This is a genomic window from Pseudomonas sp. B111 (genome assembly GCF_026428275.1).
Taxonomy (GTDB): domain Bacteria; phylum Pseudomonadota; class Gammaproteobacteria; order Pseudomonadales; family Pseudomonadaceae; genus Pseudomonas; species Pseudomonas aeruginosa.
Genome location: NZ_CP097857.1, coordinates 4845225 through 4958014 on the forward strand (window position 1 = coordinate 4845225; position 112790 = coordinate 4958014).

Sequence of the window (112790 nt, forward strand, 5' to 3'; positions counted from 1 at the left end):
TGCCGTTCTGCACCAGCGGGATGCGAGTCTGCGAAGTGACCAGGTTGTACTTCACCTTGAGTTCCGGCTTGCCGAGGGTGCTTTTGAGCCGTTCCACCACCTTGCCGGCCAGTTCCACCGAATAGCCCATGGGCTGGCCGCTGTTATCGCCAAGGTAGGAGAAAGGCACCGAGGCATCGCGATAACCCAGGGTTATCGTGCCGTTGTCGGCAACCTTCTTCAGGGTGCCGCTGAGTTCCTCGGCCTGCGCGGCGCCGATGGCGAGCGACAGGGAGAGGGCGAGGGTGCTGGATACAAGGGTTTTCATCGGAGGTTCTGCCTCTTTTTTCTTATGGCTATGGAAAGTAAGTCAGCCCCTGGCCGCCACCACGGTGATCTCCACCAGCACCGACGGACGCGCCAGCTCCGCCTGGACGGTGGTCCGGCTGGGCGCCTGGCCGGTCGGCAACCACTGGGTCCAGACCTCGTTCAGGGCGGCGAAATCGCGGGCGATGTCCTTCAGGTAGATGGTCGCGCTGAGGATACGCTCCTTGCGCGACCCGGCCTCGGCCAGCAGCGCGTCGATCTTCGCCAGCACCTCGCGGGTCTGGCCATGGATATCCTCGGCCTGGCCCGGCACCTGGCCGGAAAGAAATACCAGGGCGTCGAAGCAGACCGCGGCGGACAGGCGGTCGTTGGTGGCGATACGGGTCGGTTCCATGGGAGTGCTCCAGTCGAGGGGGGATCAGCCAGCCAGCGCGCCGCGCGGCAGCAGGCCAGTGGTATCGATGCTCGGCGGGCGGCGGCCGATCTGCTCGGCCAGCAGGCGCGCGCTGCCGCAGGCCAGGGTGAAGCCGAGCGCGCCGTGGCCGAGGTTGAGCCAGAGGTTGCGGTAGCCGCCGTTGCCCACCAGCGGTACCCCGGTGGGCGTGGCCGGGCGCATGCCGGCCCATTCGACGGCGGCGTCGAAATCGCCGCCCTGCGGGAACGTGTCCCGCGCCTGCTGGCGCAGCAGTGCCAGGCGCGCGGGCTCGAGGCCGGGGTCGAAGCCGACGATGTCGACCATCGCGGCGATCCGCAGCCGCTCGCCGATCCGCGCGTAGACGATCTTGCGGTCGTAATCGGTGATGCTGGTATCCGGCGCGCGGTGCTGCGCGCCGACCGGTAGGGTCAGGCTATAGCCCTTGAGCGGGTATAGCGGCAGGCGCAGGCCCGGCAGCATCAATTCGGCGCTGCGGTAGCCGGCGGCCAGCACCACATGATCGGCCTCGATGAGATCGCCGCCGACCTCGACGCCACGCACCGCCGCGCCGCCCTCGACGATCTTCGTCACCCTGCGGCCATGCAGTTGCCGGCAATGTCCGGAAGCCTGCAGGCGCTCGGCAAGTTGCACGCAGAAGGCATGGCAGTCGGCGACCTCCTCGTCCGGCGTGTGGATGCCGCCGACGAAGGGCGCGGCGGACAGGGCCGGCTCCAGCGCGAGGCACTCGGCGGCGGTCAGGACGAATTGCGCCGAAGGATCGGCCAGACCCTGGCGGGCCCGCGCAAAGCTGGCCGGTTGGCGAAACGCCACCAGCTTGCCGTTGCGCCGCCAGTCGAAGCCATCGAGGCCATCCTCCTCGCGCCAGGCCTGCAGGGTGCGCTGGCTGAGCAATGCCAGGCGCAGCAGGTGCGCGGCATTGCGGCGGTTCAGCGAGCCGCGGCAGGCCGCGAGGAAGCCCAGCAGCCAGCGCCACTGCGCCGGATCAAGGCGCGGCCGCAGGCGCAACGGCGCATCGTTGCGCAGCAGCCAGCCGAGCGCCTGGGCCGGCACGCCGCTGTCGGCCAATGGCGCCACGTAGCGATAGGACAACTGCCCGCCATTGGCGTAGCTGGTTTCCAGCCCGCCCCGCTCGCGCGCTTCCACCAGGGTCACGTCGAACCCTTCGCGAACCAGGGCGTAGGCCGTGGCCAGGCCGACCACGCCGGCGCCGATGATGCAAACCCGCTGAGCCATGACAATCGTTATCCAGGTGTTTTCCAGGGCTTCGACGATAGGCGCGGATGACAGCGGTAGGACAATGAATAAAGATGGCCAGGGTATAAATCCAGGTTATGGGTTCGCGCCGATGAAGCTCCGCCATATCGAAGTGTTCCAGGCGATCCGCCAGGCTGGCTCGGTCAGCGGCGCCGCGCAGTTGCTGCATGTGTCCCAACCGGCGGTGAGCAAGGTCCTGCAGCACGCCGAGCAGCAACTGGGCTTCCCGCTGTTCTTGCGAGTGCGCGGCAAGCTGCTGGCGACTCCGGAAGCGCTGGAACTGGAGCGCGAAGTGGCCAAGCTCAGCGATAGCCTGCAGGCGGTGCGGCGCCTGGCGCAGAACCTGCGGCGCCAGCCGGGCCACAGCCTGCGCATCGGCGCCACCCCGGCCCTGGCGCTGTCGCTGCTACCGCGGGCGATCGGCGAATGGAGCGCGCGCTATCCGCAGAGCGGCTGCGAACTGGCCACCTTGCATTCGCGCGAGCTGGTGCAGGGCCTGCTGATGCGCGAACTGGACCTGGCCCTGAGCCTGAAGCAGCCGGAACACCCCGGCCTGCGCGGCGAAGCCATCGCCAGCGGCGTATTGGTGGCCCTGGCGCCGCGCGAACACTGGCCCGAAGCGGAACGCCGGCAGCCGCTGAGCCTGGCCGGGCTGGCCGGCGAAGCGCTGATCGGGCTGTCCACCGCCGACCCGCTGTTCGCCCGCCTGGAGGATTACCTCAGCGCCGTGGAGCCACCGCCGCAGGTGAAGATCGCCGTGCAGACCTACGCCCTCGCCCGCGCCCTGGTGGAGGCTGGGGCCGGCCTGGCGCTGGTCGATCCCTTCACCGCCCTCGGCGCCGACCCGCACAGCACCGCGATCCGCCCATTGAGCCCGGCCTTCCCGGTCACCCTCTACGCCATCACCCGCGCCGACGAAACCCCGCCGCACACCCTCGCTCCGCTGCTGCGGATGCTCGCCCGCCAGGCCGAGGAGCGTTTGCGGGCCGTGCAGATGTAGCATTTGCCGCCTGGCCTGCCGCTGGAAACCTTGGACGTCGTTCTGGCCCACGCCTCGCGTACTTACCGCTCCGGCTTCCAGTCTGGGTGGTCCGCGTCGTAGCCCTGGGTGGGATGAGGAGGCAGAGGATAGTCCTCTATCAGATTGGGGAAACGTAAGTCGGGGTCAGCTTCAAGCTTTTTGTAGATTGAATAATACGCTTCTCGCAACTTTTCGTCGGGGGCGTACCACATTGCACTTGCAGGGGGAGTCTCACTTCCGAAGACTCGTGATAGGAAAAAAGCCGCACTCTTGCCCCCCTGAGAGACTGACACCTGATAATAAACCAGTGCCTTTGGGAAATTGTGTTCTACTATCTTGTAATACGCCCCCAGCTCATAACTAGCCGGCGCATAACCCTGACTAGCAGCACAGTGAGTATACGCCAACCCCAAATCCTTTTTTTTGGCCACATATATATAAAGCTTACCTAGTTCAGTTAGTGCCGGCGGATTTCCTAGGCTAGCAGCCTTATCAAGGAAAGTAAGTCCGTCAGTTGCAGGGTTTTTAACCCCGGCGCGATTTCCAATCATTGCTCCCATATCATAGAACCCCTGAGGCACATCCAGATCTATCATCTTTTGATAGAGATCCAATGCCTTCTGCGTATCTTTTTCTACTCCTCCGGGCCACCCTGTACGATAAAGATTCGCCAAATTATGCATGGCCTTCCAATGGCCGCGCTCCACTGCCTTACTGTAAAGCTCGACGATACGGCCCCAGGGCCGCAGAGTATCGGGCTTGGCCAAGGCGGCTGCTTCGCGGTACCAAGCATCGGTTTGCGAATCCAACGGCGGCAGATGGTCTTTTTCATTAACGCAGACAAACGATTTGCTGTTGGCCATCACGGGGACGCCTGCAAGACAGAGCACGACCCAAAGTCCAATAGCCATCAGCCGCATCACTGCCCCGATTTCCAGTCGGGCCGATCTGCGTCGTAGCCCTGGGTCGGGTGAGGAGGCAGAGGATGGTCCTTTATCAAGTTGGGAAAACGCAAATCAGGATCAGCGGAAAGTTGGTCGTAAATACCATCATATAGTTTGTGTAGCCTCTCATCGGGGGCGTACCACATTCTGTCAACATCGGGACTAGTCTTATCAAAAACTCCGGACATGAAGAAGGCAGCATCATTATTTCCTTGGCTTGCAGCAAGAAGGTAATAGCCTGCCGCCTTTGGGTAGTTATGTGCCACCAAACGATAGTACATCGCCAGTTCGTAATTGGCAGGAGCATAGCCCTGGCCTGCAGCACAGTTCGTATATTTCAGCCCCAACTCATCCTGACCAGCAACATATATATATAGCCTTCCTAACTCAGTTAATGCTGGTGGATTACCCAAGCTTGCAGCCTTATCGAGAAAAGTAAGTCCATCAGTCGCAGGATTCTTGACGCCAGCGCGACTCCCGATCATTGCCGCCATATCGTAGAAACCTTGAGGAACCTTCAAATCGATCATCTTCTGGTAGAGATCTAGAGCTTTCTGAGTATCCTTCTCCACACCGCCTGGCCAACCGGTACGATAGAGGCTCGCCAAGTTATGCATAGCCTTCCAGTGACCACGCTCAACTGCCTTACTGTATAGATCGACGATACGAGGCCACGGACGCAAGGTATCGGGCTTGGCCAGGGTCGCCGCTTCGCGATACCAAGCATCGGCCTGCGGGTCCAGAGGGGGTAGATGGTCCTTTTCGTTAACGCAGACAAAAGGCTTGCTGTCAGCCATAGCGGGAACTGCTGCGAGACAAAGTACAGCCCATATTCCAATAGCCATTAGCCGAATCACTGACCCGGCTTCCAGTCGGGTCGAGCTGCGTCGTAGCCCTGGACGGGGTGGGGTGGCAAGGGGTTATCTTTTACCAAATTGGGAAAACGAAGATCGGGGTCGGCATCAATTTGCAGATAGAGGGAGTAGTAGAATTTCTCAAGCTTTTCATCCGGCGTATACCACATTGCACTTGAAGGAGGCGTCCTCTTTCCGAAGACGCGCGAGAGAAAAAAGGCGGCACTCCTGCCGCCTTGAGAGACGGAGACTTGATAGTATCTAAGTGCCTTTGGATAATTATGCTCAACCAACTCATAGTAGCTTCCAAGCTCATAGCTCGCCGGAGCATAACCTTGACTGGAAGCACAACTGGTATACGCCAGCCCCAATTCCTTTTCCTTGGCCACATAAATATAGAGTTTACCCAACTCGGTCAGTGCTGGCGGGTTCCCCAAACTAGCGGCTTTATCCAAGAAGGTCAGACCATCGGTAGCAGGGTTCTTAACACCGGCACGATTACCAATCATTGCCCCCATATCATAGAACCCCTGAGGCACATCCAGATCTATCATCTTTTGATAGAGATCCAATGCCTTCTGCGGATCTTTTTCTACTCCTCCGGGCCACCCTGTACGATAAAGATTCGCCAAATTATGCATGGCCTTCCAATGACCGCGCTCCACTGCCTTGCTGTAAAGCTCGACGATACGGCCCCAGGGCCGCAGAGTATCGGGCTTGGCCAAGGCTGCTGCTTCGCGGTACCAAGCATCGGCTTGCGGATCCAACGGCGGCAGATGGTCTTTTTCATTAGCGCAGACAAATGGTTTGCTGTTGGCCATCACGGGGACGCCTGCAAGACAGAGCACGGCCCAAAGTCCAATAGCCATCAGCCGCATCACTGCCCCGGTTTCCAGTCGGGCCGATCTGCATCGTAGCCCTGGGTCGGGTGAGAAGGTAGAGGATGGTCCTTTATCAAGTTGGGAAAACGAAAATCAGGATCAGCGGCAAGTTTATCGTAAATACCATCATATAATTTGCGCAATTTCTCATCGGGTGCGTACCACATTCTATCGACATCAGGACTGGCTTTATCAAAAACACCGGAGATAAATAAAGCCGCACTCTTTCCGCCCTGAGAGACTGACGCCTGATAATAACCCAATGCTTTTGGAAAATTATGCTCTACTATCTTGTAATACGCCCCCAACTCATAACTAGCCGGCGCATAGCCCTGGCTAGCAGCACAGTGAGTATACGCCAACCCCAAATCCTTTTTTTTGGCCACATATATATAGAGCTTACCTAGCTCGGTTAATGCCGGCGGATTTCCTAGGCTAGCAGCCTTATTAAGAAAACTAAGCCCGTCAGTTGCAGGATTCATGACCCCTGCACGATTGCCGATCATTGCTCCCATATCATAGAACCCTTGGGGCACCTCCAGATCGATCATCTTTTGATAGAGATCCAATGCCTTCTGCGTATCTTTTTCTACCCCTCCGGGCCACCCTGTGCGATAAAGATTCGCCAAATTATGCATCGCCTTCCAATGCCCACGCTCAACTGCCTTACTGTATAAGTCCACAATACGTCCCCAAGGACGCAAGGCGTCAGGCTTAGCTAGCGCAACTGCTTCCCGATACCAGGCATCGGCCTGGGGATCGAGAGGTGGCAAATGGTCTTTCTCATTAACGCAGATGAACGGCTTACTGTCGGCCATAGCGGGAACTCCGAAACTCAACAGGAAAATGAATAGACCAATAGAGATTCGCATCGCTCAGTCCACCGTAAGATTTTGACTATAGGGTGTAGTGACATCCCAGAAGCGCAGCAAGTGCGAAGTAAAAGGCTCATCTGCCACCTGGGCCTTCCAGTTATCATCCATCTTCTGATTCCACAATTCGAAGTTTTTTTCGGTCGTTTCGGCCAACCTCCCAACATGCGCCCCCCACAACTCCTCCCGCATCGCCCTCGCCAAATCCGGATTGGGCTGGGCAATCCCCAACTCGCTGTCGCCATGCATGCTGCGGACATTGATATTGGCCGAGCTGAGCAGGGTATAGAGGTCATCCACCAGCAGCAGCTTGGAGTGCACGTAGATGTGCTTGTAGCGCGCCTTCAGCGGCGGTGCCCCGAGGGCGGCCTCGGCTTCGGCGGACAGGCGCCCTGGCGGCGGGCTGCCGGGGGCAGGGTCACTGGTGGCCAGGGTGGCGACGACCACCTTGAGGCCGGGTACTTCGGCGAGTTGATAGGGCTTGTCGTCCTCGCCGGTGTTCTTCGCCAGTCCGGGAATCTCCTGCGCGCCGAGATCGCCGAGGCGTTGCTCGACTTCCGGCGTCACGCCTTTCTGTTCGAGCGCCTCGATCTTGCGCTCCAGCCGTTCGATGTTGTTTTCCTGGCCGCGCCGGACATAGGGATCGGGATGTAGGTTTTCCCTGACCTGCTTCAACTGCTCCCGCTTTTCCCGCAAGTCATGCGCCAGGTCGCGCTGTACCTGCGGCATCAGTTGCTCCTGGCCCAGGCCTTTCATCATGTCGTAGGTGGTCTTCGAGGCGTCGCTGGAGTCGGGGGTGTTGGTCACGACGAACAGGTACAGGTCGCCAGGCACGCCCCGGGCCTTGCGCACCTGCGCAGTCTTCCGCAGGCGCTCGGCGAAGCCGTCATAACGGAAGTACTGGTTTTCCATGTAGACGTAGTCGGTGGCATTGCCCAGGGCCTTGAGATAGTGCTCCAGGATCGAGCGCTCGTCGTCCTGCGGCTGGGTCCGGCAAATCTGCGCGACGCTGTTGCTGGCGGGCGTGGCGATCTTCGGCAGCGGCAAGGCGTCGCGCTCGGCGGTCAGCGATGGCGTCGAGAACCAGCGCTTGTACCACGGCGTCTCGAGGTCCCAGGCCTCGCTGAAGTTGCGGCTGAGGTCGGCCAGCACCGGTCCCTGGACCTGCATGGAGATATCCTGCCAGGGCCCGAACCCGGGATCGCGACCGGCGGCGCGGTCGTCGAACAGGTGGGCGCTGGTGTCCCAGTAGTTGCGGTGCATGTTGTGACCCATGACGAAGCCGATGGCCTGCGGGCTGCCATAGTCGACCAGGACCATCTTCTGGTGATGGCTGGCGAACTGGGTGAGTACCAGCAACTGGCCGATGCCCAGGTCGTCGATGCCATCGGCGCGCAGCAGGTGGATCAGGCTTTGCAGTCGCCCATTGACGAGGCGCACCTGCTCGCCGTTCATCACCGGCCTGGCCGTCTGCTCGAAGTCGCGGGTACGGAACTCGACGTTCTGCAACCCACCGCCGCGTACCGCCTTGAACCAGTCGCGGGTGAATATCTGCCCCCAGGGATCCTGGCGGGTGCCGCCGGAACCGCGCTTGCCGCCGTAGCCCTGGGCCTCGCTGCTGTCGAGAGTGCGCTGGATCTCGGCGTTCTCCGCCTCCAGCTCGGCGATGCGCGCCCGCGCGTGGGCGGCGCCCCGCGGGTCGAAGCTCGGCAGCCTGCCTTCGCGGTGCAGCCGTTCCGAGCGTTCCAGGGCTTCCTGCTGCCGCGCGATGAGGTTGAGGTTATGCTGGCGCCGCTGCTCCAGCCGCAGCACCTCGTTGTCCACTGCGCTGCCGCTGGCGACGCCCGAGCCCGCCCAGGTGCCGCCGGAACCGCCGACGCCGGCCCCGGGGATGGTGTTTTCCTTGAGCCTGGCGAGCTGGTTGCTCCAGACCAGCACCCGCGCCTGCACCCCTTCGCGGCCCTTCGTCTGCAGCAATTCGCCGATTCGCGGTCCGTCGGGGCGTTTGAAACGCATGGCCGGGTCGAAGCCCCAGGTGATGATGTCGATGCTGTGCCGGGCCGCTTCCATCGCCGCATGCACCGCGTCGAAGGCCGCCTGGCCATTGATCAGCGGCTTGATGTGCACACCCGCGCGCGGCGGGTAGAAAGCCTTGTTGGCGAACCAGTCGAGGGTCAGCCGGACGCTGCCGGCCTGTTGCGCGTACAGCTTGAGGGTCTGCGGTTTGTACAGGTCGCTCATGGCGTGGGGTCATCCTTGTCGGCGGCGCCGGGCCGCGAGGCGTCGCGCCGGTAGGCGTCCGGGGCGGAACGCGGCTTGTGCTGGGGCATTTCCGCCCGGTAGTCGCGGAACCCCTGTTGGGCGAGCCGATCGTCAGCCTGCAGTGCGTCCGGCCGGTCGACCATCTCCACTTCGTAGGCGTGGCCATTGGCCATCTCGATACGATAGGTGCGTTCGCCCGGAAGCGGTTCGAAGCTGATTGCGCCGCCTTCGTCGGCGATGCCCTCCTCCTTGAGGGCACCGTTGGCGTAGAGCCGATACGGTTGCCTGGCCGCCGATGCCACGCCGGGCAACGGACTGAGTTCGAAACGTAGGAGTTTCTGCGGCGCTTCGCCGATCTTCTGGGCGATGGCTCCCAACAAGGCGCCTCCCGCCGCCGCGGCGTCGGCCGCGAGCGGTTGCAGCGGCGACAGCGCGCGAACGCCGCTACCGATGCCGGGGCTGCCGCCGCTGTTGATCATCACCTGGGCGCCGTCGAGGGTGACACCGCCCGGGTCGAGCCTGGCGAAGCTGCCACCGCCCTTTAGGGTCAGCTCCATGCCTGCCTCGATCACTACCTTGTCGCCGGCCTTGAAATGGATCTCGTCGCCCGCCTCGACGAACTGGCCGGTGCCGATCCTCAGGTGCAACGCGTCGGCGACGCTGAGGTGGTCGGCCGCCTTCAGTTCGACCTTGCGGTCGGCGTGGACCGTGCGCTGTTCCTCGGCCCTGAACTCGCTGTAGCTATCGCCCTCGACCGTGTCGTGGCGCTCATGGCCGACGCGGATCTTCTGGTCGTGCTCGATGTTCTCGTCCCAGTCGCGCTGGGCGTGGACGAAGATCTGTTCCTGGCCCTTGCGGTCCTCGATGCGCAGTTCGTTGAAACCGCCGCCGCCGGGGTAGCTGTCGGTCTTGAAAACGCTGCGGGTCTTGTTCTGCGGCAGCTCGTAGGGCACCCGGTTTTCGCTGTGGTAGAGGCAGCCGGTGACCAGCGGCTGATCCGGATCGCCCTCCAGGAAACCCACCAGGACTTCCATGCCCACCCGCGGGATGGCGACGCCGCCATAGCGTTTGCCCGCCCAGTTGGAGGCGACGCGCAACCAGCAACTGGTGTTGTCGTCGGCCTGGCCGAGGCGATCCCAGAAGAACTGCACCTTGACCCGGCCGTATTGGTCGCAGTGAATGGTCTCGCCAGCGGGGCCGGTCACGACCGCTGTCTGGCAGCCCAGCACGTGTGGCTTGGGATGCTCCAGCGGGGGGCGGAAATGCGCGCTCCAGGGAGTGGCGACGAAACGGTTGCGATAGCCCTGGCGGAAATCGCCCCGGCCCTGCGCGACGTCGCTGTCGATCGACTCTTCCAGTACCTGCGGCTGCCGCCCTTCGTGGAGAACCTCAGTAAGCAGCCAGAGATCGTTCCATTCGCCGCGGGGATGCGCGGACAGCGTCAGGAAGTGTCCGCTGAGCAGCGCCGGTTCGTCGCTTTCGCCCCTGGCCTTTAGGTAGTCGGCGCGATGCCGTTCCAGCGCGCGCCGGCTCAGGTGCTTGCCGCGCTCGCGGTGGGTGAAGCGGCCGGGATAGTCGTAGTCCTCCAGGTCCGGTTGCTGCGCCCCGGGCTGCGGGCCATGGGCGGCCTGCATCTGCAACGCGGGTTGCTCGAAGTCGTAGTCGCGCCGGGTAACCCGGCTGGCACGGGTGTCGAAGCGCACGCCGAAGCGCTTGACCACCGGCTGGTCGGCGACCAGCCCGGCGTCCTGCACGTAGGCGACGGGGCGTTGCAGCCGCGGAAAGGAGGTCTGGTCGTCGCCGAAGACCAGCATATGGCCCTGGGCAGAAAACTCATGGTGGTAATGGATGCCTTCCTCCTCGCAGAGCCTGCTGAGGAACGCCAGGTCGGTTTCGTCGTACTGCGTGCAGTATTCGCGGGCCGGGTACGGCGTCGGGCCCAGCTGGAAGCGGTAGGCGTCGGCGAGAATGCCGTGGCCCTCCAGCACCCGACCGATGATTTCCGGCACGCTGAGGCGCTGGAAGATGCGTTGGTCGCTGCACAGCCCCAGGTAGGCCAGGCGCGGCTCCAGGGTCGCGCGATAGCCGGTCAGGCGCTTGCCGGAGTCCCCCTGGGCGATGCTGGTGAGCTGTCCGTGGACCCCCTCCCCGCTCGGCGAAAGGATCAGGAAGGCCGGCTGGTGCAGCAGCGCGTCGAGGTCCAGGTCGGATCGCTCGCTGACTAGCTCAAGGTCGAAGCGAAAGGGCTGGCTGATGGCTTCGCGACCGCGGAAGGCGAGTACCTGGAAGTCGTGCCGGAGGTTTTCGATGCGAAGGCTGAAGTGCGTCTGGTTGGCGGGGGCGAACATTCACTGTCCTCTTGGAAACGCAGCCGTGCGTTCCTGGCGTATTCGGTTCCGGGCGCGACGCGCCTGCGCCCGCGCGATGGAAATGCTGGCCGAGAGGATAGAGGAGAACAGTTGTGCAACTCTTTGCGCACTCGGCCTCCCGGCCGCATCAACGCTGACCTCAATAAATTTGTAACAGAAAATTTCCAGAATGCCGACACGGACACCCCACCCCATCCGCGGCATTCACGTCCGCCAGGACGGGCCAGGCGTCCGCCGCCTCCGAGCACCTCAGGCGTAGCGCTCGCGACCCCAGGCGAGGAGGCTTTCCAGCAGTTCGCGGATGACTGCGCGGGTCGCTTCGGCGAGGTCCGCGCGGTAAGCGAACGGGGCCTGCTCGTCCATGTAGGTGCACTGCGCCAGCTCCAGCTGGACGGCATGGACGTGCTGCTCCGGCTGGCCGTAGTGGCGGGTGATGTGGCCGCCCTTGAAGCGCCCGTTGAGCACATGGCTGTAGCCTTCGGCGGCAGCGCAGACCGCCTCCAGGCGGGCCGCCAGCGCTGGATCGCAACTGGCGCCGGCGTTGGTGCCGAGATTGAAGTCGGGCAGTCGGCCGTCGAACAGGTGCGGCACGTGGGAACGGATCGAGTGGGCGTCCCAGAGCAACGCGTAGCCGAACTCGGCCTTCAGCCGCGCCAGTTCCTCGGCGATGGTCCGGTGGTAGGGCGTCCACACTTCGGCCAGGTAGCGCATGCGTTCCTCGGCGGACGGCGCCATGCCTTCGCGGTAGAGCGGCCGGCCGTCGAACAGGGTGTCCGGATACAGGCCGGTAGTGGCGGTGCTGTACAGCGGCTTGTCGTCGGAAGGGCGGTTGAGATCGACTACATAGCGCGAATAGTGGGCAGCCAGGGTGCTGGCGCCCAGTTCCTCGGCGAAATCGTAGAGCCGGGGAATGTGCCAGTCGGTATCGGTCAGCGCCCGCGCCTCCTCCACCAGGCCGGCGTCCACCGCCGGGGTCAGGCGCGTGCCGGGGTGCGGCATGCTGATCAGTAGCGGCACGCGGCCGCGCTTGAAACTCAGGACTTCATCCACGGTATACCTCCTCGGCGTGGCGAATGACGCGTTTCGGCAGATCGCCGCCCAGCCAGTAGGCCAGCTCCGCCGGACGCTCGATGTCCCAGGCGACGAAGTCGGCCAGCTTGCCAACCTCCAGGCTGCCGTGGCGGGCTTCCAGCCCCAGCGCCCGGGCGGCGTGCAGGGTGACGCCGGCCAGCGCCTCCTCCGGGGTCAGGCGGAACAGGGTACAGGCCATGTTCAGCATCAGGCGCAACGACAGCGCTGGCGAGGTGCCGGGATTGAGATCGCTGGCAATGGCCATGGCCACGCCGTGCCGGCGCAGGGCATCGATCGGCGGCAGCTGGGTCTCGCGCAACAGGTAGAAGGCGCCCGGCAGCAGCACCGCGACGGTGCCCGCCTCGCCCATGGACCGGGCGTCGTCCTCGGTCATGTACTCCAGATGGTCGGCCGACAAAGCCCGGTAGCGCGCCGCCAGGCTGGAACCGTGCAGCGAGGATAGCTGCTCGGCGTGCAGCTTCACCGGCAGGCCCAGCTCGCGGGCGGCGATGAATACCCGCTCGACCTGCGCCGGGGAAAACGCCAGGTGCTCGCAGAAGGCGTCCACCGCGTCCACCAGTCCCTCCCCGGCCAGCGCGGGGAGCATCGTCGAGCAGATATGCTCGATGTAGTCGTCGGCGCGCCCGGCGTATTCCGGCGGTAGCGCATGGGCGGCCAGGCAGGTGCTGCGCACGGTCGCCGGCAGGCGTTCGCCGAGGCGGCGGATGACTCGTAGCATCTTGCGTTCGCTGGCCAGGTCGAGGCCGTAGCCGGACTTGATCTCCAGCGCCGTCACGCCGTCGCGCAGCAAGGGGTCCAGGCGCTTGCGCGCGCTGGCCAGCAATTCTTCCTCGCTGGCCTCGCGGGTGGCGCGTACGGTGCTGGCGATACCGCCGCCGGCGGCGGCGATCTCGGCGTAGCTGACACCCTCCAGGCGCTGCTCGAATTCGCCGCTGCGGTTGCCGCCGAACACCGCGTGGGTGTGGCAGTCGATCAACCCCGGGGTCAGCCAGGCGCCATCGAGGTCGATGCGTTCGGCGTAGTCGTCGGGCGGCAGTTCGGCGCGCGGGCCGATCCAGTGGATCAGCGGACCGTCGGTGACCAGGGCGGCGTCCTCGACGATCGAGTACTTGCCGCCCTTGAGGGTGGCGGCATGGCAATGCTGCCAGAGTCGTTTCATTGCAGGTCTCCTATGCTCGCGGCCAGCCGGGCGAGACTCTTCCGCTCGCCGAGGATGGCCGCCGCGCTGGCGATGTCAGGAGCCAGCCAGCGGTCGGTGTCGTACGCGGGCACGCGCTCGCGCAGGATGCCCCAGGCCGCCGCGGTGCCCTGGCCGAAGCGTTGCGGGGCGAGGAATTCGAAGGCCTGGGCGGCCAGCAGGTACTCGATGGCGAGGATCCGCCGGAGGTTCTCCAGGGCCCTGCCAAGCTTGAGCGCGGCACTGGTGCCGAGGCTCAGGTGGTCCTCCTGGAGCGCCGAGGTGACGAAGTTGTCGACCACCGCCGGCTGCGCCAGCTGGCGATTCTCGCCGGCCAGGGAGGCGGCGACGTACTGGGTGATCATCATCCCCGAGTTGACTCCCGGCTTGCCCACCAGGAACGCCGGCAGGCCGCTGACCAGCGGGTTGACCAGGCGATCCAGGCGCCGCTCGGCGACCCCGCCCAGCTCGGCCACGGCGATCGCCAGCAGGTCGGCGGCCATCGCCACCGATTCGCCGTGGGGATTGGCCTGGGATACCACCCGGTAGGCCTCCGGCGTACCCAGCAGCAGCGGGTTGTCGGTGGCCGAGTTGAGTTCGGTCTCTATCTGCCGCGCCGCGTGGGCCAACTGGTCACGGCAGGCGCCATGGATCTGCGGTATCGAGCGGATGCTCAGGGCATCCTGGGTGCGGATGCCGCGGGCGTTCTCCAGCACCTGGCTGCCAGCCAGCAAGGCCCGCAGATTGGCGGCGACCCGCTGCATCCCGGGATGCGGCTTGAGCGCAACGATCTCGGCGTCGAACGCCGCCAGTTGGCCGCGCAGGGCCTCGAAGCTCATCGCCCCGATCACGTCGGCCCACTGCGCCAGGCGCTGCGCGTCGTCCAGGGCCAGGCAGGCGAGGCCGGTCATGCACGGCGTGCCGTTGACCAGGCAGAGCCCGTCCTTGGCTCCCAGGCGCACCGTCGCCAGGCCTTCCGCCGCCAACGCGGCGGCGGCCGGCACGACGCTGCCGCGGTAGCTGACCTCGCCGATGCCGAGCAGGGCGATGCCGACGTGCGCCATGTGGGTCAGGTAGCCCACCGAGCCCTGGGCCGGCACCTGCGGGGTAATCCCGTGGTTGAGCAGCGCCAGCAGCCCTTCCACCAGCGAACGGTCGAGCCCGGACTTACCCTGGCTGTAGTTGGCGACGGCGGCACAGATGATCGCCCGGGTCTGTTCGTCGCGCAGCGGCTCGCCGACCCCGCAGGCATGGCTGAGCAAGGTGTTGCGCGACAGCTCGGCGAGCTGCTCGCCTTCCAGCAGGACGTCGCACAGCGCGCCGAGGCCGGTACTGATGCCGTAGGCACGCTCGCCATTGGCGACGATACGGCAGACGATGGCGCGGGCGTTGTCGATCCGTGCCCAGGCCGCCGCCGACAGTTCCAGGCGCGCACCGTGCCGGGCCACCGCGACCAGTTCCTGCCAACGCAGCGGACCGTCGCCGAACACGACGCTCGGTAGGTCGCTCATAGGTTCGCCACCCGCCGCTGGACGAAGCGGTCGACGTAGTCGTCGGCCGGCTGGTGGAGGATTTCCCGTGGTGTGCCGACCTGGATCAGTTGGCCGTCCTTGAGGATCGCGATGCGGTTGCCGATGCGTACCGCCTCGTCGAGGTCGTGGGTGATGAAGACGATGGTCTTGTGCAGGGTTTTCTGCAGTTCCAGCAACTGGTCCTGCATGTCCGCGCGGATCAACGGGTCGAGGGCGCTGAAGGCCTCGTCCATGAGAATGATCTCGGTGTCGGCGGCCAGCGCGCGGGCCAGGCCGACGCGCTGGCGCATGCCGCCGGAAAGCTGGTGCGGATAGGACTTCTCGTAGCCCTTCAGGCCCACCGTGGCGATCCAGTGCAGGGCCCGCTCGTGACACTGCGCCCGGCTTTCGCCGCGAACCTTCAGGCCGTAGGCGACATTGTCGAGCACGCTCTTGTGCGGCAGCAGGCCGAAACTCTGGAACACCATGCTGATCTTGCGCCGGCGGAATTGCCGGAGGGCTTCCATGTCGTAGCGCAGGATGTCCTCGCCATCCACCAGTATCTCGCCGCTGGTGGGGTCGATCAGGCGGTTGAAATGGCGCACCAGGGTCGACTTGCCGGAACCCGACAGGCCCATGATCACGAAGATCTCGCCAGCACCGATGGTCAGCGACAGGTCGTTGACGCCGACCACGCAGCCGGTCTGCGCCAGCACTTCGGCCTTGCTGCGTCCCTGGCGGATCAGCGCCAGCGCGGCATCGGCGCGCGGGCCGAAGATCTTGAACACGTTCTTCACTTCGATCTTGTTCATCTGCGCACCGCTCATTTGCTCGTCTCGTGCCGGGAACGGCCGTAGGCCTGGGTGATGCGGTCGATCACCACCGCGAGGATGACGATCGCCAGGCCGGCTTCCAGGCCCTTGCCCACGTTCAGCGTCTGGATGCCCACCAGTACGTCTTCGCCGAGGCCGCGGGCGCCGATCATCGAAGCGATCACCACCATCGACAGGGCCATCATGGTGGTCTGGTTGATCCCCGCCATGATGCTCGGCAGGGCCAGCGGCAACTGCACTCCGAACAGCTGCTGCCAGCGGTTGGCGCCGAAGGCGTTGACCGCCTCCATCACCTCGCTGTCGACCTGGCGGATGCCCAGGTCGGTGAGGCGGATCAGCGGCGGCGCGGCATAGATCACGGTGGCGAAGATCGCCGGCACCTTGCCCAGGCCGAACAGCATCAGCACCGGGATCAGGTACACGAAGCTGGGCATGGTCTGCATGATGTCCAGCAGCGGCATCAGCACCGCGCGCAGGCGGTTGCTGCGCGCGGCGAGGATGCCCAGGGGGATGCCGATCAGCACCGAGATGAAGGTCGCCACCAGCATCAGCGCGAGGGTCTGCATCAGCTTGTCCCAGAGGCCGACGGCGCCGACCAGGAACAGCAGGCCGGTGATCACCAGGGTCGGCAGCAGGCGCCGGGTGGCGTGCCAGGCGATCGCCGCGACGATCGCCAGCAACAGCCACCAGGGCGTGGCGCGGAGTAGCCCTTCGAGGTTGACGATGGCCCACAGCAGGGTGTCGGAGATCTTGCGGAACAGGTCGCCGTAGTTGGTCACCAGGGCGTCGACCCAAGCGTTGACCCAGTCGGCGATGGAAAATGTCAGGCGTTCGGGAAACATGGTCTGCTCTCGTCGGTCGTGGGTTCAGAGTGCCGCTTCGATCTTCTTCGCCGCGTCCTCGTCGACCCAGGCGTGCCAGACCTCGGGGTGCTCCTTGAGGAACTCGCGCGCCAGGCGCGCTGCATCGATCCTGTCCTTGGCCATCCGCGCCAGGTCGCTGTTCAGCAGCTCCGCCGGCAGGTTGACCTTCTCCAGCACCGCCACCAGCTCCGGCGCCTGGTCGTGGAAGGTCCGCGACAGGCCGACCTGGATCCTGATGCGCTTGTCGACGCCGGGCCTTTCCTCCAGGCGCACCAGGTCGGCGCGGCCCATCAGCGGCGTCGGCGACCAGTAGTAGAACAGGATAGGCTCGCCGCGCCGATAGCTCGACAGCACCGCCGCGTCCAGTGCCGGGCCGGTGCCCGGACGGAAATTGGTGAACGTCTCCTCCAGGCCGTAGCTTTTCAGCATCTCGCTGTTCTCCAGCTCGCAGGTCCAGCCGGCCGGGCAATTGTAGAAGCGCCCCTTGCCCGGTTCTTCCGGGTCGCGGAAGACCTCGGCGTACTGCGCCAGGTCGGCGATAGAGCGCAGCTTCGGCGCCTTCGCCTCGAGCTTGCGCTGCGGGTCGCCCTCGATCACGTAGCGCGGCACGTACCAGCCCTCCACCGCGCCGACGATGGGTTCGCCGACGCCGACCACCTTGCCGGCCGCGGCGGCCTTGTTCCAGGCGTCGCTGCGGCCGATCCACTCCTCGGCGAAGACCTGGATGTCATTGGTGCTCAGCGCCTGCTCCATGGTGATCGAGTTGCCCGGCAGGCTGTCGGTGGTACAGCCGTAGCCCTTGGCCAGGACGAACTGCATCAGTTCGGTGAGCAGCGTCCCGCTCTCCCAGTTCAGCCCGGCGAATTTCACCGCCTTGCCGGACTCGCACCAACCTTCCGCCTGGGCGCCCGCCGCGGCGGCGAGCAGGCCGAGGGCACAGAGAACACTCAACATCGACTTCTTGTATCGCATGGTTCGACGCTCCAGATGCACGATTGGGAAAGGCAGTTGGAAAACCTGCGGGCCGCGCCCGGGGGAACGGCCTCGATCATTGTTATTGGCCGGCGGCTCAGGCCGCCGTCGGTTCCGTCACAGCCCTCCCTGGGCCTGAAGCACGCCATGCGCGGCATCGCCCTTCGGCCTGACCCAGCGCCGGTAGGCGATCACCAGCACGGCGATCCAGATAGCCCCGACCCACAGGGCCGGGCGGGTGTCCGGGAAATAGCCGAGCACCACGAAGATGAACAGCATGAAGACGATCGCCGCCGCCGGCGCGAATGGCCACAGCGGCACCGGGAACTTCAGCGCGGCGACCTGGCGCGGCCCCATGCGCCGGCGCATGCCGACCTGGGCCAGGAGGATCATCAGCCAGACCCACACGGTGGCGAAGGTGGCGATGGAAGCGATCAGCAGGAATACGCTCTGCGGGATCAGGTAGTTCAGCGCCACGCCGAGCAGCAGGGCCACCGCCATCAGCAACACGGTCATCCACGGCACGCCGTGCCGCGACACCCGCGAGAAGCCGACCGGCGCCTGGCCCTGGCGGGCCATGCCGTAGAGCATGCGACCGGCGCCGAAGATGTCGCTGTTGATCGCAGAGATCGCCGCGGTGATCACCACGACATTGAGGATCGCCGCGGCCGACTCGATCCCCAGGCCGTCGATGATCTGCACGAAGGGACTGCCGTTGCTGCCGATCTGCTGCCAGGGGAAGATCGCCATCAGCACGAACAGGGTCAGCACGTAGAACAGCAGGATGCGCAGCGGCACCGCATTGATCGCCCGCGGGATCACCCGCTGCGGGTCCTGCGCCTCGCCGGCGGTGATGCCGATGATCTCGATGCCGCCGAAGGCGAACACCACCACCGACAGCGACGCGACCAGCCCGGCCCAACCGTTGGGCAGGAAGCCGCCGTGCTGCCACAGGTTGTGCACGCCGGTGGCGGACGTCGCCGCGCCATCCAGGCTGAAGCCGAAGAACATGATGCCGAGCCCGGCGAGGATCATCGCGACGATGGCGCCGACCTTGACCAGCGACAGCCAGAACTCCAGCTCGCCGAAGACCTTGACATGGCAGAGGTTCAGCCCGCCGATGAACAGCACGATGGACAGTACCCAGATCCAGCGCGGCACGTCGGGAAACCAGAACCCCATGTAGATGCCGAACGCGGTGACATCGGCGAGGCAGACGATGATCATCTCGAAAGCGTAGGTCCAGCCGGTGACGAACCCGGCCAGGGGGCCGAGATAGCTGCTGGCGTAATGGCCGAACGAGCCGGACACCGGCTCGTGCACCGCCATCTCGCCGAGCGCGCGCATCACCATGTACACCGCCGCGCCGGCGACCAGGTAGGCCAGCAGCACCGCCGGCCCGGCCATCTGGATGGCCGATGCGGAACCGTAGAACAGGCCGGTGCCGATCGCCGACCCCAGTGCCATGAAACGAATATGACGGGCGTTCAGCCCGCGCCGAAGCCCCGTGTCGTGCGTCATCCCTCGGCTCTCCTGTTGTTGTTCTTGCTGGAGCGCCCCGGCCGAGCGGCCGGGGGCGGGTATCAAAGGCTCGGCAACAGCCGGGCCGGCAGCAGCGCGTTCAGGCAACCGCTGGCGAGCAACTGGCTGGCGGCCTCGATGTCAGGGGCGAAGAAGCGATCCTCCTGGTAGTACGGCACCTTGTCGCGCAGCAGGCGGCGAGCCTGCTCCAGCTTCGGCGAACTCTTCAGGCCCTCGCGGAAGTCCAGGCCCTGGCAGGCGCCCAGCCATTCCACGGCGAGAATCCCGCGGACGTTCTCGGCCATCGCCCAGAGCCGTTTGCCGGCGTTCGGCGCCATCGACACGTGGTCTTCCTGGTTGGCCGAGGTCGGCAGGCTGTCGACGCTGGCCGGATGGGCCAGGGCCTTGTTGTCGCTGGCCAGCGCGGCGGCGGTGACCTGGGCGATCATGAAGCCGGAGTTGACCCCGCCGTTGGCCACCAGGAACGGCGGCAACTGCGACATGTGCATGTCCATCATCAGCGAGATGCGCCGTTCCGACAGCGAACCGATCTCGGCCAGCGCCAGGGCCAGGTTGTCGGCGGCCATCGCCACCGGTTCGGCGTGGAAGTTGCCGCCGGAGATCACGTCGCCCTCGGCGGCGAATACCAGCGGGTTGTCGGAAACCGCGTTGGCTTCGATCTCCAGCACCTCGGCGGCCTGGCGCATCTGGGTCAGGCAGGCGCCCATCACCTGCGGCTGGCAACGCAGCGAATAGGGGTCCTGGACCTTGTCGCACTTCTCATGGGAACGCGCCACCTCGCTGCTGGCGGTGAGCAGGTCGCGATAGGCCGCGGCCACGTCGATCTGCCCACGCTGGCCGCGCGCGGCGTGGATGCGCGCATCGAACGGCGCCCGCGAACCGAGCATGGCCTCGACGCTGAGCCCGCCGCAGACGGTGGCGGCGGCGAACAGGTCCTCGGCCTCGAACAACCCGCGCAGCGCGTAGGCGGTCGATACCTGGGTGCCATTGAGCAGGGCCAGGCCTTCCTTCGCCGCCAGGGTCAGCGGCTCCAGCCCGGCCACCGCCAGCGCTTCGGCGGCCGGCAGCCACTCACCGCGATGGCGCGCCCGGCTTTCGCCGATCAGCACCAGCGACATGTGCGCCAGCGGCGCCAGGTCGCCGGAGGCGCCCACCGAGCCTTTCAGCGGGATGTGCGGATAGACCTCGGCGTTGATCAGCGCGATCAGCGCGTCGATCACCTTGCGGCGGATGCCGGAGAACCCGCGAGCCAGGCTGTTCACCTTGAGCAGCATGACCAGCCGCACCATAGCGTCGTCCAGCGCCTCGCCGACGCCGGCGGCATGGGACAGGACGATGGAACGCTGGAGCTTCTCCAGGTCGGCCGGGGAGATCCGCGTCGAGGCCAGCAGGCCGAAGCCGGTGTTGATGCCGTAGGCGGTGCGGCCCTCGGCGATGATGTTCTCGACACAGGCGACGCTGGCGGCGATCGGCGCGTCGGCGCTGGGATCCAGGCTCAGGCGCACGGGGGCCAGGTAGGCTTGGCGCAGGTCGGCCAGGGTCAGCTGGCCGGGTTTCAGATACAGGCTCATCGAAGGCTCCTTGTTCGGTTCGGCGGGCTCGGCAGCGCCGTCCGCCGGCGGCGTTTCATGGGATTGAAGGCGGCCGCGCCGCCCTGGAAATTCGTCTCAGGCCCCGTGCGCGGGACGTTCGAAGGCGCCGGGATCGGCCGGCAGGATCATTCGCGCCGGGGCCTGGCGCGTGGCCTTGCGCCGCGCCACCAGGTAGTAGAGGACCGCCGGCACCAGCAAGCCGATGATCCAGGAGATATCCACGCCGCCAAGGTGCTCGACCATCGGTCCGGTGTACAGCGTGGTCGCCAGGAACGGCATCTGCACCAGCACGCCGAGGGTATAGACGGCGATTCCCGGCAGGTTCCAGCGACCGTAGCGGCCGTCGGGGTCGGCCAGCGCGGGCACGTCATAGCGCTCGCGGGTGATGAAGTAGTAGTCGACCAGGTTCACCGCGCTCCACGGGGTGAAGAAGGTCAGCAGGAACAGGATGAAGGACTTGAACGCAGCGAGGAACGAGTGCTGGCCGAGCAGCGCGATGAGCGTCGAGGCGCCGACGATCGCGAGGACGAAGAACAGGCGTTGCACGCGGGTGATCTCCAGTTGACCGCGTACGCTGCTGATGATGGTCGCGATGCACATGAAGCTTCCGTAGGAGTTCAGCGTGGAAATGGTCACCTTGCCGAAGGCGATGCTGAAGTAGAGCAGCGCGGCGACGGTCCCGCTGCTGCCCAGGCCGACGATGTAGGCCACCTCGCGGCCGGCGAACTGACCGTTGGCCAGGGCTGCGGAGAACACCCCGAGGACCATCGAGGCCTGGGCGCCGAGCACCGAGCCGAGGCCGACGGCGAGGAAGGTCTTCCACGACGAGGTGGACGCCGGCAGGTAGCGTGAATAGTCGGCCACGTAGGGGCCGAAGGCGATCTGCCAGGACGCCGCCAGGGACACCGCGAGGAGGAACGAGGCCCAGCTGAAATGGCGGATGGCGAGCAGGTCGCCGATGTCGCTGAGCAGCATCAGGCGGCTGAACAGGTAGACGAAGGCGATGATGCCGAGGACGCTGGCGATCCGCCCGATGATGTGGATGACGCGATAGCCGAGCACCGTCACCAGGACGATGAGGGCGGCGAAGATGAAGATCCCGGCGCTGTCGCTGAGCCCGGTGAGCTGGCCGATGGCCTGGCCGGAAAGCACCGTGCCGGTGGCGGTGAAGCCCAGGTACATCAGGCACACCAGGGCGATCGGGATGCAGGCGCCGTAGACGCCGAACTGCACCCGGCTGGAAATCATCTGCGGCAGCCCCAGGCGCGGCCCCTGCGCGGCGTGCAGGGCCATCACCGCGCCGCCGAGGAGCTGGCCGATGAGCAGGCCGACCAGCGACCAGAACACGTCGCCGCCGAGGACCACGGCGAGGGCGCCGGTGACGATGGCGGTGATTTGTAGGTTAGCCCCCAGCCAGAGGGTGAACTGGCTGTAGAGGCGGCCGTGGCGCTCGTTCGCCGGGATGTAGTCGATCGAGCGCCGTTCGATCAGTGGCTTGCTGTCGCTGCCCTGGGTCATGCTGCTGTACTCCGCTGCGGCTCGCGCGCCGCCATTCTTGTTGTGGCCTGGTCGGGACAGTGGGCGGCCGCCCCCACGCCCCGCCGGCGTGGAGGCGGTTTCCGAGGTCAGCGCTGGGCGGTGATCATCGGCAGGTTCAGGCCCTGCTCCTTCGCGCAATCGATGGCGACCTGGTAGCCGGCGTCGGCGTGCCGCATCACCCCGGTCCCCGGGTCGTTGGTCAGCACGCGGGCGATGCGTTCGGCGGCCTCGTCGCTACCGTCGCAGACGATCACCATCCCGGAGTGCTGGGAGAAGCCCATGCCCACGCCGCCGCCGTGGTGCAGCGAGACCCAGGTGGCGCCGCTGGCGGTATTCAGCAGGGCGTTCAGCAGCGGCCAGTCGGACACCGCGTCGGAGCCGTCCTGCATGGCCTCGGTCTCGCGGTTGGGGCTGGCCACCGAGCCGGAGTCGAGGTGGTCGCGGCCGATGACGATCGGCGCGGACAGCTCGCCGCTGCGCACCATCTCGTTGAAGGCCAGGCCGAGCTTGGCGCGCAGCCCCAGGCCAACCCAGCAGATGCGCGCCGGCAGGCCCTGGAAGCTGATGCGCTCGCGGGCCATGTCCAGCCAACGGTGCAGGTGGGCATCGTCGGGGATCAGTTGCTTGACCTTGGCGTCGGTCTTGTAGATGTCCTGCGGGTCGCCCGACAGCGCGGCCCAGCGGAACGGACCGATGCCGCGACAGAACAGCGGGCGGATGTAGGCCGGGACGAAGCCGGGGAAATCGAAGGCATTGGCCACCCCCTCTTCCTTGGCCATCTGGCGGATGTTGTTGCCATAGTCGAAGGTCGGCACGCCCTGCTGCTGGAACGCCAGCATGGCCCGCACGTGTACCGCCATGGACTGCTTGGCGGCCTTGACCACGGCGGCCGGGTCGGTCTGCGCGCGGTCGCGGTACTCTTCCCAGCTCCAGCCGGCCGGCAGGTAGCCGTTGAGCGGATCGTGGGCGCTGGTCTGGTCGGTGACCATGTCCGGGCGTACGCCGCGGCGAACCAGTTCCGGAAGGATCTCGGCGGCATTGCCCAGCAGGGCGATGGAGATGGCCTTGCCTTCGGCGGTGTAGCGCTGGATCCGCGCCAGGGCGTCGTCCAGGTCCTTGGCCTGCTCGTCGACGTAGCGACTGCGCAGGCGGAAGTCGATGCGGCTCTGCTGGCACTCGATGTTCAGCGAACAGGCGCCGGCCAGGGTCGCCGCCAGCGGCTGGGCGCCGCCCATGCCGCCAAGGCCGGCGGTAAGCACCCAGCGGCCCTTGAGGTTGCCGTCGTAATGCTGGCGGCCAGCCTCGACGAAGGTTTCGTAGGTGCCCTGGACGATGCCCTGGCTGCCGATGTAGATCCACGAACCGGCGGTCATCTGGCCATACATCGCCAGGCCCTTGGCGTCCAGTTCGTTGAAGTGTTCCCAGGTCGCCCAGTGCGGCACCAGGTTGGAGTTGGCGATCAGCACCCGCGGCGCGTTGGCGTGGGTCTTGAACACGCCGACCGGCTTGCCGGACTGTACCAGCAGGGTCTCGTCGTCGTTCAGTTGCTTGAGGGTCTCGACGATCCTGTCGTAGCACTCCCAGTTGCGCGCGGCGCGGCCGATGCCGCCGTAAACCACCAGTTCCCTGGGGTTCTCCGCGACCTCCGGGTCGAGGTTGTTCATCAGCATGCGCAGCGGCGCTTCGGTCAGCCAGCTCTTGGCGGTCAGCGTAGTGCCGCGCGGGGCGCGGATTTCAATATCGCGGAATTTGCTCGGGGTGGTCACGGCAGGCTCCTGGGCGTGGCGTTCAACGGGCGGCGCCCCGCGAGGGTGCGCCTGAATTCGGGGACGAAGCAGAGGTCGGGCTGGGTCTACCGAACACATCTATGCTTGTACATACAAGTATAAGCAAAGGAAGGGCCAATTCTGCCGTCACGCCCTCCGGCGATATCTGCACACCCCCGTGAATCTCATTCAACCCACTGATTTTTCTGGAGTTAAGAATTAGCGAAGGTGGCCTCTTCTCCGGAAAAGGAACCTGCCGGAACGGCTCTGGATGCACGTGTTCGAAGCGTGCGCGCACCGGTTTGGGGCCTTCGGTAACATCGTTCAGCGCAATTGCGGGTAACCCCAGCCCTGCGCCTGACGCTCGTAGTCGAGGAGAATCCGGTAATGCTCCTCGCCGGCCGGGAGGAAGCTTTTCAGCGCCAGTGTCGCGGCCAGGTGCGGGCACTCGATCAGCGTCAGGTTCAGCGCTTCGAACAGCTCGCGGCGTTGCGCCGCACTCCAGTGCAGCGAGGTGATCAGCGGCAAGGCCGGGCTCGGCGCGCTGCGCCCGAGCACGCGCAGGCCGGCCAGACGCTCCGGTGCGTGGCGTTGCAGGTAGCCGAAGGTCACTGCATCCACCGAGGTCAGCTCGACCTCACCCGCCGCCACCATCGCCAGACTGCGCAGGTGGCCGCCGCTGATGCGCACTTCGGCGAAGAACGCCGAGTCTCGCCCCAGCGGCGCCAGCGCATGGCGCAGCAGGTTCATGCCGCTGTTGGAGTCGTGGTCGTTGAGCGCCAGGCGGGTATTGCGGAAGTCGCCGAGGCGCTGGCGCGCCTGTCCTTCGGCGGCGACGAACAGACTGCAATGCTCGCCGGGAGCGCAATCGGGCAAGTCGTAGCTGGGCACCGCGAGCACCGCCACCTGGCCGCGCAACTGGGTCATCAGCGGATAGCCGCAGGTCTGCGCGAACAGCAGGTTAGGCTGTCGCCACTGCACCGCCAGATCGGCGGCGGCCGGCGCGTAACGGCGCACGCCCAGGCGCCGGCAGACCTCGCCGATGAAGGTTGCGCCGGCCTGCCTGACGCAGTCCGGCTCGACATACATGTCCAGCGCCGCCACCACCGGGGTATCGATCATGCTCTCGTCCGCCTGCCTTCAATGCTCGGGATGCACCGGCGCATCCACCGGCCGCCAACCGTGGCGCCGCCATAGACGACCATAGCCGGGCAGGTGGAAATCGCCACTGCGTCGCCGGTAGGCACGGCGGCTTGCGTTATACACGCGCGGCAGCAGGTACCAGGGCAGGCCCGGCAGATCGTGGTGGACCAGATGCAGGTTGTTGTTGAGGAACAGCAGCCGCCACGGCCACCCCGCCTCGACCAGCACGCTGCGCTGCGCCGGCTCGCGGGCCGGACGGTGCTCGTAGAAAGAGCGCAGCATGCTCAGGCCGAGGGCCGGATAGGCCACCGCCGGCAGGTACAACCAGGGCGGGATGCCCGCCCAGCGCCAAAGCCCGGCCAGCAACCCGCCCAGCAGCACGGCATGCAGGCCCCACAGGCGCCAGGCGGCGCCCTCTCCCTGGCGCAACCGCGAACCCTCCAGGCGCGCCATCGCCGCCAGGGCCAGCAGCGGGCCGAGGGTGGCGCGACCGAGCAGGGTCTTGTCCAGGCAGAGCCAGCGCCGCCGCCAGGAGCCCAGGCGCGGCCATTCGGACAGACTGACGTAGCGACTCTCGGGGTCCAGCCCCGGGTAGGTCAGTTGCTCGTCGAGGTGGTGCCGCAAGTGGCTGTCACGGTACAGCGGATAGGGATACCAGACGGCCAGTGGCAGGTAGCCGAGCATGGCGTTGAACCTCGGCCAGCGGGTCGGGTGGCCATGGATCAGCTCATGCTGCAACGACATGTAGAGGGAGGCGAACGGCACCAGCCCCGCCAGCACCGGCCAGCCCCAATGCCGATACTGGCTGGCGAGCAGTGCCCAACCGCCGTACAGGCAGGCGATCAGCAGCCAGGTCGGCCATTCGCTGCGCGCCTGGAAGGTATCCTGGAGCCGCCGCACCTGGGTGCGCTGACGCCCGCTCAGGTAGTGCGCCATGAAGGCTGGCGAGGCTTACTTCAGGGAGGTATCGAGGCGCGCGGCGACTTCGGCCGGCACCCAGTGGCTCCAGATTTCGCGATGCTGGCGAAGGAACTGCGCACGCACCTCGCCGACCTCGCGATGATTCTGCGCCATGTCGGCGAGCAGCTCGTTGAACAGCGGCAAGGGGATCTCGACCTTGCGGAACAGCTCGACCAACGCCGGCGCCTTGTCATGGAAATCGCGGGAAACGCCAATGGTGATCTTCGCCGGCAACGAGCGGGAACCGATGGGGTCGGGGTTCTTCGGATCGGACAGGGTGGCCCAGGCCTTCTCGCTGAACGGCGGCTCTTCCAGTTGCACCAGCTTGAAACGGCCCATCAACGGAGTCGGCGACCAATAGTAGAAAAGCACCGGCTCACCGCGCCGGAAGGCCGCGCTGATCGCCGCATCCAGCGCCGGGCCGGTGCCGGTGCGGAAGTTCGTGTAGCTGTCCTGCAACCTGTAGGCCTTGAGCTTCTGGCTGTTGACGATCTCGCAGGTCCAACCGGTCGGGCAGTTGTAGAAACGCCCCTTGGCGGGCTCCTCGGGATCGCGGAACAGCGCCTTGTAGCGCGGCAGGTCGGCGACCGACCTCAACTCCGGCGCCTTCGCCTCGATGCCTCGTTGCGGGTCGCCCTTGACCAGGTACTCCGGCACCCACCAGCCCTCGGTGGCGCCCTTCACCGTCTCGCCGACGGAGAACACCTCGCCCGCCTCCTCCGCCGCGCGCCACACCGGGCTACGCCCGGCCCATTGCTCCCCGGTGACCTGGATATCGTTCTGGCGCAGGGCGTTTTCCATGGTCACGGTATTGCCCGGCAGCGCGTCGGTCTCGCAGCCGTAGCCTTTTTCCAGTACGTAGCGCAACAGGTCGGTGGTGAACATGCCGCTTTCCCAGTTCAGCCCGGCGAACACCACTTTGCCCGGGTACGGGCATTCCGCCGCGACGGCGGTCTGGCTGGCGAGGCTGGCGCCCAGGGCGAGGACGGCGAGGATCTGGCGAAGCGGGGGCATGCGGGTCTCCCGGTTGGAGTCGGACGGCATGCGGAACTATATAGGCATTAAAAATATTGGATTAATAACGTTTGGTTCTTTGGATAGACAAAAGCGCCTACCCTTTCGGTGTAGACGCTTTTTCCTGGCGGCGCCGGCAAATCACAGCGAATCGAGTTCCACCGCACAGACCCACGCCGGCTCGTGTGCCGTCAGGCGCCAATACTGCAAGCCCTGCAGTCCCTCGGCGCACAGGCAGTCGTGGGCAGCCAGTTGCCCGCGAGGTTGCCCTTGCAAGGAAATCGCTACCCCGCCCTGCTGGGCGAACAGCAGCAGCGTGCTCGCCGTGCCGTGCCAGTCCAGCTCGCCCTCGACCCGCAGCCATTGCAGGCGCGCGCGATGGCGCCGGGGCGCATAGATCAGGTTGAAGTCGCGGATAGCTCCATCGAGCAGGGTGCAGTGCACCTCACTGTCGCCGGAAAAGGCGAAGGCCTGCCGCGCGCGTAGCGGCGCGGATTCCGCGCCATCCACCCGCAGGCGCATGCCGCCGCCCTCCAGCACGCTGATGATCCGCTGGTAACCGGCGAAGCGGGAGAAGCCGCCGGACTCGCCGACATCGGCGATCGACAGGCGCCAGCCGAAGCCGTCCAGGCCGTCGCCGCCGTCGCGGGCGATCTCCTCGGTGGAGCCGGCGCCGTTCTTCCACGGCATTCTCGGGTAGTCGACGGCGCGCAGGATGCGGAATTCGCTCATGAGCTGAAGCGTCCTTCCAGACGGTGGCGGGAACCCGGGTGCAGCAGCCGCGCGGCGGTCACCGCGACACGCCCGGACCAGGTGCGGCGGCGGATCAGCAGGCACGGCTCGCCGCGTTCGATCTGCAACAGCTTGCACTCGGCCGGCTCGGCGAGGATCGCCTCGACCACATGCTCGCCCTCGGTGAGCGGCGCCACCTGGGTCAGGTAGGCATAGGGCGTTTGCCGGGTGAAATCCTGCTTGAGGTAGTCCGGCGCCACCGCGGCGTTCACGTAGCGGTCCTCGATCTGCACCGGGATATCGTTCTCGTAGTGCACGATCAGCGAGTGGAACACCCGCTGGCCTTCGCGCACGTCCAGTGCCAGGGCGCGCTCGGGGCCGGCGACCTCCTCGCCGAGGGTGATCACCTGGCAACGATGGCGATGCCCGCGGGCCGCGATCTCGTCGGCGATATTGTGCACCTCGAACAGTGCCGACTGGCCCTTGGGCTCGGCGACGAAGGTACCGACCCCCTGCATGCGCACCAGCAGGCCGTCGCTGGTCAGTTCGCGCAGGGCGCGATTGATCGTCATGCGACTGAAGCCGAGCTGGCTGACCAGTTCGCTCTCGGAGGGCACCCGGTGGTGCGGCGGCCAGGCGCCCGACTGGATCTGGCTGACGATCATCTGCTTGACCCGCGCGTAGAGCGGCGCCGGTACCTCGCCGAGTTGCGAGGCCAGCGGGGAACGATCGGAAGAAGAGGACGTCACGGAGAGACTCCTTGTCGAGGCGTCGATGAAGTGAGTTTACGCACCGCTTAATCGTCTGTATATGTATATACAAATAAAACAGACTGCGTGTGAGCTGATTATGTCCGCAATTTTCGCTGAACGTGCGTTGCTGCCGGAAGGCTGGGCGCGAAATGTCCGTTTCGAGATTTCCGCGGACGGAGTCCTCGCCGAGATTCGTCCCGACGCCAACGCCGACGGCGCCGAACGCCTCGGCGGCGCCGTGCTGCCGGGGATGCCCAACCTCCATTCGCACGCGTTCCAGCGCGCCATGGCCGGGCTCGCCGAAGTCGCCGGCAATCCCAACGACAGTTTCTGGACCTGGCGCGAGCTGATGTACCGGATGGTCGCTCGGCTGTCGCCGGAACAGATCGAGGTCATCGCCCGCCAGCTCTATATCGAGATGCTCAAGGCCGGCTACACGGCGGTGGCGGAATTCCACTACGTCCATCACGACCTCGACGGCCGCTCCTACGCCGACCCCGCCGAACTTTCCCTGCGCATCTCCCGCGCCGCCAGCGCCGCCGGCATCGGCCTGACCCTGCTTCCCGTGCTTTACAGCCACGCAGGCTTCGGCGGCCAGCCGGCCAGCGAGGGCCAGCGGCGCTTCATCAATGGCAGCGAGGCCTACCTGGAACTGCTCCAGCGCCTGCGCGCGCCGCTGGACGCGGCAGGCCACTCCCTGGGCCTGTGCTTCCACTCCCTGCGCGCGGTGACTCCGCAGCAGATCGCCACGGTCCTCGCCGCCGGCCACGACGACCTGCCGGTCCACATCCATATCGCCGAACAGCAGAAGGAAGTCGACGACTGCCTGGCCTGGAGCGGACGCCGGCCGTTGCAATGGCTGTACGAGAACGTCGCGGTCGACCAGCGCTGGTGCCTGGTCCATGCGACCCACGCCGACCCCGGCGAGGTGGCGGCGATGGCGCGTAGCGGCGCGGTGGCCGGCCTGTGCCTGAGCACCGAGGCCAACCTCGGCGACGGCATCTTCCCGGCGACGGACTTCCTCGCCCAGGGCGGGCGCCTGGGCATCGGCTCGGACAGCCACGTCTCGCTCAGCGTGGTCGAGGAACTCCGCTGGCTGGAATACGGCCAGCGCCTGCGCGACCGGAAACGCAACCGGCTGTACCGCGACGACCAGCCGATGATCGGCCGCACGCTCTACGACGCTGCTCTGGCTGGCGGCGCCCAGGCCCTTGGGCAGCCGATCGGTAGTCTCGCCGTGGGCCGTCGCGCCGACCTGCTGGTGCTCGACGGCAACGACCCCTACCTGGCCAGCGCCGAGGGCGACGCCCTGCTCAACCGCTGGCTGTTCGCCGGCGGCGACCGCCAGGTGCACGACGTGATGGTGGCCGGCAGATGGGTGGTGCGCGACGGCCGGCATGCCGGGGAAGAACGCAGCGCCCGGGCATTCGTCCAGGTGCTGGGAGAACTGCTCGACTGACCCTGCGCAGCGGCGGACAACCGCGTTGCGCTTATCCGCCCCACTCGTTCGAGCCGTCGGGCGCTAAACGCCGATACTTCCCACGCCAGCCGCCAGGCGTGAACGGCGCTGGAAAGAAAAAACGCCCCGGCGGGGCGTTCCTTCACTGGCTCCGCTTCAACTGGCCGTCGGGTACCCGCCAGATCAGCTCGTCCACCGCGTAACCGCGGCTGCGCGCTTCTTCCAGCAGACGCTCGCGGGTCTGCTGCGAAACCTGCGGGGTACGCGACAGCAGCCACAGGTATTCACGGTTCGGATTGCCCACCAGCGCGGTGCGGTAGTCGTCGTCCACCGCCAGCACCCAATAGTCGCCGCGCGCCACGTTGGGGAAGAGATTGGCGAACCAGTTGTCGAAGCGCACCCACAACTTGTCGGTGCGTCCCGGCTGCTGGGCGACCGCCCGCCCCTCCACCTGCTCCCACTCGCCATCCAGGGTCAGGCAGCGATTGATCACCTGGATGCTCTGGTCTTCCTGCAAGCGGTAATGCGCCTCCGATTGCGCGCAGTTGCGCTGGAAGAACATCGGCAAGCGCGCCAGTTCGTACCAGGTGCCCTGGTAGCGCTGGAGGTCGACCTGCTCGGTGGCCGGCGGATTCTTCGGCGAGCCCGCGCAACCGACCAGCAGCAAGCCCAGCCACAGGGTGCAGAGCACCCGGATCGGCAGACCGATCACTTGAGCCCCTGGCCGGAGAAGAGCAACGCCTTGTCGGCCGCGTACTGCACGCTGATGAAAGCCTTCTCGTCGCCCCAGGTGCAACTGGACATGCCCAGCGCGCCGGAGCACTCGGTGGGCTTGCCGAGGATCGCCTCGACCTCGGCCTTGCTCATGCCGGCCTTGAGCTTGGAATAGTTTTCCTGGTTGATCTTGCTGCAGGCGGCCAGGACGACGCAGAAAGCGACCACGGCCAGGGTACGGAACGACGCCATGAGGAACTCCTTGTTCGGGGAAGCGCTGCCCTACAGCTTGGCACACGCGGGGGAAATCCGGAGCCTTGGAGTCAGAAACGCGAACCGGGTTCCCTGAGGAACGCCGTCTCCTCCTCGCTGGAGGGGCGGCCGAGAATGGCGTTGCGATGGGGAAAGCGACCGAAGCGGGCGACTACCGCATGATGCCGCTCGGCATAGTCGTAGAAATCGTCGAAGGGCTTGCGCACGCTGCCACCGACCTGATCGCGCAGGTCGCGGAAGCAGGCTACCGCCCGCTCCTGGCTGGGCAGGTCCTCGGCGTGCTCCAGGACCAGGTAGGCGAACACCCGGCGCACCGGCGGCAACTGGCGGTCGAAGCCTTTTTCCAGGCCCTCGCGCACCACCCGTTGCGCCCGGGCGTCGCCGGCGTAGGCGCGCGGCGTGTCGCGGTAGATCATCCGCGGCAACTGGTCGAGCAACAGGATCAGCGCCAGCCAGCCATCGGCCTCGGCCGTCCACTCCTGCAAGCCGCCGTCCAGCGCCTGGTTCACCAGGTCGCCGAAACGGCCGCCGGCATCGGCGTCCTGGCAGACGTTCTTGCCGAACCACAGGCCGTTGCGCTGGGCAACCACCTCGGCGGCATCGCTGGAGGTGCCGAACCACCAGTCGAGCAAGGTCTCCCAGGGCGCGCTCATCGGCCTACTCCGCGTGGTAGCCGGTGATGCGCTCGACTTCCTGCTTCGAGCCGAGGAACACCGCGACACGCTGGTGCAGGTTCTCCGGCTTGATGTCGAGGATGCGCTGGGTGCCGTTGGTGGCGGCGCCGCCGGCCTGCTCGATGATGAACGACATCGGGTTGGCTTCGTACATCAGGCGCAGCTTGCCGGGCTTCTCCGGCTCGCGGGCGTCGCGCGGGTACATGAAGACGCCACCACGGGTCAGGATGCGGTGGACGTCGGCGACCATCGAGGCGATCCAGCGCATGTTGTAGTTCTTGCCCAGCGGGCCTTCCTTGCCGGCCAGCAGTTCTTCCACGTAGCGTTTCACCGGCGCTTCCCAGTGGCGCTGGTTGGACATGTTGATGGCGAACTCGGCGGTGCTTTCCGGCACGCTGATGTTGTCGTGGGTGAGGACGAAGCTGCCCAGCTCGCGATCCAGGGTGAAGCCCTTGACGCCATTGCCGAGGGTCAGCATCAGCATGGTCTGCGGGCCGTAGATGGCGTAGCCGGCGGCGACCTGGGTGGTGCCCGGCTGGAGGAAGGCTTCCTCGCGCAGGGTATCGTTCTGGTTCAGGTACTCGCTGGGGCAGCGCAGCACCGAGAAGATGGTGCCGACCGAGACGTTGACGTCGATGTTGCTGGAGCCGTCCAGCGGGTCGAAGACCAACAGGTAGGCGCCTTTCGGATAGCGCCCCGGAATCTGGTAGGGGTGGTCCATCTCCTCGGAGGCCATGCCGGCCAGGTTGCCGGCCCATTCGTTGGCTTCCAGCAGGATCTCGTTGGACATCACGTCCAGCTTCTTCTGCACCTCGCCCTGCACGTTCTCGGTGCCCATGCTGCCGAGTACGCCGCCCAGCGCGCCCTTGGACACCGCATGGCTGATTTCCTTGCAGGCACGCGCCACGACCTCGATGAGGAAGCGCAGGTCGGCCGGGGTGTTGTGGCTGCGGGTCTGCTCGATCAGATAGCGGCTCAGGGTAACGCGGGACATGGATGGCTCCGGAGAGAGGAAAAAACCCGCGCAGTTTAACGCGGAATTGGCGGTCACGCTTGACTCCGCGCAACCGCCGGTTGGAGATCGGCGGCGGTGGCGCGGTTCATTTCCGCGGCGCGCAACCGATCGACGGTCGTCAGCCGCGTCCCATCTCGCCGTTCAGGCTGGCCTGGACGATTTCCACCCAGTAGCCGTCGGGATCGCTGATGAAGGCCACGTTCTTCATGCCTCGGTCCAGCGGCTTGACGAAGTTCACCCCGAGCGTCTCGAAACGCTCGCAGGCCGCCACCAGGTCGGGCACCGAGAAGCAGATGTGGCCGAACCCGCGCGGGTCCTGGTTGCCGTTGTGGTACTGGCTGTCGTCGCTCTCGCTGCCCCAGTTGTGGGTCAGTTCGAGGACCGACTGGCGCCCGAAGGTATATCGCTGGCGCTCGTCAACCGCATCAGGCACTTCTTCGCCACGGGTCATGGCGAGGAAATACAGGGAGAAGCGGCCTTCCTCGAAATCCAGGCGACGCAGCAGGCGCATGCCGAGCACCCGCGAGTAGAAGTCGAGCGAGCGCTTCGGATCCTTGACCCGCAACATGGTGTGGTTGAACACGTATTCCTGGGTGATGGCGTCCGGCTCCATGCAGATGCCGGGCTGTACTTCGGTGTTGAAACTCATCGGGCGATTCCCTCGAACGAAACGGATCGGCAGTGTATGGCGGTCGACCGGGCGGCGAGTAACAGCGGGGTACTACTCTCTTGATGCCGGCGCGCGCCGATCGTTCCGTCGACGGGAAACGCGACCGGCGCCGCCCGGGCGCCGGCCGCCGTTTCAGAAGTCCAGGCTCAGCGCCAGGCTGACGCTCTGCTGGGTATCGTCCTCGCCCTTGCGCCAGTTGTAGCCGCCGCGCAGCGACAGCTCCGGCGCCAGCTTCTGGCTGAAGCCGAGGGAGACGCGGTTGAGGTGGTCCTGCGGGGTGTAGCCTTCGAGGGTGAAGCGATTGCCCGGCAGGCTGTTGAGGGACATGGTCAGGTCCTGGGTGTCGTCCTCGTACTCGCGTTCGTGGGCGTACTCGGCGAACAGCTGGGTATCGCTGCCGAACGCGTACTTGCCTTGCAGGCCGGCGCCCAGGCGCTTCGAGCTGCGCTTCTGGTCGTCGTAGTCGAGCGCGGTGGCGCTGGCGCCCTTCTCGGAATAGCCGTCGACCTCGACCCGCGCGTAGTCGGCGCTGACGAACGGCGACAGGTGCCAGGGACTGTCGGCCTGCTGGGCGATGTCGTAGCCCAGGCGCGCGCTGAACGCCCACAGGTGGCCGTTGGTGTCGCCTTTCTCGCTGCGCTCGCCGCCGCCCAGGGCGAACTTGCGCTTCAGGTCGTCGTAGTCGAGGTAGCCGCCGGTCAACGCCGCGTCGGCCCACCAGCGGTTTTCCTGGTACTGCACGAAGGCGCTGGCCATGTAGCTGTTCATCCGGTAGTCGGAATCCTTGGCGCCGGCTTCCAGCTTCTGCCGGTAGAAACCGGCGGCGACCCCGGCGCGCCAGGCCTCGTCGATGCGGTAGCTGCCACCAAGGGTCAGGTTGTAGCCATTGCCGTCGCCGCTGGCGGCGCTGTCCTGGGAGTCGAAGTCCAGGCGCTGGCCACCGCCGCCGACGAAGCCGCGCCACTGGCCGACGTTCTGCCAGTTCTCCCAGTCCGCCTGCCACTGGCTGCGCAGTTCGTCCTGGTAGGCACGCAGGGTGCCGTGGGCCATTTCCGGCAGCAGGGTCAACTCCCAGGGCGCCGACAGCAGCGAATAGGTGTAGTCGGCGATCAGGCGCTGGCCGGTGATGGTCGGGTGCACGCTGTCGTTGAACAGCAGTTTGCTCGGGTCGGGCGTGCTGCCGTTGATCCCGTAGGTCGGGTTCATGGTGCAGCCGTTGCCGCTGAAACAGGTGCCGATCAGGTTCTGGTCGGCGGCCAGGCCGAAGGAAGCCGGGTTGGCCATGCCTTCCTTGAGCAGCAGCGGGATGTTCAACGGAATGACGTTGGCGCCGGCCTGGCTCAACTGGGCGGTCAGCTCGGCGTTGAACGTGCCGCTGAGTTGGCTGGCGAAAGGCTGCAAGGGACCACCGAAGGTAGCCGGGGTCAGGCCCAGGTCGGGCAACAGCCAGACCACGATGTAGCGCGCGCCGGCCTGCTGCAGGGCCTGCACGCTATCCACCAGGCGACCGGCGGCCTGTTGGGCCTGGACGTCGTTGAGGATGCGCCCCTGGAGGAAGTCGTTGCCGCCGCCGGTGATGTAGTACAACGCGTTCGGATCGGCACCCAGGCCCTGGCGGGCACGGTCCACCAGGTAGCCATCGCGGCTGCGCAGGAGGGTATTGTCGCGCTCGATCAGCGAGCCGTTGGCCGCGGTGATCGAGTCGTAGATCTGATCGGTCCGGTAGCCGCCCACCGCCCAGTTGTTGCCGTCGGCGATGCCCTGCTGGGCGTTGACCGGCGAGGTCGAGGCAGCCAGGTCGCCCGGGGCGATGCCGAGCTGATTGCCGAGCAGCATGGGCGCGGTCGGTCCGAAGATCTCGCCGCTGCCGTTCTGGTAGGTCGGGCCGACCCGGTTGGTGAAACGCGAGGTGCTTCCGGCGGGGCCGGCAGGATCGGGGAACTGCCCGGCATCGCTGAGGCTGTCGCCGAACACCACCAGCGTCGAATAGGGCGAAGGAGCAGCCTGCGGGGCGGTGGACAGCGAAGCCAGCAGGCAGGCCGCTACCAGTGGCTTGAGCGCCATTCTGATCATTCTCTTACTCCGTGATTTGTTTTTATTGTCGGGCCGCCGCGTCGTCGGCATGCGCCCCGGGGCCCGTCGTAAAGCCTCCTCAGCCGAACAGCATAGCGCGGAACCGGCTCATGGCTTGTTCGGCGAGGAACGCAGCAGGCTCATTGCCATTATTACCAGCAGAGCGACCCCCAGCAGAAGTACCGCCCACAGGCCGATCTTCTTCCAGTCGCTACCCGGTGCCGGCGCCGCGGCCGCCATGGCCACCTCCAGCGGTTCGCCCAGGCTGGCGCTACCCAGGGTGGCGCGCTTGCTCTCGGTATAGCCGGGAATCAGTACGCCGAGCGGCAGCGCCGCCGACTGCGCGCCGGGCTTGCCGAACGCCAGCCGGTACGGCGGGCTGCCGCGCACCAGGAACACCAGTTCGCTGGCCGGCAGGCCGACACTCAGGGACGGGACCTCCGGGCCCAGGCCGGTACCTCGTTGGTCCACCTGCAGACGCAGCTCGCGCACCGCCCAGCCCGGCAGTTCCAGCTCGTTCTGCTGTACGTTGCGGCCGTCGATCGGCAGCCGGTAGAGGACCCCGCGTGCCAGGCTGCTCCAGGCGGCCTCCCGGCGCGGCGAAGCGTTCTCCGTACGATCACGGCCGGACAGTTCCACCGGGACGATGGTGTGGGTCAGCGCCTGCTCCAGGGACACCCGCACCCGCTGCAACGGCAACGCCAGCGGCAACTGCCAGCGGTACTCGCCGTCCCCTGCCTGGCGCCCGGCCAGCGGCTCGGACCAGATCATCGGCGCCGGCTCGGTGCTCCGCGTGCTGCCTTGCAGGCGGGCGCCATGGAGGTCTGCCGCGGTTGCCCCGGCCGGCCAGGCCAGACGCAGGTAGCGGGCCTGGCGGCCGGGAAGCTTGACCTCGCTGACGTCGATGCGTTCGCCGTTGAAGGTCAAGCGGGCGATCTGTCCGTCACCCCAGGCCTGCCAATGCTCGAGGTCGTCGCTGGCTTCCACGGAGAAGCGCTGGAAGCCCTCCTCCGGGCTGCTCCAGTCCAGCCGCAGGCGCTCCAGGGGAAACGTCACCGCGCTCGCGTCGATCAGCCAGCCGCGCAAAGTCTCGGCAGCCGGCCCGGCGTTTTCCGGCAGCACCTCGACTATGGTGCCGCTGGTGTTGCGCTGCACCCGCAGGTTCGGTTGCGTCGCGTCGGCGGCGGACGTGCCTCGCAACGGGAACAGCCGCACCTCGGCCTCATGCGGCGTGCTGGCCTGGCGTTCGCTGCCGGCCACCAGGGCGTAGGGCAAGGCCTCGCCCTCGGCATCGAAGACCCGCAGGTCGCGCAGGTCGGCATGAGCAGCCGACAACTGCACGCTCATCGGGATGCTCAGGCGATACCAGGGACCTTCGCCCTGCAGCGACAGCGCCACCTGGCGGCTGAAACCTTCGGCAGACTCCTTCGCCGACAGCGGCAGGGACAGGCAGGCGCCCAGCAGGAGCAGGCCGGCGGTTCTGAACGAAAAGGAGCGCGTCATGGCTGCTCGGCCTCCGATGCGACCTCGGCACGACGCGGAGGCAAGGGTGAGAAGTAGCCGACGACCAGCAACAGGACGCCGACCCCGATGAAGGAGATGATTCGCTCCAGGCTGCCGCTGTTGCCCAGCTCGACGAAGAACAGCTTGACCACCACGACGCCGACCAGCGCCGCGCCGACCATCCACAGGTCGCGCCGGCCGAGACGGGTACCGGCGATGGTCAGGCCCAGCGCGCAGAGCGTCCAGACCAGCGACAGCCCCGCCTGCACCAGCATCGACGCGGCCAGCGCCTCGGCCTGGAACGGCACGCCGGCCAGGTGGTGCGCGGCGCGGCACACCGCCAGGGTCAGCAGGGCGAACAGCGAGGCGCCGGCCAACGCCTGGCGCCCCAGGCGCGCGCTGGCATTGCCATCGACGAGCGAGGCCAGGCTGGCGTCGCTCCAGCGGTAGAGGGCGAACAGCACGATCAGCAGCCCCAGTTCCAGCGGGTTGGCCAGCGGCAGGTAAGGCAGCGGCTCGGCGGCGCCGTCGCTGAGCAGGTTGGCGCTCCAGAACCAGCCGAGCAGCAACAGCGCCACCGGCGCAGCGGCGAGCAGCCGATACTCCCGCGGGAAGTCGCGCAGCGGCCAGGGCAGGCTCCGCCCGCCAGCCATCAGCAGCAGGTAGGCGCTCGGGACCAGCGCCCAGCCCAGCCAACGCCAGGCGTTGTACTGTTCGGCGAGCAGGGCGAACAGGTAGCGCAGCTCCAGCGCCAGCACCCCTAGCAACAGCCAGCAACCGAGCACATGGGCAACGCTCAGGGCCTTCGCCGGCAGCAACGGGGCAAGGCGTCGCAGCGACAGCAGGTGCGTGGCGAACAGCAGCGGCCAGGCCAGCCAGCCGAATTCGCCGAACGGCTGGTAATCGAAACGCCAGGCACTGGCCAGGGCCAACAGCGCCACCGGGACCAGCGCCAGGCACAGCAGGGCCAGTTCGCGCCAGCGCTCGCGCAGCGCCAGCAGCATCCACGACGCCACTGTCGCCGCGGCCACCAGCAGCAACGAATGCTCGCGCAGGCCATAAGGCACGAAGCGGACGGTTTCGCACAGCGCGGTCAGCGCCCACCAGCCGGCTCCCCAGAGCAGCAGCAGGTGCGACAGCTCGGCCAGGCCGAGGGTACCGATACCCAGCGCCCGCTCGCGCTCGCCGGCGCGGCGCAGCCGCCAGGCGCCGACCAGCGCCGCCAGGGCCAGCACTGCCGGCGTCCAGAACCCGGAATGGGCCAGGGGCCGCAGGCCTTCGCCGCTCAGCGAGCCGAACAGCGACGGCCCGGCGAGGAGGAACGCCAGGCCGCCCACTACCTGCAAGGCGAGGCCGAAGTAGAAGCTCAGGCGCTGGCGCAGCACCAGGCTCAGCCAGATGATCAGCAGCCCGCTACCGGCCCATACCGCGCTGGCGCTGCGCCAAGGCAGGACGAACAGCACTGCCAGGTTGACGAACGCCAGACCGACCAGCAGCACCAGGCTCAAGCCCATGAGCAGCCGACTGTCGTCCTTCACCAGCGGGTCGCGCGCCGCCAGCAGCATGCCGCCGATCAGCGCCAGGCCAATCAGCGAGGCGGTCATCAAGCCACGCCAGCCCGAGTCGAATACCCCACCCTGGCCATCGCCGCCCTGCAAATGCAGGAGGAACAGCGCACCGCCCAGCAGTTGCACGGCGAAGGCGCAGAACAGGAAGGTACGCGAGCCCAGGCGCAAGCCGGCGAACAAGCTCGCCAGGCCGGCCACGGCCCAGGCGATGGCGGTGCCGTCGACGGCCAGGCAGAGCGGTGCGACCAGGTAGAGGAAGGCCAGGCCGGCGGCCGCCAGCAACGGCCGGCAGGCCGGCTCCCAGTCGGCCAGCGCTTTCGCCGGCGCGCGACGCAGCTGCCAGAAGCTGAACAGCGCCGCCGCACCGAGCATCAGCGCGCCCAGCGGCGAACCCTCCAGCAACGTCGTCTCACCCGGCCGCACGCCATTCAGGTAGGCCAACGCCGCACCGCCCTGCAACAGCAGGGCGAAGAGCCGCGCCAGGCGGCGTTGCTGGTGCAGGCCGAGCCAGTAGATGCCGGCGCCCTCGACGGCCCAGGCGGCCGAGGTCCAGCGCGCGTCCAGGCCGAGCGGAATGGCCAGGGTACCGAAGACCACCCCCAGCGCCAGGCAGATTTCCACCAGCAGGCTGGTGCGTCCGGCCGAAGCATGGCCGCGCAGCACCCGCGCCAGAACCATGTAGAAGAGCCCCAGGGCCAGGGCGCTGAAGGCCATGCCGAAGTCGATGTGGCCGATCACCGCGCATTGCAGGCCGAACCCCACCAGTGGCGGGCCGAACAGCACGGTGGCGTCGATGTAGTCGGCCTGTCGCGCCGACCAACGCAGCAGTTCGCCGCGCTCGGCAGGCGCCTGCGCGGCCTCCAGCAGCTTGCGGCGGGCGAAGAGCAGGCCGATCCCGACGTACATCAGGAAGAACAGGGCCAGGAACGGCTCGGTGCTGGCGAACAGCTCCGGTGTATAGGAGCGCAGTCCCCAGGCGAAACCGATGCCGAAGGTGCCGACGAAGCCGACCAGGTTGAGCGGCCGCCAGGCGCGGAACCAGGCGATGGCGAAGATGCCGGCGTTGAGCAGGGCGAAGTAGCTGAACAGCGCTACATGGTTGCCGCTGCCGGTGGAGGTCAGGATCGGCGCGGCGAAGCCGCCGAGCGCCGCCACCACCGCCAGGCCCATGGCGTTCTGCAGCACGGCGAGGATCGCCGAGCAGATCGTCACCACCACCAGCAGGGCCAGCGCCGCGCCGGGAGAGATCAGCGGATGCAGGCGCATGGCGGCGAAGATGGTCAGGTACAGCACCGCGATACCGGTGCCTTGCAGGATCAGGCCGTAGGCGGCGCGCCGCTCGCGCAACCACCAGCCGACGCCGAGCAGCGCCATCGCTGCCAGCGCCACCCCGGCGTAGCGGTACTCCACCGGCACCGCCACCCGTTCCGAGGCGTAGCGCAGGAGGAAGGCCAGGCCGATGAACAGCAGCACCACGCCGATGCGCAATACCGTGTTGCCGCCGAACAGCCAGCCCTTGGCCGCGGCGAAGCCACGCTCGACCAGCGAGGGTTCGCGTGGAGGCGCTGGAGGGGCGGCACGGCGCGGCGCTGGCTGGGCGTCAGGCTGGAACGCCGGCTGACGCTCGATGGGCTGGACGGACTCGGGGGGACGAGGCGGAGGCGGCGCAGCCTCGACGGCCGGCAGCTCGATGTCCCAGTCCAGCGGCGGGGCAACCTCGGCGGAAGGAGCGGGAGGCGTGTCTGCGAGCGGCTGGTCGATGCCGGCGGCCGGCTCGGGAACGCTTTCGGGAAGGTCCTGCGCCTGGCGCTCCACGCGCAGCAGGCGCTGGTGGATGACCTCGGTGCCGCGCTCGAAGCGTTCGGCGAATTCGCTCATCTGCTTGCGCAGGCGCTCGTTCTGTTGCGCCAGGTTCTGCAGCGAGACGGCCTGTCCCAGGGCCAGGCCGGAGAGGCCGCCGAGGAGTGCGCCGACCAGCGATTCCCCGGCGAAGCCGCCGAGGATCAGGCCCACCAGCATGAAAATCCATTGCATGCGTCGAATCCTTGATCAAGAGGTACCACGATCCACTGATACCTGCCCTGGCCATCCTGCCAGAGCGGAACCCGCGCCGGGAGTATACAACCCGCATTCCCGAGATTCGACGCATTCCGACGCCCGCCCCGTGGCGAGCTACCTCTTCCTGGCGATGAACTGGACCACACAGGCCGCGCCGGTGTGGAAACGGCCCTCGACCACCTCGCGCTCGATTTCCCGCGCCAGCAGCACCTCGCACTCCGGCAGCTCCGCCTCCAGCGCCGCGCGGCTCACCAGCATGTCGACGTCCGCCGGGCCGCCGGTGCCGCGGCCGAGCTGTTCCGGCCGATAGGCCTCCAGCAGGAAGAGACCGCCCGGTCGCAGCGAACGCTCCAGCAGGCGGTTGAGTCTGCCGCGCACGCGACTGGGCAGGTGCGCGAAGATCGACACCACCGCGCCGAACGCCGCTGCCGGCGGTTCGTAGTCCGCCAGGTCGACCACCAGGGTGTCGATCGACACGCCTTTCGCCTCGGCCAGCCGGCGCGCCTTGGCCAGGCCGACGGCGGAGCCGTCCACGCCAAGCACCTCCAGCCCCAGCGAAGCGAGGAACACCGCGTTGCGCCCCTCGCCCTCGGCGACGCTCAACACCGGCCCGGCCAGCCGCTGCGCATGTTCCTTCAGGAAAGCGTTGGGTTCGGTTCCGTAGACATACTCTTCGGCGGCATAGCGTTCGTCCCACATGAGGTTCACCTCGTCTGTATTTCGTCACGGCCCAGGTGCCGAAACGCTAGTCTTCCACTTCAAGTCGACTTGAGGTCAAGGGCATGCGGCAACTGGACATAGGCGAGGTCGCGCGACGATCCGGGGTACCGGCCTCGACCCTGCGCTACTACGAGGAAAAGGGACTGATCGCCTCCAGCGGCCGGCACGGCCTGCGCCGGCTGTTCGATGCAGGCGTGCTGGAGCGGCTGGCGCTGATCGGGCTGGGCCGCGCCGCCGGGTTGTCGCTGGACGAGATTGCCGGCATGGGCGCAGCCGACGGCGCGTTGCGGATCGACCGCGCGGCGCTGGCGGCCAAGGCCGACGAACTGGACCGGACGATCCGCCGCCTCGCCGCCATGCGCGACGGCCTGCGGCATGCCGCGGCCTGTCCGGCGCGCGAACACATGGACTGCCCGACGTTCCGCCGCCTGCTGCGGGCCGCTGCCGCGGGGGCCATCAAGCCACGCCGGAAAGCGCCCGGCGCATAGCAAAACGGCCGGCAGGCCGGGCACCCCTGCCCTACCTGCCGGCCGCGAGGCACGCCGTTGCGGCGCGCCGGTACGGCAACGGTTTAGACCTTGCTGCGCTCGTAGCGCTTGCGGTCGTTCTCGTTGAGCATCTTCTTGCGCAGGCGGATCGACTTCGGCGTCACTTCCACCAGCTCGTCGTCGGCGATGAACTCCAGCGCCTGCTCGAGGGTGAAGCGGATCGGCGGAACCAGGGCGATGACTTCGTCCTTGCCGGAAGCGCGCATGTTGTCGAGCTTCTTGCCCTTGGTCGGGTTGATCACCAGGTCGTTGTCACGGCTGTTGATGCCGGCCAACTGGCCTTCGTAGATTTCGTCGCCCGGGCCGAGGAACAGCTTGCCGCGGCTCTGCAGGGTCTCCAGCGAGTAGGTCAGCGCGGTGCCGGTGGCCATGGAGACCAGTACGCCGTTCTGGCGGTTGCTGACTTCGCCGGCCTTGATCGGACCGTAGTGGCTGAAGGTCGAGGTCAGGATACCGGTGCCCGAGGTCAGGGTCAGGAAGTTGTTGCGGAAGCCGATCAGGCCGCGCGCCGGAATGGTGTACTCCAGGCGCACGCGGCCCTTGCCGTCGGGAATCATGTTGCTCAGGTCGCCCTTGCGCAGGCCCATCTGCTCCATCACCGAGCCCTGGTGCTGCTCCTCGATGTCGATGGTGACGTTCTCGTAGGGCTCCTGCTTCTCGCCGTCCTTCTCGATGATCACCACTTCCGGGCGGCCCACGGCCAGCTCGAAGCCTTCGCGGCGCATGGTCTCGATCAGTACCGACAGGTGCAGTTCGCCACGGCCGGAAACCTTGAACTTCTCCGGGCTGTCGCCCGGCTCGACGCGCAGCGCCACGTTATGCAGCAGTTCCTTCTCCAGGCGCTCCTTGATGTTGCGGCTGGTGACGAACTTGCCTTCGCGGCCGGCGAACGGCGAATCGTTGACCTGGAAGGTCATGCTCACGGTCGGCTGGTCGACGGTCAGCGGCGGCAGCGCCTCGACGTTCTGCGGGTCGCACAGGGTATCGGAGATGAACAGCTCCTCCATGCCGCTGACGCAGACGATGTCGCCGGCTTCCGCCTCGGCCACCTCGACGCGCTGCAGGCCGTGGTGGCCCATGATCTTCAGGATGCGGCCGTTGCGCTTGCTGCCGTCGTCGCTGATGGCCACCACCGGGGTGTTGGACTTGACCTTGCCGCGGGTGATGCGGCCGATACCGATCACGCCGAGGAAGCTGTTGTAGTCCAGCTGCGAGATCTGCATCTGGAACGGACCCTCGGTGTCCACCACCGGGGCCGGGACGTGGTCGATGATCGCCTGGAACAGCGCGTCCATGTTGTCGTCCATCTTCTCGTGGTCGAGGCCGGCGATGCCGTTCAGGGCGCTGGCGTAGACGATCGGGAAGTCGAGTTGCTCGTCGGTGGCGCCGAGGTTGTCGAACAGGTCGAAGATCTGGTCGATGACCCAATCCGGACGCGCGCCCGGGCGGTCGATCTTGTTCACCACCACGATCGGACGCAGGCCGGCCTTGAAGGCCTTCTGGGTCACGAAGCGGGTCTGCGGCATGGGGCCGTCCTGGGCGTCGACCACCAGCAGCACGGAGTCGACCATCGACATCACGCGCTCCACCTCGCCGCCGAAGTCGGCGTGACCGGGGGTGTCGACGATGTTGATGTTGTAGCCGTTCCACTTGATCGCGGTGTTCTTCGCCAGGATGGTGATGCCACGCTCTTTTTCCTGGTCGTTGGAGTCCATCACCCGCTCGCTTTCCGCTTCTTTGCGGTCGAGGGTGCCGGACAGCTTCAGCAGCTTGTCCACCAGGGTGGTCTTGCCATGGTCGACGTGGGCGATGATGGCGATGTTGCGCAGATTTTCGATCACAAGTCTTGTCTCGTTTAACGCCCGAAGCGCGGCTTCGCGGCGGTGGTGGGGTCGGACAGGGCGGCGCCCGACACGACAGGCTTCTTCAATTAAGGGGCGGGCAGCAGGCGGACGCTGCCCCGGTCCGGCCGGCACGCCGAAGGGCGGGCATCGGCCTAGGCGGCGGACGTGTCGGGAGGACGGTGGCGGATGCTGCCGCCGAACAAGCCCGGCTGCTTAAGCCGGACGATAAACACGCACATTGGTGTGCCCCTCGTTGAGCAGGTGATGGGCATGCAGGCGGCTCATCACCCCTTTGTCGCAATACAGGAGGTACTGGCGGTTGGCGTCCAGTTCCTTGAAGCGGCTGTTGATCGCGTAGAACGGCAGCGCCTGGACTTCGACGCCTTCCAGGGCCAGGGGTTCGTCTTCCTGGGCATCAGGATGGCGGATATCGATGACAATCTGACCGGGCAGCACCTCGCCGACCTCTTCCACCTGCAGGTCCTGGCCGAGTTCGTCGATCACCCGGTCGACGGTGCGCTGGGTGGCGCGCTCCAGGGCGCGCTCGAGCACCGCCATGTCGAATTTCGACTCTTCGTGCTCGACGCGGTAGGGCTTGGCCTGGGTGGTCGGGTTCACAGAGATCACCCCGCAGTATTCCGGCATGTGCCGGGCGAACTCGGCGGTGCCGATCTGCCGGGCGGTGTCGATGATGTCCTGCTTGTGGCTGACGATCAGCGGGCGCAGCACCAGGGTGTCGGTAACCCGGTCGATCACCGAGAGGTTCGGCAGGGTCTGGCTGGACACCTGGGAGATCGCCTCGCCGGTCACCAGCGCGTCCAGCTCCAGGCGCTCGGCCACGCGGCTGGCGGCGCGCAGCATCATGCGCTTGAGGGTCACGCCCATATAGCTGTCGTCGACCTTGGTGAGGATCTCGCCGACCACTTCCTCGAACGGCACGCTGACGAACAGCACGCGCTGCGAGCGGCCGTACTTCTCCCACAGGTAGTGGGCGACTTCCATCACCCCCAGTTCGTGGGCGCGCCCGCCGAGGTTGAAGAACACGAAGTGGCTGATCATCCCGCGGCGCATCATCTGGTAGGCCGCCACGGTCGAGTCGAAGCCGCCGGACATCAGCACCAGCACCTGCTCCAGCGCGCCCAGCGGATAGCCGCCCAGGCCCGGATGCTGGCGATGGATGACGAACAGGCGGTCGAGGCGGATTTCCATCCGCACCTCGACTTCCGGCTGCTTCAGGTCGATCCCGGCAGCCCCGCATTCGCGGCGCAGGCCGCTGCCGACGTAACGCTCCACCTCCATCGAGGTGAACGCGTGCTTGCCGGCGCGCTTGCAGCGCACGGCGAAGGTCTTGCCGGCCAACTGGTCGCCGAAATGCGCCTTGCACTTGGCGAGGATGTCGTCGAAATCGCCCAGCGGATACTCGTGGACCTCGAGGAAATGACCGATGCCCGGGGTGCAGGTCAGGCGCTCGATCATCTCGCGCCTGGCCTTGGCGTCGACCACGGCGGTCTCTACCTCAAGGTTGTCCCACTCGCCCTCGACCTTCAGCTCCGGGTCCAGGTCGCGCAGCACCGCGCGGATGTTCTTCGCCAACTGCCGGATGAAGCGCTTGCGCACCGGCCGGCTCTTGATGGTGATTTCCTGGAAGGTCTTGACGATGAGTTTCATGCGAGGGACGCGAACGCGCGGGGCGACGGAAAAAAAGGGGCGGAATTATATCTGAAATTGCTCACGTATTGAGCAGAAATATGCACAGTTATTTTTGCTGCACCAAAATGGAATGATGCACCAACATGGAGCACCATAACGGTGCACCCGAAGGCCGCCCAGCTACCCTGAAGAAGACCTGGCCCCGCCAAACATGGGGCCCTGCCCGATTCCGGGCACTGGCACGCAACTTGCTCACTTGTGAGGCAGGTTGCCCTGGCGGAGTATTCCGGCCGGCATCACCCGATACTGGGGCACAGAAAAAGCTCCCAGCTCTAATCCCTCCTGGAGGACAGCATGTCGTACAAGTCGCACCAACTGATCAAAGACCATGACGTGAAGTGGGTAGACCTGCGCTTCACCGATACCAAGGGCAAGCAGCAACACGTCACCATGCCGGCTCGCGACGCGCTGGACGATGAGTTCTTCGAAGCCGGCAAGATGTTCGACGGCTCCTCCATCGCCGGCTGGAAAGGCATCGAAGCCTCCGACATGATCCTGATGCCGGACGACAGCACCGCCGTCCTCGATCCGTTCACCGAAGAGCCGACCCTGATCCTGGTCTGCGACATCATCGAGCCGAGCACCATGCAAGGCTACGAGCGCGACCCGCGCAACATCGCCAAGCGCGCCGAGGAGTACCTGAAGTCCACCGGCATCGGCGACACCGTGTTCGTCGGCCCGGAACCGGAGTTCTTCATCTTCGACGAAGTGAAGTTCAAGTCCGACATCTCCGGCTCGATGTTCAAGATCTTCTCCGAGCAGGCTTCCTGGAACACCGACGCCGACATCGAGTCCGGCAACAAGGGCCATCGCCCGGGCGTGAAGGGCGGCTACTTCCCGGTACCGCCGGTCGACCACGACCATGAAATCCGCACCGCCATGTGCAACGCCCTGGAAGAAATGGGCCTGGTGGTCGAAGTCCACCACCACGAAGTGGCAACCGCCGGCCAGAACGAGATCGGCGTGAAGTTCAACACCCTGGTCGCCAAGGCCGACGAAGTGCAGACCCTGAAGTACTGCGTGCACAACGTCGCCGACGCCTACGGCAAGACCGTGACCTTCATGCCGAAGCCGCTGTACGGCGACAACGGCTCGGGCATGCACGTGCACATGTCGATCTCCAAGGACGGCAAGAACACCTTCGCCGGCGAAGGCTATGCCGGCCTGTCCGAGACCGCCCTGTACTTCATCGGCGGCATCATCAAGCACGGCAAGGCCCTGAACGGCTTCACCAACCCCTCGACCAACTCCTACAAGCGCCTGGTCCCGGGCTTCGAAGCTCCGGTGATGCTGGCCTACTCGGCGCGCAACCGTTCCGCCTCGATCCGTATCCCCTACGTATCCAGCCCGAAGGCCCGCCGTATCGAAGCGCGCTTCCCGGACCCGGCAGCCAACCCCTACCTGGCCTTCGCCGCGCTGCTGATGGCCGGCCTGGACGGCATCCAGAACAAGATCCACCCCGGCGATGCCGCCGACAAGAACCTGTACGACCTGCCGCCGGAAGAGGCGAAGGAAATCCCGCAGGTTTGCGGCAGCCTGAAAGAGGCGCTGGAAGAACTCGACAAGGGCCGCGCGTTCCTGACCAAGGGCGGCGTGTTCACCGACGAGTTCATCGATGCCTACATCGAGCTGAAGAGCGAAGAAGAGATCAAGGTGCGCACCTTCGTGCACCCGCTGGAATACGACCTGTACTACAGCGTCTGATCCACCCTTTCCTATAACAACGAGTCACCCTCTTGAGGCCTCCTTCGGGAGGCCTTTTTTATGGGCCGGCCCATGGAGAAACGCAAAGTTCGCCGCGCCGTTCGGTTAGACTTGCCGCGCTCCCCGCCCCAAGGATAAGGACCGTCCATGCGTCACTCTCTCTGGCTCCTGCTTGCCGCCATCCTCAGCCTGCCCGCCCAGGCCGCCACCGAATGCCGCGATATCCACGACCGCGACCTGCGGCGCATGTGCAACGCACTGGAACGCGGCGACAGCGGGGATTGCGGCGACATCGACAGCCGCGACCTGCGGCGTTACTGCGGCGCGCTGCTGGCGCCGGGACAGCGCTACGACTGCGACGACATCCGCGACGGCGACACGCGCCGCCAGTGCCGCGCCATCGTCCGCGGCGACCGCAAGCGCTGCGACGACATCGACAGCCGCGACATGCGCCGCCAGTGCCGGGCCGTGGTATCGCGTGCGCCGTGGCAGTGCGACGGCATCGACGACCGCGACATGCGCCGCATCTGCCGGGTCATCCTGTCGCGCTAGATGCCGCCGTCCGCCGGCGTGCCCTGCTCGTCCGGTTCCGCGGATTTCGCCTTGGGCGCCCGGCTCAACTGTACGTTGAGACGCGGCATGGACAGTTCGAGGCCGGCCTGGTCGAGGCGCCGACGCAGGCGCAGGTTGAACGCCCGCTGGACCTCCCACTGCTTGATCGGCGCGGTCTTGAAGCGGAAGCGCAGGATCGCCTGGCCGTTGTCGAAACTCTCCACGCCCTGCAATTCCATCGGCGACCACAGGTTACGGTAGACCGCCGGGTCGCTGCGCAGCTCCATCGCGACCTCGCGCACCAGCGCCACCGCGTCGTCGATCGGCATGCTCGCCGGCACCGGCCAGCGGAACATCGCGTAGCCGAACTGGCGCGAGTAGTTCTTGATGCTCTTGATCTCGCTGAACGGGATGGTATGCACCACGCCGTCCAGGTCGCGCAGGCGCACGGTACGGATAGTCAGGCCCTCGACCGTGCCAAGGTGGCCGCCGACGTCGACGTAGTCGTCGATCGACAGCGAGTCCTCGATGATGATGAACAGGCCGGTGATCAGGTCCGCCACCAGCGACTGCGCGCCGAAGCCGATGGCCAGGCCGATCACGCCGGCACCGGCCAGCAACGGGGTGACGTTCATGCCCATGTTGGCCAGGGCGACGATCAGGGCGATCACCGCGATGGTGGCGAACAGCACGTTGCGGATCAGCGGCAGCATGGTCAGCGCGCGGGTGTTCGGCCGGCTCTTGCCGCCCAGGCCGAGGCTGTGCTGGATCGCGGTATCGGTGAGGATCCAGATCAGCCAGGCGACCAGCAGAGTGGTGCCGAAGCTGACCACCTTCATGCTGATCTGCTCGCCCTCGCCTTCCGCATAGCGAATCAGCGACATGCCCCAGACGCGCAAGGCGACCTCGATGAAGAACAGCACCACGAAGATGTGCAGCAGGGTGTAGCCGAAGCTTTGCAACTGTTCGATGTACGGCGCGCTGCGGCGCGGGCCGGCGCCGACCCGACTGGAACGGCGGCGGATCAGCCCGATCACGGTCATCGCCACCACCGCCAGCACCGCGCAGACCAGCGCCCGGCGCAACGCCGAACTGCTGTCGCCGGCGGAAACGAAGGTGGCGAACAGGGAAATCCCCACCAGCACCAGCACCGGCACGAACCACAGCGAGCCGACCAGTTGCACCAGGTCGTGCAGGCTACGGCGCTTGAGGCGGCGCTCCAGCGGCTGGTTGCGGATCAGGTGGGCGATCGGCCGGCGGAAACGCATCACGAATAGCGCGGTGAACAGCGCGGCGCTGGCGTTGGCCAGGGTACTCAGGCAGATCGAGGTGTGCTCGCCGAGGCCGGCGATCAGCCGCGGATCGTGGGCGACCTCGCCCAGCGCGGCGAGGCTGCCGATCAGCCACAACGGGCGGAACGCCTGGCGCCGCAGGATATCCAGGGCGCGCTGGCGGTGCGGGCCACTGAGCAGCGAGAGGGAAATCACGCACAGCGCGGAGAACAGCGTGCCGCAGACCAGCACATAGGCCATGACCATCGCCAGGGTCTTGCTCAGGGAGTCCGGCAGCACCACCGACAGGTACAGGGTGATGAGGAAGGCCACCAGCCAGGGCCCCAGCTTGCGCAGGGAAAACAGCAGCAGGTCGCGGGTCTTCGGATGCTGCGGCAACTCCGCCGACAGGCCGAAGCGCTCGCGCATGCGCCGGCTGAGCCAGAGCAGCGCGCTGGCCAGGCAGGCCCAGAGGAGGATCACCACCGAAAAATCGAAGACCATCGCCGGCAGGTCGCGCCAGCTGGGAAAGCGCTCCTCGAGTTCGGCACGCGCCAGCTGGAACTGGTTGCCCCATAACGCGACCGGGCTGTTCGCGCCCTGGAACTGCTTTTCCAGGCTGGTCAGGGTATCGCCGATCAGCCCCAGCACCCCACCCTCGCTTTCCTTGCCTTTCTTGGTCACGTCGCGCAGCTGTTTCAGCTTTTTCAGCAGGTCGGCGCGCTGCCTGTCGTTCTCCAGGGTCTGGATGACCTGGTTCAGCGATTGTTCCAACTGCGCATCGCTGACCTTCTCGCCACCGGAGGAACTCCCCGCCAACGGGTTCGGCAGCGCCGCGGCGCCCGGCGGCGAGTAGAACAGGGCGGCGCAGAGGCACAGCAGCAGGGCCGCCAGGACGCGGGAGCGAAGGGTGAAGCGGGCGATGATCGGCACGAGAAAGGCAGTCCCCAAGGTGAGAAACCGAAACAGCCGCATCATACAAGCCGGACACCCGCCGTTTCGAACGGGGCCGCCGGCCGGCGGCGCAAGCACAGACACTCTGGCGCAACGAGGGTTCGCCCCGCCAGTGCCGGCTGAGACGGACGCAGCCGCGCGGCGGGGCACAGCGACCGCCAACGTGCCCCAGCGCACACCTTCGAATACCCGCATGCCGCACAATGCACGGCTTGCCAGCGCGCCGATGCGGTGCAACGCTTGGCAGGTTCACCCGGAGACCGTCCATGCGCCTGATCACCAGCTGCCTGCTCCTGGCCGCCGCCCTGCCGGCCATGGCGCAGATCTACCAATACACCGACGCCAACGGCAACAAGGTATTCACCAACCAGCCGCCAGACGGGGTGCAGGCGCAGACCGTCGAACTGCAGCCGACCAATACCGTAGGAATCGACACGCCGGAAAAGTCCTCCGCGGGCAATTCCCCGACCGCCGATAGCGAGGCCGCCGCCTACGAGATCCTTGCCCTCAGCGACCTCCCCACGGAAGAGGCGCTGCGCGCCAACAACGGCACCTTCAACGTCAGCGTCAGCATCCGCCCGGCCCTGCACAGCGGCCACCAGTTGCAACTGGTGCTGGACGGCAAACCCTACGGCACGCCCAGCAGCGGCACCCGCTTCACCCTGCACGAGATCGACCGCGGCGACCACAGCCTCGCGGTACAGGTACTCAACGGCGAACGGGTGCTGCAATCCAGCCCGCCGGTGACCTTCACCGTGCAGCGCGTGCACCTCGGGAAGAAGCGATGATCCCGCGCATTCTCGGCGCCCTCCTGCTGTGCCTGGCCTGCGCCGCGCAAGCGGGGGTCTACACCTACATCGACGCCGAGGGCAACCGCGTCTACACCGACCAGCCGCCCAGCGGGCGCAAGGCCCAACGCGTCGAACTGGCACCGGGCAACAGCGTGGCACCACCGGGCATACGCTATCGTCCGCCCGCCGCGCCGCTGGAGGTGAAGCCGCCGGCCTACCAGCTACTGCGCATCCTCTTCCCCGAACCGGACGCAACCCTGCGCGCCAACAGCGGCGACGTCATCGTCACCGTCACCAGCGAGCCGGCGCTGCTGCCCGGCCATCGCTATCGCCTGCTGCTCGACGGCAAGCCTGCCGGAGCGCCGGGACGCAGCCCGGTGTTCCCGTTGAAGAACCTCGATCGCGGCACCCACCAGGTCGCAGTGGAAATCATCGATGGCGACGGCATGACCGTCGAAAGCACCCCGAGCCAGCCCTTCCACCTGCATCGAGTGAGCATCGCCGGCCAACCCCTGCCGGAGGTCGATACGCCGCTGGTCAGCGCGGTACAGCCGAGCGGGCGCTAGCCGAACTTCCCTGCCCACTCCGCCGTGGGCGGGATTTTCCGGTTTTTTTCCCGACTCTCCTGGCGAAAACGCCGCCGGCCACGTCAACGCACCAGATTGGTGCGATTACCCGCACCACTTTCTATACTGTCCCCATTTCGGGTCACCGCTCGTCGCCGAAAACCTTCCCGGCGCACCTCTAGCCAGCGCCTCGGCAGAAAAAACGCGCCTTTTCGGCGCCTGGTTTGCTTTTTGCATTTTCCTGCCCAACCTTGGAACAGCTGCCCGCCATGCCGACCGATACCCTGCACCGACTGTTGCTCGACAACCTGACCACCGCGGTGATCCTGCTCAACGGCGAACTGCGCCTGGAGTACATGAACCCGGCAGCGGAGATGCTCCTGGCCGTGAGCGGCCAGCGCAGCCACGGGCAATTCATCAGCGAGCTGTTCACCGAATCGCCGGAAGCCTTGAACTCGCTGCGCCAGGCGGTGGAACAGGCGCATCCGTTCACCAAGCGCGAAGCGACCCTGACCTCTATCACCGGCGTCAGCATCACGGTCGACTATGCGGTGACGCCCATCCTCAACCGCAACGAGACGCTGCTGCTGCTCGAGGTCCATCCGCGCGACCGGCTGATGCGGATCACCCGCGAAGAAGCACAGCTGTCCAAACAGGAGACCACCAAGCTGCTGGTGCGCGGGCTCGCCCACGAGATCAAGAACCCGCTCGGCGGCATCCGCGGCGCAGCGCAACTACTATCCCGCGAGCTGCCGGAAGAGTCGCTGAAGGACTACACCAACGTCATCATCGAAGAAGCCGACCGGTTGCGGAACCTGGTGGACCGCATGCTCGGCTCGAACAAACTGCCGAACCTGGCGCCGACCAACATCCATGAAGTGCTGGAGCGGGTCAGCAGCCTGGTGGAAGCGGAGAGCCAGGGCAGCATCACCCTGGTCCGCGACTACGACCCGAGCATCCCCGACCTGCTGCTCGACCGCGAGCAAATGATCCAGGCCGTGCTCAACATGGTACGCAACGCCATGCAGGCGATCGCCGGGCAGAACGACCTGCGCCTCGGTCGCATCACCCTGCGCAGCCGTACCCTGCGCCAGTTCACCATCGGCCACACGCGTCACCGCCTGGTGTGCAAGGTGGAGATCATCGACAACGGCCCGGGCATTCCGGCCGAGCTCCAGGAAACCATCTTCTACCCCATGGTCAGCGGCCGTCCGGACGGTACCGGACTCGGCCTGGCCATCGCCCAGAACATCATCAGCCAGCACCAGGGGCTGATTGAATGCGAGAGCCACCCCGGCCATACCGTGTTCAGTCTGTTCCTGCCCCTGGAACAAGGAGTGCATTGACCATGAGCCGATCAGAGACCGTCTGGATCGTCGACGACGACCGCTCCATCCGCTGGGTACTGGAAAAGGCCCTGCAGCAGGAAGGCATGACCACGGTGAGCTTCGACAGCGCCGACAGCGTGATCGGCCGCCTCGGCCGGCAGCAGCCGGACGTGATCATCTCCGATATCCGCATGCCCGGCGCCAGCGGCCTCGACCTGCTGGCGCAGATCCGCGAACTGCATCCGCGCCTACCGGTGATCATCATGACCGCGCATTCCGACCTCGACAGCGCGGTGGCCTCCTACCAGGGCGGCGCCTTCGAATACCTGCCCAAGCCGTTCGACGTCGACGAGGCGGTCTCCCTGGTCAAGCGCGCCAACCAGCACGCCCAGGAGCAGCAGGGCCTGGAGCTGCCGGCGAACCAGGCGCGCACGCCGGAGATCATCGGCGAGGCGCCGGCGATGCAGGAGGTATTCCGCGCCATCGGCCGCCTCAGCCATTCCAACATCACCGTGCTGATCAACGGCGAATCGGGTACCGGCAAGGAGCTGGTCGCCCATGCCCTGCATCGCCACAGCCCGCGCGCAGCCTCGCCATTCATCGCGCTGAACATGGCGGCGATCCCCAAGGACCTGATGGAATCCGAGCTGTTCGGCCATGAGAAGGGCGCCTTCACCGGGGCCGCCGCCCAGCGCCGCGGACGCTTCGAGCAGGCCGATGGCGGCACCCTGTTCCTCGACGAGATCGGCGACATGCCGGCCGACACCCAGACCCGCCTGCTGCGCGTCCTGGCCGACGGCGAGTTCTACCGGGTCGGCGGGCACACGCCGGTGAAGGTCGACGTGAGGATCATCGCCGCCACCCACCAGAACCTGGAAAGCCTGGTGCGCGACGGCAAGTTCCGCGAGGACCTGTTCCATCGCCTGAACGTGATCCGCATCCACATCCCGCGGCTGGCCGACCGCCGCGAGGACATCCCGGCGCTGGCCCGGCACTTCCTCAGCCGCGCCGCCCAGGAGCTGGCGGTGGAACCCAAGCTGCTGAAGGCGGAAACCGAGGAGTACCTGAAGAACCTCGGCTGGCCGGGCAACGTCCGCCAACTGGAGAACACCTGCCGCTGGATCACCGTGATGGCCTCCGGCCGCGAGGTGCACATCGACGACCTGCCGCCGGAGCTGCTGACCCAGCCGCAGGACAGCGCGCCGGCGGCGAACTGGGAACAGGCCCTGCGCCAGTGGGCCGACCAGGCGCTGGGCCGCGGCCAGTCGAACCTGCTGGACAGCGCCGTGCCGGCCTTCGAACGGATCATGATAGAAACCGCCCTCAAGCACACCGCCGGCCGCCGCCGCGATGCCGCCGTGCTGCTCGGCTGGGGCCGCAATACCCTGACCCGCAAGATCAAGGAGCTGGGGATGAACGTCGATGGAGCCGACGACGAAGGCGACGACTGAAGCGCCACTGCTCCCATGAGCGACCCAACGGGGCCTTCGGGCCCCGTTTTTCATGGTCCGTCGCGCGCCCCTGCCAAGCGAGACGCCGCCCCGGCCTCGGCAGGGCGCCCGCCCGATACCGTCGGTCAAACCGTGGCGTAGAGCGAATAACCGCATCGCGGTTATCCGCCGGTTGTGCAGAGCCGCGGCGGATAACGCCTATGGCGTTATTCGCCCTACCGTCCGCAGCACAGCCCCAGCCTCGGCAGAGCGCCCGCTCGGCACCGTCGATCAAACCGTGGCGTAGGGCGAATAACCGCATCGCGGTTATCCGCCGGTTGTGCAGGGCCGCGGCGGATAACTCCGCTGGCGTTATTCGCCCTACCGTCCGCAGCACAGCCCCAGCCTCGGCAGAGCGCCCGCCCGGCACCGTCGATCAAACCGTGGCGTAGGGCGAATAACCGCATCGCGGTTATCCGCCGGTTCGGCGGGGCAGCGGCCCTTGCCCGGATTTTGGGCAGCGTGCACCAGCAGGCGACAAATCGGCATCAATCGCTGGCGGAAAAGCCCGCTCCGTCATTTTTCCGCAATCGACTTCCCACAACCCCCTGGGATGCCGCCAAGCCCTTGATCCACGGGCCTCCAGAGGCATTCATCACCAGCTCGCCCACAGACTTACCCACAACCCTTCAGGAAAGCGAGCGCGCCGCCAGCGTCTCATGAGAATTGGCACAGCCCCTGCATTGGAGCAGATAACGAAGATTTCGGGGGCCTCGGTACAGGCAGGCTGGGGAATCCCCTCTTTTACACCCGGCGGCAGACGCAGCATCCGCGCGCAACCGCCACACCCGTTTCGGGGACCTCGGTACAGGCAGGCTGAGAACTCCCCTCTTTTATGCCCGGCGGCAGCGCAGCGATCCGCGCCTCCGCCCTCCCGTTTGGGGACCTCGGTACAGGCAGGCTGAGAATTCCCCCTTTTATTCCCGGCCGTCGCGCTCCTGCAGTTCGACGACCAGGCGCCAGCCCTCGCCGTCCTCCGACCACTGCCAGCGCCCCTGCAAGGGGCGGGTCGAGACCAGGCTCAACAGCAGCGCCTTTCCCTCCTCGCGGACGCGCCAGCGCAACGGCTGGCCCAACCATCGCCCGTCTCCCTGCTGCGCCGCGCCCCGGGCGACGATGCGCAACGTCAGGGCACCCTCCACCCGTGCCGCCGTAACCGCAGCCTGGCGATCGAAGCGCAGGACCAGGCCCTGCTCGCTCTCCCCGACCGCCAGCAGTTGCGGCGCAGACGTCGGCAGCGAAGCGGGACCGAACAACCTGCCGAGCATCAGCCCGAACAACAACCCGGCAAGCACCAGCGCACCCCAGACTTTCCAGCGCTGGCGCCGCAGATCGTCGATGGCGGAGGTAGAATGCCGCCCGTTATCTGCTCCGGAGCCCTGCATGTTCCACGTCATCCTGTTTCAACCGGAGATTCCTCCGAATACCGGCAACATTATCAGGCTCTGCGCCAACGCCGGATGCAGTCTGCACCTGATCGAGCCGCTCGGTTTCGAACTGGACGACAAGCGCTTGCGCCGTGCCGGCCTCGACTACCACGAATACGCCAGCGTACGCCGCTACCCGGATCTGCAGAGCTGCCTCGAGGCCCTCGGCCAGCCACGCCTGTTCGCCTTCACCACCAAGGGGTCGCGGGCCTTCCACGAAGTGGCCTACCAGCGCGGCGATGCCTTCCTCTTCGGCCCGGAAAGCCGCGGACTGCCGGAGGACGTGCGCAACGCCCTGCCAACCGATCGGCGCCTGCGCCTGCCGATGCGCGAAGGCTGCCGTAGCCTGAACCTGTCCAACACGGTGGCGGTGACCGTCTACGAAGCCTGGCGCCAGCTCGGCTTCGCCATGGACTGAGCCGGCCGGCAGGCATGAAAAAGCCCGCGCAAGGCGGGCTTTTTCGCAAGCGCTGGGCTTACTGGACCGACGGCGTCGGGATTTCGCCGGAGGCCTGCATGCGGGCGATTTCCTGGGCGTAGAGAGCGTCGAAGTTCACCGGCGACAGCATCAGCGCCGGGAACGAACCGCGTACCACCAGGTTGTCCAGGGCTTCGCGAGCGTACGGGAAGAGGATGTTCGGGCAGAACGCGCCGAGGGTATGGCTCATGCTCGACGGATCGAGGTTCTTGATCAGGAAGATGCCGGCCTGCTGCACTTCGGCGATGAAGGCAGTGGTGTCCTCGCCGTTCTTCACGGTCACCGATACGGTCAGGACCACTTCGTAGAAGTCGCCGTCCAGCTGCTTCTGGCGAGTGTTCAGGTCCAGGCTGATGGACGGGTTCCATTCCTGGCGGAAGATTTCCGGGGACTTCGGCGACTCGAACGACAGGTCGCGCAGGTAGATGCGCTGCAGGGAGAACTGGGGTTGCTGCTCGTCGGCAGCGCCGTTGGTAGCTTGCTCGGTCATTTTCGGGCCTTCCCTTGGGTCAATTCATGAATGGTTTCAGGCAGACAGCAGCGCGTCCAGCTTGCCGGCGCGCTCCAGTGCATGAAGGTCGTCGCAGCCGCCGACATGGGTCTCGCCGATCCAGATCTGCGGCACGGTGGTCGATCCCGCCTTGCGTGCCAGCTCGGCGCGCAGTTCTGGCTTGCCGTCGCAGGCGATCTCCTGGAAGTCCACGCCCTTGCGTTGCAGCAGCTGCTTGGCGCGGATGCAGTACGGACACCAGGCGGTGGTGTAGATCACGACGGGCGGCATGTCACTTCACCAGCGGCAGGTTGTCGCCGCGCCAGCTGCCGATCCCGCCGGACAGCTTGGCGGCGTTGAAGCCGGCCTTCTTCAGGACGCCGCCCCAGGTACCGGAGTGCTGGCCCATGGCGTCGACCAGGATGATGGTCTTGCCCTTGTACTTTTCCAGCTCGGTCATGCGGCTGTTCAGCTTGTCGGCCGGGATGTTCAGCGCGTCGACGATGTGCCCGCTGGCGAACTCCTTGGCCGGACGGATATCCAGGACCACCGCCTGGTCGGCATTGACCAGCGCGGTCAGCTCGCGGGTCGACAGGCTCTTGCCGCCCTTGCGCAGCTCGTGCAGCAACAGCAGGACCAGCAGGACCAGCAGCGCCGCGACCAGCAGGTAGTGGTTGGTGGCGAACTCGATCAGACGGGAAACGAATTGCATGGTGACGGATATCCAGGGCGTAAAAATGCCGGCCAGTATACAGACCGCGCCGGCCAGGGGGGAACCCGCCGGGCGGCGCCCCGCTCGGCTCCAGGAAATGGCGTCGCGGGAAACTTCACGGTTAGAATGCCGGTCCTTTTCTGTGAAGCTGGCCAGTTCCGGCCCGGGCACGGCTCGGGCAGGACAGAGGGAGCGAGGATAGCGGCATTCGGTTGCGGATCGGCGTCATCGGTTTAATCAATCAGCCTCTTCCTACGTCTTGAACGACAATGTTCCCACTAAATTTGGTCAGTTTCTGAACCCCGCGGAAATAGAGCCGGACATATGACTGCCACGCCCAAACCCCTGGTCCTGATCATCCTGGACGGCTTCGGCCACAGCGAAAGCCCTGACTACAACGCCATCTACGCCGCGAAGAAGCCGGTCTGGGATCGCCTCCTGGCGACCCAGCCGCACGGCCTGATCTCCGGCTCCGGCATGGACGTCGGCCTGCCCGACGGCCAGATGGGCAACTCCGAGGTCGGCCACATGAACCTCGGCGCAGGCCGCGTGGTGTACCAGGACTTCACCCGCGTCACCAAGGCCATCCGCGACGGCGAATTCTTCGAAAACCCGGTGATCGCCGGGGCGGTCGACAAGGCCGTCGCCGCCGACAAGGCGGTGCACATCCTCGGCCTGCTCTCTCCGGGCGGCGTACACAGCCATGAAGACCACCTGGTGGCGATGGCGCAGATGGCCGCCAGGCGCGGCGCCGGCAAGATCTACCTGCATGCCTTCCTGGATGGCCGCGATACCCCGCCGAAAAGCGCGCAACCGTCGCTGGAGCGTCTCGACGCCACCTTCGCCGGGCTCGGCAAGGGCCGCATCGCCTCGATCATCGGCCGCTATTTCGCGATGGATCGCGACAACCGCTGGGACCGCGTCCAGGCCGCCTATGAACTGATCGTCGACGGCAAGGCCGAGTTCACCGCCGACTCCTCGGTGGCAGCCCTCGAGGCCGCCTACGCCCGCGGCGAGAGCGACGAATTCGTCAAGGCCACCGCGGTGGTCCCGGCCGGCGCCGAAGCGGTGCGGGTCGAGGATGGCGACGCGGTGATCTTCATGAACTTCCGCGCCGACCGCGCCCGCGAACTGAGCCGCGCCTTCGTCGAGCCGGCGTTCAAGGAATTCCCCCGCGAGCAGGCCCCGCAGTTGGCAGGCTTCGTCATGCTGACCCAGTACGCGGCGAGCATCCCGGCGCCCTGCGCCTTCCCGCCGGAGCCGCTGACCAACGTCCTCGGCGAATACCTGGCCAAGCATGGCAAGACCCAGCTGCGCATCGCCGAGACCGAGAAGTACGCCCACGTGACCTTCTTCTTCTCCGGCGGCCGCGAGGAACCCTACGAGGGCGAGGAGCGCATCCTGATCCCCTCGCCGAAGGTCGCCACCTACGACCTGCAGCCCGAGATGAGCGCGCCGGAAGTCACCGACCGTATCGTCGAGGCCATCGAGCAACAACGCTACGATGTGATCGTGGTCAACTACGCCAACGGCGACATGGTCGGCCACACCGGCGTGTTCGAGGCCGCGGTCAAGGCCGTGGAGTGCCTGGACACCTGCATGGGGCGCATCGTCGAGGCGCTGGACAAGGTCGGCGGCGAAGCCCTGATCACCGCCGACCACGGCAATGTCGAGCAGATGGAAGACGAGTCCACCGGCCAGGCGCACACCGCGCACACCTGCGAACCGGTGCCCTTCGTCTACGTCGGCAAGCGCAAGCTGAGCATCCGCGAAGGCGGCGTGCTGGCCGACGTGGCGCCGACCATGCTGACCCTCATGGGGCTGGAGCAGCCAGCGGAAATGACCGGTCGCAGCATCGTCATCCTCGGCTGATCCGCGAACGACGAACTCCCGCGCAGGGCGGATAACCGCGTCGCGGTTATCCGCCGCTTCTGCAGGCCATCGGCGGAGAACGCCTGCGACGTTATCCGCCGTAGCGGGCCGGGCGCCGCGCCCCGTTTCCACGACGTCACCTTCCCCGCTTTAACGCTGCCGATCGGCCGACAGGCCTGGCCACGCGACCTCGAGACGTGTGCCGCGGTTTTCATTTTCCGCGTCTCCCCCCCTGCCTCCCGCTACGTCGCCGAGGCCCGTGCTAGCCTTGCCCGCGCTGTCTTTTCCATCTGCCCTACAAGGATTTCCGCCGATGTGGTTCCTCCTCGCCACCTCGCTCCTCGCCCTGTCCTTCCAGCGCCTGCTGGCTCTCGCCTTGCTGCTCGCGACCTGCTGCCTCGCCTTCTACGACGGAGTTCTCGCTCCGCCTGCGGTCGCCGCCCTGGCTGTACTGGGCGTCCTCGCCCTGTTGCGCCGGCGCCTGGCGGCACGCCGCGCCTGGGCCCTGGGCCTGGAGCTGCTGCTGGTCGCCGGCGCGGTGGGCCTTTTCCTGCACCTGCTACCCGGCTTCGCCAACCCCAGGGTCCTGGACAAGGCGGTGGTCGGCCCGCAGAGCCTGCCGTTCACCATGTACTTCAACTTCGACAAGGCACTGGTGCCGTTCCTGCTACTGGCCTGCCTGCCGAGCCTGTTCCGCGACGAAGCCCGCGCTCCCGGCCGCCCCTGGCACTGGCTGCTGCTCGTGGCGGCGGTGCCGGCGCTGCTTCTGCTGGCTGTCGGCGTCGGCCTGCTGCGGCCGGAACTCCACGCGCCGGCCTGGCTCTGGCAGTTCGTCCTGGCCAACCTGTTCTTCGTTTCCCTTGCCGAGGAAGCGCTGTTCCGCGGCTACCTGCAGCAACGCCTGGGCCAATGGCTGGGCCCCTGGCCCGCCCTGGCGCTGGCCTCGGCGCTGTTCGGCCTGGCGCACTTCGCCGGCGGCCCGCTGCTGATGCTGTTCGCCGGCCTCGCCGGGCTGATCTACGGGTTGGCCTGGCTGTGGAGCGGCCGCCTGTGGGTGGCGACGCTGTTCCACTTCGGGCTGAACCTGACGCATCTGCTGCTGTTCACCTACCCGCTCTACAGACCCGCCTGATGCCCGTGACCTTCGTCGTCGACGACATCCGCCGCTGCCATCCGGCTGAAATACGTGGAAGCGCCCCACAGCGCGCGGTGCGGGGCGTTTTTTTTAACGGCGGCCACGGGCATACTAGGCCGGTCCAATTCCCAGGTGCCCGCCACCCCATGCTCCGCCTCCTTCCTCTCCTGCTATCCCTCGCCTGTCTCGCTCCGGCCTTCGCCGACGAGCGCGCCGACACCCAACGCCAGCTGGAACAGACGCAGAAGGACATCGGCGAGCTGAAGAAGCTGCTGGACGGCATCCAGCAGGAAAAGAGCGGCGTGCAGAAGCAGCTGAAGTCCACCGAGACCGAGATGGGCGACCTGGAAAAACAGATCAAGGCCCTGCAGGACGAGCTGGACAAGAGCGAAGCCGAGCTGAAACGGCTGGATGGGGAGAAAAAAAAACTCCAGGACGCGCGCATTGAGCAGCAGCGCCTCCTCGCCATCCAGGCCCGCGCGGCCTACCAGAGTGGACGCGAGGAATACCTGAAGCTGCTGCTGAACCAGGAACACCCGGAAAAATTCAGCCGCACCCTCACCTACTACGACTACATCAACAAAGCCCGTCTCGAACAGCTCGCCAGCTTCAACGAAACCCTCCGCCAGCTGGCCAACGTCGAGCAGGACATCTCTGCGCAGAAAGCCGAACAACTGAGCAAGCAAGGCGAGCTGGACAGCCGCCGCGAGGCGCTGGCAGCGACCCGCAAGGAGCGCCAGCAAGCCCTGGCCAAGCTGAACAGCGACTACCGCGAACGCGACCAGAAGCTCAAGTCCCGTCAACAGGACCAGGCCGAGCTGGCCAAGGTACTGCGGACCATCGAGGAAACCCTGGCCCGCCAGGCCCGCGAAGCCGCCGCGGCGGCGGAGCGCGAGCGCCAGCGCGCGCTGGCCGCCGAACGCGAGCGTGCGCGCCAGCAGCAGGCCGCCCCCGGACGAGTCACCAGCCCGCCGCGCGAACCTGCGCCGGGCCCGCTGGTCTCAAGCACTGGCGCGGTCTACGGCGGCGCGTTCGGCTCGGCCCGCGGCAAGCTGCCGTGGCCGGTGAATGGCCGCGTCGTGGCGCGCTTCGGCAGCCAGCGCGGCGACGATCCGCGGGCGAAATGGGACGGCGTACTGATTTCGGCGAGCGCCGGCAGCACCGTCCGCGCGGTGCACGGCGGACGCGTGGTATTCGCCGACTGGTTGCGCGGAGCCGGCCTGTTGGTCATCCTCGACCACGGTGGCGGCTACCTCAGCCTTTATGGCCATAATCAAAGCCTGCTGAAAGACGCCGGCGACACCGTGAAGGCCGGCGACCCGATCGCCACCGTTGGAACCAGCGGCGGCCAGAGTAGCCCGGCCGTGTACTTCGCCATTCGCCATCAGGGCCGCCCGGCGGACCCTACTACCTGGTGCCGCGCGCAGGGATAGGCGCCGAACTCGTGATTAGGAGCTGAACATGCTGCATTGCTTCCGTCCCACCACCCTGGCGCTGGCCCTGCTGCTCGGCGCGGGCGCGGCCCAGGCTGCCGACGCCCCGGCCGACGCCGCGCCACTGGCCAACGGTAGCAGTGCCCCGCTGCCCCTCGACGAGCTGCGTACCTTCGCCGAGGTTCTCGACCGGGTGAAGGCCGCCTATGTCGAGCCAGTGGACGACAAGACCCTGCTGGAGAACGCCATCAAGGGCATGCTCAGCAACCTCGACCCGCACTCCGCCTACCTCGGCCCGGAGGACTTCGCCGAGCTGCAGGAAAGCACCAGCGGCGAGTTCGGCGGCCTGGGCATCGAGGTCGGCAGCGAAGACGGCTTCATCAAGGTGGTCTCGCCGATCGACGACACCCCCGCGGCCCGCGCCGGCATCCAGCCCGGCGACCTGATCGTGCAGATCGACGGCAAGCCGACCAAGGGCCAGTCGATGACCGAAGCGGTCGACAGCATGCGCGGCAAGGCCGGCTCCCCGATCACCCTGACCATCGTCCGCGATGGCGGCAGACCGTTCGACGTCGAACTCAAGCGCGCCATCATCAAGGTCAAGAGCGTCAAGAGCCAGGTCCTCGAACCCGGCTACGCCTACCTGCGCATCACCCAGTTCCAGGTCAACACCGGCGAGGAAGTGGTCAAGGCGCTGAACCAGCTGCGCAAGGACAACAAGGGCCGTCTCAAGGGCCTGGTCCTGGACCTGCGCAACAACCCCGGCGGCGTGCTGCAGTCCGCCGTCGAGGTAGCCGACGCCTTCCTCACCAAGGGCCTGATCGTCTACACCAAGGGCCGCATCGCCAACTCCGAGCTGCGCTTCAGCGCCGACCCGGCCGATCCCAGCGACAAGGTTCCGCTGGTGGTGCTGATCAACGGTGGCAGCGCCTCGGCGGCGGAAATCGTCGCCGGTGCCCTGCAGGACCAGAAGCGCGCGATCCTGATGGGCACCGACAGCTTCGGCAAGGGCTCGGTGCAGACCGTGCTGCCGCTGAACAACGACCGCGCCCTGAAGCTCACCACCGCGCTCTACTACACCCCCAACGGGCGCTCCATCCAGGCCCAGGGGATCGTTCCGGACATCGAAGTCGGACGCGCCAAGGTGACCCAGGAGCGGAGCAGCTTCGAGGGCTTCAAGGAAGCCGACCTGCAGGGCCACCTGGCCAACGGCAACGGCGGTGCCGACCGCCCCACCGGCAAGCGTGCCGCGCCGAGCGAGCGCCCGCAGGATTCCGACTACCAGCTCAGCCAGGCCCTTAGCCTGCTGAAAGGCCTGAGCGTCACCCGCGGCAACTGATGTCGGCGTTCCGCGTTGCCCTGCTGGGCCTGTGCCTGCTGTTCAACCAGGCCCAGGCCCGCCAGGACCCCGTCCCCTACCAGCGCCCGCCGCTGCTGACCGTGGTCATCGACGACCTCGGGCAGAACCTGGCACGCGACCGCCGGGTCCTCGACCTGCCCCCCGGCGTAACCCTGGCGATCATCCCGGAAACCCCGCATGCCGCCGAACTGGCCCGCGAGGCGCACCAGCGCGGGCGCACGGTGATCCTGCACATGCCGATGGACCCAGCCGGCGGTCCCTACGCCTGGCGGCCGGAGCTGACCCAGGAAGAGCGTGCGCGGCGGCTGGACGCGGCGCTGGCCAAGGTGCCGTTCGTGCAGGGCCTGAACAACCACGAGGGCAGCCGCATGACCGCGGTGCGCCCGGCGATGGCCTGGCTCGCCGAGGAACTCCAGCGTCGCGGCCTGTACCTGGTCGACAGCCGCACCAGCGCCGCCACCGTGGCCGCCAGCGAGGCGCAGCGGATCGGCCTGGCGAGCGTCTCGCGCGATGTGTTCCTCGACAACGAAGCCACACCGGAAGCGGTCTCCGCACAACTGCAGGCCGGCGTCGCCCTGGCCCGCAAGCAGGGTTCGGCGTTGCTCATCGGCCACCCGCACAAGGCCACCCTCGACGTGCTGGCGCGGGAGCTGCCGAAGCTGCGCGCCCAGGGCATCGAGCTGGTACCGCCGCAGATGCTCATCGGCGAGCGCGGCAACCGCAACGTCAACCCACGCCAGGCTCCGCACTGAACCCGGGTTTACCGGCGTCGCGGCAGCGGTTAAGGTGACGCCCTCGTCATTCCTGCACGGACGCACCGATGGCCCGCCCTTCCCCTCCCATGCCCCTGCTCGCCGCCGCCCTGCTGGTCGCTGGCGCGATTCCCCTCGGTTTCATCTGGATCCTCACCAGCGCCAAGTTCGAGATAGGCGGCGCCAGCCCCGGCGAGAGCACCGTCGGCAAGGTCGAGAACATCGACCAGCGCGCCATGGAGCAATTCTGCACCGGCGTGCGGGTGACGCCCGCCGGCACCTGGCTGGTGGGCCGGCGCGAGGTCGGCCGCGACGAGCAGGCACTGCCCGAGGGCGTCATCGACCTGGACCTGGTGGCGGCCGCCCAGCCCAGGGAAGAAGAATCCGAACCCCACCTCTTCAACTTCCTCAACGGCATGCTGCTATCCGGCGGCGATCCGGAAACCACCTATGTCTCGCGCCTGGGCGCGGACGGCGTATTCCACGAAGTGGCGCGGCTCGGCGAGACCGCCTGCCTGGAAGTCACGCCGGACGGTTCCAGCGTCTTCCTGCTCACCGGCCTGCGGCGCCCGGGCAAGGACAACGGTCAGCGCGAGCAGACAGTGGTGCTGCGCAGCGACGACCAGGGCAAGAGCTGGCGGCGGCTCGAGGAAGGCTTCATGGCCGAGGCGAATCGACTGGGCTGGGCTCTCGCACCGCGCTTCCACGGCAAGGATGAAGTCTGGGTCTGGGGTGATTTCGAATACGGCGGTGCCGATGGCGGCCGGGAACCCGGCCAGCCGAGCGGGCTGTTCTATTCGCCCGACCGCGGCGCCAGCGTCGAGTCGATCGCCACCTCCGCGCCGCTGCTGGTCGACCTCGCCTACGCCCGCGAGTTGGCGCCGAACGGCGTCAGCTGGGGCGATTACAACGGCAAGCACGGGCAGATCAAGGCACACGTCGCCCAACTGGACGCGGAGCGCGCCGCGATCTGGGTAAGCCAGACCTTCCGCTATGGCCCGCCCGAAGGGCGCTACCTGACCAGCTCGGTATTGGTCACCACCCAGGCCGAACTGCGCCGCGAGGGCGGACGCTGGCAGATGGGCGCGATCCGGCGCACCGACGGCGTGGCCGTCGAGCGCCTGGAACAGAACATGGACGGTCGGGTGATCGCAGTGCTCGACCACCCGGACGAATCGCGCTCGCTGATCGCCGAGCTCGATCGCGAAGCGCTCGAATGGAAGATCACCGGCAAGCTGCCCAGCCCGTTCTGGCCCCTGCCGTCCAGTTCCGGGCTGCGCGAGTTCTACATGGGCAGGAATGTGCTGCTGGCCAACACCATGAACCACTACGAAGTGCCGCTGTGGCTGTATCCCGACGAAGAGCCGGCGAGCGTCTCCGCCAACGCGGTGTACTACTCGGACGACTGGGGCTCATCCTGGCGCCGCCTGGACATCGCCGGCTACCTCGGCGTGCTCGGTTTCGACGAGGCGCACGACCGGGTGTTCTGGGCCCGCGGCAACTGGTACGACAGCCGCGACCTCGGCGTCCAGGCCTACGACCTGGACTGAGCCCCCCTCGCCGCACCGGCGGAGGGGCGCCCGCCAGTCAGAGGTAGTTGGCGACGGCTTCGTCGACGAAGCCTTCCTGGCGCATCTGCTCCAGGGCCTTTTGCAGGCGCTCCACCACCTCGTCCGGAGTGTCCTTGTTCAACGCCAGGTAGAGCTTGGCCTCGTTGAAACGCAGCACCGTCTGCAGGCCGGACACGCCTTCCTGCTTGGCCAGGTAGCGACCGACCGGATCGGTGGTGGCCCACAGGTCGATCTGCCCGCCGGTAAGCTTCTTCACGTTTTCCTGGTCGCGCAGGGCGTTGATCACCGGGATGCCCTGGGCTTCCAGGTGCTGGCTGACCGCGTCGTTCTTGTAGGCGCCGAGCTTGTAGCGGGCGGCGTCCTTGAGATTCTTCACGGCGATCTTGCTGCCGGCCGGCGCCAGCAACACCCAACTGGTGTCGGCCAGCGGGCCGACCCACTTGAACTGCGGCACCCGCTCGGGGGTGTAGGTCATGGAGAACAGCCCGTAGCCGGGCTTGTCCAGGGTCAACCGGTACAGGCGGTCCCAGGGGAAGCGCAGGCTCAGGGAATAGCCGATGCCGGCGCGCCTGAACATCTCCCGGACGATGTCGGCACTGATGCCGTCGATGCCATCGTCGCGGGCGAAGTTCTTGTCGTCCACCGCCATGTTGAAGGGCGGGAAGTTCTCGGTCAGCAGCACCACCTTGTAGTCGGCGGGCAATTCGGCACGGGCCGCGGAGGCCCCCAGCAACACCCCCAGGATCAGGGTCTGGATCAGGACTTTCAGCATGGTCACACCGCTCGCTTGGTTATCGTTATTGGCTAGCGGCATCCCTGCGTCAGGACGAAATACCTGGCTCGTCGGCCTTCCATGGCATTGCCGGCGGGGCCGGCAAAGGCGTTTCCCCGCCCGGCCCCCTGTCGGCCGGACGGAGCGAATCAGAGATAGCTGTTGAGGATGTCCTCGACGAAGCCTTCCTTGCGCATGCCGTCCAGGGCTGCCTGGAGCTTCTGCACCACTTCGTCGGGAGTCTCGCGGTTGAGCGCCAGGTACAGCTGGTCGCTGTTGAAGCGCAGCACCGTCTTCAGGCCGGTCACGCCTTCCTGCTTGGCCAGGTAGCGCCCGGCGGGATCGCCGCTGGCCCAGAGGTCGATCTGGCCCTTGACCAGCTTCTGCGCGTTTTCCTGGTCGCGTAGCGCCAGGTCGGCCTCGAAACCGTTCTTGCCGAGGAACTCGGCGATGGCATCGCCCTTGTAGGCGCCGATCCGGTATTTCTTCGCCTCGTCCAGGCTGCCCAGGGTGATCGGGCTGTCGCCCTTGGCCAGCAGCACCCAGTCGTCCGGGCCGATCGGACCGACCCACTTGAACTTGTCCTCGCGCTCGGCCAGGCGGGCGGTGACGAACACCCCGTAGCCGGGCTTCTCCAGCGCCAGCTTGTAGATGCGGTCCCAGGGGAAACGCAGGGTCAGGCTGTACTTGATGCCGGCGCGCTTGAACATCTCGCGGACGATATCCACGGCGATGCCGTCGATGTTGTCTTCCTGGGCGAAGTTCTTGCCGTTGATCGCCATGTTGTACGGCGGGAAGTTCTCCGTGAGCAGGACCATGCTGTAGTCGGGATCGGTTTCGGCGCGCGCGCCGCCGACCAACAGCAGGGTTGCGAGCAGCGCGAAGAGCAGGCTTCTTTGCATTGTTGTCATCCTGTCAGGGGCCTGGAGCGAGGCAGAATAACCAGCGCCGCGCCGCCAGGCCAGCCTTTTGCCAGCATCGCCGGCGAGGCGTCAGTAGCGCTCGCGGATCTGCTTCAACAAGCCTTCGCTGCGCAGCGCGTCGACCGCCGTTTGCAACTTCTGCACCAGCTCGTCCGGGGTGTCCTTGTTCAGCGCCAGGAACAGCTCGGCGGTATGGAAACGCTGGACCACCTTCACCTCCTTGAGGCCCTCGCGCTGGGCGACGTAGCGCCCGCTCGGATCGGCGGTGACCCAGAGATCGATCTGCCCGCTGGCCAGCTTGTCGACGTTCTCGTTGTCGCGCAGCGCCAATTGCACCTGCAGGCCGCGGTCGACCAGGTGCTGGCTGATGGCGTCGTTCTTGTAGCCGCCGATGCGATAGCGCGCGGCGTCTTCCAGGCTGTTCAGGTGGATGCTGCTGTCGCCGCGGGCCATCAGTACCCAGTCGTTGACCGCCAGCGGGCCGACCCACTTGAACTTGTCCTCGCGCTCCGGCGTACGGGCGGTGGAAAACACGCCATAGCCGGGCTCGCTCAGCGCCTGCTGGTAGACCCGGTCCCAGGGGAAACGCAGGATCAGCTGGCACTCGATCTGCGCGCGCTCGCAGGCGGCGCGCACGGTATCGGTGCTGATGCCGCTGATGCCATCGTTCTTGGCGTAGTTGCCGCCGTTCACCGCCATGTTGAACGGCACCAGGTTCTCGGTCAGCAGGACCAGGGTTTCGGCGCGCGCCAGGGCGCTAGCGCATAGCAGGGCCAGGCTGCCGACGCAGCCGAGAGCCAGACGGAAGATGGACATGGAGGACTCCCTGTCGGTCGCAATGTTTGTCGTTATGGCAGGGCATCGGCGCTCTAGCGGCACCTGATGCGGGGGGCGTGACTGTACCTGAAAGAAAGCCGCGCGAGTGTCGACTCGCGCTCAGGAATGGCTAGCCGATCACCGGCCCTGTGCGCTGCGGCGCAACGTGCCTCAGCGCACCACGATACCGCGGCTGGCCAGGTAGGCCTTGGCTTCCGGCACGGTGTACTCGCCGAAGTGGAAGATGCTCGCCGCGAGCACCGCGTCGGCCTTGCCCTCGAGGATGCCGGCGGCCAGGTGCTCCAGGTTGCCGACGCCGCCGGAAGCGATCACCGGCACGTTCACCGCCTCGCTGATGGCGCGGGTCACGCCCAGGTCGTAACCGCTCTTCACGCCGTCCTGGTCCATGCTGGTCAGGAGAATCTCGCCGGCGCCCAGGTCTTCCATCTTCTTCGCCCAGAGCACGGCATCCAGCCCGGTGGGCTTGCGCCCGCCATGGGTGAAGATTTCCCAGCGCGGCGCCTCGCCCGGGGCGGAAACCTTCTTCGCGTCGATGGCGACCACGATGCACTGCGAGCCGAAGCGGTCGGCGGCCTCGCCGACGAACTCGGGGTTGAACACCGCGGCGGTGTTGATCGAGACCTTGTCCGCGCCGGCATTCAGCAGGTTGCGGATGTCCTGCACGCTGCGTACGCCGCCGCCCACGGTCAGCGGAATGAACACCTGGCTGGCCATGCGCTCGACGGTATGCAGGGTGGTGTCGCGCCCGTCGACGCTGGCGGTGATGTCGAGGAAGGTGATCTCGTCGGCACCCTGCTCATCGTAGCGGCGGGCGATCTCGACCGGATCGCCGGCGTCGCGGATGTTCTCGAACTTGACGCCCTTGACCACTCGGCCATTGTCCACGTCGAGGCAGGGGATGATGCGTTTTGCCAGTGCCATGCGGTTCGCCTCAGGCCTTGAAGTTGTCGCACAGCGCCTGGGCTTCGGCCACGTCCAGGGTGCCTTCGTAGATCGCCCGGCCGGTGATGGCGCCGATGATCCCCGGGGTGCGGGCGTCCAGCAGCTTCTGGATGTCGCCGAGATTGTGGATGCCGCCGGAGGCGATCACCGGGATCCGCGTGGCATTGGCCAGCGCGGCGGTAGCCTCGACGTTGCAGCCCTGCATCATGCCGTCCTTGGAAATATCCGTGTAGACGATGGCGGACACCCCGTCGGCCTCGAAGCGACGGGCCAGGTCGATCACCTGGACTTCGCTGACCTCGGCCCAGCCGTCGGTGGCGACGAAACCGTCCTTGGCATCCAGGCCGACGATGACCTTGCCCGGGAAGGCGCGGCAGGCCTCGCCGACGAACTCAGGCTGCTTGACCGCCTTGGTGCCGATGATGACGTAGCTGACGCCGGCGCGAACGTAATGCTCGATGGTTTCCAGCGAGCGGATGCCGCCACCGATCTGGATCGGCAGGTCCGGGTAGCGACGGGCGATGGCGGTGACCACCTCGCCGTTGACCGGCTTGCCTTCGAAAGCGCCGTTCAGGTCCACCAGGTGCAGGCGGCGGCAACCGCCATCGACCCATTTGGCGGCCATCGCCACCGGATCGTCGGAGAAGACCGTGGCGTCTTCCATCAGGCCCTGGCGCAGACGCACGCAGGCGCCGTCTTTCAAGTCGATCGCGGGAATGATCAGCATCGGTGAACCCTGTTCAAGTCTGTATTCGGTGGACAGGCGCGCGGAAACTCAACTCTTTTCCAGCGCCCAGACATCGCTCTCGATGCTTTCGAACCGTTCCTTCAGGTACGACTGCACGTCGAGGATGGCCTTGTTGTAGAAGTACGGGGCGAACTCGCGGGCGAAGAAATCGAGCAGTTCCTCGGCTTCGAAGGAGCCCAGCTCCAGTTCGAAGCGGTCCTCCATGAAGCGCTTGATCGCCAGTGCCGCGTCCTGGGTCTGCGCGGCGTCCAGCTGGAGGATCGGCGTCTTGCTCTTCGCCCTGGCCATGGCCTACCAGCGCCCGTCCCAGGCCACGAAGTTCTGCAGCAGTTGCAGGCCGTGGGTATGGCTCTTTTCCGGGTGGAACTGCACGGCGAAACGCGAGCCTTCGGCCAGCGCGGCGGCGAAATCGACGCCGTAGTGCCCGTGCCCCACCACCTGGCGCGGATTACCGGCCTCGATGTAATAGCTGTGCACGAAGTAGAAGCGCGCCTGGTCGGGAATCTCGTGCCACAACGGGTGCTCCACCGCCTGGCTCACCTGGTTCCAGCCCATGTGCGGCACCTTCAGGTGCTCGCCGGCTTCGTGCAGGTCCTTGCCGAAGAAGCGCACCTGGCCGGGGAACAGACCGATGCAGTCGACCCCGTCGTTCTCCTCGCTGCGCTCCAGCAATGCCTGCATGCCGACGCAGATGCCGAGGAACGGGCGGTCCTGGCTGACCTCGCGGACCAGGGCGTCGAAGCCCAGGCGGCGGATCTCGGCCATGCAGTCGCGGATCGCGCCAACCCCGGGGAACACCACCCGGTCGGCCTCGCGGATCACCGCCGCGTCGCTGCTAACCAGCACCCGGCCGGCACCGACGTGCTCAAGGGCCTTGGCCACCGAGTGCAGGTTGCCCATGCCGTAGTCGATCACGGCTACCGTCTGCATCACAGGCACCCTTTGGTCGACGGCATCTGCCCGGCCATCCGCTCGTCCAGCTCGATGGCCATGCGCAGCGCGCGGCCGAAGGCCTTGAACACGGTCTCGATCTGGTGGTGGGTGTTGTGCCCGCGCAGGTTGTCGATGTGCAGGGTCACCTGGGCGTGGTTGACGAAGCCCTGGAAGAATTCCATGAACAGGTCGACGTCGAAGCCGCCGACGCTGGCACGGGTAAAGGGAACGTGCATCTGCAGGCCGGGCCGCCCGGAGAAGTCGATGACCACCCGCGACAGCGCCTCATCGAGGGGCACGTAGGCGTGGCCGTAGCGGCGGATGCCCTTCTTGTCGCCGATGGCCTTGGCGAAGGCCTGGCCGAGGGTGATGCCGATGTCCTCGACGGTGTGGTGATCGTCGATATGCAGGTCGCCCTTGCACTCGATGTCCAGGTCGATCAGGCCGTGGCGGGCGATCTGGTCCATCATGTGGTCGAGGAAGGGAACCCCGGTATCGAACCGGGCCTTGCCGGTCCCATCCAGGTCGATGGAGACCTTGATCTGGGTCTCCAGGGTGTCGCGCGCGACGGATGCCTTGCGTTCGGCCATCACCAGCTCCACAGCTAACACTGCACGTAATTATAAGAGGGCCAGCATTATAGGCAGGCCCGGGCTGGCGCTGCCAGCCGCGACCGTCGGCGCGAATCGCCCCACGGGCGGCGGGCCAGGCCTTACACTGCGCTCCTTCCATCCCGCCGCGGAGAGCCGCATGCCCGTGATCGTCGAAACCCTCGCCCAACCCAGCGCCCAGGATCGCCTGGACCTGGCGAAGATCTACGCCGACGCACCGGACTGGCTCTTCGCCCCGCATGCCGACGGCGCGGCGCTGGTCGCGGCCGGGCTGGCCGCCGGCGAGCTGATCGCCGGGCGCTTCAACGACCGCCTGCTGGGTGCCGCCCTGCTGCGGCGCGGCGGCGACGCCTGGCAGCTGTCGCACCTCTGCGTGCGCGGCATCACCCGCGGCCGCGGGGTCGGCCGACGCCTCCTCGACGAAGCCCGACGCCTGGCCGCCGAAGCCGGCAAGCCGCTGCGCCTGGTCGCCCCGGACGGGCACCTGGAATCCCGCGCCCTCGCCGCGCGCCACGGGCTGCCGCTGGACAGCCTCTGATATGCTCGGCGGCGGTCCCCGCCACGGAGCTTCGCCATGTCCTTTTCCTCCGCCGAACGCGCCGCCCTGCTTGCCCTCAAGGGGGTCGGCCCGACCGTGCTGCAACGCCTGGAACAGATGGGCCTGGACAGTTTCGTCCGGCTGCGCGACTGCGATGCCGCAAGTATCCTCGCCCAAGGCGCGGCCCTGACCGGCTCCAGTTGCTGGAAGAACAGCCCGCAGGCGCGGGCAGCGATCGTCGCCGTGCTGCAGCGCGCGGCCAGCGACGCATGAACGATGTCGACGTACTGGTGGTCGGCGCCGGCGCCCTCGGCCTGGCCTGCGCCGCGCGCCTGGCCGAAGCCGGCCACGGCGTACTGGTGGCGGAGCGCGAACGGCTGGTCGGTAGCCACACCTCCAGTCGCAATTCCGAAGTGATCCACGCCGGCCTCTACTACCCGCCCGGCTCGCTCAAGGCCGATCTCTGCCTGGAAGGCCGCGAACGCCTGTACGCCTGGTGCGCCCGCCACGGCGTCGGCCACCGGCGCATCGGCAAGCTGCTGGTGGCGGTGGAGGAAAACGAGCGCGAGAAGCTCCAGGCCCTGGCGGCCAACGCCCGCGCCTGCGGGGTCGACGACCTGACGCCGCTGGACGGCGCCACGCTGCGCGCGCTGGAGCCCCAGGTCTGCGGGGTCGCCGCCCTGCTCTCGCCGAGCACGGGAATCATCGACAGCCACGCCTACCTGCAATCGCTGCAGGCCGCCGCCGAGCGCCACGGCGCACAACTGGCGCTGGACACCCGGGTCGACCGCCTGGAGCGCCACGCCGGCGGCTGGCGCGCCGAAGGACAGAGCGTCGGCGAAGCGTTCCGGTTGCGCGCGGGCTGGGTGGTCAATGCCGGCGGCCTGTTCGCCCAGGCGCTGGCGCAACGCACCGAAGGCCTCGATCCGCGCCTGGTGCCGGCGCTGCACCTGTGCCAGGGGCGCTATTTCTCCTACAGCGGCCGCTCGCCGTTCCGCCACCTGGTCTACCCGATGCCCGAGGCGCGCACCGCCGGGCTCGGCATCCACGCCACCCTCGACCTCGGCGGCCAGTTGCGCTTCGGTCCCGACGTGAATTACGTGGACAACCTCGACTACCGCGTCGACGAAACCCTCGGCCCCGCCTTCGCCCAGGCCATCTCGCGCTACTTCCCCGGCATCGACCCTCGGCGCCTGGCCGCCGGCTACGCCGGCATCCGGCCCAAGCTCGGCGGGCCGGGGGAACCCGCCGCCGACTTCATCATCCAAACCCCTGCCGAACACGGCCTGCCCGGCCTGGTCAACCTGTTCGGCATCGAGTCGCCCGGCCTCACCGCCAGCCTGGCGCTCGCCGAACGGGTCGCCCGAGCACTCTGAGACGAGGTTTCGCCGCGCGCAGGGTCGGCCTGGCAAAACGGCGTTGTTATACTCGCCCGCACATTCACCGCTGCCAGCACAAAGGATTCGTCCATGAAAGCATTCGGCAAGGTCCTGGGGCTGTTCTTCCTGGGACTCTTACTGCTCGTCGTGGCCCTGGGCTTCGCCCTGACCCACCTGTTCGATCCCAATGACTACAAGGACGAAATCCGCCAGATCGCCCGCGACAAGGCCAACCTGGAGCTGGACCTGAAGGGCGACATCGGCTGGAGCCTGTTCCCCTGGCTGGGCCTGGAGCTGCACGACACCAGCATCGCCAGTACCGCCACGCCGACCAAGCCGTTCGCCGACCTGCAGATGCTCGGCCTGTCGGTGCGGGTCCTGCCGCTGCTGCGCAAGGACGTGCAGATGAGCGCAATCCGCGTCGAAGGCCTGAGCCTGGACCTGGTCCGCGACAAGCAGGGCAAGGGCAACTGGGAAAACATCGGCAAGCCGGCCCAGCCCCAGGCCCCGTCCGCTCCTTCCGCCACCCCGCCGGCAGCGGACGGCAAGGGCGCCCAGGCGCAGGCACCCGAGCAGGCGCCGCAGAACGACAGCCCGCGCACCCCGATCAAGCTCGACATCGACAGCCTCAACGTCAACAACGCCCGCGTCACCTACACCGACGAAGCCAGCGGCAAGCAGTACAACGTCGAGGGCATCGAGCTGAGTACCGGCGCCATTCGCGAAGGCAGCAGCATTCCGCTGAAGCTCAACGCCTACCTCGGCACCAACCAGCCGGTGGTGCGGGTCAAGACCGAGCTGACCGGCAACCTGCGCTTCGACACCGCGCTCAGGCGCTACCAGTTGGAAGACGCCAGGCTCTCCGGCGAGGCCTCGGGCGAGCCGCTGCAAGGCAAGACCGCCACCTTCTCCGCCCAGGGCCAGTTGCTGCTCGACCAGTCGGCGCAGATCGCCGAGTGGAACGGTCTGAAGCTGAGCGTCAACCAGTTGCGCGCCCTCGGCGAACTGAAGGCCCGCGAGCTGGACAAGGACGCCAAGTTCAGCGGCGGCCTGTCGATCGCGCCGATGAACCTGCGCGAGTTCCTCGCCGGCATCGGTGTGACCCTGCCGGCCATGGCCGACGCCAACACCCTCGGCAAGTTCGAGCTGAACACCCGCCTGGCCGGCAGCCGCAACAGCCTGAATCTCGAAGACCTCAAGCTGGGTCTGGACGACACCGCCTTCAGCGGCCGCTTCGGCATCGCCGATTTCGCCAGGCAATCGCTGCGCGCCCAGCTCAAGGGCGACAAGCTCGACCTCGACCGCTACCTGCCGGCCAAGGCCAAGCAGGCCCAGGATGCCGCCAGCGCCACGCGCAAGGCGGAAGTCGACGCCACCGTGGCCAGTGCCGCCCAGGGCAACACGCCGCTACCGGAAAAACCGACCAGGCAGGCCTGGAGCGACGCGCCGTTGCTGCCCATGGCGACCCTGCGCAAGCTCGACCTGGACGTGGCGCTGAACTTCGGTCGGCTGACCGTCGAGAAGCTGCCGATCGACGACGCCAGCCTGAAGCTGCGTGGCCAGGGCGGCGTGATCAGCCTCGACGACATGCGCGGCGGGCTGTACAACGGCCGCTTCAACGCCAAGGCCAACCTCGACGTACGCCAGGACAGCGCCGTGTTGACCGCCACCAAGCACATCGCCAACGTGCCGGTGGAGCGCTTGCTCGAAGCCCAGGGCAAGAAACCGCCGGTGAAGGGGCTGCTCGACCTCGACGCCGACATCCGCACCAGCGGCAACAGCGAGAAGTCCTGGATCGACCATCTCAACGGCAGCGCACGCTTCAGCCTGATCAACGGCGTGCTGCTCGACGCCAACCTGGAACAACAGCTCTGCCAGGGCATCGCTACCCTCAACCGCAAGGCCCTTGCCGGTACCCACGGCGGCAAGGACACGCCTTTCCGCGAGCTCAAGGGCAGCCTGAACTTCACCAACGGCGTGGCCAGCAACCCTGACCTGAAGGTCGCCATTCCCGGCCTGGCGGTCAGCGGCCACGGCGATATCGACCTGCGCGTGCTGGGCATGGACTATCGCATCGGCGTGGAGATCCAGGGCGACAAGAGCGACATGCCGGACCCGGCCTGCCAGGTCAACCAGCGCTACGCCGGCATCGAATGGCCTCTGCTCTGCCGCGGCCCGCTGGAACTCGGCGCCAAGGCCTGCCGCCTGGACAAGGAAGGCCTGGGCAAGGTCGCCGCGAAACTGGCCGGCAATCGCCTCAACGAAAAACTCGAAGAGAAGCTCGGCGACAAGGTCAGTCCGGAGCTGAAAGACGCACTCAAAGGGCTGTTCAACCGCAAATGACACCTGAAGGCTTCAACGGCGCGGTCCTCGACTGGTACGACCGTCACGGTCGCAAGGACCTGCCCTGGCAGCAGGGCATCACCCCCTACCGGGTGTGGGTCTCGGAAATCATGCTGCAACAGACCCAGGTCAGCACCGTGCTCGGTTACTTCGACCGTTTCATGGCAGCGTTGCCCGACGTCGAGGCACTGGCCGCGGCGGCCGAGGACGAAGTCCTGCACCTGTGGACCGGGCTCGGCTACTACAGCCGTGCGCGCAACCTGCACAAGACCGCGCAGATCGTGGTCGAGCGGCATGCCGGGGAGTTCCCCCGCGACGTCGAGCAACTCGCCGAACTGCCCGGCATCGGCCGCTCCACCGCTGGAGCCATCGCCAGCCTGTCGATGGGCCTGCGCGCACCGATCCTCGACGGCAACGTCAAGCGCGTACTGGCGCGCTACCTGGCGCAGGACGGCTATCCCGGCGAACCGAAGGTGGCCAGGGCGCTGTGGGAAGCCGCCGAGCGCTTCACCCCGCACGCACGGGTCAACCACTACACCCAGGCGATGATGGACCTCGGCGCCACCCTCTGCACGCGCAGCAAGCCCAGTTGCCTGCTTTGCCCGCTGGTCTCCGGCTGCCGCGCGCACCTGCTCGGCCGCGAAGCCGATTATCCGCAGCCCAAGCCGCGCAAGGCGTTGCCGCAGAAGCGCACGCTGATGCCGATCCTGGCCAACCGCGACGGCGCCATACTGCTCTACCGGCGGCCTTCCAGCGGACTCTGGGGCGGGCTCTGGAGCCTCCCCGAACTGGACGACCTCGACGGCCTCGAACCGCTCGCCGCGCGCCATTCCCTGGCCCTCGGCGAGCGCCGCGAACTGAGCGGCCTGACCCATACCTTCAGTCATTTCCAGCTCGCCATCGAGCCCTGGCTGGTGGCGGTGGAAGGCGCTCCGCGCGCCGTGGCCGAGGGCGACTGGCTCTGGTATAACCTCGCCACCCCGCCGCGCCTGGGCCTCGCCGCTCCGGTGAAGAAGCTGCTCAAGCGCGCAGAACAGGAACTCGGACGCGGCACGACCGCGTGAATGCCGGGCCCACGGGCCCGGCGGCAACTGCAGGAGAACGACCATGAGCCGCACCGTGATGTGCCGCAAGTACCACGAAGAGCTGCCCGGCCTCGACCGTCCGCCGTATCCTGGCGCGAAGGGCGAGGACATCTACAACAACGTGTCGCGCAAGGCCTGGGACGAGTGGCAGAAGCACCAGACCATGCTGATCAACGAGCGTCGCCTGAACATGATGAACGCCGAGGACCGCAAGTTCCTCCAGCAGGAGATGGACAAGTTCCTCTCCGGCGAGGACTACGCCAAGGCCGACGGCTACGTGCCGCCATCCGCCTGAGCCCCACCCCGCCCGACGGAGGCCGCCATGACCCCATCCCTCTCTGGCCTGCCTCCGATCCGCACCGCGCTGATCGGCTACGGCTTCGCCGGCAAGACCTTCCACGCCCCGCTGATCCGCGCGGTACCGGCGTTGTGCCTGGAGCACGTGGTCTCCCGCGACCCTGTGCGGGTGCACGCCGACCTGCCCGAAGCCCGGGTCAGCGCCGATCCGGATGAGGCCATCGAGGCCGCCGACATCGACCTGGTGGTCATCGCCTCGCCCAATGCCACCCACGCCAGCCTCGCCGAACGGGCCTTGCGCGCCGGCAAGCACGTGGTGGTGGACAAGCCGTTCACCGTCACCCTGGCCGAAGCCCGGCGCCTCGCCGACCTCGCCCGCGAACGGCCTGGCCAGGTCCTCTCGGTGTTCCAGAACCGGCGCTTCGACAGCGACTTCCTCGCCGTGGAGGCCGCCCTGCAGGCCGGCAGCATCGGCCCGGTGCGCTACTTCGAGTCGGCCATCGAGCGCTTCCGTCCGCAGGTCCGCGACCGCTGGCGCGAACACGACCTGCCCGGCTCCGGGCTGTGGTTCGACCTCGGCCCGCACCTGCTCGACCAGGCACTGTGCCTGTTCGGCATACCGCAGCGTATGCACGGACACCTGCGCCGGCTGCGCGAGGGCGCGCTGACCGACGACTGGTTCGAGGTCCTGCTCGACTATCCGCACTGCCAGGTGGCGCTGCGCGCCAGCATGCTCGCTGCCAATCCGGCGCCACGCTTCAATGTGCACGGCGACCACGGCAGCCTGCTCAAGGCCGGCGCCGACATCCAGGAAGCGCAACTGCTGCAGGGACTGCACCCCGGTTCCGCCGGCTGGGGCCGCGATCCCGACCTGCTGCAGCACATCGATGGCCAGGGCCTGCGCCAGTCGCTGGTCACCCCGGCCGGCGACCAGAGCCGCTACTACCAGGCGCTGGCCGCCGCCATCCGCGGCCAGTCGCGCAACCCGGTGTCGGCGCAACAGGCCTGCGCGTTGATGGCCCTGCTGGAGTTGGCACGACGCTCCGCCGAGGAAGGCCGGAGCCTGCCGGTGGAGCTGCGCGACGAGGAACGCCAGGCCTGGAACTGAGGCCCGGCAGTCCGGCGGAAACCGCGAGGGGATCGTAAGGCGTTAAAAAACAAAAAAAATTTCTTCGCCGGTGTTGACACTGCCGCGCTAAACCCGTTTAATTGCGCCCCGTTGCCCAGGTAGCTCAGTTGGTAGAGCAGGGGATTGAAAATCCCCGTGTCGGCGGTTCGATTCCGTCCCTGGGCACCATGAATACGACGAAAAGGCTCACCTCCGGGTGGGCCTTTTTGCTTTCCGCCGTTCGCCTAGACGTGCTGCCCGCCGTTGACGTGGATTTCCGCGCCATTCACGTAGGATGCGCCGCTGGTGCAGAGGAAGTAGATCAGCGAAGCGATCTCCTCCGGCCGGCCGAGGCGGTGCAGCGGGATGCTGCGCTCGACGATCTCCTCGGTGCCCGGCGACAGGATCGAGGTGTCGATCTCCCCCGGCGCGATGGCGTTCACCCGCACCCCATGCGGGCCGAAGTCGTGGGCCATCTCGCGGGTCAGCGCGGACAACGCCGCCTTGGAAGTGGCGTAGGCCACCCCGGCGAATGGATGCACCTTCGAGCCGGCGATGGAGGTCACGTTGATCACCGTTCCCTGCGCCGCCTTCAGCTCGGCGAACAGGCCGCGCGCCAGCAGCGCGGTGGAGAACAGGTTGATGTTGAACACCCGCAGCCAGGTGGCGTAGTCGGTTTCCAGCACACCGAGGCGCTCGCCGCCTTCGCCCTTGGGCGAGATGCCGGCATTGTCCACCAGCGCGTGGAGCCGGCCGTCGCCGAGCTTCTCGCGGATCAGTTCCAGGCTGGCCTCGACGCCGGGAATGTCCTCCAGGTCCAGGTGGATGTGGTTTTCCTCGCCGTCCGCCCAGGGACATTCGCTGGCCCAGCTCTGCCGCGACGCGGTGAACACCCGCCAACCCGCGGCATTGAAGTACTTCACCGTGGCATGCCCGATACCGCGGCTCGCCCCGGTCAGCAACAGGGTCTTTCTCTCCGCCATACGCCCTCCGTGAAGGCCTGCTGGAATGAACGCGACTCGCACAGCCTACAAGGAATGACGAATCGCCGCGGCGGATCTTTCGCCCATCCCGGCGAACGGCCGAGCGTGAGCCAGGCAGTGCCGATAGACTAGGCGGACCTTGTCCGGACCCCCGATCGATGCTGAAGAAAAGCTTCAACTCCCTGCTCACCACCTGGCTCGCCGGCCTGCTGGTGATGCTGCCGCTGGTACTCACCCTGGCCTTGCTGGCCTGGGTGGTCAGCTTGCTGAACCGCTTCGTCGGTCCATCCAGCCTGATCGGTCGCGGCTTCGCCGCCATCGGCCAGCCGCTCGCCGGCGATTCGCTACTGGCCTACCTGCTCGGTACCGCGCTACTGCTGGTAGCCATCTACCTGCTTGGCCTCGGCGTACAGCTAGGCCTGAAGCGGCCGCTGGCCAACCTGTTCGACCTGACCCTGCGGCGCACCCCGCTGATCGGCAACCTGTACAACCTGGCCGACCGTTTCGTCGGCCTGCTGGACAAGAAGCAGGACGCCGACATCGCCGCGATGAGTCCGGTGTGGTGTTTCTTCGGCGGCGACGGCGCCGCCGTGCTGGCGCTGATGCCCAACCCCGAAGCGGTGGAACTGGACGGCCGCGCGCACTACGCGATCCTGGTGCCGACCGCGCCGATCCCGGTGGGCGGCGGCCTGCTCTACGTTCCGGTGGAATGGGTGAAACCGGCACAGATCGGCATGGACACCTTCACCAGCATCTATGTGTCGATGGGCATCACCCCACCGCCGCCGCTGGCCGCCGCCAAGGTGCTGGCGGAGCCGCGCGCGGAGCAGCCGCCGGCGGCTCCATAGGCGGTCCCGCGTGCCCGGGAACGGGGCGCGCACCGACCTCCAGGCTCTGCTTCAGGTCAGGGTTCGCCAGGAGTTTTCTTCGAAAGCCGACAGTTTTGTTCCTACGCGACAGCGCACTGCAGCGATGCGACAAGATGCCGCCAACCCCGCTCCAGAGGCACGCAGCCTGCTTGGCTCCGGTTGAAGCGCTGTGCTAGCTTGCCTTCGCCAGGAAGGCCCTTCCAATCCGAATAACAAGAGGAAAATCCATGGCCGAGGCCACCCCCGCACTGGAAATCCGTAACCTGCACAAGCGCTACGGCGACCTCGAAGTGCTCAAGGGCATCTCCCTCACCGCCCGCGACGGCGACGTGATCTCCATCCTCGGATCGTCCGGCTCGGGCAAATCCACCTTCCTGCGCTGCATCAACCTGCTGGAGAACCCGCACCAGGGCCAGATCCTGGTCTCCGGCGAAGAGCTGCGCCTGAAGAAGAGCAAGAACGGCGACCTGGTCGCCGCCGACAGCCAGCAGATCAACCGGCTGCGCAGCGAACTCGGTTTCGTCTTCCAGAATTTCAACCTGTGGCCGCACATGAGCATCCTCGACAACGTGATCGAGGCGCCACGTCGCGTACTGGGCAAGAGCAAGGCCGAAGCGATCGAGATCGCCGAGGGCCTACTGGCCAAGGTCGGCATCGCCGACAAGCGCCACAGCTATCCCGCGCAACTTTCCGGCGGCCAGCAGCAACGCGCGGCCATCGCCCGGACCCTGGCCATGCAACCCAAGGTGATCCTGTTCGACGAGCCCACCTCGGCGCTCGACCCGGAAATGGTACAGGAAGTGCTTAACGTGATCCGTGCGCTCGCCGAAGAGGGCCGGACCATGCTGCTGGTCACCCACGAAATGAGCTTCGCCCGCCAGGTTTCCAGCGAGGTGGTATTCCTCCACCAGGGCCTGGTAGAAGAGCAGGGAACGCCGCAACAGGTTTTCGAAAACCCCCAGTCGGCGCGCTGCAAACAGTTCATGTCCAGCCACCGCTAACGGAGCAACACCGCATGAAGAACTATAAGAAGATCCTGCTGGCCGCCGCTGCAACCCTGGCCTTCGCCCTCGACGCCAGCGCCGCCGACAAGCTGCGCATCGGCACCGAAGGCGCCTACCCGCCCTTCAACGGCATCGATGCCAGCGGCCAGGCGGTCGGCTTCGACCTCGACATCGGCAAGGCGCTGTGCGCCAAGATGAAGACCGAGTGCGAGGTGGTGACCTCCGACTGGGACGGCATCATCCCGGCGTTGAACGCCAAGAAGTTCGACTTCATCGTCGCGTCCATGTCGATCACCGACGAGCGCAAGCAGGCGGTCGACTTCACCGATCCCTACTACACCAACAAGCTGCAGTTCGTCGCGCCGAAGAGCGTCGACTTCAAGACCGACAAGGACTCCCTGAAGGGCAAGGTGATCGGCGCCCAGCGCGCCACCATCGCCGGCACCTGGCTGGAAGACAACATGGCCGACGTGGTCACCATCAAGCTCTACGACACCCAGGAGAACGCCTACCTCGACCTCTCCTCGGGGCGCCTGGACGGCGTGCTGGCCGACAAGTTCGTGCAGTACGACTGGCTGAAGAGCGACGCCGGCAAGGAGTTCGAGTTCAAGGGCGAACCGGTGTTCGACAACGACAAGATCGGTATCGCCGTGCGCAAGGGCGACCCGCTGCGCGAGAAGCTCAACGCCGCGCTGAAGGAAATCGTCGCCGACGGTACCTACAAGAAGATCAACGACAAGTACTTCCCCTTCAGCATCTATTGATGCCAAGCCAGGCCACCGCCGGGCGCGTCCCGGCGGTGGCCGCCTTCAGGCCTGACTTCTCATGATTCTCGACCTGCATGGGTTCGGCGACCAACTGCTCGCCGGTACCTGGATGACCCTCAAGCTGTCGCTGGCGGCGGTCTGCGTGGGGCTGTTGCTCGGCCTCCTCGGCGCCATCGCGAAGACTTCGAAGTACGCGGCCCTGCGCTTCGTCGGCGGCACCTACACCACCATCGTCCGTGGCGTGCCGGAAACGCTCTGGGTACTGATGATCTATTTCGGCACGGTGAGCGGCCTGAACGCCCTCGGCGACCTTTTCGGCAAGCCGGACCTGGCGCTCTCGCCGTTCGCCGCCGGCACCCTGGCCCTCGGCCTGTGCTTCGGCGCCTACGCCACCGAGGTGTTCCGCGGCGCGCTGTTGTCCATTCCGCGCGGCCATCGCGAGGCCGGCCAGGCGCTCGGCCTGTCGCCCGGACGGATCTTCTGGCGCATCGTCCTGCCGCAGATCTGGCGGGTCGCCCTGCCCGGCCTCGGCAACCTGTACCTGATCCTGCTGAAGGACACCGCGCTGGTGTCGCTGATCACCCTCGACGAGATCATGCGCAAGGCGCAGGTCGCCTCCAACGCGACCAAGGAACCCTTCACCTTCTACATGACCGCGGCCGCCATCTACCTGAGCCTCACGGTCGTCATCATGGTCGCCCTGCACTTCCTCGAACGTCGCGCCGGCCGTGGTTTCGTGAGGAACGAGCTATGAGCGAGTGGGAGCTGATCCTCAAGTGGATGCCGAAGATGCTCCAGGGCGCGGCGCTGACCCTGGAGCTGCTGGCGATCGCGGTGGTCGCCGGGCTCGCCCTGGCCCTGCCGCTGGGCATCGCCCGCGCCTCGCGGCACTGGTACGTGCGCGCGGTGCCTTACGCCTACATCTTCTTCTTCCGCGGCACGCCGCTGCTGCTGCAACTGTTCATCGTCTACTACGGCCTGGCGCAGTTCGAGGAAGTGCGCAAGAGCGCCTTCTGGCCCTACCTGCGCGATCCGTACTGGTGCGCGCTGCTGACCATGACCCTGCACACCGCCGCCTATATCGCCGAGATCCTCCGCGGCGCGATCCACTCGGTGCCGGTCGGCGAGGTGGAGGCCGCCCGCGCCCTCGGCATGTCGCGGCTCCAGGCGCTCTGGCACATCATCCTGCCGCGCGCGGTGCGCATCGGCCTGCCGGCCTACAGCAACGAAGTGATCCTGATGCTCAAGGCCAGCGCGGTGGTCTACACCGTGACCCTGTTCGACATCATGGGCATGGCCCGGACCATCATCGCCCGCACCTACGAATCGATGCTGTTCTTCTGCCTGGCCGGCGCGCTGTACCTGGTGATCACCATCGTGCTGACGCGGATCTTCCGCCTGATCGAACGCTGGTTGCGGGTCGACGCCACCCAGGGCCGCTGAGCGGGCGCTTTCCGATGCCTGCGGGGCGGCTATAATCGCCGCCCCGTTTTCCCGCTGCCGCTCGCATCGTGTCCGAAACCTTCCCGTTCCTCACTGGCGACGCCCTGTCGCAGCGCTTCCTCGCGCTGGACGCGTTCCTCCTCGAACACCAGCGGCTCTGGCGACCCCGCCCGTTCAGCGAACCGACCCTGGCGTGGGAAGCCGAACACGCCGAGCTGGCGTCCTGGCTGCGCGGGCGCAGCCTCGAACAGGCCGACGCGGAGCACAACCAGCCCACCCGCCTGGCCGCGCCCGCGCCTTATCCGCAGCTCGCCGCCCAGGCCGCAGCGCTGGGCGCGGTCGGCGAACTGCCATTGGCGGAACGCCCGCAGGCACCGAACCGCTTCAATGTCGACGTACCGGGACGCAAGTGGCAGCAGATCGGCCTGTTCGCCGGGCGCCTGCAGTTCGCCCGGCCGGTCGTCCACTGGCTCGACTGGTGCTCCGGCAAGGGCCATCTGGGCCGCCTGCTGGCCCATACGGGGCAACCGCTGACCTGCCTCGAACACGATCCCGCGCTGGTCGCCGACGGACAGCGCCTGAGCGACCGCCTGGGGCTATCCGCCCACCACCTCCGCCAGGATGTGCTGGCCGCGGACTGCGCCGAGCGCCTGCTTCCCGGGCATACGCCAGTGGCCCTGCACGCTTGCGGCGAACTGCACCTGCGCCTGCTGCGCCTGGCCAGCCAGGCCGGCTGTCGCCAACTGGCGGTGGCGCCATGCTGCTACAACCGCATTCCGGGGCCTTTCTACCAGCCACTCTCGCAAGCAGCAGGCCGATCGCTGCTCGCGCTATCGCTTGACGACCTGCGCCTGCCCCTGAGCGAGACAGTCACCGCCAGCCAACGGGTCCGTCGCCAGCGCGACCAGTCGATGGCCCGGCGCCTGGGTTTCGACCTGCTGCAGCGCGAGCTACGCGGAATCGACCAGTACCTCAGCGTGCCTTCCCTTCCGGTGGCCTGGCTGGAACGTCCATACGCCGACTACTGTCGCGAACTCGCCGCCCTCAAGGGACTTCCCGAACCGGCCGCGCGCGACTGGCAGGCGCTGGAAGCGGCCGGCTGGAAGCGCCTGGCGATGGTCCGCAACCTGGAACTGGTGCGCGCCCTGTTCCGCCGCCCGCTGGAACTCTGGCTGCTGCTGGACCGCTGCCTGTATCTGGTCGAACAGGGCTATAGCGTCCGCCTGGGCGAGTTCTGTCCGACCTCCCTGTCTCCGCGAAACCTGCTGATCCTTGCGGAGCGCAGCTGATACGGGTGTTCCGGATGGTTGCCCACACAACCTGTGGATAAGTCTGGTGACAAGTTCTGGGAAACATCTGCCGAGGGGCCCGTATCCAGGGGCGGACAATGCTGTTCAAAAAATGAACAGAAAAAATAAAATCCATATAAAACAATATCTTGATAACAACCGAAATAACCGCAGCGACTCTTAGAGCGTTTCCTTCCTATCCCTTGCCCGCTTGTGCATAAGCCTGGCTTTCCGGTTAATCCGAAAGTGGACTTCAGCACCGACAATAGTTGCAAAATGGCATCGTATGACGTTCGAAGGAACGGATTGTTCTTTTATTGCAACGTTTGACCTCTTGTTAATCGCTGCCTAGGCAGTATTATTTTGAAACACTTTCCCTGCCTAGACAGCGATCCCCTCCACCATGGGTCACTACAGCGCCTCCGACTTTCCCTTCAAGGGCTCCATTGGCCAGCTCATCGGCGTCAGTGCCGCGACCAAGGACCGCATCCTCGAGAAGCACCTCGCCGCGCTGGACATAACCGCCGCCCAGTTCAAGGTGCTGATCTTCGTCGGTCTCAACCGTGCCAACAGTCCGGTCGAACTGTGTCGCGAGCTGTCGGTGGACAGCGGCTCGATGACTCGCATGCTGGCGCGCCTGGAGAAAAAAGGGCTGCTGCTGCGCGGCCGCTGTCCCGAAGACCGCCGTTGCCTGCGCCTGGATCTCAGCGAAGCGGGACGGAAGGTCCAGGAGCAGCTTCCGCTGATCGCCTCGGCGGCGATGAACGAGCTGGTCGCCTGCCTGAGCACGGAAGAACTGCAGACGCTGACCCATCTGCTGACCAAGGTTCTGCTACACGCCGGCTGCCCGCGGGCCAGCCTGCAGGAGTCCTGATCCATGCCGTTCCCTCTTCTCCATCCCTGGCCGCAGCGATTGGCGCTGGCCTCGGCGATACTGCTGGCCGCCGGCTGCGTCACTTCCGAAGGCCTGGAACCGAACGCCCGCCTGCAACCGGCAGGCGCCCTCCAGGCGGGCAGGAGCCTGGACGGCGTAGCCCTTTCGCCAGCGGCCTGGCCGCGCCAGGACTGGTGGACCGGGCTCGGCGACCGGCAGCTCGACCAACTGATCGGCGAAGCCCTGCAAGGCACCCCCGACCTGCAGATCGCCGAGGCGCGTGCGCGCCAGGCGGCGGCAACGGCCCAGGCGCAAGATGCCGCGCGCCAGCCGACGCTGGACGCCAAGGCCAGCTACTCCGGCATCCGCGCGCCGACCAGCGTGGCCCCGGCACCGCTCGGCGGCCGCTATTCGGCGATCAAGTACCTGTCGCTCGGCTTCAACTACGACTTCGACCTCTGGGGCGGCGAGCGCGCCGCCTGGGAAGCCGCCCTCGGCCAGGCCAATGCCGCCCGGATCGACAGCCAGGCCGCGCGCATCGGCCTCTCGGCGAGCATCGCCCGCGCCTACAGCGACCTCGCCCACGCCTTTACCGTGCGCGATCTCGCCGAGGAAGAACTGAAGCGCTCGCAGCGCATGACCGAGCTGAGCCAGAAGCGCATGAGCGCCGGACTCGACAGCAAGGTCCAGCTGCAACAGACGCAGACCCAGCTGGCCACCGCCCGCCAGCAGCTCAGCGCCGCCGAGCAGGACATCGCCAGCGCCCGCATCGCCCTCGCCGTGCTGCTGGGCAAGGGGCCCGATCGCGGTCTCGAACTGCAGCGCCCGCAACCGCTGAACCCGGCCAGCCTGAGCCTGCCCTCGGTGCTCCCGGCGGAACTGCTCGGCCGCCGCGCCGACATCGTTGCCGCGCGCTGGCGGGTCGAGGCGGCGCGCCGCAACATCGACTCGGCGAAGACCGAGTTCTATCCCAACCTCAATCTCGGCGCGATGGCCGGCCTCGCCGCCCTGCACACCAGCGACGTGTTGCAGGCGCCGAGCCGCTTCTTCCAGGTGGCGCCGGCGATCTCCCTGCCGATCTTCGACGGTGGCCGCCGCCGCGCCAACCTGGCCGAACGCGACGCCGACTACGACCTGGCCGTCGGCCAGTACAACAAGACGCTGGTCCAGGCCCTCGGCGAGGTCAGCGACGACCTCGGCAAGTTGCGCTCCCTGGAGCAGCAGGTGATCGACCAGCGCCAGGCCCGCGATATCGCCAGGTCCAACTTCGACCTGGCCATGCGTCGCTACGGCGAAGGCGTCGGCAGCTACCTCGACGCCCTCAGCGTGCAACAGCAACTGCTGGTCGCCGAACGCCAGCTGGCCAGCCTGGAGAGCCAGCAGATCGATCTTTCCGTCCAGCTGGTCCAGGCCCTGGGCGGCGGTTTCCAACCCGATTCCCGCTCCGCTGCGCTCGCTACCGCGAAAGCGCCGGCAGAATGAACGAGGCACCCACCATGACTACCGCCAACAGCGAAACCCCCGCCGGCAACCCGAAGCGCAAGCGCTGGTTGCTGATCCTGCTCGCCGTGATCGTCCTCGCCACCCTGGCCAGCGTGGCCTGGGAGTTCTTCTACGGCCGCTGGCACGAGGACACCGACGACGCCTACATCAACGGCAACGTGGTACAGATCACCCCGCAGATCGTCGGCACCGTGGTCAGCATCGGCGCCGACGACGGCGACCTGGTGCGCAAGGGCCAGGAACTGGTCAGGTTCGATCCCAGCGACGCCGACATCGCCCTCCAACGCGCCGAGGCCAACCTGGCCCACACCGTGCGCCAGGTGCGCGGGCTGTTCAGCAACGTCGACGGCTATCGCGCCGAGGTCGCCACCCGCAAGGTCGCGCTGGCCAAGGCCGAGGCCGACTACAAGCGGCGCAAGAACCTCGCAGACGACGGCGCCATTTCCCAGGAGGAACTGGCCCACGCCCGCGACGCCCTGGACAGCGCGAAAGCCTCGCTGACCAGCTCGGAACAGCAGTTGAACACCAATCGCGCGCTGGTCGACGACACCCAGATCACCTCCCATCCGGACGTCAAGGCCGCCGCCGCGCAACTGCGCCAGGCCTACCTGGACGACGCCCGCTCGACCATCGTCGCGCCGGTCACCGGCTACGTCGCCAAGCGCAGCGTACAGGTCGGCCAGCGCGTGCAACCGGGCAATGCGCTGATGGCCGTGGTCCCGCTGGACCAGATCTGGATCGACGCCAACTTCAAGGAAACCCAGCTCAAGCACATGCGTATCGGCCAGCCGGTGGAGATCCGCTCCGACCTCTACGGCAGCGACGTGCGCTACAGCGGCACCGTCGACAGCCTCGGCGTGGGCACCGGCAGCGCGTTCTCCCTGCTGCCGGCGCAGAACGCCACCGGCAACTGGATCAAGATCGTCCAGCGGGTGCCGGTGCGCATCCATATCGATCCGCAAGAATTGCAGAAGCATCCGCTGCGCATCGGCCTGTCGATGGACGTCAAGGTCGACCTGCACGACCAGAGCGGCCCGGCCCTGGCCCAGCAGCCACCGCGCGAAGCGCTGTTCTCCACCGATGTCTACCAGCAGCAACTGGCCTCGGCCGACAAGCTGATCGAACGCCTGATCGAAGCCAACCTCGCCGAAGACCACGGCAAGACCGCCCAGCGTTGAGCCCGCCAGCATGAGCGAAAGCAGCAGCTTCTCCCCGCCCAGCCTGGTGATGGCGACCATCGGCCTGTCCCTGGCGACTTTCATGCAGGTGCTCGACACCACCATCGCCAACGTCGCCCTGCCGACCATCTCCGGTAACCTCGGGGTGAGTTCGGAACAGGGCACCTGGGTGATCACCTCGTTCGCCGTGAGCAACGCCATCGCCCTGCCGCTGACCGGCTGGCTGGCCCGGCGGGTCGGCGAGGTGCGCCTGTTCATCGCCGCCGCGCTGCTGTTCGTACTCGCCTCGTTCCTCTGCGGCATCGCCCAGTCGATGCCTTCTCTGGTCGGCTTCCGCGCCTTGCAGGGCTTCGTCGCCGGGCCGCTGTATCCGATCACCCAGACCCTGCTGATCTCCATCTACCCACCGGCGAAGCGCGGCATGGCCCTGGCCCTGCTGGCGATGGTCACGGTGGTGGCGCCGATCGCCGGGCCGATCCTCGGCGGCTGGATCACCGACGACTACAGCTGGCCGTGGATCTTCTTCATCAACGTGCCGGTCGGCCTGTTCGCCGCCTTCGTCGTCTACCAGCAACTGAAGGCACGCCCGGTGGTGATCAAGAAGGCGCCGATGGACTACGTCGGCCTGATCGCCCTGGTGATCGGCGTCGGCGCCCTGCAGATCGTCCTCGACAAGGGCAACGACCTGGACTGGTTCGAGTCGAACTTCATCGTCGGCGGCGCGCTGATCGCGGCGATCGCCCTGGCCTTCTTCATCATCTGGGAATTCACCGACCGCCATCCGATCGTCAACCTGCGCCTGTTCGCCCACCGCAACTTCGCCGCCGGCACCCTGGCGCTGGTGCTGGGCTATGCCGCATTCTTCGGCATCAACCTGCTGCTCCCGCAATGGCTACAGACCCAGATGGGCTACACCGCCACCTGGGCCGGGCTGGCCGCCGCGCCAATCGGCATCCTCCCGGTGTTCCTCTCGCCGCTGGTCGGCCGCTACGCCAACCATTTCGACCTGCGCATACTCGCCGGCCTGTCGTTCCTGGCGATGGCCATCACCTGCTTCATGCGCGCCAACTTCACCACCGAGGTCGACTACCAGCACATCGCCATCGTGCAGTTGATCATGGGGCTCGGCGTGGCGTTCTTCTTCATGCCGATCCTGAGCATCCTGCTCTCCGACCTGCCCCCCGACCAGATCGCCGACGGCTCCGGACTGGCCACCTTCCTGCGCACCCTCGGCGGCAGCTTCGCCGCCTCGCTGACCACCTGGATCTGGAACCGCCGCGCCACCCAGCACCACGCCTACCTCAGCGAAAACATCAGCCTCTACGACCCGGCCACCCACGAAACCCTCGCCCAGCTCGGCGGCAACACCCAGGCGAACGCGGCGCTGCTCGACCGGATGGTGCAGAGCCAGGCCTACATGATGTCCACCATCGACTACTTCACCATGCTCGGCTGGCTGTTCCTCGCCCTGCTGGTGATCATCTGGCTGGCCCGCCCGCCGTTCGGCGCCAAGCCCGGCGCGGCCGCCTCCGGGCACTGAGGACGAACGGCATTCGGGCAGGAAAATCAGTGGTTTACTCCTGGCGGCGGCTGGCTATAATGTCGCCCTCTTCGCCGGTATAGCTCAGCTGGTAGAGCAACTGACTTGTAATCAGTAGGTCCCGGGTTCGACTCCTGGTGCCGGCACCACGAATCCCCGAAAAGCCCCGCCTCGCGCGGGGCTTTTTTGTTTTATCCTCCTACCTGCCGCCCGATGATGGCACTTCGCATAGAATGCCGGGTCAGATGCACCTACCAGATCTGGGGTTGGCAGGATCGCCATTTTTCCCGTACTAATCGTCGTCTTCACGATCGATTGGTACACCTTGGCGGGACGTGTCGAAGCAGCCCTACGGACAACCACTGCTTGAACAAGGTATGACTCATGACGATTCTCGTGACCGGCAGCGCCGGCTTCATCGGCGCCAATTTCGTGCTCGACTGGCTGGCCCTGCATGACGAGCCGGTGGTCAGCCTCGACAAGCTCACCTACGCCGGCAACCGGCAGAACCTCGCCAGCCTCGACGGCGACGCCCGGCACACCTTCGTCGCCGGCGATATCGGCGATAGCCAGCTGGTAGCCCGCCTGCTCGCCGAGCACCAGCCGCGGGCGATCCTCAACTTCGCCGCGGAATCCCATGTGGACCGCTCGATCCACGGCCCCGAGGACTTCATCCAGACCAACATCGTCGGCACCTTCCGCCTGCTGGAAGAAGTGCGCGCCTACTGGGGCGCGCTGGAGCCGGAAGCGAAGGCGGCATTCCGCTTCCTCCACGTCTCCACCGACGAAGTCTATGGCTCGCTGGCACCGAGCGATCCGGCCTTCACCGAGAACAACCGCTACGAGCCGAACAGTCCCTACTCGGCGTCCAAGGCGGCCTCCGACCACCTGGTGCGGGCCTATCACCACACCTATGGGCTGCCGGTGCTGACCACCAACTGCTCGAACAACTACGGCCCCTACCACTTCCCGGAAAAGCTCATCCCACTGGTGATCCACAACGCCCTGGCCGGCAAGCCGCTGCCGATCTACGGCGACGGCCAGCAGATCCGCGACTGGCTCTACGTCAAGGACCATTGCAGCGCCATCCGCCGGGTCCTCGAAGCCGGGCAACTGGGCGAGACCTACAATGTCGGCGGCTGGAACGAAAAGGCCAACCTCGACGTGGTCGAGACCCTCTGCGCCATCCTCGACCAGGAGCAGCCGCGCGCCGACGGCCGCAGCTATCGCGAGCAGATCACCTTCGTCAAGGATCGTCCGGGCCATGATCGCCGCTACGCCATCGATGCCACGCGCCTGGAGCGCGAGCTGGGCTGGAAGCCGGCGGAAACCTTCGAGACCGGCATCCGCAAGACCGTGCGCTGGTACCTGGACAACCAGGACTGGGTGGCCAACGTAACCAGCGGTGCCTACCGCGAGTGGGTGGGTAAGCAGTACGCATGAACCGGATCCTTCTCCTCGGCGCCAACGGCCAGGTCGGCTGGGAGCTGCAGCGCGCCCTGGCGCCACTGGGCGAACTGCTGGTCTGCGACCGCCGGCGCGCCGATCTCGCCGACCCCGAAGGCCTGGCGCGACTGGTTCGCGCCGAGCGGCCGCAGTTCATCGTCAACGCCGGCGCCTACACCGCGGTGGACAAGGCCGAGAGCGATGCCGACAACGCCCGCCTGATCAATGCCTGCGCCGTCGCGGTACTGGCCGAGGAGGCCGCGGCCTGCGGCGCCTGGCTGGTGCATTACTCCACCGACTACGTGTTCGACGGCGCGGGCAGCGCGCCTTTCGCCGAGGACGCGCCGACCGGCCCGCTGAGCGTCTACGGGCAGACCAAGCTGGAAGGCGAGCAGGCCATCCGCGCCAGCGGCTGCCGCCACCTGATCTTCCGCACCAGTTGGGTCTACGCCGCGCGCGGCGGGAACTTCGCCAAGACCATGCTGCGCCTGGCCGGGCAACGCGACGAACTCAAGGTCGTGGCCGACCAGTTCGGCGCGCCGACCAGCGCCGAGCTGATCGCCGACGTCACCGCCCAGGCCCTGCAGCGCCTGCGCTGGGACGCCGAGCTGGCAGCACGGGCCAGCGGCACCTACCACCTGGTCGCCAGCGGCGAGACGTCCTGGCACCTCTATGCGCGCTTCGTCATCGAACAGGCTCTGGAGCGGGGCTGGGAGTTGCAGGCGACGCCGCAGCGGGTCCTGCCGATTGCCACCGAGGATTACCCGGTGCCGGCGAAGCGTCCGGCCAATTCGCGCCTCGACAACCGCAAGCTGCAACAGGTCTTCGGTCTGGTACTGCCCGACTGGCGCTACCATGCCGGACGCATGATCCAGGAACTGAGCGAACAGGGACCACTATGAAACGCAAGGGCATCATCCTCGCCGGAGGCTCGGGCACCCGCCTGCACCCGGCAACGCTGGCCATCTCCAAGCAGCTGCTGCCGGTGTACGACAAGCCGATGATCTACTACCCGCTCAGTACCCTGATGCTGGCGGGCATCCGCGAGATACTGATCATCTCGACCCCACAGGACACCCCACGCTTCCAGCAGTTGCTGGGCGACGGTTCGAACTGGGGCCTGGACCTGCAATATGCCGTGCAACCGTCGCCGGACGGCCTGGCCCAGGCCTTCCTGATCGGCGAGTCGTTCATCGGCAACGACCTCAGCGCGCTGGTCCTGGGCGACAACCTCTATTACGGCCACGACTTCCACGAGTTGCTCGGCAGCGCTTCGCAGCGCCAGACCGGCGCCAGCGTCTTCGCCTACCACGTGCTGGACCCGGAGCGCTACGGCGTGGTCGAGTTCGACCAGGGCGGCAAGGCCATCAGCCTGGAAGAGAAGCCACTGAAGCCGAAGTCGAACTACGCGGTCACCGGCCTGTATTTCTACGACCAGCAGGTGGTGGACATCGCCAGGGACCTGAAGCCTTCGCCGCGCGGCGAGCTGGAGATCACCGACGTCAACCGCGCCTACCTGGAGCGCGGCCAGCTCAGCGTGGAGATCATGGGCCGCGGCTACGCCTGGCTGGATACCGGCACCCACGATTCGCTGCTCGAGGCCGGCCAGTTCATCGCCACCCTGGAGAACCGCCAGGGTCTCAAGGTGGCCTGCCCGGAAGAGATCGCCTACCGGCAGAAGTGGATCGACGCCGCGCAACTGGAAAAACTCGCCGCGCCGCTGGCCAAGAACGGCTACGGCCAATACCTCAAGCGCCTGCTGACTGGAACCGTGTACTGATGAAAGCGACCCGCCTGGCAATCCCCGACGTCATCCTCTTCGAACCCCAGGTGTTCGGCGACGATCGCGGATTCTTCTTCGAAAGCTACAACCAGCGCGCCTTCGAGGAGGCCTGCGGTCATCCGGTCAGCTTCGTCCAGGACAACCATTCGCGTTCCGCCCGTGGCGTCCTCCGCGGCCTGCACTACCAGATCCGGCAAGCCCAGGGAAAACTGGTGCGCGCCACTCTCGGCGAGGTATTCGACGTGGCCGTCGACCTGCGTCGCGGCTCGCCGACCTTCGGCCATTGGGTAGGCGAACGCCTGAGCGCGGAGAACAAGCGCCAGATGTGGATTCCGGCCGGCTTCGCGCACGGTTTCGTGGTGCTCAGCGAATACGCCGAGTTCCTCTACAAGACCACCGACTTCTGGGCACCGGAACACGAACGCTGCATCGTCTGGAACGATCCCGAGCTGAAGATCGACTGGCCGCTGCAGGATGCCCCCCTGCTTTCGGAGAAGGACCGCCAGGGCAAGGCATTCGCCGACGCCGACTGCTTCCCCTGAACGGCAGGGAGCGACCGGCCTCGGCGCAAGGCGTGATAATTTAGGGCATCCCGTCCGGGATGCCCCGGATACTCGCAGCCACGGCAGGTTCGTTCGTCTTGAAAGCCTATTTCCATCGCTGGCGCTCGCTGGTCATCCTCGCCCTGCTTCTCGCGCCCTTGCTCTGGCCCCTGCAATATTTCGCCGAGCGCTACTACAGCGAGCAGTTGGCCGAGCAGAACCGCCAGACGCTCGACCTCTACGTCGCCAACCTGCTCGGTACGCTGCGCCGCTACGAAGAACTGCCGCAGATCCTCGGCGGCCTGCCGGTGCTGCGCCAGGCCCTGCAACAACCTGGCGACCCGCTGCTGCAGAAGATCGCCAACGAGGCGCTGGCCGACATCCGCCGACGCACCGGCGCCGACGTGATCTACCTGCTGCAACCGGACGGCACCACCCAGGTCGCCTCCAACTGGGCCCAGGCGGACAGTTTCGTCCACCGCAACTTCGCCTTCCGCCCCTATTATCGCGAGGCCATGCAGGGCCGCCTGGCGCGCTTCTTCGGCCTGGGCACCACCTCGATCAAGCGCGGCTACTACTTCGCCAGTGCGGTGAAGGAAGGCTCGCGGATCATCGGCGTGCTGGTGGTGAAGGTCGATCTCGAACACATCGAACGGCTCTGGGGCAATTCCCCGGAGCAACTGCTGGTGATAGACAACTACGGCGTGGTGATCCTCTCCTCACGCGAGGATTGGCGCTTCCATGCCAGTCGGCCGCTGAGCGCGGCGGAGCGCGACGAGATCCACGCCAACATCCCCTACCCGGTGCAGGACCCGAAGCCCCTGCGCCTGCAACAGAGCGCCTGGCTCAGCCAGAGCCGGACGCTGCCGGAAACCGGCTGGACGGTGAGCATCTACGCCCCCCGCACCCTCATCGAACGGCCGGTGCGCAGCGTCCTGCTGATCGGCGGCGCGACCCTGCTCGCCCTGCTCCTGCTACTTACCCTGCTGACCCTCAGCCGCCGTCACTACCTGGACCGCATCGCTCTCGAGGCCGAGGCCAAGCGCCAGTTGGAAGAGCGCGTACTGGAACGCACCCGCGAGCTGGAGAACGCCAACGCGCAGTTGCAGCAGGAAGTCCACGAACGCGAGCAGGCCCAGCGCGAGCTGATGCGCGCCCAGGACGAAGTGGTCCAGGCCGGCAAGCTCACGGCCCTCGGCACCATGTCGGCGAGCATCAGCCACGAACTCAACCAGCCGCTGGCGGCGATCCGCAGCTACGCCGACAACGCCCGGGTGCTGCTCGACCACCAGCGCACCGAGGACGCCCGCGGCAATCTCGAGCAGATCAGCGACCTCACCACCCGCATGGCCTCGATCATCGCCCACCTCAAGGCCTATGCCCGCGGTGCGCGCCGGGCGCCGGAGAACGTGCAGTTGCAGCCGGCGATCGAGGACGCCCTGTCGATGGTGGCCAGCCGGCGGCGGGCGATGAACGTCGAACTGCTGCGCGACGTGCCGGACGCCCCGCTGTGGGTCCAGGCCGGCGAGACCCGCTTGCGGCAGATCCTCGGCAACCTGCTCACCAATGCCCTCGACGCGCTCGCCGAGAAAGCTCCGCCGCGGCGCCTGTGGGTGATCGCCAGCCAGGACCAGCACGGCGTGACCCTGACCCTGCGCGACAACGGCCCGGGGTTTTCCGAGGACGCCCTGGCCCACGCCCACGAACCCTTCTTCACCACCAAGACCACCGCCAAAGGGCTCGGCCTCGGCCTGGCCATCTGCGATAACCTATTGCGCGCCCTCGGCGGCCGCCTGGAAATGGGCAACCATCTCGAAGGCGGCGCCGTGGTGCGCCTGCACTTGCTGCCGGGAGTTCCCGGCGTCGCCGCCATGCCCCAGGAGGAAACCCGCGCATGAGTCCCTTCGCGCCATTCGATGCCCAGACCCAGGTCCTGCTGATCGACGACGATCCGCACCTGCGCCAGGCCCTGCGCCAGACGCTCGACCTCGCCGGGCTCAAGGTCGCGACCCTGGACGACGCGCGCCAGCTGGATACCGCGCAGTGCAAGGACTGGCCCGGGGTGGTGGTCAGCGACATCCGCATGCCCGGCATCGATGGCATGGAACTGCTCCGCCAATTGCACGAACAGGACGCCGACCTGCCGGTGATCCTGATCACCGGCCACGGCGACGTGCCGCTGGCGGTCCAGGCCATGCGCGGCGGCGCCTACGACTTCCTGGAAAAGCCCTTTCCCAGCGACGCCCTGCTCGACAGCGTGCGCCGCGCCCTGGAGGTGCGCCGGCTGGTCCTGGAGAACCGCACCCTGCGCCTGGCCCTGGCCGAACGCCACGAACTGCATGGGCGCCTGATCGGACGCTCGGCCGGCATGCAGCGCCTGCGCGAGCAGGTCGGCTCGCTGGCGGCGATCCAGGCCGACGTGCTGGTCCTTGGCGAAACCGGCGCCGGCAAGGAGGTGGTCGCGCGGGCCCTGCATGACCTGTCGAGCCGACGCGACGGACCGTTCGTCGCGATCAACGCCGGCGCTCTCGCCGAATCGGTGGTGGAAAGCGAACTGTTCGGCCATGAGGCCGGCGCCTTCACCGGCGCGCAGAAGCGCCGCATCGGCAAGTTCGAGTACGCCAATGGCGGCACCCTGTTCCTCGACGAGATCGAGAGCATGAGCCTGGACGTGCAGGTCAAGCTGTTGCGCCTGCTGCAGGAACGGGTAGTCGAGCGGCTCGGCTCCAACCAGCTGATCCCGCTGGATATCCGCATCATCGCGGCAACCAAGGAAGACCTGCGCCAGGCCGCCGACCAGGGCCGCTTCCGCGCCGACCTCTATTACCGCCTCAACGTCGCCAGCTTGCGCATCCCACCGCTGCGCGAGCGCGGCGAGGACATCCCGCTGCTGTTCCGCCATTTCGCCGAAGCCGGCGCCATGCGCCATGGCCTGACGCCACGCGAACTGGACGCCGGCCAGTCGGCGCGGCTGCTGGCCTACGACTGGCCGGGCAACGTGCGCGAATTGCAGAACGCCGCCGAGCGCTTCGCCCTGGGCCTCGGCCTGAGCCTGGACGACGGAGTCCTGCCCGACGCCGCCGACGAGCCGCACAACCTCAGCGCCAAGGTCGAGGCCTTCGAACGCTCGCTGATCGCCGCCGAGCTGGAACGCCCGCACAATTCGCTGCGCAGCGTCGCCGAGGCCCTCGGTATCCCGCGCAAGACCCTGCACGACAAGCTGCGCAAGCACGGCCTGCCGTTCAACACGCCTGGCGAGAATCCGCCAGATGATGGCGAATGAATGGCGGAATACCGCCAGCCGTTCGCCATTCGCGCCCGCAGCATCTCCCCTGCACGCCCTTGCCCGACTGGCACAGGGCTTGCTCACTGCTTCCCGAGCGTTCCAACAAGCAGAAGACCAGGCGCTTTTCCGATTCACGCAGCATCTGCCGCTGCGCTGCCTAGACTTCCCTTGTTCGGCCACGCCGAGAGGACATCTGTCCTCTTCATAAAAGACAGACAAGAACAAAGAGGAAGTCTCATGCTCAAGCACACCGCGAAGGCGCTCGTCTGCGCACTTTCCCTGACCGTCGCCGGAATCGTCCAGGCGGCCGACCCGATCGTCATCAAGTTCTCCCACGTCGTCGCCGAGCACACGCCCAAGGGCCAGGGCGCGCTGCTGTTCAAGAAACTGGTGGAGGAACGCCTGCCGGGCAAGGTCAAGGTGGAGGTCTACCCGAACTCGTCGCTGTTCGGCGACGGCAAGGAAATGGAGGCCCTGCTGCTGGGCGACGTGCAGATCATCGCGCCGTCGCTGGCCAAGTTCGAGCAGTACACCAAGAAACTGCAGATCTTCGACCTGCCGTTCCTGTTCGACAACATCCAGGCGGTCGACCGCTTCCAGCAGAGCCCGCAGGGCAAGGAGCTGCTGACCTCGATGCAGGACAAGGGCATCACCGGCCTCGGCTACTGGCACAACGGGATGAAGCAACTGTCCGCCAACAAGCCCCTGCGCGAGCCGAAGGACGCCCGCGGCCTGAAGTTCCGCGTGCAGGCCTCCAAGGTGCTCGAGGAACAGTTCAAGGCGGTGCGCGCCAACCCGCGCAAGATGAGCTTCGCCGAGGTCTACCAGGGCCTGCAGACCGGCGTGGTCAACGGTACCGAGAACCCCTGGTCGAACATCTACTCGCAGAAGATGCACGAAGTGCAGAAGTACATCACCGAATCCGACCACGGCGTGCTGGACTACATGGTGATCACCAACACCAAGTTCTGGAACGGCCTGCCGGAAGACGTGCGCGGCGTTCTGGCCAAGACCATGGACGAGGTGACCGTGGAGGTGAACAAGCAGGCCGAGGCGCTCAACCAGGGCGACAAGCAGCGCATCGTCGAGGCCAAGACCAGCGAGATCATCGAACTCACTCCCGAACAGCGGGCCGAATGGCGCAAGGCCATGCAGCCGGTGTGGAAGAAGTTCGAAGGTGAGATCGGCGCCGACCTGATCAAGGCCGCCGAAGCCGCCAACCAGGCTCAATAAGAAGAAGAGGGAAAGCCCATGCACGCGCTCGCGCGCGTCTGGGCGCGCCTGGAGGAAGGCCTGATCGCCTTCCTCCTCGCCGCCATGACGCTGGTTACCTTCGTTTATGTAGTCCTCAATAACCTCTACACGCTGTTCTACGATCTCGCCGACCTCTGGGAGGGCGGCAACGAGACGCTGCTCGCCATCGGCGACGCCATCCTCAGCCTGGCCCAGGAGATGACCTGGAGCAACGCCCTGACCAAGGCCCTGTTCGCCTGGCTGATCTTCCTCGGCATCGCCTACGGCGTACGCACCGCCGGGCACCTCGGCGTGGACGTACTGGTGAAGCTGGCTTCGCGGCCGGTACAGCGGGTCCTCGGCGTGATCGCCTGCCTGGCCTGCCTCGGCTACGCCGGCCTGCTCTGCGTGGCCAGCTACGACTGGGTGAAGACCCTGTTCATCGCCGGCATCGGCGCCGAGGACCTCGACCACTTCGGCATCCGCCAATGGCACATCGGCCTGATCGTGCCGGTCGGCTTCGCCCTGGTGTTCATCCGTTTCGCCGAGATCCTCGTGCGCATCCTGCGCAACCGTCAGACCGGCCTGGGCCTGGCCGACGAGGCCGCCGACGCGCTGAAGCTGACCGAGCACGAGGAGCCGAAAGCATGACCATCCTGTTCCTCTTCCTGCTGCTGTTCCTGCTGATGTTCATCGGCGTGCCGATCGCCGTCTCCCTGGGGCTCTCCGGTGCGCTGACGATCCTCCTGTTCAGCCCGGACTCGGTACGCTCGCTGGCAATCAAGCTGTTCGAGACCTCCGAGCACTACACCCTGCTGGCGATCCCGTTCTTCCTGCTCTCCGGCGCGTTCATGACCACCGGCGGGGTGGCGCGGCGCCTGATCGACTTCGCCAACGCCTGCGTCGGGCATATTCGCGGCGGCCTGGCGATCGCCGCGGTGCTCGCCTGCATGCTCTTCGCCGCGCTCTCCGGTTCCTCGCCGGCAACGGTGGCGGCGGTCGGCTCGATCGCCATCGCCGGCATGGTCCGTTCGGGCTACCCACAGGCGTTCGGCGCCGGGATCGTCTGCAACGCCGGCACCCTGGGCATCCTCATCCCACCGTCGATCGTCATGGTGGTCTATGCCGCGGCGACCGAAACCTCGGTCGGCAAGCTGTTCATGGCCGGCGTGGTCCCCGGACTATTGCTGGGCCTGATCCTGATGGTGGTGATCTACATCGTCGCCCGGGTCAAGAAGCTGCCAGCCATGCCGAGAGTCAGCCTTCGCGAATGGATCGCCAGCGCGCGCAAGGCGCTCTGGGGCCTGCTGCTGATGGTGATCATTCTCGGCGGCATCTATTCGGGCGCCTTCACCCCAACCGAGGCTGCCGCCGTCGCGGCCGTGTACTCGGCGTTCGTGGCGCTGTTCGTGTACAAGGACATGCGCCTGAAAGAGTGCCCGAAGGTGCTGCTGGAGTCCGGCAAGCTGACCATCATGCTGATGTTCATCATCGCCAACGCCATGCTCTTCGCCCATGTGCTGACCACCGAGCAGATTCCGCAGAGTATCGCCGCCTGGGTCACCGACCTCGGGCTGTCGCCGTGGATGTTCCTGCTGGTGGTGAACATCGTGCTGCTGATCGCCGGCAACTTCATGGAGCCCTCGGCGATCATCCTGATCCTGGCACCGATCTTCTTCCCCATCGCCATGGAGCTGGGTATCGATCCGATCCACCTCGGCATCATCATGGTGGTGAACATGGAGATCGGCCTGATCACCCCGCCGGTCGGCCTCAACCTGTTCGTCACCTCGGCGGTCACCGGCATGCCGCTGGGCGCGACCATCCGCGCGGCGCTGCCGTGGCTGATGATCCTGCTGGTGTTCCTGATCATCGTGACCTACATCCCGGCGGTATCCATGGCATTGCCGAACTGGCTGGGGATGAGCTGACGGAACGGTAACGACGGCGGAAAACCCCGCCCTGCGCTCGGGCCTTCGGCAAAAATCCGCTCATGCCGCAGGCCCGTGCCCCGCAGTTGACGGGCCGGGCCACCTGTCGATGGCTGGCACGCCGCTTGCTCAATCGCTCGCAGTGCCCCTGGCACCGGCTTTCGGTTCGCCCGGCGAACCGCGCCCTTCGGCCACGAACCGGATGGCGGCCCCTTCCCCTGTGCCGACGTGCGCCAGCACGCGCGGCGGGTGGGCGGCGATCCCGTCCCCCCAGCGGTCTTCATACCCTGAAGTCCAAATGAAGAAGCCCGGCGAACGCCGGGCTTCTTCATTTCTTTCCTTGTGCTTTTTCGTTCTTTGATGAGAGCGGAAAATTATTTTTACTTATAAATAAAAAAGCACCTACACCGAAATACTGAAACACTTCTCTGGCAAACCGTGGCGGTTTTTCGGCGGACCGCCAACAAGCTGGCGAGCCCCCCTCCAAAAGTCAGAATACCGTCTCGCGAAATTCATTGATCGGCATCAACGATCCGGCTTGATCCGCGGCTTATAGCCCGATTTCGAGCAATTTCAAGCTTTCCCCGTAGCGGATGGCAAGACTTCCCCTATCACATGAAAAAACCGCCCTATTCCGGGCAGGTCTTAGATTCCTCTTCTATCTTTGGCACTCGCGACTTACAGGAATGCGTCATCTAATTACTTTGAGTAGGAAGCTATTGACGTGGATCAGCATTCAACAATAGCCGCTGCCGCCTAATGGCTTCACTCTCAATTCCTATAGGGAGATTCCGAAAATGTCCCAAGAATCCAGCCAAAAACTCCGACTAGGAGCGCTAACGGCTCTGGTTGTCGGCTCGATGATCGGAGGGGGCATCTTCTCCCTTCCGCAAAATATGGCAGCCAGCGCCGACGTCGGCGCCGTCCTGATCGGATGGGCGATCACCGCCGTCGGCATGCTCACCCTCGCTTTCGTCTTCCAGACCCTCGCCAACCGCAAGCCCGAACTCGACGGCGGCGTGTACGCCTACGCCAAGGCCGGCTTCGGCGACTACATGGGGTTCTCCTCGGCCTGGGGCTACTGGATCAGCGCCTGGCTGGGCAACGTCGGCTACTTCGTCCTGTTGTTCAGCACCCTCGGCTACTTCTTCCCGATCTTCGGCAAGGGCGACACCGTCGCCGCGATCGTCTGCGCCTCGGTCCTGCTCTGGGCCCTGCACTTCCTGGTGCTGCGCGGGATCAAGGAAGCGGCGTTCATCAACACCGTCACCACCGTGGCCAAGATCGTCCCGCTGTTCCTGTTCATCCTGATCTGCCTGTTCGCCTTCAAGCTGGACATCTTCACCGCCGACATCTGGGGCAAGAGCAACCCGGACCTGGGCAGCGTGATGAACCAGGTGCGCAACATGATGCTGGTCACCGTCTGGGTGTTCATCGGCATCGAGGGCGCGAGCATCTTCTCCTCCCGCGCGGAAAAACGTTCCGACGTCGGCAAGGCCACCGTGATCGGCTTCATCACCGTCCTGCTCCTGCTGGTGCTGGTCAACGTGCTGTCCATGGGCGTGATGACCCAGCCGGAACTGGCCAAGCTGCAGAACCCGTCGATGGCGCTGGTACTCGAGCATGTGGTCGGCCACTGGGGCGCCGTGCTGATCAGCGTCGGCCTGCTGATCTCGCTGCTGGGCGCGCTGCTCTCCTGGGTGCTGCTGTGCGCCGAGATCATGTTCGCCGCGGCCAAGGACCACACCATGCCGGAGTTCCTGCGCCGCGAGAACGCCAACCAGGTGCCGGCCAACGCCCTGTGGCTGACCAACATCTGCGTACAGGTGTTCCTGGTGGTGGTGTTCTTCACCTCGGGCGACCCGGACGGCATGGACCCGTACACCAAGATGCTGCTCCTGGCCACCTCGATGATCCTGATCCCGTACTTCTGGTCCGCCGCCTATGGCCTGCTGTTGACCCTGAAGGGCGAGACCTACGAGAACGATGCCCGCGAACGCAGCAAGGACCTGGTCATCGCCGGCATCGCTGTGGTCTACGCGGTCTGGCTGCTCTACGCCGGTGGCCTGAAGTACCTGCTGCTGTCCGCCCTGCTGTATGCGCCCGGCGCGATCCTCTTCGCCAAGGCCAAGCACGAGGTCGGCCAGCCGATCTTCACCGGAATCGAAAAACTGATCTTCGCCGCAGTCGTCATTGGCGCCCTGGTGGCTGCCTACGGCCTCTACGACGGTTTCCTCACCCTCTGATTACTCCACTGGAGACGTGAAATGAGCACGGAAAAAACCAAACTTGGCGTCCACTCCGAAGCCGGCAAACTGCGCAAAGTGATGGTCTGCTCGCCCGGACTCGCCCACCAGCGCCTGACCCCGAGCAACTGCGACGAGTTGCTGTTCGACGACGTGATCTGGGTGAACCAGGCCAAGCGCGACCACTTCGACTTCGTCACCAAGATGCGCGAGCGCGGCATCGACGTCCTCGAGATGCACAACCTGCTGACCGAGACCATCCAGAACCCGGAAGCGCTGAAGTGGATCCTCGATCGCAAGATCACCGCCGACAGCGTCGGCCTGGGCCTGACCAGCGAGCTGCGCTCCTGGCTGGAGAGCCTGGAGCCGCGCAAGCTGGCCGAGTACCTGATCGGCGGCGTCGCCGCTGACGACCTGCCCGCCAGCGAAGGCGCCAACATCCTCAAGATGTACCGCGAGTACCTGGGCCATTCCAGCTTCCTGCTGCCGCCGTTGCCGAACACCCAGTTCACCCGCGACACCACGTGCTGGATCTACGGCGGCGTGACCCTGAACCCGATGTACTGGCCGGCGCGACGACAGGAAACCCTGCTGACCACCGCCATCTACAAGTTCCACCCCGAGTTCGCCAACGCCGAGTTCGAGATCTGGTACGGCGACCCGGACAAGGACCACGGCTCCTCGACCCTGGAAGGCGGCGACGTGATGCCGATCGGCAACGGCGTGGTCCTGATCGGCATGGGCGAGCGCTCCTCGCGCCAGGCCATCGGTCAGGTCGCCCAGTCGCTGTTCGCCAAGGGCGCCGCCGAGCGGGTGATCGTCGCCGGCCTGCCGAAGTCCCGCGCCGCGATGCACCTGGACACCGTGTTCAGCTTCTGCGACCGCGACCTGGTCACGGTCTTCCCGGAAGTGGTCAAGGAAATCGTGCCCTTCAGCCTGCGCCCCGATCCGAGCAGCCCCTACGGCATGAACATCCGCCGCGAGGAGAAAACCTTCCTCGAAGTGGTCGCCGAATCCCTCGGCCTGAAGAAACTGCGCGTGGTCGAGACCGGCGGCAACAGCTTCGCCGCCGAGCGCGAGCAATGGGACGACGGTAACAACGTGGTCTGCCTGGAGCCGGGCGTGGTGGTCGGCTACGACCGCAACACCTACACCAACACCCTGCTGCGCAAGGCCGGCGTCGAGGTCATCACCATCAGCGCCAGCGAACTGGGTCGCGGTCGCGGCGGCGGCCACTGCATGACCTGCCCGATCGTCCGCGACCCGATCGACTACTGACAGACAACCCTCTCTCGAGCTGAACGGCGGCGTCCCCAGGAGGGGCGCCGCCCACCGACTTCCCACAAGGAGATCAATCATGGCTTTCAACATGCACAACCGTAACCTGCTCAGCCTGATGCACCACAGCACCCGCGAGCTGCGTTACCTGCTCGACCTGTCCCGCGACCTCAAGCGCGCCAAGTACACCGGCACCGAGCAGCAGCACCTGCAACGCAAGAACATCGCCCTGATCTTCGAGAAGACCTCCACCCGCACCCGCTGCGCCTTCGAGGTGGCCGCCTACGACCAGGGCGCCAACGTCACCTACATCGACCCGAACTCCTCGCAGATCGGCCACAAGGAGAGCATGAAGGACACCGCGCGGGTCCTCGGCCGGATGTACGACGCCATCGAGTACCGCGGCTTCAAGCAGGAAATCGTCGAGGAACTCGCGAAGTTCGCCGGCGTTCCGGTGTTCAACGGCCTGACCGACGAATACCACCCGACCCAGATGCTCGCCGACGTGCTGACCATGCGCGAGCACAGCGACAAGCCGCTGCACGACATCAGCTACGCCTACCTGGGCGACGCGCGCAACAACATGGGCAACTCCCTGCTGCTGATCGGCGCCAAGCTCGGCATGGACGTACGCATCGCCGCGCCGAAGGCGCTCTGGCCGCACGACGAGTTCGTCGCCCAATGCAAGAAGTTCGCCGAGGAAAGCGGCGCCAAGCTGACCCTCACCGAGGATCCGAAGGAAGCCGTGAAGGGCGTGGACTTCGTCCACACCGACGTCTGGGTGTCGATGGGCGAGCCGGTGGAAGCCTGGGGCGAGCGGATCAAGGAACTGCTGCCCTACCAGGTCAACATGGAGATCATGAAGGCCACCGGCAACCCGCGGGCCAAGTTCATGCACTGCCTGCCGGCGTTCCACAACAGCGAGACCAAGGTCGGCAAGCAGATCGCCGAGCAGTATCCGAACCTGGCCAACGGCATCGAGGTGACCGAGGACGTCTTCGAGTCGCCCTACAACATCGCCTTCGAGCAGGCCGAGAACCGCATGCACACCATCAAGGCGATCCTCGTCTCGACCCTCGCCGACATCTGACCGCGCTCCTGCGCCCCGGCCCACGCGGCCGGGCGCAGCCGCCTTCCGGAGGTAACCGATATGCGTATCGTCGTCGCATTGGGCGGTAATGCCCTGCTACGCCGTGGCGAACCCATGACCGCGGACAACCAGCGGGAAAACGTGCGGATCGCCGCCGAACAGATCGCCAAGGTGGCGCCCGGCAACGAGCTGGTGATCGCCCACGGCAACGGCCCCCAGGTCGGCCTGCTGGCCCTCCAGGGGGCCGCCTACGACCAGGTCTCGCCCTACCCGCTGGACGTCCTCGGCGCGGAAACCGAGGGCATGATCGGCTACATGATCGAACAGGAGATGGGCAACCTGCTGCCGTTCGAAGTGCCGTTCGCCACCATCCTCACCCAGGTCGAGGTGGACGGTAAGGATCCGGCGTTCCAGAACCCGACCAAGCCGATCGGCCCGGTCTACTCCAGGGAAGAAGCCGAGCGCCTGGCCGCCGAGAAGGGCTGGAGCATCGCCCCGGACGGCGACAAGTTCCGCCGCGTGGTGCCCAGCCCGCGGCCGAAGCGGATCTTCGAGATCCGCCCGGTGAAGTGGCTGCTGGAGAAAGGCACCATCGTCATCTGCGCTGGCGGCGGCGGTATCCCGACCATGTACGACGAGGCCGGGAAGAAGCTCAGCGGCGTCGAGGCGGTGATCGACAAGGACCTCTGCTCCTCGCTGCTGGCCCAGGAGCTGGTGGCCGACATCCTGATCATCGCCACCGACGTCGACGCGGCCTACGTCGACTGGGGCAAGCCGACCCAGAAGGCCATCGCCCAGGCCCACCCGGACGAACTGGAGCGCCTCGGCTTCGCCGCCGGCTCCATGGGACCGAAGGTCCAGGCCGCCATCGAGTTCGCCCGCGCCACCGGCAAGGACGCGGTGATCGGTTCGCTCGCGGACATCGTCGCGATCACCGAGGGCAAGGCGGGAACACGGGTCAGCACGCGCAAGGCGGGCATCGAGTACCGCTGATACCCCCCCAGGGCCGCTTCGCGGCCCTTCTTCATTCTCCTCCGCCGGCATCGGGCGAAGGGCGGATAGCGCCACGCGTCATCCGCCGCCTCCGCAAACGCCCCAGCGCCGCGCCTCTGCGCGCGGACTTTCAAGCAAGTCCCGCAACACTCGCCCACGCACCACCTCTGCCAACAGCCCGGCCATGGGCGTCAATCCCCCCCACGGCAGACCGCCAGCACTTGTGGAAAGCCCACGCAACGCGGTATTCAGTAGGAAAATACGTGACTCGATAGTCATGATTCACGTCAGCATAGTCACCCTGATCATTTCAACGGCCACTGGCTCGTGCCCGGGTCCGTGAAGCTCGCCTCGCCGACGGGAAAGGCCGCCATCGCCGCCACGCGCTTCCCGCTCCGGACCAGGCAGCAGCCCGGCACGCGAACGACTATTCGAAGGAGTTTCTGAGTGATGTCTCGACTACCGGTCATTGTTGGTTTCGGTGGCTACAACGCAGCAGGCCGTAGTTCCTTCCACCACGGCTTCCGTCGCATGGTCATCGAATCGATGGACCCGCAGGCGCGCCAGGAAACCCTAGCCGGCCTGGCGGTCATGATGAAACTGGTCAAGGCCGAAGGCGGCCGCTACCTGGCCGAAGACGGCACGCCGCTGTCCCCGGAGGACATCGAGCGGCGCTACGCCGAACGCATCTTCGCCTCTACCCTGGTGCGACGCATCGAACCGCGGTACCTCGACCCGGATGCCGTCCACTGGCACAAGGTCCTCGAGCTGTCCCCTGCCGAAGGCCAGGCGCTGACCTTCAAGGCCTCGCCCAAGCAACTGCCCGAGCCGCTGCCGGCCAACTGGTCGATCGCTCCCGCGGAGGATGGCGAGGTACTGGTGAGCATCCACGAGCGCTGCGAGTTCAAGGTCGACAGCTACCGTGCGCTGACGGTGAAGTCCGCTGGCCAGCTGCCCACCGGTTTCGAACCGGGCGAGCTGTACAACTCGCGCTTCCACCCGCGCGGCCTGCAGATGTCGGTGGTCGCCGCGACCGACGCGATCCGCTCCACCGGCATCGACTGGAAGACCATCGTCGACAACGTCCAGCCCGACGAGATCGCGGTGTTCTCCGGCAGCATCATGAGCCAGCTCGACGACAACGGTTTCGGCGGCCTGATGCAATCCCGCCTGAAGGGCCACCGGGTCTCGGCCAAGCAACTGCCGCTGGGCTTCAACAGCATGCCCACCGATTTCATCAATGCCTACGTGCTCGGCAGCGTCGGCATGACCGGCAGCATCACAGGCGCCTGCGCCACCTTCCTCTACAACCTGCAGAAGGGTATCGACGTCATCACCAGCGGCCAGGCCCGGGTGGTCATCGTCGGCAACAGCGAGGCGCCGATCCTGCCGGAGTGCATCGAGGGCTACAGCGCCATGGGCGCACTGGCCACCGAAGAAGGCCTGCGCCTGATCGAAGGCCGCGACGACGTGGACTTCCGCCGCGCCAGCCGGCCGTTCGGCGAGAACTGCGGCTTCACCCTGGCCGAGTCCAGCCAGTACGTAGTGCTGATGGACGACGAACTGGCCCTGCGCCTGGGCGCGGATATCCACGGCGCGGTGACCGACGTGTTCATCAACGCCGACGGTTTCAAGAAGTCCATCTCCGCCCCCGGCCCGGGCAACTACCTGACGGTAGCCAAGGCGGTGGCCAGCGCGGTGCAGATCGTCGGCCTGGACACCGTGCGCCACGCCAGCTTCGTCCACGCTCACGGCTCCAGCACGCCGGCCAACCGGGTCACCGAATCGGAAATCCTCGACCGCGTGGCCAGCGCCTTCGGCATCGACGGCTGGCCGGTCACCGCGGTGAAGGCCTACGTCGGCCACTCCCTGGCCACCGCCAGCGCCGATCAACTGATTTCCGCCCTGGGCACCTTCAAGTACGGCATCCTCCCTGGGATCAAGACCATCGACAAGGTCGCCGACGACGTCCACCAGCAGCGCCTGAGCATCTCCAATCGCGACATGCGCCAGGACAAGCCGCTGGAGGTGTGCTTCATCAACTCCAAGGGCTTCGGCGGCAACAACGCCAGCGGCGTGGTGCTGTCGCCGCGAATCGCCGAGAAGATGCTGCGCAAGCGCCATGGCCAAGCGGCCTTCGCCGCCTACGTCGAGAAGCGCGAGCAGACCCGCGCCGCCGCCCGCGCCTACGACCAGCGCGCGCTGCAGGGCGACCTGGAGATCATCTACAACTTCGGCCAGGACCTGATCGACGAGCACGCCATCGAGGTCAGCGCCGAACAGGTGACGGTGCCCGGCTTCAGCCAGCCGCTGGTATACAAGAAGGACGCGCGTTTCAGCGACATGCTCGACTGAGCGCCGCCACAACGGCAAAGGCCCGGCTAGAAGACCGGGCCTTTTCGTTTCAGTGCAGCGCGCGCGCCAGTTGGATCAGTTCGCTGCGCCACTCGGCAGCGCGCGGCAGGGCCAGGAAGGAGCCGTTGAGGTAGTCCTCGCGCGGCTCGTAGGTGAATGGCGCGCCATGCAGGTCGAGCACCTCGCCGCCGGCGCCTTCCAGCACACCCTGGGCGGCGGCCGTGTCCCATTGCGAGGTTGGCGTCAGGCGCGGATAGCAGTCGGCAGCGCCCTCGGCCAGCAGGCAGAACTTCAGCGAACTGCCGATGCTGGCTCGCCGCAGGTCGCCGAAGCGCTCGCTCAAGCCATCCAGCAGGCGCTCCTGGGCCGGGCTGCCGTGGCGCTTGCTGGCCACCACGGTGAAGGCCTCCTCGGGCTCCAGGCGCACACTGATCGGTTGCGCGCGGCCATCGGCCTCCTCGCGCCAGGCACCGAGACCGGCGCCACCGTAGTAGCAGCGGCCGCTCACCGGCACGCCGACCAGGCCGAACAGCACCCGGCCATCCTCGACCAGGGCCACGTTGACGGTGAACTCCTCGCTACCGGAGATGAACTCCTTGGTGCCGTCCAGCGGGTCCACCAGCCACCAGCGCCGCCAGTGGCCGCGCTCGCTCAGCGGTATCTCGCAATCCTCTTCGGAAAGCACCGGAATGTCCGGCGCCAGCGCCCGCAATCCCGTCTCCAATATATGGTGCGCGGCCAGGTCGGCGGCAGTCACCGGCGATTCGTCGGCCTTCGAGCGCACCGCCACGTCGGCGCGCCAGTGCGGCAGGATCGCCTCGCCGGCGCGCCGCACCAGCGCCACCAATTCGCCCCAGGGCACCGGCCTCATGCCTGGTACTCGCCGCGCTGGGTGAGCAGGTCGCGCACCAGGTACAGCGCGGCCAGGGCGCGGCCTTCGCTGAACTGAGCGTGCTGGGCCAGGCTCGAGAGTTCGCGCAGGCTGATGCGATCGACGCCCATCGGCTCCGGCTCGTCGCCCGGCAGGCGCTCCTCGTAGAGATCGCGCGCCAGCACCACCTGGATGCGCTGGCTCATGTAGCCCGGCGACAGCGACAGTTCGGTGATGTGCTCCAGTTGCCGGGCACCGTAGCCCGCTTCCTCCTTGAGTTCGCGGTTGGCCGCCGCGAGGATGTCCTCGCCCGGCTCGACCAAGCCCTTGGGCAGCGACAACTGGTATTCGTCGACCCCGGCGCAATATTCCTCCACCAGCACCGCGTGCTCGGCATCGAGCATGGCCACCACCATCACCGCACCGTAGCCCTGGCCCTTGCCGACCAGACGCTCGTAGGTGCGCTCGACGCCATTGCTGAAGCGCAGTTGCAACTCCTCGACAGCGAACAGTCGGCTCTTCGCGACGATCTCGCTGGCGAGTACGGTGGGTTTCTGACGCATGTGGATAACTCCTTGGCGAAGCCGGCGGGTTATCATACCCCGGCTTTTCCGATTATCCCTGTCGGAGATTGATGGGAAGCGACAGATTTCCGCATCGATCGCGACGAACCGCGACAAGAGCCGCCATGCCCACCCTGCCCTGGTCCGCCATCGACACCGTGCTGCTCGACATGGACGGCACCCTGCTCGACCTGCACTTCGACAACCACTTCTGGCTGGAACACCTGCCCCAGCGCTATGCCGAACGCAACGGCCTGAGTCGCGCCGAAGCCGATGCCGTGCTCGAGCCGCTGTTCCGCGAACACGCTGGCCAGCTCAACTGGTACTGCCTGGATTTCTGGAGCCGGGAACTGGACCTGTCGATCCGCGAACTCAAGCACGAGGTGGCGCACCTGATCTCGCTGCGTCCGCACGCCGATACCTTCCTCGCCGCCCTGCGCCAGGCCGGCAAGCGCGTGGCGCTGATCACCAACGCGCACCGCGACTCGCTGTCGCTGAAGCTGGAACGGATCGAACTGGCGCCCTATTTCGACCGACTGATCAGCTCCCACGACTACGGCTACCCGAAGGAGGACGCGCGCTTCTGGAGCGCCCTGCAAGCCGATTTCGGCTTCGACCCGCAGCGCAGCCTGTTCATCGACGACAGCCTGCCGATCCTGCGCAGCGCCCGCGCCTATGGTGTCGCCCACCTGTTGGCGGTACGCCACCCGGACAGCCGTGGCCAGGTCCGGGACACCGAGGAGTTCGCTGCCCAGGAGGACTACCGGCGGCTGCTCGAAGGACTGCCGTAGCCGCGGAAACGAAAACCCCGCCACGCGGGCGGGGTTGGCGAAACGCCGGGATCACTCGGGAATGCGCAGGACCTGGCCGGGGTAGATCTTGTCCGGATGGCTGAGCATCGGCTTGTTGGCCTCGAAGATCTTCATGTAGGCGTTGGCATTGCCGTATTCGGCCTTGGCGATGGCGCTCAGGGTGTCGCCTTTCTTCACGGTGACGAAGCGCGCCTCCGGAGCGGCCTGGGCCACGGTGATCTTGTCTTCCACCGAGGAGACGCCGGCGACGTTGCCCAGCGCCAGCAGGATCTTCTCTTTCTCCTCCTGGCTGGCCACCTCGCCCGAGGCGATGACCTTGTCGCCTTCCACCGAAACCTGGATGTTCGGGTTGCCCAGGCCGACCTTGGCGACGTGCTCCTTCAGCGACTCGGCCGCCTGTGCCTCATGCCCCGTCAGCGTATCCCACAGCTTTTCACCGGCTTCCTTCACGAACGCGAAAATACCCATCTTTGGTTCTCCCTTTACGGTTACGGTTGCAAGCGGCCGGCGCAATCCCGATCCGCGACTAGCCAAGTCTAGACTGCAAAAACCGGCGAAATATCCCTAGCCTCCTTCGCCACCCCATAACACTGCGCCCATTCGCGTTAAGATTCGGCGACACCCCCGCCACGGAAGCGCCGATGGACATCAAGCAACTGAAATTCCTCTGCGCCCTCGACGAAACCCGCCACTTCGGCCAGGCCGCCGCACGCTGCCACGTCACCCAGCCGACCCTGTCCATGCGCCTGCGCAGCCTGGAAGAAGAACTCGGCCTGGAACTGGTGCGACGCAGCCAGCGCTTCGAAGGCTTCACCGAGGCCGGCGAGCGCGTACTGGCCTGGGCACGCAGCCTGCTGGCGGCCCAGGAAGGGCTGTACGCGGAAGCCGCCGCCTGCCGCGGGCAACTGGTCGGGACCCTGCGCCTGGGCGTGGTCCCGCTGGCCAGCTTCGACCCGATGCGCCTGGTCCAGCACATGGCCGGGCGCCACCCGGAGTTGCGTTTCCAGCTCTATTCCCTGAGTTCGGAACAGGTACTCGAAGGCCTGGCGCGCAACCAGTTCGATCTCGGCGTCTCTTATCTGGACCGTCTGGACCGCAGCCATTTCGAGGGCATCGAACTGGCGGAGACCCGCATGGGCCTGCTCCATCACCCCAGCCATTTCCCGCTCGACGCCGCGCTGCTGAACTGGGATGCGCTGGCTGGCCTGCCGCTGGGCCTGCTCTCGGCGGGCATGCACTTCCGCCAATCCATCGACCACAACTTCCGCAGCCGCGGGCTGAGCCCCATCGCGCGCCTGGAAACCGATTCGGTGCAGCAACTGCTGCAGGCGGTGCAGCGTGGCTTGTGCTGCGCGATCATGCCGTTGGGCAGCGAAGTCGACGACGAGTTGCGCCTGGTCCCCATCGAGGACGCCCATACCCTGGCAGCGCTCGGCCTGATCATTCGCAGCGGACAGCCGCGCTCGGCGCTGGCCGAAGCCTGCTTCGAGGAGGCCCGGACCTGGCTGGCGCCCGCCGGCTTGATAGACCCTGTCGATCAGGGTATCGGCACAACCGATTAGACGCCGCTCCGCGACAGGCCTAGGCTGGCTCCACACCTAGAACGATAGGGCCCAGCCCATGCCTTGCCAGCCTGCATGCCCGGTATCCGCCGATACCTGGGCGCCTTCCGCCGTTCCCGACGTTTACCGCTACGCCGACCTGCACCTGCCGCAGCAGATCGGCCAGGCCTCCCTTGCCGCCGAGTGTGCCCTGGCGATCAGTTACAACGGACTGAACCAGGCGGTGATGATGGCCTCGCCCGAGGACATCGAGGATTTCGTCCGCGGCTTCAGCCTCAGCAGTGGCTTCGTACAGGCCATCGACGAAATCTATGAAATCCGCGTCAGCGGCCAGGGCGAATCCCTCCACGCCGAGGTCGAGATCAGCAGCCGCGCATTCTGGAACCTCAAGCGCCAGCGCCGGCAACTGGCCGGCACGTCAGGCTGCGGCCTGTGCGGCGTCGAAGCCCTGGAGCAGGCGCTGCCGCAACTGCCGGAGCGGTCGTCGCAGGCGCTGCCTCCCGCCGTCCATCTCGGCGCCCTGCGCCAGCGTATCGAGCAGGCCCAGCGACTGGCGCGCCATAGCGGCGCCCTGCATGCCGCGCTGTATTTCGACGAGCATGGCGAGCTGCGCCTGTGTCGCGAGGACATCGGCCGCCACAACGCCCTCGACAAGCTGATCGGCGCCCTGCATGGACAGGGACTGGATGCTGCGCAGGGCTTCGCCGTGGTCACCAGCCGCTGCAGCCTGGAGCTTATCCACAAGGCCGTACGCGCCGGGATCGGCACCCTGGTCAGCCTCTCCGCGCCAACCGCCCTGACCGTGCAATGGGCGCGCCGCCACCAGCTGAACCTGATCCACCAGCCCCATCACAGTGCCCCGCGGGTCTACAGCCCGGCGCCGGCCGTAACCGAGTGAGTCCGTCATGAGCCTGCAACCTCTCCAACCCCGCTACAAGCCCTACGCCGGTGCCGCCGCCGGCTGGGGCGCGCTGCGCAGCGTGGCGCACTTCTGGCTGGACAGCAAACAGCCGTTCAAGAACCTCCGCGCCCTGCTCAAGACCAACCAGAACGGCGGTTTCGACTGCCCCGGCTGCGCCTGGGGCGACTCGCCGGAAGACGGCCGGGTGAAGTTCTGCGAGAACGGCGCCAAGGCAGTCAACTGGGAAGCCACCAAGCGCCGCGTCGACACGGCGTTCTTCGCCCGTTACAGCGTCAGCGCCCTGCGCGAACAGAGCGACTACTGGCTGGAATACCAGGGCCGCCTCACCGGACCGATGCGCTACGACCCGCTCAGCGACCACTACCAGCCGATCACCTGGGACGCCGCCTTCGCCCTGGTCGCCGAGCACCTGCGCCGCCTGGATAGCCCCGACCAGGCGGAGTTCTATACCTCCGGGCGGGCCAGCAACGAGGCGGCCTACCTCTACCAGTTGTTCGTCCGCGCGTTCG

The 112790-nt window shown here is 66.5% G+C and carries 103 protein-coding genes and 2 tRNA genes (2 of these 105 cut by a window edge); 53 read left to right on the forward strand and 52 right to left on the reverse strand.

All coding sequences use genetic code 11. The features are described from left to right. The 3 genes in view from M6E97_RS22430 to M6E97_RS22440 are tightly spaced (at most 42 nt apart) and all read right to left on the reverse strand, a layout consistent with a single transcriptional unit that may run on beyond the window. A protein-coding gene (locus M6E97_RS22430; RefSeq protein WP_003095923.1) for a transporter substrate-binding domain-containing protein crosses the window boundary here: on the reverse strand, positions 1-307 show its 5' end (the start). It extends 593 nt beyond the left edge of the window; 307 of the gene's 900 nt are visible here — the first part of the coding sequence; the start codon lies at positions 305-307; the stop codon falls past the left edge of the window. A gap of 42 nt (positions 308-349) precedes the next feature. After that, a complete protein-coding gene (locus M6E97_RS22435) occupies positions 350-700 on the reverse strand; it encodes a RidA family protein (protein WP_003095925.1) in 351 nt (116 codons plus the stop codon). A gap of 24 nt (positions 701-724) precedes the next feature. Next, complete coding sequence (locus tag M6E97_RS22440; protein WP_003135827.1) at positions 725-1975, reverse strand: D-amino acid dehydrogenase; 1251 nt, start codon at positions 1973-1975, stop codon at positions 725-727. Positions 1976-2039: 64 nt separating this feature from the next. Between M6E97_RS22440 and M6E97_RS22445 the strand changes: the two genes are divergently transcribed. Then, on the forward strand, positions 2040-2996 hold the full coding sequence (locus M6E97_RS22445) for a LysR family transcriptional regulator (RefSeq protein WP_022581075.1): 957 nt from the start codon (positions 2040-2042) through the stop codon (positions 2994-2996). A 62-nt stretch (positions 2997-3058) separates the two neighbouring features. Here the strand turns inward: M6E97_RS22445 and M6E97_RS22450 are convergent, their stop codons facing one another. From M6E97_RS22450 to hutC, 21 genes are all read right to left on the reverse strand, one after another. Beyond that, positions 3059-3928 carry a tetratricopeptide repeat protein gene (locus tag M6E97_RS22450; protein ID WP_078452315.1) on the reverse strand — a complete coding sequence of 290 codons (870 nt, stop codon included), beginning with the start codon at positions 3926-3928 and terminating at the stop codon, positions 3059-3061. A gap of 8 nt (positions 3929-3936) precedes the next feature. Continuing rightward, a complete protein-coding gene (locus M6E97_RS22455; protein WP_078452215.1) occupies positions 3937-4806 on the reverse strand; it encodes a tetratricopeptide repeat protein in 870 nt (289 codons plus the stop codon). Positions 4807-4814: 8 nt separating this feature from the next. Next, on the reverse strand, positions 4815-5684 hold the full coding sequence (locus M6E97_RS22460; RefSeq protein ID WP_011666784.1) for a tetratricopeptide repeat protein: 870 nt from the start codon (positions 5682-5684) through the stop codon (positions 4815-4817). An 8-nt stretch (positions 5685-5692) separates the two neighbouring features. Then, the gene (locus tag M6E97_RS22465) at positions 5693-6568 is read right to left on the reverse strand and encodes a tetratricopeptide repeat protein (RefSeq protein WP_003141822.1); all 876 of its coding nucleotides are present in this window, start codon (positions 6566-6568) and stop codon (positions 5693-5695) included. Positions 6569-6571: 3 nt separating this feature from the next. Then, positions 6572-8809, reverse strand: a complete 2238-nt coding sequence (pldB, locus tag M6E97_RS22470) for a type VI secrection system-dependent phospholipase D effector PldB (protein ID WP_034005281.1) — start codon at positions 8807-8809, stop codon at positions 6572-6574. Continuing rightward, complete coding sequence (locus tag M6E97_RS22475; protein ID WP_034005279.1) at positions 8806-11178, reverse strand: type VI secretion system tip protein VgrG; 2373 nt, start codon at positions 11176-11178, stop codon at positions 8806-8808. The genes pldB and M6E97_RS22475 overlap by 4 nt, the downstream gene beginning before the upstream one ends. Before the next feature lie 270 nt (positions 11179-11448). Then, positions 11449-12249 carry an N-formylglutamate deformylase gene (gene hutG, locus M6E97_RS22480; protein WP_003095940.1) on the reverse strand — a complete coding sequence of 267 codons (801 nt, stop codon included), beginning with the start codon at positions 12247-12249 and terminating at the stop codon, positions 11449-11451. Next, complete coding sequence (hutI, locus tag M6E97_RS22485; protein WP_003141827.1) at positions 12242-13450, reverse strand: imidazolonepropionase; 1209 nt, start codon at positions 13448-13450, stop codon at positions 12242-12244. Before hutI ends, hutG begins: the two co-directional genes overlap by 8 nt. After that, complete coding sequence (locus M6E97_RS22490) at positions 13447-14979, reverse strand: HAL/PAL/TAL family ammonia-lyase (protein ID WP_003101754.1); 1533 nt, start codon at positions 14977-14979, stop codon at positions 13447-13449. Before M6E97_RS22490 ends, hutI begins: the two co-directional genes overlap by 4 nt. Beyond that, entirely contained in the window at positions 14976-15806 is an 831-nt protein-coding gene (locus tag M6E97_RS22495) for a quaternary amine ABC transporter ATP-binding protein (RefSeq protein ID WP_003135837.1), read from the reverse strand. The genes M6E97_RS22490 and M6E97_RS22495 overlap by 4 nt, the downstream gene beginning before the upstream one ends. Beyond that, complete coding sequence (locus M6E97_RS22500; RefSeq protein ID WP_003095946.1) at positions 15803-16654, reverse strand: ABC transporter permease; 852 nt, start codon at positions 16652-16654, stop codon at positions 15803-15805. Before M6E97_RS22500 ends, M6E97_RS22495 begins: the two co-directional genes overlap by 4 nt. A gap of 24 nt (positions 16655-16678) precedes the next feature. Next, complete coding sequence (locus M6E97_RS22505; protein WP_003095948.1) at positions 16679-17647, reverse strand: ABC transporter substrate-binding protein; 969 nt, start codon at positions 17645-17647, stop codon at positions 16679-16681. 117 nt (positions 17648-17764) lie between these two features. Then, positions 17765-19168 carry an amino acid permease gene (locus M6E97_RS22510; RefSeq protein ID WP_034005277.1) on the reverse strand — a complete coding sequence of 468 codons (1404 nt, stop codon included), beginning with the start codon at positions 19166-19168 and terminating at the stop codon, positions 17765-17767. A gap of 62 nt (positions 19169-19230) precedes the next feature. Further along, positions 19231-20760: a histidine ammonia-lyase gene (hutH, locus tag M6E97_RS22515; protein ID WP_033991499.1), complete on the reverse strand. Its 1530-nt coding sequence runs from the start codon at positions 20758-20760 to the stop codon at positions 19231-19233. A 96-nt stretch (positions 20761-20856) separates the two neighbouring features. Beyond that, positions 20857-22299, reverse strand: a complete 1443-nt coding sequence (locus tag M6E97_RS22520; RefSeq protein ID WP_034005275.1) for a purine-cytosine permease family protein — start codon at positions 22297-22299, stop codon at positions 20857-20859. Positions 22300-22406: 107 nt separating this feature from the next. Next, positions 22407-24086, reverse strand: coding sequence for a urocanate hydratase (hutU, locus tag M6E97_RS22525; RefSeq protein WP_003095958.1), 1680 nt, complete (start codon positions 24084-24086; stop codon positions 22407-22409). A gap of 324 nt (positions 24087-24410) precedes the next feature. Next, the gene (locus M6E97_RS22530) at positions 24411-25208 is read right to left on the reverse strand and encodes a phosphate/phosphite/phosphonate ABC transporter substrate-binding protein (RefSeq protein WP_009314428.1); all 798 of its coding nucleotides are present in this window, start codon (positions 25206-25208) and stop codon (positions 24411-24413) included. A gap of 18 nt (positions 25209-25226) precedes the next feature. Next, positions 25227-26165, reverse strand: a complete 939-nt coding sequence (locus tag M6E97_RS22535) for a fatty acid desaturase (protein WP_033937878.1) — start codon at positions 26163-26165, stop codon at positions 25227-25229. Between the two features lie 15 nt (positions 26166-26180). Next, on the reverse strand, positions 26181-27203 hold the full coding sequence (locus tag M6E97_RS22540) for an ABC transporter substrate-binding protein (RefSeq protein WP_003101766.1): 1023 nt from the start codon (positions 27201-27203) through the stop codon (positions 26181-26183). A 141-nt stretch (positions 27204-27344) separates the two neighbouring features. Further along, positions 27345-27935, reverse strand: a complete 591-nt coding sequence (locus tag M6E97_RS22545; protein ID WP_024947545.1) for a HutD family protein — start codon at positions 27933-27935, stop codon at positions 27345-27347. Further along, entirely contained in the window at positions 27932-28684 is a 753-nt protein-coding gene (hutC, locus tag M6E97_RS22550; RefSeq protein WP_003095970.1) for a histidine utilization repressor, read from the reverse strand. The genes M6E97_RS22545 and hutC overlap by 4 nt, the downstream gene beginning before the upstream one ends. Before the next feature lie 100 nt (positions 28685-28784). On the opposite strand from hutC, the gene M6E97_RS22555 reads away from it, so the two are divergent. After that, positions 28785-30146 carry a formimidoylglutamate deiminase gene (locus M6E97_RS22555; protein ID WP_034005273.1) on the forward strand — a complete coding sequence of 454 codons (1362 nt, stop codon included), beginning with the start codon at positions 28785-28787 and terminating at the stop codon, positions 30144-30146. A gap of 142 nt (positions 30147-30288) precedes the next feature. On the opposite strand, the gene M6E97_RS22560 is transcribed toward M6E97_RS22555, so the two are convergent. The 9 genes from M6E97_RS22560 to M6E97_RS22600 all read right to left on the reverse strand — a co-directional run bounded on the left by M6E97_RS22560 (position 30289) and on the right by M6E97_RS22600 (position 41393). After that, the gene (locus M6E97_RS22560) at positions 30289-30858 is read right to left on the reverse strand and encodes a lipocalin family protein (RefSeq protein WP_003110174.1); all 570 of its coding nucleotides are present in this window, start codon (positions 30856-30858) and stop codon (positions 30289-30291) included. Beyond that, a complete protein-coding gene (gene bamE, locus M6E97_RS22565) occupies positions 30855-31112 on the reverse strand; it encodes an outer membrane protein assembly factor BamE domain-containing protein (protein WP_003095983.1) in 258 nt (85 codons plus the stop codon). Before bamE ends, M6E97_RS22560 begins: the two co-directional genes overlap by 4 nt. A 71-nt stretch (positions 31113-31183) precedes the next feature. Continuing rightward, a complete protein-coding gene (locus M6E97_RS22570; RefSeq protein ID WP_003101790.1) occupies positions 31184-31786 on the reverse strand; it encodes a DUF924 family protein in 603 nt (200 codons plus the stop codon). Positions 31787-31790: 4 nt separating this feature from the next. Then, the gene (locus M6E97_RS22575) at positions 31791-32801 is read right to left on the reverse strand and encodes a class 1 fructose-bisphosphatase (RefSeq protein ID WP_003110175.1); all 1011 of its coding nucleotides are present in this window, start codon (positions 32799-32801) and stop codon (positions 31791-31793) included. A 139-nt stretch (positions 32802-32940) separates the two neighbouring features. Further along, positions 32941-33471: a lactoylglutathione lyase gene (gene gloA, locus M6E97_RS22580; protein WP_003101793.1), complete on the reverse strand. Its 531-nt coding sequence runs from the start codon at positions 33469-33471 to the stop codon at positions 32941-32943. Between the two features lie 153 nt (positions 33472-33624). Further along, on the reverse strand, positions 33625-35565 hold the full coding sequence (estA, locus tag M6E97_RS22585) for an esterase EstA (RefSeq protein ID WP_003115524.1): 1941 nt from the start codon (positions 35563-35565) through the stop codon (positions 33625-33627). Positions 35566-35673: 108 nt separating this feature from the next. Next, the gene (locus M6E97_RS22590; RefSeq protein WP_003141838.1) at positions 35674-37068 is read right to left on the reverse strand and encodes a DUF3999 domain-containing protein; all 1395 of its coding nucleotides are present in this window, start codon (positions 37066-37068) and stop codon (positions 35674-35676) included. Further along, positions 37065-40670 (reverse strand): DUF2339 domain-containing protein, encoded by a 3606-nt coding sequence (locus tag M6E97_RS22595; RefSeq protein WP_033937882.1) that lies wholly within the window; start codon positions 40668-40670, stop codon positions 37065-37067. Before M6E97_RS22595 ends, M6E97_RS22590 begins: the two co-directional genes overlap by 4 nt. A gap of 138 nt (positions 40671-40808) precedes the next feature. After that, entirely contained in the window at positions 40809-41393 is a 585-nt protein-coding gene (locus M6E97_RS22600) for an SAM-dependent methyltransferase (RefSeq protein WP_003110179.1), read from the reverse strand. Positions 41394-41476: 83 nt separating this feature from the next. Here M6E97_RS22600 and M6E97_RS22605 point away from each other — a divergent pair, with 83 nt between their 5' ends. Then, the gene (locus tag M6E97_RS22605; RefSeq protein ID WP_003114472.1) at positions 41477-41902 is read left to right on the forward strand and encodes a helix-turn-helix domain-containing protein; all 426 of its coding nucleotides are present in this window, start codon (positions 41477-41479) and stop codon (positions 41900-41902) included. A gap of 83 nt (positions 41903-41985) precedes the next feature. Here the strand turns inward: M6E97_RS22605 and typA are convergent, their stop codons facing one another. Both typA and thiI read right to left on the reverse strand, forming a co-directional pair. Then, positions 41986-43803 carry a translational GTPase TypA gene (gene typA, locus M6E97_RS22610; RefSeq protein WP_003096009.1) on the reverse strand — a complete coding sequence of 606 codons (1818 nt, stop codon included), beginning with the start codon at positions 43801-43803 and terminating at the stop codon, positions 41986-41988. A gap of 216 nt (positions 43804-44019) precedes the next feature. Then, on the reverse strand, positions 44020-45474 hold the full coding sequence (gene thiI / locus M6E97_RS22615) for a tRNA uracil 4-sulfurtransferase ThiI (protein ID WP_003096011.1): 1455 nt from the start codon (positions 45472-45474) through the stop codon (positions 44020-44022). 336 nt (positions 45475-45810) lie between these two features. On the opposite strand from thiI, the gene glnA reads away from it, so the two are divergent. Then, positions 45811-47220 (forward strand): glutamate--ammonia ligase, encoded by a 1410-nt coding sequence (gene glnA / locus M6E97_RS22620; RefSeq protein WP_003096016.1) that lies wholly within the window; start codon positions 45811-45813, stop codon positions 47218-47220. A gap of 147 nt (positions 47221-47367) precedes the next feature. Beyond that, positions 47368-47772, forward strand: a complete 405-nt coding sequence (locus M6E97_RS22625; protein WP_003096019.1) for a hypothetical protein — start codon at positions 47368-47370, stop codon at positions 47770-47772. On the opposite strand, the gene M6E97_RS22630 is transcribed toward M6E97_RS22625, so the two are convergent. Then, the gene (locus M6E97_RS22630) at positions 47769-49976 is read right to left on the reverse strand and encodes a mechanosensitive ion channel family protein (protein WP_003111156.1); all 2208 of its coding nucleotides are present in this window, start codon (positions 49974-49976) and stop codon (positions 47769-47771) included. The genes M6E97_RS22625 and M6E97_RS22630 overlap by 4 nt on opposite strands. A 287-nt stretch (positions 49977-50263) precedes the next feature. Between M6E97_RS22630 and M6E97_RS22635 the strand changes: the two genes are divergently transcribed. From M6E97_RS22635 to ntrC, 4 genes are all read left to right on the forward strand, one after another. Next, a complete protein-coding gene (locus M6E97_RS22635) occupies positions 50264-50785 on the forward strand; it encodes a DUF4124 domain-containing protein (RefSeq protein ID WP_033937884.1) in 522 nt (173 codons plus the stop codon). Then, positions 50782-51354, forward strand: coding sequence for a DUF4124 domain-containing protein (locus M6E97_RS22640; RefSeq protein WP_031686186.1), 573 nt, complete (start codon positions 50782-50784; stop codon positions 51352-51354). Before M6E97_RS22635 ends, M6E97_RS22640 begins: the two co-directional genes overlap by 4 nt. 269 nt (positions 51355-51623) lie before the next feature. After that, a complete protein-coding gene (ntrB, locus tag M6E97_RS22645) occupies positions 51624-52700 on the forward strand; it encodes a two-component system sensor histidine kinase NtrB (RefSeq protein ID WP_003096033.1) in 1077 nt (358 codons plus the stop codon). Positions 52701-52702: 2 nt separating this feature from the next. Then, positions 52703-54133 (forward strand): two-component system response regulator NtrC, encoded by a 1431-nt coding sequence (gene ntrC / locus M6E97_RS22650; protein WP_003104661.1) that lies wholly within the window; start codon positions 52703-52705, stop codon positions 54131-54133. Positions 54134-55089: 956 nt separating this feature from the next. On the opposite strand, the gene M6E97_RS22655 is transcribed toward ntrC, so the two are convergent. After that, a complete protein-coding gene (locus M6E97_RS22655) occupies positions 55090-55557 on the reverse strand; it encodes a hypothetical protein (RefSeq protein ID WP_003096038.1) in 468 nt (155 codons plus the stop codon). On the opposite strand from M6E97_RS22655, the gene trmL reads away from it, so the two are divergent. Next, positions 55556-56017 (forward strand): tRNA (uridine(34)/cytosine(34)/5-carboxymethylaminomethyluridine(34)-2'-O)-methyltransferase TrmL, encoded by a 462-nt coding sequence (gene trmL, locus M6E97_RS22660; RefSeq protein WP_003096047.1) that lies wholly within the window; start codon positions 55556-55558, stop codon positions 56015-56017. The genes M6E97_RS22655 and trmL overlap by 2 nt on opposite strands. 58 nt (positions 56018-56075) lie before the next feature. Here the strand turns inward: trmL and secB are convergent, their stop codons facing one another. Genes secB through M6E97_RS22675 form a run of 3 tightly spaced genes read right to left on the reverse strand, consistent with a single transcriptional unit; the run spans position 56076 to position 57279 of the window. Beyond that, the gene (secB, locus tag M6E97_RS22665) at positions 56076-56567 is read right to left on the reverse strand and encodes a protein-export chaperone SecB (RefSeq protein WP_003096050.1); all 492 of its coding nucleotides are present in this window, start codon (positions 56565-56567) and stop codon (positions 56076-56078) included. A gap of 36 nt (positions 56568-56603) precedes the next feature. Beyond that, the gene (grxC, locus tag M6E97_RS22670; RefSeq protein WP_003096057.1) at positions 56604-56858 is read right to left on the reverse strand and encodes a glutaredoxin 3; all 255 of its coding nucleotides are present in this window, start codon (positions 56856-56858) and stop codon (positions 56604-56606) included. A 1-nt stretch (position 56859) separates the two neighbouring features. Beyond that, positions 56860-57279 carry a rhodanese-like domain-containing protein gene (locus M6E97_RS22675; protein ID WP_003096058.1) on the reverse strand — a complete coding sequence of 140 codons (420 nt, stop codon included), beginning with the start codon at positions 57277-57279 and terminating at the stop codon, positions 56860-56862. A gap of 324 nt (positions 57280-57603) precedes the next feature. Between M6E97_RS22675 and gpmM the strand changes: the two genes are divergently transcribed. From gpmM to M6E97_RS22705, 6 genes are all read left to right on the forward strand, one after another. Beyond that, the gene (gpmM, locus tag M6E97_RS22680; RefSeq protein WP_016264072.1) at positions 57604-59151 is read left to right on the forward strand and encodes a 2,3-bisphosphoglycerate-independent phosphoglycerate mutase; all 1548 of its coding nucleotides are present in this window, start codon (positions 57604-57606) and stop codon (positions 59149-59151) included. Between the two features lie 313 nt (positions 59152-59464). Next, positions 59465-60283, forward strand: a complete 819-nt coding sequence (locus M6E97_RS22685; protein ID WP_004365496.1) for a CPBP family intramembrane glutamic endopeptidase — start codon at positions 59465-59467, stop codon at positions 60281-60283. A 149-nt stretch (positions 60284-60432) separates the two neighbouring features. Next, on the forward strand, positions 60433-61719 hold the full coding sequence (locus M6E97_RS22690) for a murein hydrolase activator EnvC family protein (protein WP_003123645.1): 1287 nt from the start codon (positions 60433-60435) through the stop codon (positions 61717-61719). A gap of 28 nt (positions 61720-61747) precedes the next feature. Then, positions 61748-63058: a proteolytic complex protein CptA gene (cptA, locus tag M6E97_RS22695; protein WP_003096067.1), complete on the forward strand. Its 1311-nt coding sequence runs from the start codon at positions 61748-61750 to the stop codon at positions 63056-63058. After that, positions 63058-63831: a divergent polysaccharide deacetylase family protein gene (locus tag M6E97_RS22700; RefSeq protein WP_003096069.1), complete on the forward strand. Its 774-nt coding sequence runs from the start codon at positions 63058-63060 to the stop codon at positions 63829-63831. Before cptA ends, M6E97_RS22700 begins: the two co-directional genes overlap by 1 nt. A 68-nt stretch (positions 63832-63899) precedes the next feature. Then, positions 63900-65381 carry a hypothetical protein gene (locus tag M6E97_RS22705; RefSeq protein WP_019486087.1) on the forward strand — a complete coding sequence of 494 codons (1482 nt, stop codon included), beginning with the start codon at positions 63900-63902 and terminating at the stop codon, positions 65379-65381. A 37-nt stretch (positions 65382-65418) separates the two neighbouring features. On the opposite strand, the gene M6E97_RS22710 is transcribed toward M6E97_RS22705, so the two are convergent. From M6E97_RS22710 to hisB, 8 genes are all read right to left on the reverse strand, one after another. Next, the gene (locus M6E97_RS22710; protein ID WP_003096075.1) at positions 65419-66174 is read right to left on the reverse strand and encodes a substrate-binding periplasmic protein; all 756 of its coding nucleotides are present in this window, start codon (positions 66172-66174) and stop codon (positions 65419-65421) included. 149 nt (positions 66175-66323) lie between these two features. Beyond that, complete coding sequence (locus M6E97_RS22715; protein WP_003106330.1) at positions 66324-67076, reverse strand: substrate-binding periplasmic protein; 753 nt, start codon at positions 67074-67076, stop codon at positions 66324-66326. A gap of 90 nt (positions 67077-67166) precedes the next feature. Next, positions 67167-67913: a substrate-binding periplasmic protein gene (locus tag M6E97_RS22720; protein WP_003111636.1), complete on the reverse strand. Its 747-nt coding sequence runs from the start codon at positions 67911-67913 to the stop codon at positions 67167-67169. A 171-nt stretch (positions 67914-68084) separates the two neighbouring features. After that, entirely contained in the window at positions 68085-68855 is a 771-nt protein-coding gene (gene hisF, locus M6E97_RS22725; RefSeq protein WP_003106334.1) for an imidazole glycerol phosphate synthase subunit HisF, read from the reverse strand. 10 nt (positions 68856-68865) lie between these two features. After that, on the reverse strand, positions 68866-69603 hold the full coding sequence (gene hisA, locus M6E97_RS22730) for a 1-(5-phosphoribosyl)-5-[(5-phosphoribosylamino)methylideneamino]imidazole-4-carboxamide isomerase (protein ID WP_003106336.1): 738 nt from the start codon (positions 69601-69603) through the stop codon (positions 68866-68868). Positions 69604-69651: 48 nt separating this feature from the next. Further along, positions 69652-69912, reverse strand: coding sequence for a DUF2164 domain-containing protein (locus M6E97_RS22735; protein WP_003111635.1), 261 nt, complete (start codon positions 69910-69912; stop codon positions 69652-69654). Between the two features lie 3 nt (positions 69913-69915). Further along, positions 69916-70554, reverse strand: a complete 639-nt coding sequence (gene hisH / locus M6E97_RS22740) for an imidazole glycerol phosphate synthase subunit HisH (RefSeq protein WP_003096087.1) — start codon at positions 70552-70554, stop codon at positions 69916-69918. Next, a complete protein-coding gene (gene hisB / locus M6E97_RS22745; protein WP_003096088.1) occupies positions 70554-71147 on the reverse strand; it encodes an imidazoleglycerol-phosphate dehydratase HisB in 594 nt (197 codons plus the stop codon). The genes hisH and hisB overlap by 1 nt, the downstream gene beginning before the upstream one ends. A 160-nt stretch (positions 71148-71307) precedes the next feature. On the opposite strand from hisB, the gene M6E97_RS22750 reads away from it, so the two are divergent. The 8 genes from M6E97_RS22750 to M6E97_RS22785 all read left to right on the forward strand — a co-directional run bounded on the left by M6E97_RS22750 (position 71308) and on the right by M6E97_RS22785 (position 78107). Further along, positions 71308-71706 carry an acetyl-CoA sensor PanZ family protein gene (locus M6E97_RS22750; protein ID WP_003135903.1) on the forward strand — a complete coding sequence of 133 codons (399 nt, stop codon included), beginning with the start codon at positions 71308-71310 and terminating at the stop codon, positions 71704-71706. Positions 71707-71742: 36 nt separating this feature from the next. Beyond that, complete coding sequence (locus tag M6E97_RS22755; protein ID WP_003112622.1) at positions 71743-71979, forward strand: hypothetical protein; 237 nt, start codon at positions 71743-71745, stop codon at positions 71977-71979. Beyond that, positions 71976-73082 (forward strand): NAD(P)/FAD-dependent oxidoreductase, encoded by a 1107-nt coding sequence (locus M6E97_RS22760; RefSeq protein ID WP_033937890.1) that lies wholly within the window; start codon positions 71976-71978, stop codon positions 73080-73082. The genes M6E97_RS22755 and M6E97_RS22760 overlap by 4 nt, the downstream gene beginning before the upstream one ends. Before the next feature lie 93 nt (positions 73083-73175). Then, entirely contained in the window at positions 73176-75428 is a 2253-nt protein-coding gene (locus tag M6E97_RS22765) for an AsmA family protein (RefSeq protein ID WP_003096096.1), read from the forward strand. Then, positions 75425-76492, forward strand: coding sequence for an A/G-specific adenine glycosylase (gene mutY / locus M6E97_RS22770; RefSeq protein WP_003096098.1), 1068 nt, complete (start codon positions 75425-75427; stop codon positions 76490-76492). The genes M6E97_RS22765 and mutY overlap by 4 nt, the downstream gene beginning before the upstream one ends. A gap of 43 nt (positions 76493-76535) precedes the next feature. After that, positions 76536-76808, forward strand: a complete 273-nt coding sequence (locus tag M6E97_RS22775) for an oxidative damage protection protein (protein WP_003096100.1) — start codon at positions 76536-76538, stop codon at positions 76806-76808. A 27-nt stretch (positions 76809-76835) separates the two neighbouring features. Further along, positions 76836-77918 (forward strand): oxidoreductase, encoded by a 1083-nt coding sequence (locus M6E97_RS22780; RefSeq protein WP_003141881.1) that lies wholly within the window; start codon positions 76836-76838, stop codon positions 77916-77918. Positions 77919-78031: 113 nt separating this feature from the next. Further along, positions 78032-78107 (forward strand) — tRNA-Phe (locus M6E97_RS22785). A 56-nt stretch (positions 78108-78163) separates the two neighbouring features. On the opposite strand, the gene M6E97_RS22790 is transcribed toward M6E97_RS22785, so the two are convergent. After that, positions 78164-78901, reverse strand: a complete 738-nt coding sequence (locus tag M6E97_RS22790) for an SDR family NAD(P)-dependent oxidoreductase (protein ID WP_031686191.1) — start codon at positions 78899-78901, stop codon at positions 78164-78166. Between the two features lie 158 nt (positions 78902-79059). Between M6E97_RS22790 and M6E97_RS22795 the strand changes: the two genes are divergently transcribed. From M6E97_RS22795 to fabY, 25 genes are all read left to right on the forward strand, one after another. After that, positions 79060-79749: a DUF502 domain-containing protein gene (locus tag M6E97_RS22795; RefSeq protein WP_023119886.1), complete on the forward strand. Its 690-nt coding sequence runs from the start codon at positions 79060-79062 to the stop codon at positions 79747-79749. Positions 79750-79997: 248 nt separating this feature from the next. After that, positions 79998-80771 carry an ABC transporter ATP-binding protein gene (locus M6E97_RS22800; RefSeq protein WP_003096153.1) on the forward strand — a complete coding sequence of 258 codons (774 nt, stop codon included), beginning with the start codon at positions 79998-80000 and terminating at the stop codon, positions 80769-80771. A 14-nt stretch (positions 80772-80785) separates the two neighbouring features. Further along, positions 80786-81538, forward strand: coding sequence for an ABC transporter substrate-binding protein (locus M6E97_RS22805; protein WP_003096156.1), 753 nt, complete (start codon positions 80786-80788; stop codon positions 81536-81538). A gap of 61 nt (positions 81539-81599) precedes the next feature. After that, positions 81600-82295, forward strand: coding sequence for an ABC transporter permease (locus tag M6E97_RS22810; RefSeq protein WP_031686194.1), 696 nt, complete (start codon positions 81600-81602; stop codon positions 82293-82295). Next, complete coding sequence (locus M6E97_RS22815; protein ID WP_024947292.1) at positions 82292-82984, forward strand: ABC transporter permease; 693 nt, start codon at positions 82292-82294, stop codon at positions 82982-82984. Before M6E97_RS22810 ends, M6E97_RS22815 begins: the two co-directional genes overlap by 4 nt. A 68-nt stretch (positions 82985-83052) precedes the next feature. Continuing rightward, positions 83053-84273 (forward strand): methyltransferase, encoded by a 1221-nt coding sequence (locus M6E97_RS22820; RefSeq protein ID WP_019727014.1) that lies wholly within the window; start codon positions 83053-83055, stop codon positions 84271-84273. A 403-nt stretch (positions 84274-84676) separates the two neighbouring features. Beyond that, on the forward strand, positions 84677-85147 hold the full coding sequence (locus M6E97_RS22825) for a MarR family winged helix-turn-helix transcriptional regulator (RefSeq protein ID WP_003110596.1): 471 nt from the start codon (positions 84677-84679) through the stop codon (positions 85145-85147). Between the two features lie 3 nt (positions 85148-85150). After that, complete coding sequence (locus M6E97_RS22830; RefSeq protein WP_003112617.1) at positions 85151-86629, forward strand: efflux transporter outer membrane subunit; 1479 nt, start codon at positions 85151-85153, stop codon at positions 86627-86629. A 14-nt stretch (positions 86630-86643) separates the two neighbouring features. Next, positions 86644-87828, forward strand: a complete 1185-nt coding sequence (locus tag M6E97_RS22835) for an efflux RND transporter periplasmic adaptor subunit (protein WP_003110594.1) — start codon at positions 86644-86646, stop codon at positions 87826-87828. Positions 87829-87838: 10 nt separating this feature from the next. Further along, positions 87839-89368 (forward strand): DHA2 family efflux MFS transporter permease subunit, encoded by a 1530-nt coding sequence (locus tag M6E97_RS22840; RefSeq protein ID WP_003141886.1) that lies wholly within the window; start codon positions 87839-87841, stop codon positions 89366-89368. A 73-nt stretch (positions 89369-89441) separates the two neighbouring features. Continuing rightward, positions 89442-89517: transfer RNA gene (locus M6E97_RS22845), tRNA-Thr, on the forward strand. A gap of 235 nt (positions 89518-89752) precedes the next feature. After that, on the forward strand, positions 89753-90811 hold the full coding sequence (gene rfbB / locus M6E97_RS22850) for a dTDP-glucose 4,6-dehydratase (RefSeq protein WP_003096179.1): 1059 nt from the start codon (positions 89753-89755) through the stop codon (positions 90809-90811). Beyond that, a complete protein-coding gene (rfbD, locus tag M6E97_RS22855) occupies positions 90808-91716 on the forward strand; it encodes a dTDP-4-dehydrorhamnose reductase (RefSeq protein WP_023101701.1) in 909 nt (302 codons plus the stop codon). The genes rfbB and rfbD overlap by 4 nt, the downstream gene beginning before the upstream one ends. Then, positions 91713-92594 carry a glucose-1-phosphate thymidylyltransferase RfbA gene (rfbA, locus tag M6E97_RS22860; protein ID WP_009314460.1) on the forward strand — a complete coding sequence of 294 codons (882 nt, stop codon included), beginning with the start codon at positions 91713-91715 and terminating at the stop codon, positions 92592-92594. The genes rfbD and rfbA overlap by 4 nt, the downstream gene beginning before the upstream one ends. Next, the gene (gene rfbC / locus M6E97_RS22865) at positions 92594-93139 is read left to right on the forward strand and encodes a dTDP-4-dehydrorhamnose 3,5-epimerase (RefSeq protein WP_031686196.1); all 546 of its coding nucleotides are present in this window, start codon (positions 92594-92596) and stop codon (positions 93137-93139) included. Before rfbA ends, rfbC begins: the two co-directional genes overlap by 1 nt. 59 nt (positions 93140-93198) lie before the next feature. Next, positions 93199-95037, forward strand: coding sequence for a two-component system sensor histidine kinase DctB (gene dctB, locus M6E97_RS22870; protein ID WP_003123664.1), 1839 nt, complete (start codon positions 93199-93201; stop codon positions 95035-95037). Then, on the forward strand, positions 95034-96422 hold the full coding sequence (gene dctD, locus M6E97_RS22875; RefSeq protein ID WP_003096187.1) for a two-component system response regulator DctD: 1389 nt from the start codon (positions 95034-95036) through the stop codon (positions 96420-96422). Before dctB ends, dctD begins: the two co-directional genes overlap by 4 nt. Before the next feature lie 240 nt (positions 96423-96662). Then, a complete protein-coding gene (gene dctP / locus M6E97_RS22880) occupies positions 96663-97658 on the forward strand; it encodes a C4-dicarboxylate TRAP substrate-binding protein DctP (protein ID WP_003105525.1) in 996 nt (331 codons plus the stop codon). A gap of 18 nt (positions 97659-97676) precedes the next feature. Then, positions 97677-98309 (forward strand): C4-dicarboxylate TRAP transporter small permease protein DctQ, encoded by a 633-nt coding sequence (dctQ, locus tag M6E97_RS22885; protein WP_003096191.1) that lies wholly within the window; start codon positions 97677-97679, stop codon positions 98307-98309. Continuing rightward, positions 98306-99589 (forward strand): C4-dicarboxylate TRAP transporter large permease protein DctM, encoded by a 1284-nt coding sequence (gene dctM, locus M6E97_RS22890; protein WP_003096192.1) that lies wholly within the window; start codon positions 98306-98308, stop codon positions 99587-99589. Before dctQ ends, dctM begins: the two co-directional genes overlap by 4 nt. Before the next feature lie 797 nt (positions 99590-100386). After that, the gene (arcD, locus tag M6E97_RS22895; protein ID WP_003141893.1) at positions 100387-101835 is read left to right on the forward strand and encodes an arginine-ornithine antiporter; all 1449 of its coding nucleotides are present in this window, start codon (positions 100387-100389) and stop codon (positions 101833-101835) included. Positions 101836-101856: 21 nt separating this feature from the next. Further along, complete coding sequence (gene arcA / locus M6E97_RS22900; RefSeq protein WP_003111744.1) at positions 101857-103113, forward strand: arginine deiminase; 1257 nt, start codon at positions 101857-101859, stop codon at positions 103111-103113. 79 nt (positions 103114-103192) lie between these two features. Beyond that, positions 103193-104203, forward strand: a complete 1011-nt coding sequence (locus tag M6E97_RS22905; RefSeq protein ID WP_003096197.1) for an ornithine carbamoyltransferase — start codon at positions 103193-103195, stop codon at positions 104201-104203. Between the two features lie 60 nt (positions 104204-104263). Next, positions 104264-105196: a carbamate kinase gene (gene arcC / locus M6E97_RS22910; protein WP_003096199.1), complete on the forward strand. Its 933-nt coding sequence runs from the start codon at positions 104264-104266 to the stop codon at positions 105194-105196. A 450-nt stretch (positions 105197-105646) separates the two neighbouring features. Beyond that, positions 105647-107551, forward strand: a complete 1905-nt coding sequence (gene fabY, locus M6E97_RS22915; protein ID WP_033937896.1) for a beta-ketoacyl-ACP synthase FabY — start codon at positions 105647-105649, stop codon at positions 107549-107551. A gap of 49 nt (positions 107552-107600) precedes the next feature. Here the strand turns inward: fabY and cysQ are convergent, their stop codons facing one another. Continuing rightward, a complete protein-coding gene (gene cysQ / locus M6E97_RS22920) occupies positions 107601-108422 on the reverse strand; it encodes a 3'(2'),5'-bisphosphate nucleotidase CysQ (RefSeq protein WP_023127039.1) in 822 nt (273 codons plus the stop codon). Beyond that, the gene (gene nudE, locus M6E97_RS22925; protein ID WP_003096206.1) at positions 108419-108985 is read right to left on the reverse strand and encodes an ADP compounds hydrolase NudE; all 567 of its coding nucleotides are present in this window, start codon (positions 108983-108985) and stop codon (positions 108419-108421) included. The genes cysQ and nudE overlap by 4 nt, the downstream gene beginning before the upstream one ends. Before the next feature lie 125 nt (positions 108986-109110). Between nudE and yrfG the strand changes: the two genes are divergently transcribed. Then, positions 109111-109776: a GMP/IMP nucleotidase gene (gene yrfG, locus M6E97_RS22930; protein WP_003135990.1), complete on the forward strand. Its 666-nt coding sequence runs from the start codon at positions 109111-109113 to the stop codon at positions 109774-109776. Between the two features lie 51 nt (positions 109777-109827). On the opposite strand, the gene lysM is transcribed toward yrfG, so the two are convergent. Next, positions 109828-110265, reverse strand: coding sequence for a peptidoglycan-binding protein LysM (lysM, locus tag M6E97_RS22935; protein WP_003096210.1), 438 nt, complete (start codon positions 110263-110265; stop codon positions 109828-109830). A 173-nt stretch (positions 110266-110438) separates the two neighbouring features. Between lysM and M6E97_RS22940 the strand changes: the two genes are divergently transcribed. The 3 genes in view from M6E97_RS22940 to M6E97_RS22950 are tightly spaced (at most 58 nt apart) and all read left to right on the forward strand, a layout consistent with a single transcriptional unit that may run on beyond the window. Beyond that, on the forward strand, positions 110439-111359 hold the full coding sequence (locus M6E97_RS22940) for a LysR family transcriptional regulator (protein WP_003096212.1): 921 nt from the start codon (positions 110439-110441) through the stop codon (positions 111357-111359). 58 nt (positions 111360-111417) lie between these two features. Next, positions 111418-112257, forward strand: coding sequence for a formate dehydrogenase accessory sulfurtransferase FdhD (fdhD, locus tag M6E97_RS22945; RefSeq protein WP_031686200.1), 840 nt, complete (start codon positions 111418-111420; stop codon positions 112255-112257). Between the two features lie 7 nt (positions 112258-112264). Next, positions 112265-112790, forward strand: partial view of an FdhF/YdeP family oxidoreductase gene (locus tag M6E97_RS22950; protein WP_033937898.1) — the 5' end (the start) only. Its footprint extends 1796 nt past the window's final position; 526 of the gene's 2322 nt are visible here — the first part of the coding sequence; its start codon is at positions 112265-112267; its stop codon lies beyond the right edge, outside the window.

Excerpts from the sequence above, each read along its gene's own strand:
- M6E97_RS22435 (WP_003095925.1), bottom strand. The coding sequence starts at position 700 with ATGGAACCGACCCGTATCGCCACCAACGACCGCCTGTCCGCCGCGGTC.
- M6E97_RS22440 (WP_003135827.1), bottom strand. The coding sequence starts at position 1,975 with ATGGCTCAGCGGGTTTGCATCATCGGCGCCGGCGTGGTCGGCCTGGCC.
- M6E97_RS22445 (WP_022581075.1), top strand. The coding sequence starts at position 2,040 with ATGAATAAAGATGGCCAGGGTATAAATCCAGGTTATGGGTTCGCGCCG.
- M6E97_RS22450 (WP_078452315.1), bottom strand. The coding sequence starts at position 3,928 with ATGGCTATTGGACTTTGGGTCGTGCTCTGTCTTGCAGGCGTCCCCGTG.
- M6E97_RS22455 (WP_078452215.1), bottom strand. The coding sequence starts at position 4,806 with ATGGCTATTGGAATATGGGCTGTACTTTGTCTCGCAGCAGTTCCCGCT.
- M6E97_RS22460 (WP_011666784.1), bottom strand. The coding sequence starts at position 5,684 with ATGGCTATTGGACTTTGGGCCGTGCTCTGTCTTGCAGGCGTCCCCGTG.
- M6E97_RS22465 (WP_003141822.1), bottom strand. The coding sequence starts at position 6,568 with ATGCGAATCTCTATTGGTCTATTCATTTTCCTGTTGAGTTTCGGAGTT.
- pldB (WP_034005281.1), bottom strand. The coding sequence starts at position 8,809 with ATGAGCGACCTGTACAAACCGCAGACCCTCAAGCTGTACGCGCAACAG.
- M6E97_RS22475 (WP_034005279.1), bottom strand. The coding sequence starts at position 11,178 with ATGTTCGCCCCCGCCAACCAGACGCACTTCAGCCTTCGCATCGAAAAC.
- hutI (WP_003141827.1), bottom strand. The coding sequence starts at position 13,450 with ATGAAACGACTCTGGCAGCATTGCCATGCCGCCACCCTCAAGGGCGGC.
- M6E97_RS22490 (WP_003101754.1), bottom strand. The coding sequence starts at position 14,979 with ATGAGCGACCTACCGAGCGTCGTGTTCGGCGACGGTCCGCTGCGTTGG.
- M6E97_RS22495 (WP_003135837.1), bottom strand. The coding sequence starts at position 15,806 with ATGAGCGGTGCGCAGATGAACAAGATCGAAGTGAAGAACGTGTTCAAG.
- M6E97_RS22500 (WP_003095946.1), bottom strand. The coding sequence starts at position 16,654 with ATGTTTCCCGAACGCCTGACATTTTCCATCGCCGACTGGGTCAACGCT.
- M6E97_RS22505 (WP_003095948.1), bottom strand. The coding sequence starts at position 17,647 with ATGCGATACAAGAAGTCGATGTTGAGTGTTCTCTGTGCCCTCGGCCTG.
- M6E97_RS22510 (WP_034005277.1), bottom strand. The coding sequence starts at position 19,168 with ATGACGCACGACACGGGGCTTCGGCGCGGGCTGAACGCCCGTCATATT.
- hutH (WP_033991499.1), bottom strand. The coding sequence starts at position 20,760 with ATGAGCCTGTATCTGAAACCCGGCCAGCTGACCCTGGCCGACCTGCGC.
- M6E97_RS22520 (WP_034005275.1), bottom strand. The coding sequence starts at position 22,299 with ATGACCCAGGGCAGCGACAGCAAGCCACTGATCGAACGGCGCTCGATC.
- M6E97_RS22530 (WP_009314428.1), bottom strand. The coding sequence starts at position 25,208 with ATGATCGATACCCCGGTGGTGGCGGCGCTGGACATGTATGTCGAGCCG.
- M6E97_RS22535 (WP_033937878.1), bottom strand. The coding sequence starts at position 26,165 with ATGGCGCACTACCTGAGCGGGCGTCAGCGCACCCAGGTGCGGCGGCTC.
- M6E97_RS22540 (WP_003101766.1), bottom strand. The coding sequence starts at position 27,203 with ATGCCCCCGCTTCGCCAGATCCTCGCCGTCCTCGCCCTGGGCGCCAGC.
- M6E97_RS22545 (WP_024947545.1), bottom strand. The coding sequence starts at position 27,935 with ATGAGCGAATTCCGCATCCTGCGCGCCGTCGACTACCCGAGAATGCCG.
- M6E97_RS22555 (WP_034005273.1), top strand. The coding sequence starts at position 28,785 with ATGTCCGCAATTTTCGCTGAACGTGCGTTGCTGCCGGAAGGCTGGGCG.
- bamE (WP_003095983.1), bottom strand. The coding sequence starts at position 31,112 with ATGGCGTCGTTCCGTACCCTGGCCGTGGTCGCTTTCTGCGTCGTCCTG.
- M6E97_RS22570 (WP_003101790.1), bottom strand. The coding sequence starts at position 31,786 with ATGAGCGCGCCCTGGGAGACCTTGCTCGACTGGTGGTTCGGCACCTCC.
- M6E97_RS22575 (WP_003110175.1), bottom strand. The coding sequence starts at position 32,801 with ATGTCCCGCGTTACCCTGAGCCGCTATCTGATCGAGCAGACCCGCAGC.
- gloA (WP_003101793.1), bottom strand. The coding sequence starts at position 33,471 with ATGAGTTTCAACACCGAAGTACAGCCCGGCATCTGCATGGAGCCGGAC.
- estA (WP_003115524.1), bottom strand. The coding sequence starts at position 35,565 with ATGATCAGAATGGCGCTCAAGCCACTGGTAGCGGCCTGCCTGCTGGCT.
- M6E97_RS22590 (WP_003141838.1), bottom strand. The coding sequence starts at position 37,068 with ATGACGCGCTCCTTTTCGTTCAGAACCGCCGGCCTGCTCCTGCTGGGC.
- M6E97_RS22595 (WP_033937882.1), bottom strand. The coding sequence starts at position 40,670 with ATGCAATGGATTTTCATGCTGGTGGGCCTGATCCTCGGCGGCTTCGCC.
- M6E97_RS22600 (WP_003110179.1), bottom strand. The coding sequence starts at position 41,393 with ATGTGGGACGAACGCTATGCCGCCGAAGAGTATGTCTACGGAACCGAA.
- M6E97_RS22605 (WP_003114472.1), top strand. The coding sequence starts at position 41,477 with ATGCGGCAACTGGACATAGGCGAGGTCGCGCGACGATCCGGGGTACCG.
- thiI (WP_003096011.1), bottom strand. The coding sequence starts at position 45,474 with ATGAAACTCATCGTCAAGACCTTCCAGGAAATCACCATCAAGAGCCGG.
- glnA (WP_003096016.1), top strand. The coding sequence starts at position 45,811 with ATGTCGTACAAGTCGCACCAACTGATCAAAGACCATGACGTGAAGTGG.
- M6E97_RS22625 (WP_003096019.1), top strand. The coding sequence starts at position 47,368 with ATGCGTCACTCTCTCTGGCTCCTGCTTGCCGCCATCCTCAGCCTGCCC.
- M6E97_RS22635 (WP_033937884.1), top strand. The coding sequence starts at position 50,264 with ATGCGCCTGATCACCAGCTGCCTGCTCCTGGCCGCCGCCCTGCCGGCC.
- M6E97_RS22640 (WP_031686186.1), top strand. The coding sequence starts at position 50,782 with ATGATCCCGCGCATTCTCGGCGCCCTCCTGCTGTGCCTGGCCTGCGCC.
- ntrB (WP_003096033.1), top strand. The coding sequence starts at position 51,624 with ATGCCGACCGATACCCTGCACCGACTGTTGCTCGACAACCTGACCACC.
- ntrC (WP_003104661.1), top strand. The coding sequence starts at position 52,703 with ATGAGCCGATCAGAGACCGTCTGGATCGTCGACGACGACCGCTCCATC.
- trmL (WP_003096047.1), top strand. The coding sequence starts at position 55,556 with ATGTTCCACGTCATCCTGTTTCAACCGGAGATTCCTCCGAATACCGGC.
- M6E97_RS22655 (WP_003096038.1), bottom strand. The coding sequence starts at position 55,557 with ATGCAGGGCTCCGGAGCAGATAACGGGCGGCATTCTACCTCCGCCATC.
- secB (WP_003096050.1), bottom strand. The coding sequence starts at position 56,567 with ATGACCGAGCAAGCTACCAACGGCGCTGCCGACGAGCAGCAACCCCAG.
- grxC (WP_003096057.1), bottom strand. The coding sequence starts at position 56,858 with ATGCCGCCCGTCGTGATCTACACCACCGCCTGGTGTCCGTACTGCATC.
- M6E97_RS22675 (WP_003096058.1), bottom strand. The coding sequence starts at position 57,279 with ATGCAATTCGTTTCCCGTCTGATCGAGTTCGCCACCAACCACTACCTG.
- gpmM (WP_016264072.1), top strand. The coding sequence starts at position 57,604 with ATGACTGCCACGCCCAAACCCCTGGTCCTGATCATCCTGGACGGCTTC.
- M6E97_RS22685 (WP_004365496.1), top strand. The coding sequence starts at position 59,465 with ATGTGGTTCCTCCTCGCCACCTCGCTCCTCGCCCTGTCCTTCCAGCGC.
- M6E97_RS22690 (WP_003123645.1), top strand. The coding sequence starts at position 60,433 with ATGCTCCGCCTCCTTCCTCTCCTGCTATCCCTCGCCTGTCTCGCTCCG.
- cptA (WP_003096067.1), top strand. The coding sequence starts at position 61,748 with ATGCTGCATTGCTTCCGTCCCACCACCCTGGCGCTGGCCCTGCTGCTC.
- M6E97_RS22700 (WP_003096069.1), top strand. The coding sequence starts at position 63,058 with ATGTCGGCGTTCCGCGTTGCCCTGCTGGGCCTGTGCCTGCTGTTCAAC.
- M6E97_RS22705 (WP_019486087.1), top strand. The coding sequence starts at position 63,900 with ATGGCCCGCCCTTCCCCTCCCATGCCCCTGCTCGCCGCCGCCCTGCTG.
- M6E97_RS22710 (WP_003096075.1), bottom strand. The coding sequence starts at position 66,174 with ATGCTGAAAGTCCTGATCCAGACCCTGATCCTGGGGGTGTTGCTGGGG.
- M6E97_RS22715 (WP_003106330.1), bottom strand. The coding sequence starts at position 67,076 with ATGCAAAGAAGCCTGCTCTTCGCGCTGCTCGCAACCCTGCTGTTGGTC.
- M6E97_RS22720 (WP_003111636.1), bottom strand. The coding sequence starts at position 67,913 with ATGTCCATCTTCCGTCTGGCTCTCGGCTGCGTCGGCAGCCTGGCCCTG.
- hisF (WP_003106334.1), bottom strand. The coding sequence starts at position 68,855 with ATGGCACTGGCAAAACGCATCATCCCCTGCCTCGACGTGGACAATGGC.
- hisA (WP_003106336.1), bottom strand. The coding sequence starts at position 69,603 with ATGCTGATCATTCCCGCGATCGACTTGAAAGACGGCGCCTGCGTGCGT.
- M6E97_RS22735 (WP_003111635.1), bottom strand. The coding sequence starts at position 69,912 with ATGGCCAGGGCGAAGAGCAAGACGCCGATCCTCCAGCTGGACGCCGCG.
- hisH (WP_003096087.1), bottom strand. The coding sequence starts at position 70,554 with ATGCAGACGGTAGCCGTGATCGACTACGGCATGGGCAACCTGCACTCG.
- hisB (WP_003096088.1), bottom strand. The coding sequence starts at position 71,147 with ATGGCCGAACGCAAGGCATCCGTCGCGCGCGACACCCTGGAGACCCAG.
- M6E97_RS22750 (WP_003135903.1), top strand. The coding sequence starts at position 71,308 with ATGCCCGTGATCGTCGAAACCCTCGCCCAACCCAGCGCCCAGGATCGC.
- M6E97_RS22755 (WP_003112622.1), top strand. The coding sequence starts at position 71,743 with ATGTCCTTTTCCTCCGCCGAACGCGCCGCCCTGCTTGCCCTCAAGGGG.
- M6E97_RS22760 (WP_033937890.1), top strand. The coding sequence starts at position 71,976 with ATGAACGATGTCGACGTACTGGTGGTCGGCGCCGGCGCCCTCGGCCTG.
- M6E97_RS22765 (WP_003096096.1), top strand. The coding sequence starts at position 73,176 with ATGAAAGCATTCGGCAAGGTCCTGGGGCTGTTCTTCCTGGGACTCTTA.
- mutY (WP_003096098.1), top strand. The coding sequence starts at position 75,425 with ATGACACCTGAAGGCTTCAACGGCGCGGTCCTCGACTGGTACGACCGT.
- M6E97_RS22775 (WP_003096100.1), top strand. The coding sequence starts at position 76,536 with ATGAGCCGCACCGTGATGTGCCGCAAGTACCACGAAGAGCTGCCCGGC.
- M6E97_RS22780 (WP_003141881.1), top strand. The coding sequence starts at position 76,836 with ATGACCCCATCCCTCTCTGGCCTGCCTCCGATCCGCACCGCGCTGATC.
- M6E97_RS22790 (WP_031686191.1), bottom strand. The coding sequence starts at position 78,901 with ATGGCGGAGAGAAAGACCCTGTTGCTGACCGGGGCGAGCCGCGGTATC.
- M6E97_RS22795 (WP_023119886.1), top strand. The coding sequence starts at position 79,060 with ATGCTGAAGAAAAGCTTCAACTCCCTGCTCACCACCTGGCTCGCCGGC.
- M6E97_RS22800 (WP_003096153.1), top strand. The coding sequence starts at position 79,998 with ATGGCCGAGGCCACCCCCGCACTGGAAATCCGTAACCTGCACAAGCGC.
- M6E97_RS22805 (WP_003096156.1), top strand. The coding sequence starts at position 80,786 with ATGAAGAACTATAAGAAGATCCTGCTGGCCGCCGCTGCAACCCTGGCC.
- M6E97_RS22810 (WP_031686194.1), top strand. The coding sequence starts at position 81,600 with ATGATTCTCGACCTGCATGGGTTCGGCGACCAACTGCTCGCCGGTACC.
- M6E97_RS22815 (WP_024947292.1), top strand. The coding sequence starts at position 82,292 with ATGAGCGAGTGGGAGCTGATCCTCAAGTGGATGCCGAAGATGCTCCAG.
- M6E97_RS22825 (WP_003110596.1), top strand. The coding sequence starts at position 84,677 with ATGGGTCACTACAGCGCCTCCGACTTTCCCTTCAAGGGCTCCATTGGC.
- M6E97_RS22830 (WP_003112617.1), top strand. The coding sequence starts at position 85,151 with ATGCCGTTCCCTCTTCTCCATCCCTGGCCGCAGCGATTGGCGCTGGCC.
- M6E97_RS22835 (WP_003110594.1), top strand. The coding sequence starts at position 86,644 with ATGACTACCGCCAACAGCGAAACCCCCGCCGGCAACCCGAAGCGCAAG.
- M6E97_RS22840 (WP_003141886.1), top strand. The coding sequence starts at position 87,839 with ATGAGCGAAAGCAGCAGCTTCTCCCCGCCCAGCCTGGTGATGGCGACC.
- rfbB (WP_003096179.1), top strand. The coding sequence starts at position 89,753 with ATGACGATTCTCGTGACCGGCAGCGCCGGCTTCATCGGCGCCAATTTC.
- rfbD (WP_023101701.1), top strand. The coding sequence starts at position 90,808 with ATGAACCGGATCCTTCTCCTCGGCGCCAACGGCCAGGTCGGCTGGGAG.
- rfbA (WP_009314460.1), top strand. The coding sequence starts at position 91,713 with ATGAAACGCAAGGGCATCATCCTCGCCGGAGGCTCGGGCACCCGCCTG.
- rfbC (WP_031686196.1), top strand. The coding sequence starts at position 92,594 with ATGAAAGCGACCCGCCTGGCAATCCCCGACGTCATCCTCTTCGAACCC.
- dctB (WP_003123664.1), top strand. The coding sequence starts at position 93,199 with ATGCCCCGGATACTCGCAGCCACGGCAGGTTCGTTCGTCTTGAAAGCC.
- dctD (WP_003096187.1), top strand. The coding sequence starts at position 95,034 with ATGAGTCCCTTCGCGCCATTCGATGCCCAGACCCAGGTCCTGCTGATC.
- dctP (WP_003105525.1), top strand. The coding sequence starts at position 96,663 with ATGCTCAAGCACACCGCGAAGGCGCTCGTCTGCGCACTTTCCCTGACC.
- dctQ (WP_003096191.1), top strand. The coding sequence starts at position 97,677 with ATGCACGCGCTCGCGCGCGTCTGGGCGCGCCTGGAGGAAGGCCTGATC.
- dctM (WP_003096192.1), top strand. The coding sequence starts at position 98,306 with ATGACCATCCTGTTCCTCTTCCTGCTGCTGTTCCTGCTGATGTTCATC.
- arcD (WP_003141893.1), top strand. The coding sequence starts at position 100,387 with ATGTCCCAAGAATCCAGCCAAAAACTCCGACTAGGAGCGCTAACGGCT.
- arcA (WP_003111744.1), top strand. The coding sequence starts at position 101,857 with ATGAGCACGGAAAAAACCAAACTTGGCGTCCACTCCGAAGCCGGCAAA.
- M6E97_RS22905 (WP_003096197.1), top strand. The coding sequence starts at position 103,193 with ATGGCTTTCAACATGCACAACCGTAACCTGCTCAGCCTGATGCACCAC.
- arcC (WP_003096199.1), top strand. The coding sequence starts at position 104,264 with ATGCGTATCGTCGTCGCATTGGGCGGTAATGCCCTGCTACGCCGTGGC.
- fabY (WP_033937896.1), top strand. The coding sequence starts at position 105,647 with ATGTCTCGACTACCGGTCATTGTTGGTTTCGGTGGCTACAACGCAGCA.
- cysQ (WP_023127039.1), bottom strand. The coding sequence starts at position 108,422 with ATGAGGCCGGTGCCCTGGGGCGAATTGGTGGCGCTGGTGCGGCGCGCC.
- nudE (WP_003096206.1), bottom strand. The coding sequence starts at position 108,985 with ATGCGTCAGAAACCCACCGTACTCGCCAGCGAGATCGTCGCGAAGAGC.
- yrfG (WP_003135990.1), top strand. The coding sequence starts at position 109,111 with ATGCCCACCCTGCCCTGGTCCGCCATCGACACCGTGCTGCTCGACATG.
- lysM (WP_003096210.1), bottom strand. The coding sequence starts at position 110,265 with ATGGGTATTTTCGCGTTCGTGAAGGAAGCCGGTGAAAAGCTGTGGGAT.
- M6E97_RS22940 (WP_003096212.1), top strand. The coding sequence starts at position 110,439 with ATGGACATCAAGCAACTGAAATTCCTCTGCGCCCTCGACGAAACCCGC.
- fdhD (WP_031686200.1), top strand. The coding sequence starts at position 111,418 with ATGCCTTGCCAGCCTGCATGCCCGGTATCCGCCGATACCTGGGCGCCT.